This is a genomic window from Roseburia hominis A2-183, from assembly GCF_000225345.1.
GTDB lineage: Bacteria > Bacillota > Clostridia > Lachnospirales > Lachnospiraceae > Roseburia > Roseburia hominis.
Window position 1 is genome coordinate 2,536,959 of record NC_015977.1, and the last position, 115,343, is coordinate 2,652,301.

General features: G+C 48.0%; 98 protein-coding genes and 1 pseudogene (2 of these 99 cut by a window edge). 15 read left to right on the plus strand and 84 right to left on the minus strand.

What is annotated here, in order from left to right:
- The 5 genes from RHOM_RS11350 to RHOM_RS11370 form a co-directional block, all read right to left on the minus strand.
- Positions 1-1,711: the 5' portion of a RelA/SpoT family protein gene (locus tag RHOM_RS11350; protein ID WP_014080450.1), read on the minus strand. 656 nt of this gene lie to the left of the window's left edge; the window shows 1,711 of its 2,367 coding nt (coding positions 1-1,711); it begins with the start codon at positions 1,709-1,711; its stop codon lies off the left edge, out of view.
- 55 nt (positions 1,712-1,766) lie between these two features.
- Positions 1,767-2,645 carry a GNAT family N-acetyltransferase gene (locus tag RHOM_RS11355; protein WP_014080451.1) on the minus strand — a complete coding sequence of 293 codons (879 nt, stop codon included), beginning with the start codon at positions 2,643-2,645 and terminating at the stop codon, positions 1,767-1,769.
- Positions 2,639-2,842: a helix-turn-helix transcriptional regulator gene (locus tag RHOM_RS11360; RefSeq protein ID WP_014080452.1), complete on the minus strand. Its 204-nt coding sequence runs from the start codon at positions 2,840-2,842 to the stop codon at positions 2,639-2,641. Before RHOM_RS11360 ends, RHOM_RS11355 begins: the two co-directional genes overlap by 7 nt.
- Positions 2,843-2,885: 43 nt before the next feature.
- Positions 2,886-3,371, minus strand: a complete 486-nt coding sequence (locus RHOM_RS11365; RefSeq protein ID WP_014080453.1) for a hypothetical protein — start codon at positions 3,369-3,371, stop codon at positions 2,886-2,888.
- Between the two features lie 98 nt (positions 3,372-3,469).
- Positions 3,470-4,399, minus strand: coding sequence for a C39 family peptidase (locus RHOM_RS11370; RefSeq protein ID WP_014080454.1), 930 nt, complete (start codon positions 4,397-4,399; stop codon positions 3,470-3,472).
- Between the two features lie 214 nt (positions 4,400-4,613).
- Between RHOM_RS11370 and RHOM_RS11375 the strand changes: the two genes are divergently transcribed.
- Positions 4,614-5,132 (plus strand): peptidylprolyl isomerase, encoded by a 519-nt coding sequence (locus tag RHOM_RS11375; RefSeq protein ID WP_014080455.1) that lies wholly within the window; start codon positions 4,614-4,616, stop codon positions 5,130-5,132.
- Positions 5,133-5,209: 77 nt separating this feature from the next.
- On the opposite strand, the gene serS is transcribed toward RHOM_RS11375, so the two are convergent.
- The 15 genes from serS to RHOM_RS11450 form a co-directional block, all read right to left on the minus strand.
- On the minus strand, positions 5,210-6,499 hold the full coding sequence (serS, locus tag RHOM_RS11380; protein WP_014080456.1) for a serine--tRNA ligase: 1,290 nt from the start codon (positions 6,497-6,499) through the stop codon (positions 5,210-5,212).
- Between the two features lie 422 nt (positions 6,500-6,921).
- Positions 6,922-8,190: a glycosyltransferase gene (locus tag RHOM_RS11385; protein WP_014080457.1), complete on the minus strand. Its 1,269-nt coding sequence runs from the start codon at positions 8,188-8,190 to the stop codon at positions 6,922-6,924.
- 41 nt (positions 8,191-8,231) lie between these two features.
- On the minus strand, positions 8,232-9,485 hold the full coding sequence (locus RHOM_RS11390; protein ID WP_014080458.1) for an ABC transporter permease: 1,254 nt from the start codon (positions 9,483-9,485) through the stop codon (positions 8,232-8,234).
- Between the two features lie 13 nt (positions 9,486-9,498).
- Positions 9,499-11,175 (minus strand): efflux RND transporter periplasmic adaptor subunit, encoded by a 1,677-nt coding sequence (locus tag RHOM_RS11395; RefSeq protein ID WP_014080459.1) that lies wholly within the window; start codon positions 11,173-11,175, stop codon positions 9,499-9,501.
- Positions 11,172-11,861 (minus strand): ABC transporter ATP-binding protein, encoded by a 690-nt coding sequence (locus tag RHOM_RS11400; RefSeq protein WP_014080460.1) that lies wholly within the window; start codon positions 11,859-11,861, stop codon positions 11,172-11,174. The genes RHOM_RS11395 and RHOM_RS11400 overlap by 4 nt, the downstream gene beginning before the upstream one ends.
- On the minus strand, positions 11,858-13,231 hold the full coding sequence (locus tag RHOM_RS11405) for an efflux RND transporter periplasmic adaptor subunit (RefSeq protein ID WP_014080461.1): 1,374 nt from the start codon (positions 13,229-13,231) through the stop codon (positions 11,858-11,860). Before RHOM_RS11405 ends, RHOM_RS11400 begins: the two co-directional genes overlap by 4 nt.
- Positions 13,232-13,409: 178 nt before the next feature.
- Positions 13,410-14,648 (minus strand): serine hydroxymethyltransferase, encoded by a 1,239-nt coding sequence (gene glyA, locus RHOM_RS11410; protein WP_044024681.1) that lies wholly within the window; start codon positions 14,646-14,648, stop codon positions 13,410-13,412.
- A gap of 137 nt (positions 14,649-14,785) precedes the next feature.
- On the minus strand, positions 14,786-15,067 hold the full coding sequence (locus RHOM_RS11415; RefSeq protein ID WP_014080463.1) for a DUF1294 domain-containing protein: 282 nt from the start codon (positions 15,065-15,067) through the stop codon (positions 14,786-14,788).
- A 266-nt stretch (positions 15,068-15,333) separates the two neighbouring features.
- Entirely contained in the window at positions 15,334-17,496 is a 2,163-nt protein-coding gene (locus tag RHOM_RS11420; protein ID WP_014080465.1) for a protein translocase subunit SecDF, read from the minus strand.
- The gene (gene scfB / locus RHOM_RS11425) at positions 17,483-18,853 is read right to left on the minus strand and encodes a thioether cross-link-forming SCIFF peptide maturase (protein ID WP_014080466.1); all 1,371 of its coding nucleotides are present in this window, start codon (positions 18,851-18,853) and stop codon (positions 17,483-17,485) included. The genes RHOM_RS11420 and scfB overlap by 14 nt, the downstream gene beginning before the upstream one ends.
- A gap of 108 nt (positions 18,854-18,961) precedes the next feature.
- Positions 18,962-19,102 (minus strand): six-cysteine ranthipeptide SCIFF, encoded by a 141-nt coding sequence (gene scfA, locus RHOM_RS11430; protein ID WP_014080467.1) that lies wholly within the window; start codon positions 19,100-19,102, stop codon positions 18,962-18,964.
- 116 nt (positions 19,103-19,218) lie between these two features.
- The gene (locus tag RHOM_RS11435) at positions 19,219-19,611 is read right to left on the minus strand and encodes a TIGR04086 family membrane protein (protein ID WP_014080468.1); all 393 of its coding nucleotides are present in this window, start codon (positions 19,609-19,611) and stop codon (positions 19,219-19,221) included.
- A 53-nt stretch (positions 19,612-19,664) separates the two neighbouring features.
- A complete protein-coding gene (locus tag RHOM_RS11440; RefSeq protein ID WP_014080469.1) occupies positions 19,665-20,543 on the minus strand; it encodes an aldose 1-epimerase family protein in 879 nt (292 codons plus the stop codon).
- Between the two features lie 21 nt (positions 20,544-20,564).
- Positions 20,565-21,956 carry an asparagine--tRNA ligase gene (gene asnS / locus RHOM_RS11445; protein WP_014080470.1) on the minus strand — a complete coding sequence of 464 codons (1,392 nt, stop codon included), beginning with the start codon at positions 21,954-21,956 and terminating at the stop codon, positions 20,565-20,567.
- Between the two features lie 113 nt (positions 21,957-22,069).
- Positions 22,070-23,404, minus strand: a complete 1,335-nt coding sequence (locus RHOM_RS11450) for a trigger factor (RefSeq protein ID WP_014080471.1) — start codon at positions 23,402-23,404, stop codon at positions 22,070-22,072.
- Between the two features lie 192 nt (positions 23,405-23,596).
- Here RHOM_RS11450 and RHOM_RS11455 point away from each other — a divergent pair, with 192 nt between their 5' ends.
- Positions 23,597-24,115, plus strand: a complete 519-nt coding sequence (locus tag RHOM_RS11455; protein WP_014080472.1) for a hypothetical protein — start codon at positions 23,597-23,599, stop codon at positions 24,113-24,115.
- A 25-nt stretch (positions 24,116-24,140) separates the two neighbouring features.
- On the opposite strand, the gene RHOM_RS11460 is transcribed toward RHOM_RS11455, so the two are convergent.
- The 6 genes from RHOM_RS11460 to ispE form a co-directional block, all read right to left on the minus strand.
- Complete coding sequence (locus RHOM_RS11460) at positions 24,141-24,584, minus strand: DUF1934 domain-containing protein (protein WP_014080473.1); 444 nt, start codon at positions 24,582-24,584, stop codon at positions 24,141-24,143.
- 57 nt (positions 24,585-24,641) lie between these two features.
- Positions 24,642-25,268 carry a stage II sporulation protein R gene (gene spoIIR, locus RHOM_RS11465; protein WP_014080474.1) on the minus strand — a complete coding sequence of 209 codons (627 nt, stop codon included), beginning with the start codon at positions 25,266-25,268 and terminating at the stop codon, positions 24,642-24,644.
- 66 nt (positions 25,269-25,334) lie between these two features.
- The gene (locus RHOM_RS11470; protein WP_014080475.1) at positions 25,335-27,383 is read right to left on the minus strand and encodes a GerAB/ArcD/ProY family transporter; all 2,049 of its coding nucleotides are present in this window, start codon (positions 27,381-27,383) and stop codon (positions 25,335-25,337) included.
- A gap of 17 nt (positions 27,384-27,400) precedes the next feature.
- The gene (locus RHOM_RS11475; RefSeq protein ID WP_081468046.1) at positions 27,401-28,831 is read right to left on the minus strand and encodes a spore germination protein; all 1,431 of its coding nucleotides are present in this window, start codon (positions 28,829-28,831) and stop codon (positions 27,401-27,403) included.
- 132 nt (positions 28,832-28,963) lie between these two features.
- Entirely contained in the window at positions 28,964-29,641 is a 678-nt protein-coding gene (locus RHOM_RS11480; protein WP_014080477.1) for a GntR family transcriptional regulator, read from the minus strand.
- Positions 29,642-29,686: 45 nt separating this feature from the next.
- Positions 29,687-30,559: a 4-(cytidine 5'-diphospho)-2-C-methyl-D-erythritol kinase gene (gene ispE / locus RHOM_RS11485; protein WP_014080478.1), complete on the minus strand. Its 873-nt coding sequence runs from the start codon at positions 30,557-30,559 to the stop codon at positions 29,687-29,689.
- 220 nt (positions 30,560-30,779) lie between these two features.
- Here ispE and RHOM_RS11490 point away from each other — a divergent pair, with 220 nt between their 5' ends.
- On the plus strand, positions 30,780-31,394 hold the full coding sequence (locus RHOM_RS11490; RefSeq protein WP_014080479.1) for a hypothetical protein: 615 nt from the start codon (positions 30,780-30,782) through the stop codon (positions 31,392-31,394).
- Positions 31,395-31,760: 366 nt separating this feature from the next.
- On the opposite strand, the gene RHOM_RS11495 is transcribed toward RHOM_RS11490, so the two are convergent.
- The 3 genes from RHOM_RS11495 to RHOM_RS11505 are packed head-to-tail and all read right to left on the minus strand — an operon-like array spanning position 31,761 to position 35,055.
- Positions 31,761-32,366: a hypothetical protein gene (locus RHOM_RS11495; RefSeq protein ID WP_014080480.1), complete on the minus strand. Its 606-nt coding sequence runs from the start codon at positions 32,364-32,366 to the stop codon at positions 31,761-31,763.
- A 21-nt stretch (positions 32,367-32,387) separates the two neighbouring features.
- A complete protein-coding gene (locus tag RHOM_RS11500; protein WP_014080481.1) occupies positions 32,388-33,680 on the minus strand; it encodes an aminotransferase class I/II-fold pyridoxal phosphate-dependent enzyme in 1,293 nt (430 codons plus the stop codon).
- 49 nt (positions 33,681-33,729) lie between these two features.
- Positions 33,730-35,055 (minus strand): replication-associated recombination protein A, encoded by a 1,326-nt coding sequence (locus RHOM_RS11505; protein WP_014080482.1) that lies wholly within the window; start codon positions 35,053-35,055, stop codon positions 33,730-33,732.
- 413 nt (positions 35,056-35,468) lie between these two features.
- Here RHOM_RS11505 and RHOM_RS11510 point away from each other — a divergent pair, with 413 nt between their 5' ends.
- Together RHOM_RS11510 and lepB are read left to right on the plus strand one after the other, a co-directional pair.
- On the plus strand, positions 35,469-36,545 hold the full coding sequence (locus RHOM_RS11510; RefSeq protein WP_014080483.1) for a hypothetical protein: 1,077 nt from the start codon (positions 35,469-35,471) through the stop codon (positions 36,543-36,545).
- 180 nt (positions 36,546-36,725) lie between these two features.
- A complete protein-coding gene (gene lepB / locus RHOM_RS11515; RefSeq protein WP_242823187.1) occupies positions 36,726-37,214 on the plus strand; it encodes a signal peptidase I in 489 nt (162 codons plus the stop codon).
- Between the two features lie 13 nt (positions 37,215-37,227).
- On the opposite strand, the gene RHOM_RS11520 is transcribed toward lepB, so the two are convergent.
- The 7 genes from RHOM_RS11520 to RHOM_RS11550 all read right to left on the minus strand — a co-directional run bounded on the left by RHOM_RS11520 (position 37,228) and on the right by RHOM_RS11550 (position 44,443).
- On the minus strand, positions 37,228-38,247 hold the full coding sequence (locus RHOM_RS11520; protein WP_044024683.1) for a hypothetical protein: 1,020 nt from the start codon (positions 38,245-38,247) through the stop codon (positions 37,228-37,230).
- Between the two features lie 500 nt (positions 38,248-38,747).
- On the minus strand, positions 38,748-39,941 hold the full coding sequence (locus RHOM_RS11525) for a hypothetical protein (protein WP_014080485.1): 1,194 nt from the start codon (positions 39,939-39,941) through the stop codon (positions 38,748-38,750).
- A 57-nt stretch (positions 39,942-39,998) separates the two neighbouring features.
- Positions 39,999-40,673 carry an RloB family protein gene (locus tag RHOM_RS11530; protein WP_014080486.1) on the minus strand — a complete coding sequence of 225 codons (675 nt, stop codon included), beginning with the start codon at positions 40,671-40,673 and terminating at the stop codon, positions 39,999-40,001.
- Positions 40,670-41,917 (minus strand): AAA family ATPase, encoded by a 1,248-nt coding sequence (locus tag RHOM_RS11535; protein ID WP_014080487.1) that lies wholly within the window; start codon positions 41,915-41,917, stop codon positions 40,670-40,672. Before RHOM_RS11535 ends, RHOM_RS11530 begins: the two co-directional genes overlap by 4 nt.
- Before the next feature lie 183 nt (positions 41,918-42,100).
- Complete coding sequence (locus RHOM_RS11540) at positions 42,101-42,823, minus strand: polysaccharide deacetylase family protein (RefSeq protein ID WP_014080488.1); 723 nt, start codon at positions 42,821-42,823, stop codon at positions 42,101-42,103.
- 79 nt (positions 42,824-42,902) lie between these two features.
- Positions 42,903-43,964: a putative acetyltransferase gene (locus RHOM_RS17800; protein ID WP_014080489.1), complete on the minus strand. Its 1,062-nt coding sequence runs from the start codon at positions 43,962-43,964 to the stop codon at positions 42,903-42,905.
- The gene (locus tag RHOM_RS11550; protein ID WP_014080490.1) at positions 43,961-44,443 is read right to left on the minus strand and encodes a C-GCAxxG-C-C family protein; all 483 of its coding nucleotides are present in this window, start codon (positions 44,441-44,443) and stop codon (positions 43,961-43,963) included. The genes RHOM_RS17800 and RHOM_RS11550 overlap by 4 nt, the downstream gene beginning before the upstream one ends.
- Before the next feature lie 131 nt (positions 44,444-44,574).
- On the opposite strand from RHOM_RS11550, the gene RHOM_RS11555 reads away from it, so the two are divergent.
- Entirely contained in the window at positions 44,575-46,029 is a 1,455-nt protein-coding gene (locus tag RHOM_RS11555; protein WP_014080491.1) for a nicotinate phosphoribosyltransferase, read from the plus strand.
- A gap of 599 nt (positions 46,030-46,628) precedes the next feature.
- Here RHOM_RS11555 and RHOM_RS11560 read toward each other — a convergent pair.
- The 4 genes from RHOM_RS11560 to RHOM_RS11575 form a co-directional block, all read right to left on the minus strand.
- On the minus strand, positions 46,629-47,642 hold the full coding sequence (locus RHOM_RS11560; protein WP_014080492.1) for a glycosyltransferase family 2 protein: 1,014 nt from the start codon (positions 47,640-47,642) through the stop codon (positions 46,629-46,631).
- A 74-nt stretch (positions 47,643-47,716) separates the two neighbouring features.
- On the minus strand, positions 47,717-48,913 hold the full coding sequence (gene glf / locus RHOM_RS11565; protein ID WP_014080493.1) for a UDP-galactopyranose mutase: 1,197 nt from the start codon (positions 48,911-48,913) through the stop codon (positions 47,717-47,719).
- 366 nt (positions 48,914-49,279) lie between these two features.
- Complete coding sequence (gene mutY / locus RHOM_RS11570) at positions 49,280-50,446, minus strand: A/G-specific adenine glycosylase (protein WP_014080494.1); 1,167 nt, start codon at positions 50,444-50,446, stop codon at positions 49,280-49,282.
- A 20-nt stretch (positions 50,447-50,466) separates the two neighbouring features.
- Positions 50,467-51,654 carry a pyridoxal phosphate-dependent aminotransferase gene (locus RHOM_RS11575; protein WP_014080495.1) on the minus strand — a complete coding sequence of 396 codons (1,188 nt, stop codon included), beginning with the start codon at positions 51,652-51,654 and terminating at the stop codon, positions 50,467-50,469.
- 159 nt (positions 51,655-51,813) lie between these two features.
- Between RHOM_RS11575 and RHOM_RS11580 the strand changes: the two genes are divergently transcribed.
- From RHOM_RS11580 to RHOM_RS11590, 3 genes are all read left to right on the plus strand, one after another.
- Positions 51,814-52,617, plus strand: coding sequence for an enoyl-CoA hydratase-related protein (locus RHOM_RS11580; protein ID WP_014080496.1), 804 nt, complete (start codon positions 51,814-51,816; stop codon positions 52,615-52,617).
- A 126-nt stretch (positions 52,618-52,743) separates the two neighbouring features.
- Complete coding sequence (proC, locus tag RHOM_RS11585) at positions 52,744-53,559, plus strand: pyrroline-5-carboxylate reductase (RefSeq protein WP_014080497.1); 816 nt, start codon at positions 52,744-52,746, stop codon at positions 53,557-53,559.
- Between the two features lie 27 nt (positions 53,560-53,586).
- Positions 53,587-54,897 (plus strand): alpha-amylase family glycosyl hydrolase, encoded by a 1,311-nt coding sequence (locus RHOM_RS11590; RefSeq protein WP_014080498.1) that lies wholly within the window; start codon positions 53,587-53,589, stop codon positions 54,895-54,897.
- Between the two features lie 453 nt (positions 54,898-55,350).
- Here the strand turns inward: RHOM_RS11590 and RHOM_RS11595 are convergent, their stop codons facing one another.
- The 10 genes from RHOM_RS11595 to RHOM_RS11640 form a co-directional block, all read right to left on the minus strand.
- On the minus strand, positions 55,351-56,919 hold the full coding sequence (locus tag RHOM_RS11595; protein WP_014080500.1) for a trypsin-like peptidase domain-containing protein: 1,569 nt from the start codon (positions 56,917-56,919) through the stop codon (positions 55,351-55,353).
- A 147-nt stretch (positions 56,920-57,066) separates the two neighbouring features.
- Positions 57,067-58,425 carry a DUF6056 family protein gene (locus tag RHOM_RS11600; protein WP_014080501.1) on the minus strand — a complete coding sequence of 453 codons (1,359 nt, stop codon included), beginning with the start codon at positions 58,423-58,425 and terminating at the stop codon, positions 57,067-57,069.
- Between the two features lie 68 nt (positions 58,426-58,493).
- On the minus strand, positions 58,494-59,474 hold the full coding sequence (locus RHOM_RS11605; protein ID WP_014080502.1) for a glycosyltransferase family 2 protein: 981 nt from the start codon (positions 59,472-59,474) through the stop codon (positions 58,494-58,496).
- Between the two features lie 10 nt (positions 59,475-59,484).
- Entirely contained in the window at positions 59,485-60,468 is a 984-nt protein-coding gene (locus RHOM_RS11610) for a glycosyltransferase family 2 protein (RefSeq protein WP_014080503.1), read from the minus strand.
- Entirely contained in the window at positions 60,468-61,646 is a 1,179-nt protein-coding gene (locus tag RHOM_RS11615) for an LCP family protein (RefSeq protein WP_014080504.1), read from the minus strand. Before RHOM_RS11615 ends, RHOM_RS11610 begins: the two co-directional genes overlap by 1 nt.
- A gap of 11 nt (positions 61,647-61,657) precedes the next feature.
- Positions 61,658-63,076 (minus strand): undecaprenyl-phosphate glucose phosphotransferase, encoded by a 1,419-nt coding sequence (locus RHOM_RS11620; protein WP_014080505.1) that lies wholly within the window; start codon positions 63,074-63,076, stop codon positions 61,658-61,660.
- 137 nt (positions 63,077-63,213) lie between these two features.
- Positions 63,214-64,176 carry a glycosyltransferase family 2 protein gene (locus RHOM_RS11625; RefSeq protein ID WP_014080506.1) on the minus strand — a complete coding sequence of 321 codons (963 nt, stop codon included), beginning with the start codon at positions 64,174-64,176 and terminating at the stop codon, positions 63,214-63,216.
- Positions 64,177-64,189: 13 nt separating this feature from the next.
- On the minus strand, positions 64,190-66,097 hold the full coding sequence (locus RHOM_RS11630) for a glycosyltransferase family 2 protein (protein ID WP_143761716.1): 1,908 nt from the start codon (positions 66,095-66,097) through the stop codon (positions 64,190-64,192).
- A 4-nt stretch (positions 66,098-66,101) separates the two neighbouring features.
- The gene (locus tag RHOM_RS11635) at positions 66,102-66,299 is read right to left on the minus strand and encodes a DNA-directed RNA polymerase subunit M (RefSeq protein ID WP_014080508.1); all 198 of its coding nucleotides are present in this window, start codon (positions 66,297-66,299) and stop codon (positions 66,102-66,104) included.
- A 77-nt stretch (positions 66,300-66,376) separates the two neighbouring features.
- The gene (locus RHOM_RS11640; protein WP_014080509.1) at positions 66,377-68,830 is read right to left on the minus strand and encodes a glycosyltransferase family 2 protein; all 2,454 of its coding nucleotides are present in this window, start codon (positions 68,828-68,830) and stop codon (positions 66,377-66,379) included.
- Between the two features lie 167 nt (positions 68,831-68,997).
- On the opposite strand from RHOM_RS11640, the gene RHOM_RS11645 reads away from it, so the two are divergent.
- Positions 68,998-69,924: a ComEC/Rec2 family competence protein gene (locus RHOM_RS11645; RefSeq protein ID WP_242823131.1), complete on the plus strand. Its 927-nt coding sequence runs from the start codon at positions 68,998-69,000 to the stop codon at positions 69,922-69,924.
- A 188-nt stretch (positions 69,925-70,112) separates the two neighbouring features.
- Here RHOM_RS11645 and RHOM_RS11650 read toward each other — a convergent pair whose 3' ends face one another.
- The 11 genes from RHOM_RS11650 to gmd form a co-directional block, all read right to left on the minus strand.
- Positions 70,113-71,519, minus strand: coding sequence for a M56 family metallopeptidase (locus RHOM_RS11650; RefSeq protein WP_014080511.1), 1,407 nt, complete (start codon positions 71,517-71,519; stop codon positions 70,113-70,115).
- Positions 71,506-71,880, minus strand: a complete 375-nt coding sequence (locus RHOM_RS11655; RefSeq protein ID WP_014080512.1) for a BlaI/MecI/CopY family transcriptional regulator — start codon at positions 71,878-71,880, stop codon at positions 71,506-71,508. The genes RHOM_RS11650 and RHOM_RS11655 overlap by 14 nt, the downstream gene beginning before the upstream one ends.
- 138 nt (positions 71,881-72,018) lie before the next feature.
- On the minus strand, positions 72,019-73,071 hold the full coding sequence (locus RHOM_RS11660) for an acyltransferase (RefSeq protein WP_014080513.1): 1,053 nt from the start codon (positions 73,069-73,071) through the stop codon (positions 72,019-72,021).
- 44 nt (positions 73,072-73,115) lie between these two features.
- Positions 73,116-74,705 (minus strand): glucosyltransferase domain-containing protein, encoded by a 1,590-nt coding sequence (locus RHOM_RS11665; protein ID WP_014080514.1) that lies wholly within the window; start codon positions 74,703-74,705, stop codon positions 73,116-73,118.
- Positions 74,702-75,130 carry a GtrA family protein gene (locus tag RHOM_RS11670; RefSeq protein WP_014080515.1) on the minus strand — a complete coding sequence of 143 codons (429 nt, stop codon included), beginning with the start codon at positions 75,128-75,130 and terminating at the stop codon, positions 74,702-74,704. Before RHOM_RS11670 ends, RHOM_RS11665 begins: the two co-directional genes overlap by 4 nt.
- Complete coding sequence (locus tag RHOM_RS11675; RefSeq protein WP_044025012.1) at positions 75,123-76,052, minus strand: glycosyltransferase family 2 protein; 930 nt, start codon at positions 76,050-76,052, stop codon at positions 75,123-75,125. Before RHOM_RS11675 ends, RHOM_RS11670 begins: the two co-directional genes overlap by 8 nt.
- A 15-nt stretch (positions 76,053-76,067) precedes the next feature.
- Positions 76,068-77,225 carry a type III PLP-dependent enzyme domain-containing protein gene (locus tag RHOM_RS11680; protein ID WP_014080517.1) on the minus strand — a complete coding sequence of 386 codons (1,158 nt, stop codon included), beginning with the start codon at positions 77,223-77,225 and terminating at the stop codon, positions 76,068-76,070.
- Positions 77,226-77,229: 4 nt separating this feature from the next.
- The gene (locus RHOM_RS11685) at positions 77,230-78,264 is read right to left on the minus strand and encodes an ATP-grasp domain-containing protein (RefSeq protein WP_014080518.1); all 1,035 of its coding nucleotides are present in this window, start codon (positions 78,262-78,264) and stop codon (positions 77,230-77,232) included.
- Positions 78,265-78,277: 13 nt separating this feature from the next.
- Positions 78,278-79,618: a sugar phosphate nucleotidyltransferase gene (locus RHOM_RS11690; protein WP_014080519.1), complete on the minus strand. Its 1,341-nt coding sequence runs from the start codon at positions 79,616-79,618 to the stop codon at positions 78,278-78,280.
- Between the two features lie 13 nt (positions 79,619-79,631).
- The gene (locus RHOM_RS11695) at positions 79,632-80,573 is read right to left on the minus strand and encodes a GDP-L-fucose synthase family protein (protein WP_014080520.1); all 942 of its coding nucleotides are present in this window, start codon (positions 80,571-80,573) and stop codon (positions 79,632-79,634) included.
- 91 nt (positions 80,574-80,664) lie between these two features.
- A complete protein-coding gene (gene gmd / locus RHOM_RS11700; protein WP_014080521.1) occupies positions 80,665-81,699 on the minus strand; it encodes a GDP-mannose 4,6-dehydratase in 1,035 nt (344 codons plus the stop codon).
- Between the two features lie 154 nt (positions 81,700-81,853).
- On the opposite strand from gmd, the gene RHOM_RS11705 reads away from it, so the two are divergent.
- Positions 81,854-82,780 (plus strand): helix-turn-helix transcriptional regulator, encoded by a 927-nt coding sequence (locus RHOM_RS11705; RefSeq protein WP_014080522.1) that lies wholly within the window; start codon positions 81,854-81,856, stop codon positions 82,778-82,780.
- On the opposite strand, the gene RHOM_RS11710 is transcribed toward RHOM_RS11705, so the two are convergent.
- From RHOM_RS11710 to RHOM_RS11730, 5 genes are read right to left on the minus strand one after another with little or no spacing between them, the layout of a single operon-like run.
- Complete coding sequence (locus RHOM_RS11710; protein WP_014080523.1) at positions 82,731-83,783, minus strand: acyltransferase; 1,053 nt, start codon at positions 83,781-83,783, stop codon at positions 82,731-82,733. The two genes, RHOM_RS11705 and RHOM_RS11710, sit on opposite strands and share 50 nt — an antisense overlap.
- A 1-nt stretch (position 83,784) precedes the next feature.
- On the minus strand, positions 83,785-84,810 hold the full coding sequence (locus tag RHOM_RS11715) for an acyltransferase family protein (RefSeq protein ID WP_014080524.1): 1,026 nt from the start codon (positions 84,808-84,810) through the stop codon (positions 83,785-83,787).
- Entirely contained in the window at positions 84,807-85,559 is a 753-nt protein-coding gene (locus RHOM_RS11720) for a WecB/TagA/CpsF family glycosyltransferase (RefSeq protein WP_014080525.1), read from the minus strand. Before RHOM_RS11720 ends, RHOM_RS11715 begins: the two co-directional genes overlap by 4 nt.
- Positions 85,560-85,563: 4 nt before the next feature.
- Positions 85,564-86,388: a NodZ family protein gene (locus RHOM_RS11725; protein WP_014080526.1), complete on the minus strand. Its 825-nt coding sequence runs from the start codon at positions 86,386-86,388 to the stop codon at positions 85,564-85,566.
- Between the two features lie 21 nt (positions 86,389-86,409).
- Positions 86,410-88,167, minus strand: a complete 1,758-nt coding sequence (locus RHOM_RS11730; protein WP_014080527.1) for an ABC transporter ATP-binding protein — start codon at positions 88,165-88,167, stop codon at positions 86,410-86,412.
- A 126-nt stretch (positions 88,168-88,293) separates the two neighbouring features.
- Here RHOM_RS11730 and RHOM_RS11735 point away from each other — a divergent pair, with 126 nt between their 5' ends.
- Both RHOM_RS11735 and RHOM_RS18130 read left to right on the plus strand, forming a co-directional pair.
- Positions 88,294-89,358 carry an acyltransferase family protein gene (locus tag RHOM_RS11735; RefSeq protein ID WP_014080528.1) on the plus strand — a complete coding sequence of 355 codons (1,065 nt, stop codon included), beginning with the start codon at positions 88,294-88,296 and terminating at the stop codon, positions 89,356-89,358.
- Between the two features lie 33 nt (positions 89,359-89,391).
- Positions 89,392-90,000 carry an acyltransferase gene (locus RHOM_RS18130; RefSeq protein WP_014080529.1) on the plus strand — a complete coding sequence of 203 codons (609 nt, stop codon included), beginning with the start codon at positions 89,392-89,394 and terminating at the stop codon, positions 89,998-90,000.
- Between the two features lie 691 nt (positions 90,001-90,691).
- On the opposite strand, the gene RHOM_RS11750 is transcribed toward RHOM_RS18130, so the two are convergent.
- Genes RHOM_RS11750 through RHOM_RS11770 form a run of 5 tightly spaced genes read right to left on the minus strand, consistent with a single transcriptional unit; the run spans position 90,692 to position 96,871 of the window.
- Positions 90,692-91,819 carry an O-fucosyltransferase family protein gene (locus RHOM_RS11750; protein WP_014080531.1) on the minus strand — a complete coding sequence of 376 codons (1,128 nt, stop codon included), beginning with the start codon at positions 91,817-91,819 and terminating at the stop codon, positions 90,692-90,694.
- A gap of 20 nt (positions 91,820-91,839) precedes the next feature.
- On the minus strand, positions 91,840-93,318 hold the full coding sequence (locus RHOM_RS11755) for a hypothetical protein (protein WP_014080532.1): 1,479 nt from the start codon (positions 93,316-93,318) through the stop codon (positions 91,840-91,842).
- A 20-nt stretch (positions 93,319-93,338) separates the two neighbouring features.
- Positions 93,339-94,841: an MBOAT family O-acyltransferase gene (locus RHOM_RS11760; protein WP_014080533.1), complete on the minus strand. Its 1,503-nt coding sequence runs from the start codon at positions 94,839-94,841 to the stop codon at positions 93,339-93,341.
- Positions 94,831-95,745, minus strand: coding sequence for an alpha-1,2-fucosyltransferase (locus RHOM_RS11765; protein ID WP_408639171.1), 915 nt, complete (start codon positions 95,743-95,745; stop codon positions 94,831-94,833). Before RHOM_RS11765 ends, RHOM_RS11760 begins: the two co-directional genes overlap by 11 nt.
- A 19-nt stretch (positions 95,746-95,764) precedes the next feature.
- Positions 95,765-96,871, minus strand: coding sequence for a DegT/DnrJ/EryC1/StrS family aminotransferase (locus RHOM_RS11770; RefSeq protein WP_014080535.1), 1,107 nt, complete (start codon positions 96,869-96,871; stop codon positions 95,765-95,767).
- 173 nt (positions 96,872-97,044) lie between these two features.
- Here RHOM_RS11770 and RHOM_RS11775 point away from each other — a divergent pair, with 173 nt between their 5' ends.
- Entirely contained in the window at positions 97,045-97,986 is a 942-nt protein-coding gene (locus RHOM_RS11775; RefSeq protein WP_014080536.1) for a hypothetical protein, read from the plus strand.
- Between the two features lie 75 nt (positions 97,987-98,061).
- Here the strand turns inward: RHOM_RS11775 and RHOM_RS11780 are convergent, their stop codons facing one another.
- From RHOM_RS11780 to RHOM_RS11790, 3 genes are all read right to left on the minus strand, one after another.
- Positions 98,062-99,159: a DUF3048 domain-containing protein gene (locus RHOM_RS11780; RefSeq protein WP_014080537.1), complete on the minus strand. Its 1,098-nt coding sequence runs from the start codon at positions 99,157-99,159 to the stop codon at positions 98,062-98,064.
- A 125-nt stretch (positions 99,160-99,284) separates the two neighbouring features.
- Entirely contained in the window at positions 99,285-100,229 is a 945-nt protein-coding gene (locus tag RHOM_RS11785) for a glycosyltransferase family 2 protein (RefSeq protein WP_014080538.1), read from the minus strand.
- A 112-nt stretch (positions 100,230-100,341) separates the two neighbouring features.
- Entirely contained in the window at positions 100,342-100,593 is a 252-nt protein-coding gene (locus RHOM_RS11790; RefSeq protein WP_014080539.1) for a BlaI/MecI/CopY family transcriptional regulator, read from the minus strand.
- Between the two features lie 164 nt (positions 100,594-100,757).
- Between RHOM_RS11790 and RHOM_RS17595 the strand changes: the two genes are divergently transcribed.
- Positions 100,758-100,895, plus strand: coding sequence for a hypothetical protein (locus tag RHOM_RS17595; RefSeq protein ID WP_014080540.1), 138 nt, complete (start codon positions 100,758-100,760; stop codon positions 100,893-100,895).
- Here RHOM_RS17595 and RHOM_RS11795 read toward each other — a convergent pair.
- From RHOM_RS11795 to RHOM_RS16575, 10 genes and pseudogenes are all read right to left on the minus strand, one after another.
- Positions 100,892-101,803: a helix-turn-helix domain-containing protein gene (locus RHOM_RS11795; RefSeq protein WP_014080541.1), complete on the minus strand. Its 912-nt coding sequence runs from the start codon at positions 101,801-101,803 to the stop codon at positions 100,892-100,894. The genes RHOM_RS17595 and RHOM_RS11795 overlap by 4 nt on opposite strands.
- Positions 101,804-102,054: 251 nt before the next feature.
- Complete coding sequence (locus RHOM_RS16570) at positions 102,055-102,396, minus strand: hypothetical protein (protein WP_014080542.1); 342 nt, start codon at positions 102,394-102,396, stop codon at positions 102,055-102,057.
- 26 nt (positions 102,397-102,422) lie between these two features.
- Entirely contained in the window at positions 102,423-102,704 is a 282-nt protein-coding gene (locus tag RHOM_RS11805) for a hypothetical protein (protein ID WP_014080543.1), read from the minus strand.
- Positions 102,705-102,864: 160 nt separating this feature from the next.
- Complete coding sequence (locus RHOM_RS11810) at positions 102,865-105,420, minus strand: SIR2 family protein (protein ID WP_014080544.1); 2,556 nt, start codon at positions 105,418-105,420, stop codon at positions 102,865-102,867.
- Between the two features lie 338 nt (positions 105,421-105,758).
- Complete coding sequence (locus tag RHOM_RS11815) at positions 105,759-106,349, minus strand: hypothetical protein (protein WP_044024685.1); 591 nt, start codon at positions 106,347-106,349, stop codon at positions 105,759-105,761.
- Positions 106,350-106,450: 101 nt separating this feature from the next.
- Positions 106,451-107,799 (minus strand): annotated as a pseudogene (gene tnpC / locus RHOM_RS18380) (IS66 family transposase).
- A 281-nt stretch (positions 107,800-108,080) separates the two neighbouring features.
- Positions 108,081-108,443, minus strand: a complete 363-nt coding sequence (gene tnpB / locus RHOM_RS11835) for an IS66 family insertion sequence element accessory protein TnpB (RefSeq protein WP_014080549.1) — start codon at positions 108,441-108,443, stop codon at positions 108,081-108,083.
- Positions 108,433-108,816, minus strand: a complete 384-nt coding sequence (locus RHOM_RS11840) for a hypothetical protein (RefSeq protein ID WP_014080550.1) — start codon at positions 108,814-108,816, stop codon at positions 108,433-108,435. The genes tnpB and RHOM_RS11840 overlap by 11 nt, the downstream gene beginning before the upstream one ends.
- A 116-nt stretch (positions 108,817-108,932) precedes the next feature.
- Entirely contained in the window at positions 108,933-111,740 is a 2,808-nt protein-coding gene (locus tag RHOM_RS11845) for a GBS Bsp-like repeat-containing protein (protein ID WP_014080551.1), read from the minus strand.
- 151 nt (positions 111,741-111,891) lie between these two features.
- Positions 111,892-115,343, minus strand: the 3' portion of a protein-coding gene (locus RHOM_RS16575; RefSeq protein WP_014080552.1) for a GBS Bsp-like repeat-containing protein. Its footprint extends 1,909 nt past the window's final position; 3,452 of the gene's 5,361 nt are visible here — the last part of the coding sequence; its start codon lies off the right edge, out of view; the stop codon is at positions 111,892-111,894.

Consider the following 115,343-nt stretch of genomic DNA (forward strand, 5'->3'; position numbering starts at 1 on the left):
CTTTCTCCTGGTATTCCGGCTTGTTGATGTCTGCAAAGTTGATTCCCTTCGCCTTGCAGGACGCCACGAGAAGCTCCTTGCCGCGCGTAATATTTTCTTCCTTCAGCTCACTGCGGAACCACTGGTTGATCTTATTCTTCGCCTGGGTACTCTTTACGATGTTCAGCCAGTCACGGCTTGGTCCCTTGGAGTTCTGCGAAGTGATAATCTCGATCCGGTCACCGTTCTGGATGACATAATCGATCGGAACCAGCTTTCCGTTGGCTTTTGCACCGATCATTTTGTTGCCGACCGCGGAGTGAATGCTGTACGCAAAATCAATCGGCGTCGACCCGTTCGGCAGGTTCTTGACATCGCCGGTCGGTGTAAAGCAGAATACCGTGTCCGAAAAAAGATCCAGATCACTCTTTAAAAGGCTCATGAACTCCTTATTATCAGACATGTCGCGCTGCCACTCCAAGATCTGGCGCAGCCAGCTTAACTTCTCCTCCTCCGTGACAGTCATCGGCACTGCCGCGCCGCCGTTGTTGCTCGCTTCCTTATATTTCCAGTGCGCCGCTATACCGTATTCCGCTGTCCGGTGCATCTCATAGGTACGGATCTGGATCTCAAACGGCTGTCCGGTCGGTCCGATTAACGTCGTATGAAGCGACTGGTACATGTTCGGCTTCGGCATCGCGATATAATCCTTAAAACGGCCCGGGATCGGCTTGTACATCTCGTGAATCACACCAAGCGCCGCATAGCAGTCCTTGACAGAATCCACGATGATGCGGATGGCGAACAGATCATAGATCTGGTCGAGCGTTTTATCCTGATTCACCATCTTCTTATAAATGCTGAAAAAATGCTTCGCGCGTCCCTCAATCTCTGCCACGATTCCCGCCGCCTTGATATGCGCGCGCACTTCCTCCACGAGCGACTGCACGTAGTCGTCGCGCACACTCTTGCGCTGGTCAATCTGACGCACAAGGTCGTAGTATGCCTCCGGCTCCAGATACTTTAACGAGAGATCGTCAAGTTCAATCTTGATCTTTGAAATACCGAGCCGCTGTGCAATCGGGCAGTAGATCTCCTGCGTCTCACGCGCGATGCGGATCTGTGCCTCCTTGGACTGGTACTTTAAGGTACGCATATTGTGAAGCCGGTCTGCAAGCTTGATTAAAATAACCCGGATATCCTTTGCCATGGCGAGGAACATCTTGCGCAGGTTCTCTGCCTGCATCTCTAAGCGCTCCGCAGAGCGGTCCTTCTGGTCGTGATTATGGCTGTTGTCCGTAAGATGCAGATGGCGCAACTTCGTCACGCCGTCCACGAGAAGCAGCACTTCCTCGCTGAACTCCTCCTTGATCTCATCCGCCGTCATGACCGTGTCCTCAAGCACATCATGGAGCAGACCTGCCGCGATCGTCTCCTTGTCAAGCTCCAGCTCCGCTAAAATGATCGCCACGCACAGCGGATGCACAATATACGGCTCACCAGATTTGCGCGTCTGTCCCTCATGCGCGTCCCGCGCCACATGATACGCCTTTTCAATAAGAGAAATGTCTGCGGAAGGGTGATATTTGCGCACACTGGCGATCAGCTCATGATACAAATCCTCCGGACTCTCAAACTCCTTCATTGGCTTGATACTGCGGTCCTCTTCCTTTACCAGTTTTTCCAAATGCTCACGCTCAAGTTCTTTTTCTTTCTGAGAGTAATCTGCCATGTGCCTCACCCACTTCATCCATGATAATTTTTATTTCAATATTATATTTTATTTCCTAATAAAATGCAACTTTGTATTTTCTCATCTGTTTTCCATCTATCTGCACCGTTTCACAGTAATGAAAGCCCAGCTTTTGCGCCAGATGCTCCGATACTACGTTCCCCTCCTCGATCAGACAACTGACCGACGGCAGCATGAGTTCCTCCTTTACATAGGTAAGAATCGCACTGCATACCTCCGTCGCATAGCCCTGTCTCTGCCACGGCACACCGATCGCATAACCGAGCTCCAGCTCTCCGCCCAGCTCCTCCCGGTGTTCCACGCCGGCGCGCCCGATCAGCTCTCCGGTATTCCTGTCGCACACGATCCACATGCCGTATCCGTAGAACCGGTACATCTGCTCGATATACGCCTGCTGATATTCCCGCTCCTCCTCATACGGATACAGCGGCTCCATGTAGTCCGTCATTCCTTTCCCGGCATACAGTTCAAACAGTGCATCTAAGTATTCCATGGAAAATTCCTTCACGATGCAGCGCGGCGTTTTTAAAATGATCCACGGAATACGATGATGTCTCTCATAGACATGCTGTAAAAAAGATCCGTCGATCTCCTCCATCCCTTCCGCATACATATCCGCCGGAGACGTCACTTCCATCTCCCCGGCGGTCTCTTCTCTCTGCGTCCTTCCATCCTCCGGCATCAAATAGCAAAGCGCAGCCATCCCGATCCGCTGTGCCTCGCTTAGTTCCTTCGCATCTTCCGAGACCAAAATTGCCTTTTCCGCAAGCGCCCCTTCCTGAATGTGTTTCTTCGCGCTGTCCCATTCCAAAACGTTCCGCCCACATTCCCGCTCTGTTCTCAGATTCTCCAGCAGCATGTCACGCTCTGTCTTTGGCAGCTTTCCAATTAAAATATATTCTAACTTTAACATTCTTCCTCTTCCCAGAAAATTTCATCCAGCGTTTTGTCCAGCTCCCTGCATATCGCAATGCACAGCCGGATTGTGGGATTATAATCTCCCTTCTCGATGGCATTGATCGTCTGTCTCGACACTCCCACCTTCTCGGCGAGCGCCTGCTGGGACAGATCCTTTGCCGCGCGCGCCGCTTTTAACCTGAGATTTTTCATTCAGCTTTTTCCTCCGACAGATCCCGCTTCTCCCGGCTTCTTTTTAATAAAAAAAAACAATTTCAAAGACAATAAACATCACTGCAAACACCAGATTCACCGCGCCAAATCCCAGTTTTCCGTCCGCAAACAGCGTTCCGATCCGCTGGTTATTTTCCGCGATTCCAAGATTGCACAGTGCCAGCACTCCAAACAGCAGATGTACGCTCCACGGCTTCTGGTTCAGGTTCATATAAGCATCGTTCCAGATACAATATACGCCGAACACAAGCAGTGCCAGACCAATTCCCAGATAATTTCCCATCGTATAGTCGCACCAGGACGGCGCTTCTTTCATATACAATGCCCCATATACCAGTTCATACAACAGCAGCATCAGAAAACCGTACCGGCAGGCGCGGTCGCGCGTCTGATACTGCCGCTCATCATAGTCAGCCTCCCTGCGTCCCCGTTTCTTCACCCAGCAGATAATTCCTACCGCCGCCAGCCCTGCCACAATCCCAAGCAGATACGCCACATTTTCTTTCATCTTCCAATCCTCCTGTTTCATTTCCTGTCACACAGTCCTGATAGTTTCTGATTTCTTCTTTTATGGTAGCATCTGCTTTACAATATGTCAAATATATATTACATTCCTCCCCATGCATCCGTAATCCCGTCATGCATCCACTGATTCTGTTCCTCCGCATAATCCTGTACCAGAAGATACTGATACTGGCTGACGGTTTTTAATGCGTCATACACGTAGCGCAGCGGAATCCAGGAGCGGTTGCCGTCCGGATCCGCCGGATCCCCGAGGAACACCTGATCTGACGACGCATCGTAAAGGCTGATCGACACATAATGCCCTCCCGTCTTCTTCCAGTAGGTATCATCGTCCCTGCTGGAAACCAGAACCACCGCCATCTGTGACGCCGTGATCTCCTGCTGGAACTGCTCATAGCTTTCCGGTTTTGTGTTCAGGGTACAGTCAAAACCGCTTTTTCGCAATGTAACTTTCATATCCGCCCAGCCGATTGCCCCGATCTTCCGCGATGGTGCATAGCCGGACACCTGCCTCGCATATTCGTACATGTCCCACGGAGAACAGGTATACTCCGTAAGCGTGCAGTAGATATTTGCCATACAGCACAGACCGCATCCGAAATTGCCGAAGTAATTGCCTCTGACATACTGGTTCGACCACTCCCCCGACCATGCCCGTCCCTCTGTCCAGGACTTCGGTCCCTGTAAAAATGTGTAGACGCCCTGTTCCGGATGTGCCGCCTCCTCCGCTGCCCGCTCTGCTGCTTTCGCAAGAATCTCCTGGTTGTCCGACAAAATTGCCATCTCATTCGCGCGAAATTCTGCAAGAATTCCTGCATATAGTGGTGTCTGCACCTGACCATCAGTTCCCGTCTCCTCATATTTCTGCCCGCCATGGCGCATTTTCCACTCAGATCCGTCATTTTTCCCAGAGACAGCCGCACTGCAAAATAACGCCACGCATAATATCAGTGCAATCATTCCCTGCATAAGTTCCTTTTGTTTATTCTTGATTATATTTTTCATATTCATTTGCAATTTTTCCTTCAAAATAGCATTCCTGAATCTACCTAATGTTACACTCTTCCTGCCTGCAGGGCAAGACTTTTTCGGAAATTCCATCGTTTCTCTTTACGAATCCGCTCTTTTTCGCTACAATAGTGCCGTAGAGGCGGCGGATGACTGCTGTCACAGCAGGCTGCTTCTTATTTCACCCGCCCGCATACAGGGCAGAAAGAGGTATACTATGTCAAACCCAATCGTTACTATCGAGATGGAAAATGGCGATATCATGAAGGCAGAGCTCTATCCTGAGATCGCACCAAATACGGTAAACAATTTTATCAGCCTGATCCAGAAAGGCTACTATGACGGACTGATCTTCCACCGCGTCATCAACGGCTTTATGATTCAGGGCGGCTGTCCGGACGGAACCGGCATGGGCGGCCCAGGCTACGATATCAAGGGCGAATTTTCCCAGAACGGTTTCAAAAATGACTTAAAGCACACAGAGGGCGTTCTTTCCATGGCAAGAGCCATGCATCCGGATTCCGCCGGAAGCCAGTTCTTCATCATGCATAAGACTTCCCCGCATCTGGACGGCGCATACGCTGCATTCGGCAAGATCACCGAAGGCATGGACGTAGTCAACAAGATCGCAGAGACTGCAACCGACTATAGCGACCGCCCGCTCGCTCCGCAGGTCATGAAAAAAGTGACTGTCGAAACGTTCGGTGTGGAGTATCCGGAACCAGAGAAGTGCTAATGCAATTCTCCGAAGTGCAAATAAATAACACAAAAAAAACGGTCTGCCCTATCCGGCAGACCGTTTTTTGTGCATATTTATTTTACCGGAATCAGCTTCTCCTTGCCTCCGACATACGGACGCAGTGCTACCGGAACATTGACGCTTCCGTCTGCGTTGAGGTTGTTCTCTAAGAACGCGATCAACATTCTAGGCGGCGCAACCACCGTGTTGTTCAAGGTATGTGCAAAATACTTGCTGCCATCCTTGCCCTTTACACGGATCTTTAATCTTCTCGCCTGTGCATCGCCGAGGTTTGAACAGCTTCCAACCTCGAAATACTTCTTCTGTCTCGGAGACCATGCCTCAACATCGCAGGACTTCACTTTCAGATCTGCCAGGTCGCCGGAGCAGCACTCCAGGGTACGAACCGGGATATCCAGGCTTCTGAACAGGTCAACCGTGTTCTGCCACAGTTTATCGTACCACATCTTGGACTCTTCCGGCTTGCAGACTACGATCATCTCCTGCTTCTCAAACTGGTGAATACGATAAACACCGCGCTCCTCGATGCCGTGTGCGCCTTTCTCCTTGCGGAAGCATGGAGAGTAGGATGTCAGTGTATATGGCAGCTTCTCCTCATCGTTGATTGTATCGATGAACTTACCGATCATGGAATGCTCGGAGGTACCAATCAGATAAAGGTCCTCGCCCTCGATCTTGTACATCATGGCATCCATCTCATCAAAACTCATAACGCCCGTCACAACATTGCTGCGGATCATAAACGGCGGCACCACGTAGGTAAAACCGCGGTCGATCATGAAATCTCTCGCGTAGGAGAGCACTGCGGAGTGTACACGCGCAATATCGCCCATCAGATAATAAAATCCGTTTCCTGCCACCTTGCCTGCAGCATCCAGATCAATGCCGTTAAAACGCTCCATGATCTCGGTGTGATACGGGATCTCAAAATCCGGAACAACCGGCTCGCCAAACTTCTCGATCTCCACATTGCAGGAATCATCCTTGCCGATCGGTACGGACGGATCAATGATGTTCGGGATCGTCATCATGATCTTGGTGACTTTCTCCTGAAGTTCCTTTTCTTTTTCCTCTAATTCTGCCAGACGGGCAGCTCCCTCTGCAACCTGTGTCTTGACAGCCTCAGCCTCGTCCTTTTTGCCCTGACCCATCAGTTTACCGATCTCTTTGGACAGCTGGTTTCTCTTTGCTCGAAGATCGTCTGCTTCCTGCTGTGTCTTGCGCGCCTCGGCATCGAGTTCAATTACCTCATCCACAAGCGGAAGCTTGTGATCCTGGAATTTGTTCTTAATGTTCTGCTTTACAACCTCCGGGTTCTCTCTCAAAAACTTCAGATCGATCATGTCATTTCCTCCTAAATTCTTCTGTTCTATCCGCACAGGAACAAAAAACCTTTCGCCCCTGTGTCAAATGTCCCCGCCATCTCTGACCGGGCACCACTTGCACATGGGACGAAAGGTTCTGCTTCCGCGTTGCCACCCATCTTGCCACAGGCATGTTCCTGCGACCTCTCAAACGTATGTTAAAGGATACGACCCTCGCAGCTTTCACTGCCGGCTCCAAAAGTGGAAAGATTCTATCCTGCACCGGTTCGCACCACCCACCGGCTCTCTGTCGCAGTCTTCAAACCGCAGCTTTCTTCATCGCCAATTCTTCCGCTATTATATAATGATTATCCGCAAAATGCAAGGTTAATATGCAGATTCGCCCGATCCGCGCCCAGTCCGCATCGAATCCCCTGTATTTTCCGCACTTTGTCCTTTATCTATTGCGCGGCGTCCTCCGCAATCCACGCTGCCAGCGTCTTCGCGCGCTGTGCCCAGGTATGCTTCTGCTCCACAATCGCTCTGCCACGCCGCACAATCTCATTCCTCCCGGAATCATTTTGCAATAAATCCTTCACTTTTTCCGGAAGAGCGTCCATATCCTGCAGCGCAACATAGCAGACGCCCTCGCCCTCATGAAGTTCCTCTTCCAGGTAACAGCTCGGATCGGTCACACATACCGCTCCGTTTAAGATGGAATTAAACACCCTGTCATGCGCTCCGTCCTTAAACCACGGCATCACGTTCAAAGACACCTTCGCGTCCGCCAGCATCTCAAGGCAGGTAACGGAATCGGTCTGCGGGTGCAGCTTCAGGCACTCCGGATGTCTCACATCCTCCAGTTCCTCCCAGCCTTTTCCGACCACATGTACCGGAATTCCTGCATTGACGAGCGTGCGCACCGCCTTTCCCCGCCAGTAATTGCGCACATACAGATCAATGAAAATCATCTTATGCAGGGCAATCCGCAGCTGATCATTGGGCTCTTTCCCCATCTCCCGCTCGCAGTGGGCAAGCGCCACTTCCTCCACCGTGCACGCCGGATGTTCCAACAGATCGTCTATGATCCCCCGGTAAAATGCCGCGTACTCCTCATTGATCCAGTTGATATAGGGTTCAAAAAAGGAAAGCTTTGTGTAATTTCCGGTCAGGATCACGTCATAGCAGGACGCCGCCTGTTCTGCTGCGCCCTGCGCTCCAGTTTCTCCCGTCTCAACTGCGGCGCCCTGCGCTCGCGCTTTTCCCTGCTCAGCTTCGCCTTCCTCTTCTGCCTGCCGCAATCCGGTTCCCGCAAGCGGCAGAAAGCCACGCGACACATACTCCGGATAAAACTCTTCAAAATATGCCTTCTGTCTCCGGTCTATACTGATATGCCGGTATTTTTCCGGCAGATCTTTTAACCTGTCATCGTAAAAGTACGGATGGTCGGCGGCAATATTATAACAGGGAATATGATAGGTATCCCAGAGATAACCGATCCCCTCGCGGTACACGCCCGCCTCCTTTTCCAGTCCCTGAAAATTGAAGGTCACAAGCACCGTCTCGCGCGGTCTGATAAACTTGCGCAGCTTTCCAGCGCTGCTCTCCTCCTGTTTTAGATCATAGAAAAATACTGCGTATCCCAGTTTTTGAAACTCTCCTGCCATCTGATGGGAGAAGTAGGATAGTGTCTCCACTCCGCCCTCCATCATGACAATTCTTTTTATCATGCCGGCTCCTTTCTGTCCGCAGCGCTGTCATTATTTTTTGCTTACTCATGCCGCAGCGCATCGATCGGATTTAAATTCGCCGCCTTGTAGGACGGGAACACACCGAATACGATTCCGATAACCATGGAAAACGCCACCGCTCCCACGGCTGCCGGAACACTGATCGCCACCGGCGTCGTCGTCACATACGAGATCACCTGCGCCAGAATAATGCCGACCAGCACGCCGATGAGACCGCCCAGGCTGGTGAGCACCGCCGCCTCCGTCAGAAACTGTCCCAGGATCCGGGACTTGCGTGCCCCGATCGCCTTTTTCAGACCGATCTCCTGCGTCCGCTCCGTCACCGATACCAGCATGATGTTCATGACGCCGATACCGCCGACAATCAATGAAATGCCGGCAATCCAGATCAGCATGGTGTTGGTGGAGCTGCTGAGTTCCTGAATCTGCTGTGCCTGCTCCATCAGATCTTTTGCCTTATACTGGATCGTCGTATCCGACACCGACAGATACCCGTTTAGCAGATCCGCTCCCGCTTTTCCGGCGCTGGTCATATCATCCGTACTCTCCACGCGCAGCACCACATTCTGCGGCTCGTCGTACTGATAGATGATCGGCCAGGTCGTCGCCGGCACATACACAGAGCCGGCGGAATCCTGCGCGTAGGTATAATAGTCATCAATTGAGTTGATGACCGGTTCAAACTTTTTCGCCTTTGTCACAATTCCCACCACAACATACGGCTCCTGCTGAATCTCAATCGTCTCCCCGACAGCTTCCTCTCCCTGGAACAGTGCGTCCGCCGAATCCTCATCCAGAATCGCGACCTTGTGATACTGGTCAAAATCCTGCTGCGTGAACCCACGCCCTTCCTTCATAATATAATTGCAGGTGTCAAAATAAGCCGTGTCAACGCCCTTGACATAACCACCGGAAAGCCCGGTATTCAGATGATAGACTCCGTTGTAATCCTGCCGGCTCAGATAGCGCGACACATTTTCCACATGCGGGATCTCCTTGAGCTGTTCAACCACCTCATCCGCCACAAGCGGCACGCCCTCCGGTATGCCGTTGTACTCCATCTCATATTCCCACTCTCCCTGATACAGGGAAATCTCGACGGTATTCTCACCGGCTCCGACCAGGTTCTGCTTGATCTGCTCATTTGTTCCCTTAATTGTAGATACAATCGCAATAATAGCTGCAATACCGATAATAATTCCCAGCATCGTCAGGAAGGAACGCATCTTGTGAGCCCAGATTCCGCGGAAAGATAATCTTATATTTTCAAACATCTCCGTTCCTCCTTTAATAATTGGATGATTCGTCCGTGACGGCAGCGCCCTCCACCGCATTTTTCCCGTACGGGAATGCGATGCGGTCGTCCTCCGTCAGACCCGACTTGATCTCTACCGCAGATCCGTACACCGTTCTTCCGGTCACCACATACTGTTTTTTCAGCCGGTTATTCTCATCTGCAATCATACAGTACGCCTTTCCATCCTCCGACCTCACATACGCTTTTTCTATAAAAATGCCGCCGCCATCGGACTGATTGGTCGATATGGACAGATCTACCGCCTCCCCGTTGCGGAGCGCGGAACTGTCCTCGATATAAGCCGTGTACTCATAATAGGAGACATTGGGATTTCCATCGCCCCACGAGTTGCCCGAAACCGGATAATCCGATATTTCCGTGATTGTGGCATCAAACGTCATGCCGCTCTCCCATGAATTGGCAGTCACCACGGTTCCCATCTTCACATCATCCAAAAGCAGCTCGCTGATCGTCCCCTTTACATAGAGCCCGTCATCTCCGGTTATCACCAGAAACGCCTGCCCCTGCTCGGGCTTCTCGTCCGGATCACCGAGCGTCTTGACGACACCGTCCACCTCCGCGTAGACCACACCGTCCGTCGCACTTTTCTCCATGGACTCGAGCGCCAGCTGTTCCTGTCTGCGCTGAATATCGAGCATCTTTAATTTTTCTTCAATCTCGGCAGCCTCCTGATAGAGTTCCTCGGAAGTATATCCCTTTGGCACCTCCCAGTCCGCCATAAAATCCTCGTAGGCCTGCATGTACTCATCCGCAAGGGAGGTCGGTATGTATTCTTTTCCCGAAAACAGATACCACATGCGGCTCTCATCGTAATCCGCCGGAAAATCGCTGCCGTTTAACTCGACGGTATTCGGGGACACTGTATCATCCGCAACCGGCGTCTGCCGCCCGGTCGCTTCATCGGTGTCAAGCACCATCTTACCGTCCGCATCCTTCTTGCAGACGATCACGCGCACATGTTTTCCGCTGCCTCCCTCCGCGGTAGGACGGATGGCATTGAAAAAGCCGCCGTAGGCGTATGCATTCTGGTTGACATAATAAATATACGGTTCTTCCGCTGTTCCTGCCGGATACACCAGTTCCCCCGCCGCATTGGTTGTCACGTTGTAGGGAATGGAGGCCGCCGTCAGATAGTTGTAGATTCTGCTGTCGTTCTTATCTGTCTCTGTCAGGCGGTTTTCCTCGTCCATGTGCTGATACCAGGCAAGCTGCTCCTCGTTCAGCTTCGGCGGATCTTTTTTCACCGGCGTCTGCGTCTTTAACATTTCATACTTGTATTTTTGTCTCTCGATGTTATTCTCGATCGTGCTGATATCGAGTTTTTTGCGTTCAATCTCTATCTGGAGTTCCGCCGTGTCATAGGCGAGCAACGGGTCTCCCTTTTGCACCTCATCCCCCTTCTCCACATAGATCTCCTTGATCATTCTGGAATCATCCAGATAGATCTCCTGTGAGGAATCGTTCGTGACGGTGCCATAACTTGTCTCCGTGTCTCCCCAGTATCCCCAGTTGAGGTTGGAAACCGGCTGCACTTCCGCGATAAGCTTTTTGTCCTGATAGGACTTATACCCGTATACGCCTCCCACCGCAGCCGAGAGGGTGACCGCAATACCTGCGATGACCGCAATCACTTTCTTAATCTTCATGATACCGCTCCGTCCCCCTCTCCCTCATAGATCTCACCGTCGATGATCCGGACAATCCGCTTGGCTTTCGCCGCAATCCTGGGATCATGCGTAATCATGACGATGGTAACGCCCTCTTCGTTCAGGCTGTCAAAAAGCTCCATGATCTGCTCGCCGGATTTGGAGTCCAGAGCTCCTGTCGGCTCATCTGCCAGCAGAATCTTAGGATGGTTGACCATCGCGCGGGCGATGGCGACACGCTGCTTCTGTCCGCCGGAAAGCTGTGTCGGTCTGAAATTGACACGATCCCCGAGTCCCACTCTCTCGAGCGCTTTCGTCGCGCGGATCCGCCTCTCCTTTTTGCGCACTCCGGCGTAGCTGAGCGGAAGCGCCACATTTTCCACGGCGCTCTCCCGCGGCATCAGCTGAAAACTCTGGAACACGAACCCGATGCTCTTTAAGCGGAGATCCGAGAGTTCCCTGTCTTTTAATTTGAGCACGTTCTCCCCCGCCAGCTCGTAAGTACCGCTCGTCGGTCGGTCGAGACACCCGATAATATTCATCAGTGTGGTCTTACCGGAACCGGACGGTCCCATAATGGCGACATACTCTCCTTCCTCGACCGTCAGCGATACATCCTTTAACACCGGCACAACCAGCTTCTCCTGCTGATAGTCTTTGTAGATATTCTGCAGATTCAGTATCATTCTGCCACCTCCGCCTCTGTCCCTTCTCCGGCATCCATACCGTCATACATTTCATCCGGCAGTTCTGTATCATAGACGCTGTCCAACACATCATAGAGCAGTTCCGTGTCATAGACACCCTCTGTATCGTACAGATTCTCGTCCGCCGGCTGATTGTAAAGCGGAGAAGAATAATCCACTTCCGCCTCGTCGGTCACGGTCGTCACACCCTCATAGAGACCAGCCATCGGCCAGGCAATGTAATCGTCCTCTGCAAGCCCTGATACGATCTCATACTCATCCATATCCGCATCGTACTCTCCCAGCTCGATGTAGCGCTTCTCCAGACGGTCTTTCTCATTAGCCGCCCACACATACGGGGTATCTTCGTCCTGCACGATGTAGGAGCCGTACAGCCACAGACCTTCCTTCACTTCCTCCTGTCCCTGATCCAGCTCGATGTACACATGCTGCCCCAGGATCAGTCCGTCCACCGAGTCGAGATCCACATAGAACGGATACTTGGACGCTGACTGTGTATCTCCCGCCGAAGAAGTGCTGTAATAGCTGTTATCGTTCCCCTGCTGCGGGCTCTCCGTGTCAATTTTCCCGATCGTTCCGCTCCACGTCTTCGTGCCGTCCACACGCGAGCGGATCACAACCTCCTGTCCCTCGGAAAGCATCCAGACATTCTGCTCATCGATGCTTCCCTTGATCCGGTACTCTCCAGTCTGTAAGATCGTCATAAACGGCGCGCTGTTCCCGTTGCTGTCCACGCCTTTCTCATTGATCTCCTTGACCACTCCCGCCACCTTGCTCACAACGGAAGAACTGCTGACCTGTTTCTGCTCCTTGGAGATCTCAAGCTTCTTGCTCTCCATATCGAACTGCTTCTGTGCGATGGAGTTCTGGATATTCTGAATCTGCGTGGTGTAATCGTAGCGTTCCGATTCGTCCACCTTCTCCATCTCTTTCGTCAGTGTGTCGATCTGTTTGTTGTAATTATCTATCTCATTCTGGATGCCTTCCAGCTCCAGCTTCGCCTGCTCAATCTTCATGGTAAGGTCACTGGTGTCGTAAGTGACCAGAGTCTGTCCCTCCTCGACCTCATCGCCGACCTCCACCTTGATCTCGCTGATCGTCCGGGAAGAATCCACATTCACCTCGTATGAATCCTGCGTCTCCACCACACCGTTATACCGGTTGGAAACACCTGCATACTGATTCATAATGCGGGATACCTTTTCCACATAGACCTTGTCCTCTGAACTTCCATCATCAAAGATCGGTATCATCTGCCTGATATCATCCCGGAAATAATAACCGGTTCCTCCCAGAACAGCAGCCACTGCTGCCACACCGATCAGAATTCCAACGCTCTTTTTGCCCATAGCTCCTCCTCTGCCCCAGACGGGTTACTTTCTTTTCTTTATTCTATCATCTTTTCAGACCCGATACATAGCGTTTAATTCTTAATAATTTTTGTAGAATAGAACATTAAAAAAGCCTCCGCGCATATTGAACACTCACAATATGCACGGAAGCCTAGTCTACACACTTTGAAAGATTTTATTTTAACGGATATTTTGCGGTGAGCTCCGCCACAATCGCTCTGGCGCGATCTGCCGCCGGCTCTCCCTCCTTGATCATCATGGCAATCGCCTCCGCAATCTGATCCATATCCCCGGTATTGAATCCGCGGGATGTCACCGCCGGCGTACCGAGACGCACACCACTCGTCACGAACGGAGACTTCGGATCGTTCGGAATCGTATTTTTATTGCAGGTGATATTTACGGAATCCAGAAGCTTCTCCACCGCTTTTCCGGTCTGGTCAAAATTCGTCAGGTCGACAAGCATCAGGTGATTGTCGGTGCCTCCCGATACGATCTTGATACCGCGGTTCATCAGTCCTTTGCACAGCGCCTGCGCATTGTCGATGATGTTCTGCTGGTACACCTTGAACTCCGGCTGCAGTGCTTCCTTGAAGCAGACTGCCTTCGCCGCGATCACATGCATCAGCGGACCTCCCTGGATTCCCGGGAAGATTGCCTTATTAAAGTTGTACTTGTCTGCCACTTCCTGGTTGCAGAGAATCATTCCGCCGCGCGGTCCGCGCAGAGTCTTGTGCGTGGTCGTTGTCACGACATCCGCATACGGGATCGGGCTTGGATGAAGTCCCGCCGCAACCAGACCGGCGATGTGCGCCATGTCAACCATGAGCACGGCACCGCAGGCGTCCGCGATCTCACGGAATTTCTTAAAGTCGATCGTGCGCGCGTAGGCACTGGCACCTGCAATAATCATCTTCGGCTTGCACTCGAGGGCAATCTCCATCACCTTGTCGTAATCGATGAATCCCTCGTCGTTCACACCGTACGGTACGATATGAAAATAGGTTCCGGAAAAATTGACCGGTGAACCGTGCGTAAGATGTCCGCCGTGATCCAGATTCATCCCCATCACGGTGTCGCCCGGCTTTAAAATCGCGAACTGCACTGCCATATTCGCCTGTGCTCCGGAATGTGGCTGCACGTTGACATAGTCACAGCCGAACAGCTTCTTCGCGCGCTCTCTTGCCAGCTCCTCCACGACATCCACACAGTCGCATCCGCCGTAATAGCGCTTCCCCGGATAGCCTTCCGCATATTTATTAGTCAAAACGCTTCCCATCGCAGACATCACCGCCGGGCTTACCCAGTTCTCCGATGCGATCAGCTCGATATGACTGTTCTGTCTGTCAAACTCATCCTTTATTGCCTGTGCGATTTCCATATCTACCGCTTCGATATCTTCCATTGTATACATCGTATGTATTCTCCCTTCCTGAACCGCCGCACTGTCTTTCTACGAAAAACATTTGTCTTTCTACGGCTATGCTACTCATTATAAATGACTTTGTATCTTTATTCAATCAGAAAACATATACCGTCTATAACAATTTGTTATAAAACATATAAGTGCACCAGATAAATTGCAAGTGCCGCCTGGCAAACCAGAATGAGCGGCATTCCGACCACAAAATACCAGTGCTTCGTCTTGTGGCGGAACAAATACATTCCTGCCCAGGTTCCCGCGCTTCCCCCGAGCAGGCTCACGCCAAAGAGCACCTTCTCCGGAATCCGCCACCGGTGCAGTCTGGCGCGCCTCTTATCCGACCACATGACCGCCACACCGAGCACATTCATAACCGCCAAATAGATTGCAAACAACTTCATCCCATCCATCTCATTTCTCCTCAATGACCGTTTTCATGTCACTCCACAAACTGGACATCCAGATCTACCGCTCCCTCAATTCCATCCACACTTCCCTTTTTCACTATACTGCCAGAAGGTAAATATGGCAGGGTCAATCTCTGCGTCATGCCATTATACACGCTATCCTACGTTTCTTCATGCCTGCTTCCCGTTATTTTCCTTTTTCCTGTAGGGGAATAAAAAGGACTGCAAATACATCTTTGGTCAATGTATTGCAGCCCCTAATATTTGTTTTATTTCTTGATCAGTCTGTTCTTGCCAAGATGCAGTCTCATGATGTACCACAGCTCCGTTGCAATACAGATGGAAGAATATGCTCCGCAGAGCAGGCCTGCCATCAACGGAAGTGCAAACTCACGGATACTTGCAACACCGAGTAAAAACAACATGAATACCATGATAAAGGTTGTCAGAGACGTATTGATGCTTCGTGAAAGCGTCTGTGTCAAACTCTTGTTGGCAACCTCCGCCAGAAGCTCCGGCGTCTGCTTTACTGCTGTCCTGCCCAGGTTCTCACGGATACGGTCGAAAATAACGATCGTATCATTGACAGAGTAACCGATGATCGTCAGCATACATGCGATAAAGGTATTTCCGACGGAAATACGAAGCAGTGAATAAACCGCAAGCACTACCAGCACATCGTGCAGCAACGCAATAATCGCACTTGCACCGAAACGGATATCCTTGAACCGGAACCAGATATAAATCAACATGCAGATCGAAGATACGATCACGGCAACAATGGCATCGGAACGCATCTCACTGCTGACAGTCGAGCTGATACTCTGTGATGTGATGGAAGACTCATCTGCTCCAAGCTGATCCACCAATGCCTGCTCCAGCGTATCTCTCTCATCCAGCGTCAGGGTACGCGTTTTCACCGTAATCTGTGTCGTACCTTCCACTTTGTTCGCCATGATGTCCTTGTCGCCGATCACATCCGCAACAACAGGAACGATGGTATTCTCAATCTCTTCAATCGTGTAATCCTTGCCATAGTCTGCTGTCGTTGAAGTACCTCCTACGAAGTCAAGACCATAGTTCAATGCTCCGCTTCCCTTTGCTGCATGAACACCCATTCCGATAAATCCCGCTGCAATCATTGCCAGGGAAACTGTAAAGAATACGCCTCTCTTTCCGAGGAAGTTCAACGTCCTGCGCTCTTTTGCACGGCCATAGAACTTCTCGTCACGGATACCGATGGCATAGAAGGAATACAGGATCCATCTTGTCACGACAAGCGCTGTGAACATGGAAAGTACAATACCAATCATCAGAGTGTATGCAAATCCCTTGACTGTACCGGAACCCAGCGCAATCAGTACCAACGCCGCGATGATCGTTGTGATGTTACCGTCAAGGATGGCTGACATTGCCTTCTTAAAACCGATCTTCATTGAAGAATTGACCGTCTTGCCCGTCGCAATCTCCTCACGGATACGCGCGAAGATAATGACGTTCGCATCGACCGCCATACCGATACTTAAGATGATACCCGCAATACCCGGCAGTGTCAGTGTAATCTCAAATAAGTATAATGTAGCAATTACCAGACAGGTATAGATTGCCAGCGCGATGGCTGCCGCCAGACCCGGAATCTGATACATCACTATCATGAAGATCATGACAATCACTAATCCGATGGCTGCTGCCTTTAAGCTGGAAGAGATCGCCTGGCTTCCCAGCTGTGCTCCTACAACGCTGGATTCCAGCTCCTGCAGCTTTAAGGAAAGAGAACCGATACGGATCTGTGTTGCCAGTGTCTCGGCATCCTCATACGTCTTCATGCCGGAAATCTGTGCCGTACCGCCGGTGATGGCTTCCTTTACCTGCGGATAGCTGATCGTCTCGCCATCATACACGATCGGCAGATAATTGCCGACATTGTCTGTGGTGGCGTCCGCAAACAGCTTTGCTCCGTCGTCTGTGAGCTTTAACTGTACCACATACTGCTTGTTGCCGTAGCTGTCTGTCGTGGTTCCCGCCTGCGCATCCGCAACCTGGTCACCCGTCATGTAAACCGTTCCGTCCGGAAGCTGGAACTCCAGAGAACCCGGATTACCGAGATCCTCCAGAATCGCATTGGCATCCGATACGCCAGGGATCTCAACCGTAATACGGTCATCTCCCACCTGGTAGACAGACGCCTCCGTACTGTAGCCCTCTACACGCTTCTGCAGCTTGTAGATCGTATCACTCATATCCTCCGCACTCGGATTGTCATCCACAACCTGATAGGTAATGGAAACACCGCCGGATAAATCCAGACCAAGCGGAATGCTCATCTCTTCCCCGATTCCCGTCGAAGAAAGAATGATGGATGCATAATAAGCAAGTCCCGCCAGTGCACCAAGGATCACGATCAAAATAACAATCGCTTTACTCTTCTTCATTCTTTTGTTCCTCCTCTGCAGCTTTTATCATAATCGCACATTCGATGCGCTTTTTCTGAAGCTCACATCCGATGTCATATGCTCCGCAGATGTCGCCGCTGAAATTGTAGGCATTCGCCGCGCAGCCGCCGCTGCAGTAGAATCTTGCGAAACACTTGCGGCATTTCTCCTTCGCATAGACATTGCAGCATTTAAACTCGTCGCGAATGTCTGTATTTAAGATGCCCTCATCGACATTTCCGAGAAGGAACTTTTCATTTCCGACAAACTGATGGCACGGATAGAAATCACCCCACGGCGTGACTGCCAGATACTCGGTTCCCGAACCGCAGCCGGAAAGACGTTTTGCCACACACGGACCGCCCTCAAGATCGATCATAAAGTGGAAGAAATTAAAATCTTCTCCGCTCTTATGACGTCTGATCATCTCAACTGCCAGCTTGTCATACTCCTCGAAGAGCTTCGGCAGATCCTCCTCCCGGATTGCGTACGGTTCCTTCGGCTCCGCCACAACCGGCTCCACCGAAATCTGCTTGAATCCGAGATCTGCAAGATGCAGCACATCCTCCGAGAAATCAAGATTATAATGTGTAAAGGTTCCTCTCACATAATATTTATCCTGATGTCTGCTCTCCGCGAACTGCTGGAACTTCGGCACGATCAGATCATAGCTTCCCGCACCCTTGCGGAACGGCCGCATCTTATCGTGAACTTCCTTCCGTCCGTCAATACTTAAAACGACATTGCCCATCTCGCGGTTACAGAATTCCATAACCTCATCATTTAAAAGTACACCGTTTGTTGTCAGTGTAAAGCGAAACTTCTTGTCATGAAGCTTCTCCTGCTCTCTGCCGTATGCCACAAGATCCTTGACCACCTGCCAGTTCATAAGCGGTTCCCCGCCGAAAAAATCCACCTCCAGGTTGCGTCTGTTGCCGGAATTGGCAATCAGAAAATCAAGTGCCTTCTTCCCGACTTCAAAGGACATAAGAGCCCTTCTCCCGTGGTACTCGCCCTCCTCGGCAAAGCAATACTGACAGGCAAGGTTGCAGTCATGCGCAATGTGCAGGCACAGAGCCTTGACAACCGTCGGGCGCTTTTTGAAATCCATGATATAGTTCTCGTAGGTATCCTTCGTAAAAAGCTCCTCGTTGTCGACCAGCATCTGCACCTCATCAAGTGCCTCTTCCACTTCAGTCTCCGGATAGCGCTCCCGCAGAGAATTCACAATCTCCTCTCTTGTATGTCCTTCATACAGGGCAATGACATCGTATGTCACGTCATCCACCACATGAATCGCGCCGCTGTTTACATCCAGAACAATATCATAGCCGTTGTTCTTATACTGATGAACCACTATAATATTTCCTCTCTTTCTAATTCTGACTATTATAACGTACAAATGACCGCACGCTTCGCGAACGGTCGTCTGTAAGTAATGCTATTCACTTATGCCCGTGAAAAATTATCTGTTCTCACAGCTCTGGTTTCCTACGGTGCAGGATGTCTTACATGCAGACTGACATGATGTCTGGCACTCACCGCATCCGCCCTTCTTGATGGTGTTCTGTAACTTTCTGGTATTTAATGTCTTAACGTGCTTCATAATAATCTCTCCTTTATATCTTACAATAAAATTCTATTAACCCGTATAGTATAGCACATGACCGGTTAGATGAAAAGCCTTTTTTTTGCTGAACTTTCGCCCCACAGAGCGGCTTTTCAGCTTAACATTCCTCCCGCCATGCCGGATGCCCCGCAGAGGATCAGCGTTGAAAAAATGCGCGTCATCTGAAGATCACCCGTACCCTTTACGAGCAGCGACACACCAAACAGCAGCAGAAAATAGATGATTCCCGCCGCCAGTCCCCACAAAAACTTCTGCTCCCGCATCCGTTTTCCCATCAGAAAACCTCCGCAAAGCCCGGAAATTACGTAGACCGCCACAATTCCGATCTTAATGACGGACTCTCCCGGCTCCATCTTATATAAGAGAAGCGCCAGAAGAAGCAGCAGAAGACCGCTTATAAGGAACATCACAAACACGGCGGCAAGGATGGCTGTCGTCGGGTTGCTTTTTGCATCTCTCGGTTTTATTTTGTATCCCAGCTTCATAGATAGACCTGCCTGATTCTTTCTATCCTATCTATATGCCGGTTCGCATGCGGCTATGCAAACACGATTGCGTACTCTGCATCAAAACTGCCTCCGGCTGCAAGCGCATTCTCGTATGGGCGCTCCGCCAGGCTTCCCTCAAAGTCAACCGCATCGCATCTTCCATACCACGGCTCAATGCACAGGAACGGTGCTTCCTTTCCTTCCGGAGACCACAGAGCAAACAGCGGCGCATCAAAGCGTACCGTCACATAGGCTTCGCCGTCGCGGTCCAGGATTGACACCTCTCCCGTCTGCGCTCCCTCCACCATGTAGGTGCACTTGTCAAAGAATCCGGGCGTAATCACAGCCTCTCCATCCTCCAGTTCCAGCTCCTCATCCGTCATGATTGCCATGCCGTCCGGCGTGTTGCCGTGATGATGCAGCTTGTCGGTGAGATCTCCGAACCGGAGACGATAGCCCGTCTTATCCTGTTCCCCGTTGATCGGGCACAAAAATGCCGGATGTGCGCCGATGGAAAAATACATCGGCTTCTCATCAGTGTTGTCCACCTTCCAGTGAACGGAAACTTCATTTTCGTCCAGCATATATCCGATGTGCAGCCGGAACCGGAACGGATATTTCACATAGGTCTCCTCTGTGGAGGAGAGAACAAACCAGATGCTCTTTTCCTCCTGTGCCTCCAGAGTAAACTCCATATCGCGCGCGAATCCATGCTGTCCCATCGGGTAGGTTCTGCCCTCATACCGGTATTCCTTGTTCTTCGGCGCGCCGACAAACGGGAAGAGCACCGGCGATGTTCTGCCCCAGTATCTCGGGTCTCCGCACCACATATATTCCCTTCCATCCGCCTTGCGTTTCACAGACTTGATCTCCGCGCCGAACGATTCAATCTCGACCCGCAGCGTGTCATTTTCCAAAATATATCTCATGCTCCACCTCAGTCTTCCCTCTTACAGTTCGCAGTTGTTAACCGTTCTCGGGAACGGAATGACGTCACGGATGTTGGACATACCGGTCAGATACATCACGCAGCGCTCGAATCCGAGTCCGAATCCCGCATGTCTTGCGGAACCGTACTTTCTGAGATCAAGATAGAACTCATAATCCTCCTCGCGAAGTCCCAGCTCGTTGATGCGCGCCAGAAGCTTGTCGTAGTCGTCCTCTCTCTGGCTTCCGCCGATGATCTCTCCGATTCCCGGAACCAGACAGTCGACTGCCGCTACCGTCTTGCCGTCCTCGTTCATCTTCATGTAGAACGCCTTGATCTCCTTCGGATAATCTGTCACAAATACCGGACGCTTGTAGATCTCCTCTGTCAGATAGCGTTCATGCTCCGTCTGAAGATCCGCACCCCAGGATACCTTGTACTCAAACTTGTCGTTGTGCTTCTCTAAGATCTCGATTGCCTCCGTGTAGGTCACACGTGCGAAATCAGAATTCACCACATTGTTCAGTCGGTCAAGGAGTCCCTTGTCGATAAAGTTATTGAAGAATGCCATCTCCTCCGGCGCATTCTCAAGCACATAGCGGATGATATATTTGAGCATGCTCTCCGCAAGGATCATATCGTCCTCAAGATCTGCAAATGCGATCTCCGGCTCGATCATCCAGAACTCCGCCGCATGTCTGGTCGTGTTGGAATTCTCCGCGCGGAATGTCGGTCCGAACGTATAGATGTTCTTAAACGCCATCGCATATGTCTCGCCGTTTAACTGTCCGCTGACGGTCAGATTCGTCGGCTTATTGAAAAAGTCCTTCGTATAGTCCACGGTTCCGTCCGGATTCTTCGGCACATTGGCAAGATCCATCGTCGTCACCTGGAACATCTCACCTGCACCCTCGCAGTCACTTCCTGTGATGAGCGGTGTGTGCACATAGACGAAATCTCTCTCCTGGAAGAACTTATGGATCGCATAGGCAATCAGGGAACGCACGCGGAACACCGCCTCAAAGGTGTTGGTGCGCGGTCTCAAATGAGAGATCGTTCTCAAATACTCAAAGCTGTGTTTCTTCTTCTGCAGCGGATAATCCGGTGTGGAAGCTCCCTCCACCTCAATCTTCTCCGCCTGAATCTCGAACGGCTGCTTCATCTCCGGGGTTGCGACAAGCTTACCCGTCACGATGATTGCCGCGCCGACGTTTAACTTCTCCACTTCCTCAAAGTTCTCCAGCACATTGGAAAATACCACCTGCACCGGCTCAAAGAACGTACCGTCATTGACAACGATAAAGCCGAAATTCTTGGAATTACGAAGACTTCTGACCCATCCGCCGATGGTCACTGTCGTATCCAGATACTCATCCTTGCTGCGAAATAAATCCCTTATATTTACCAGATCCATACATTCCTCCATCCGCAACAGACGGGTGCGCCACTCTGCCGCATCCCGTCTGCCACTCATTATCTCTTTTCTATTATCTTATCTGCATTGCCGCAAAAAATCAATGCTTATTCCTAATTGGCTGCCCCGGTCTTCTCCGTGCCTTCTGCTGCCTCATACGTCGTAGATGCGTTTGTTGCACTGCCCGCCTCTGTTGCATCCGCAGCGTCCTCTGTCACCGCGTCACTCTCTGTGTCCGCAGACGGATCGATGGTCACAACCGCCGTCTCAAGCAGCTGATCCAGCGCCTGGTCGTAGCGGTAGAGATCTGCGAAATAGCGCTTGCCATAGTCGGTATCTCCAAAACCGTAGATATTATACATCGCCTCCACAGACTCGTATCCGTTCTGGCTTACCAGCTGCTCTGCATAGGTATCAATATCGTCCTGGTTCACTTCAACGCCGAGCTCATCTGCGATCGCATCCATAATGAATTCCAGACGGATACTCTTTTCCATTCCCTCATTCCAGTATGCTTCCATCTCCTCGACGGTCTTTCCGTAGTAGGTGCTCACATAATCGGCAAGCTGGCTCTCGTCTCCGTTGCAGTTCTGCTCAATGTACTGTCTTCTGTAATCATCCACACGCGCAGTAAGATAATCCTCCGGCACTTCCGCCTCACAATTATCTATAAGATAATTCTGCACGGCAGTCGTAGTGTCTTTCTGCTTATTATACTCGGCACTGCTCTCCATGTAGCTGCGGATCTGATCGTACATCTCATCCACGGTATCTACCTGGAACTGCTCCTTGGCAAATGCGTCATCCACATCATCGATCGTCATTTCCTTCTGAATGGAGTTGACCGTAAATGTAAAGACTACTGCTTTTCCTGCCAGATCCGTGTTGCCATAATCATCCGGAAATGTCACGTCACAGTCGATCACATCTCCGACAGAAGCGCCCTTTAAGCCGTCCGTAAATCCGTCGATGTAGCCTGTTCCTGTGGCAGATGCGTTCTGGTACACATCAATGTTCTGATTCTCGGCGGTACCTCCGCTAAACGCTGTTCCGTCAAGCTTGCCAACGTAATCCACATTGACAATGTCTCCCTCCTCGACCGTGGTCTTGTCCGGATCTGCCATATAGAACGGACCATAGTTGTCAAACATCTGCTTGAAATAGTCCTTTACCTTCTGGTCATCCACGTCATAATCCCCGGTGATCGTAACCGGAATCGCGCTGTAATCACAGAGTGTTACATAATCGCTTCCCTTCAGGTCAAACGCGCTGCTCGCACACGGAGTGCTTGTGATCGTACCGGAAACCGCACTGTCTGCAAGACCCTCGGTTGACGTTGCGCTCTCTGTCGCCTCTGTCGCTGCCGGATCGGCGTCCTTTGCTCCGCATCCTGCTGCACCAAACGCCATCATAGCGCAAAGCATCAGTGCTACTGTTCTCTTCTTCATATACAAATACCCTTTCTATTCCCTCTTTTGGCGAATTCTGTTTCGCCAACACTAACCTTAGTATCGTACCACATTTCCCTCAAAAAAGGAAGCAGACAAGCCAAACTTTCACAAATGTTTCAAATACAAGATTGCTTTTTTGCCGAATCAATGCTACAATTAAATGCAGTTTGATTGTAGGAGGATTTTACCATGAGTACCGTAAACATTGTATTGCTGGTTATTCTTGCCGTCCTCATTGTCGGCTTGATCGTATTATATTTTCTCGGCAAAAAGGCGCAGAAAAAGAGAGACGAGCAGGAGGCACAGCTTGCAGCCAACGCCCAGACCGTCTCCATGCTGATCATCGATAAAAAGCGGATGCGCCTGAAAGATTCGGGACTTCCGCAGGTTGTCATCGACCAGACACCGAAGATGATGCGCCATTCCAAGCTTCCAATCGTAAAGGCAAAGGTTGGTCCGAAGGTGATGTCACTGATCGCAGACGAAGCCGTCTATGATCTGATTCCGCTGAAGAAGGAAGTCAAAGCGACCGTGAGCGGCATCTATATCACGAAGGTAACCGGCGTCAGAGGGCCTCTTGAGAAGCCGCAGGGCAAGAAGAGCTTCCGTGCGAGAATGCAGGAAAAAGCCAAAAAGGCGAATGCAGAGCTGGAAAAAGAAAAGGCAGAACTTGCCAAAGAGAAGGCAGCAAAGAAGAAGAAAAAATAAGCAGCTATTTAAAATGCAGGGTATTTCAGATTTTGAAATTCCCTGCATTTTTTGATTGAATATTCATGGTAATCTTGCAGTCCGCCATGTGCTCATAATTCACTTCCAGCGCATAATCCACTTTTACGGACAGATTGTGTTCCGTCTCCTCCACCTGCACTTTCGTGGCGTCAATTCCGATCAGCAGATTCCCGTACGGCGTATAATAATAGGTGACATTTTTCTTGTCCTTTTCAAACATCATATGTACATTCGTCTCACCACGCTTCGTGATATCAAGTACCTCATCCCCGAGCTTGATGATATTTTTGGTGGTACCCGCCGTATCCTCCGCCACCTCGTCATACAGAATATAATGCCTGCCGTTCTTCTTATAATAAGAACCGGAGGTAATCACCTCTACCGGTTCACTGTTTTCTCCCCCAGCAAACTGAAGACCGCTGATGGAGATCAATACATCTTTTGTCATCGTTACACTCCCTTTTATCTCAACTCATATTACCGGCTTTTGGCGGAATAATCAAGCCTATTCTTTCAGGTCGTCCAAAAATGTCAGATAGCGGCAGCGCACCTTATAATTTCCCTCCTCAAGCACCGCCCGGTATTCCTCCTTGGACAACACTTTTTTCAGTTCCTCCCCGGCGCTCTCATCCACGACTTCATACATACTTCCCTCAAAGCACATATTCGGGTACATGACGCACCACCAGTTATGACCTTCGCCCTCTCCGATCACAACCCGCAGCGCCTCATATTTCCCCGCCGGGAAGGTGAATTTTCCATATGTTTTGGACGGAAATTCCGTCTCCTCTATCGCGGCATGCACCTCGTACTCATATCCGGCTTCCCGCACCACCGCCTGCGCCGTCTCCGCAATCTCGGGCAGGTGCGCCTCCACCACCTGCTCGCACGCCTCTCTGTCCGGGACATCCGAAAGCAGCTCTGCCATCCGGCTTCCCACGGCATCACGCACCGCAAGCTTTAAATTCTGATCCTCCGCGGTATCGCTGTTGGCAAGCACATGGAACCGCAGCACCTTCCCAGCAATCTGCTCCTGTATTCTCTGATTTTTCACATACTGCATTTCCAGGAGGGCAAGCAGCATCACATTCATTCCCAACAACAAGTACCAGATCCATTTACGTCTTTGCATAACGGCATTTTCTTCCTTTCCTCTGCTGCAAAAGACGATTCCCGTTTTGATACCGTTTTATTCACTTTATGATAAATGAATCCAGTTTATTTTTACCTGATAGACAATCGCAACCTCTTCCTCGTAGTTCTCCCCGCACTCCTGGTACTCCTCATACCAGCCCCGCGCCGCGCCTCCGAGCTTGCGGTAACTGTCTGTAAGATCCACCTGCCGCTTCCGCTGCACATTTGCCGCCATCCGGTTCATATAGTCTTCCGCCAAAAGTGCAAGCTCCTTTTTGTTCTCCTTTCCGCCGGTTCCCTGCACGCTTCCGCTGCAGTGAATCGTCACCAGGACTTCCCGCACGCCATCCTTTTCCGAGAACGTGATCTCATTTGTGGCATCCGACAGCAGTAACATTCCCTCCTCCAACGGTAAACCGTACTCCCTCATGCGGTTTTGTGTAAAAAAAGCGAGTCTCGCCGCCTCCGCGTCAACCATGCCTGCCGGCATCCCACGCTTCCACACATAATACTGCTCCACCGCCGGTTTTTCGTCCTTCACGGTAACATACGGCAAAAACAGTGTCTCCTGCCGGTTGTCCATCTCCTGGTACAGCGATCCGATCGTGGGGTACGCCTGCTTTTTGATCTGGGACACATTCTCAAACTGTTCCTCCAGATAATCCCCGACCGCTTCTCCCAGCGTCTCACTCTGCGCCAGCAGTGCTTCGGCATCCTCCGTGACCACCACATAGGCGTTGCGCGGCACCTCGCTCTTCTCCTTCAAAAACGCGAGCCACTCCTGCACGGCTGCCTCATCCTCCACAAATTCCTGTTCCAGGATCAGAACCTTCAGATGACTGTAATCCACCATCCGGTTTCCCGCCTGCTCCGCTTCATACCACGCCAGCCCGGCATCCTTCGTGTCCCTCACCGCAATCTCAATCGGAAAATCACGATCCTCCAGCTCCGCGGGGGCACAGCCTGTCATCACAAGCAGGACAACTGCACAGATCACCGCAAGCGCAAGCAGCCTCCTTCCCCATTTTTTCTGTGCGGCAAAGACGGGGGCCAGCACCAGAAACGGCGTTCCGACATACCACAGGAACCGCTCGTACCAGTCGAATACCGCTCTGCTCCGGTAAAAACAGATTGCTGCCGCAGACGCTGCCACCGCCACAGATCCATAGAAAATCCACATGTACTTTTTCCCTTTTGGCATTTTTAGAATAGGTTTACATAATTCCTCTGCTATGCTGCTTCCATAAAAAACGCAGCTGTTTAAAAGAGCATAAAGCGTAAAAAACCACACGCCGAACATAAACGCATCCGTTCTTTTTAAAAAGCCGCCGGATATTTTTACCGTGCTCATCAGCGTGACTGCCGGATAATCCATCCCCGCAAGCGCCGGTACCCCGAAAATTCCCTCCAGAACCAGATAGAGCACCGCATGGAGACATCCCACAAATAGGATTGCCCTCTTTCCCGCCGCAAACAATGTTTCCTGCCGCTTAACATACGTTCCCGAAAAAAGAAGCAGAAATGCAAAGGAAAGATTCAAAAACACCCCGTAAGCTCCGCCTGCCACGCCCTTTAAGCTGCTCATTCCAAGCGGCGCCCAGTAATCGGTGCACACTTCATCCGCCGCAGCAAAGAGCATGAGAAACAGCGGGATCAAAAGAAACCAGAACAGCATCTCATAGACTCTCGCCCGTCCCTCGATTCCCCCCGCAAGTCCATACAGCACCAGTAGCATGATAACCGAAAGGACCAGATAAAACGATTCTCCGCGCAGAAGATCCCGGAGAATAATGTCTGCAAATAGATACGCCACATACCCTGCAAACAGCACCAGGTAGATCAGATAACCTGCCTGTACGATTCCTCCCCCGATTCTTCCCAGCTGCCGCTCCATATATTCCGGATAAGATTCCTGTGCGGGCGGCGCAAGCCTGCGCAATATCCATAGATACGCGAGCGCTGCCGCCATCCCGATTCCGATTGACAGAATGCCGTCTCTCCCCGCCGTCTTCGCAAGCATCTGTGGGACGAGAAGTGTGCCGATGCCAAGCAGATCATACGTCATCAGCCGATACATCTGGCGTCCCGATATCCTGTTATTTTCTGAAAACATAGTCCGTTTCCTCTCTGTCACTGTTTCATCCGCAGCTTTCTGCGGTTATTTTTCTTCGCGTAGATCGGGCGTTTCCAGAGCAGCCGAAGTGGCTGCCGCCAAAGGAAATCGCGTTCATCTTCATAATCGTTCAGATCTGCCGCCACATACGGCATCAGGTACGGCACGCCAAAGCTTTTTAAGTGCGACAGATGGATCAGCACGGCAAGCAGCCCTGCCAGAAACCCGAAAAAACCAAGCCATGCGCAGATTCCGATAAAAAAGAACTTGAGCAGCCGGAATGCCGTTGCAAACTCCTCATTCGGTACAGCAAACGAACACAGCGCCGTAAACGAGATCACAATCACGACAATCGGACTCACCAGATTTGCCTCCACGGCTGCCTGCCCGATGATCAGTCCCCCCACAATTCCAATCGTATTCCCCATCGCTCCGGGCAGCCGCACTCCCGCCTCCCGCAGCAGTTCAAACGAAAGCTCCATGATAATCACCTCAATCACCGCCGGAAACGGCACGCCGCTCCTGGCGTCCGCAAAGGACAGCAGGAGCGTGGTCGGCAGAATCTGTGTGTGGAAATTGGTGACCGCCAGATAGAGTCCCGGCAATGTCATGGCAAAAAAGGATGCAAAATAGCGCAAAAGGCGCTCAAAGCTTGCGATCTCCCAGCGGTTATAGTAATCGTCGCTCGTCTTGATAAAGGAATTGTAATCGGTCGGCAGAATGAGCGCGATCGGCGAATTGTCCGACAGCACAACCACTCTGCCGTCAAGGATGGACATTGCCGCCCGGTCCGGCCGTTCCGTCGTCTGAAACTGTGGAAACGGGGAATACCATTTTTCCTCCGACAGCTGTTCAATGACTCCGCTGTCGAGTACCCCGTCAATCTCAAATCCCTCCAGCCGCTCCTCAATCTTTGCCACCAGCTCGGGATAGACGATTCCTTCCATATAGACCAGATAGACGTTGGTGTTGGAGCGCACGCCCATTTTTTTCTCTTTTACCTTGACCTGTGGCGACCGGATTCTCTTGCGGATCAACGCCGCATTCTGTTTTACCGAATCCCCGAATCCCTCGTTAGAACCACGCACCACTTTTTCCGAGTCCGCCTCGTTGATCCCCATATTCGGATAACCGTCATCCGGAATCTTGACCGCTTTCGCAAAACCGTCGACGAAAAAGATGGCTTCTCCGGTCAAAAGACCGTCCCCCGCCTCCTCGATCGTCGTAAAATAGGTCGCATCGGAGGTTCCGAGGGCATTCTGTTCCAACACCCGCAGAATCTCCTCCCGCTCCAGACCCCTTAAGTATTTTAAAACTTCTAACAGCGCCGAATTTCCCATATCTACCGAGACTTCAATGAACGTGAGGTAGCACGCCACGTCCCGGTTTTTTCCAAGATTCATCCGCTTCTTCTTGATGTCGTCACAGGTGTGAAACAGTTCCTCCATATGTGCGATGTTCTCGTCGAGTCTCTCGCTGATCTTTGTCTTCTCCGCCACAGATTTTCTTCCTTTCCTAAAACAAAAACGGGGCAGGCATCCGCCTGTCCCTGTTAGTTTGTTCCATTTCGGGAAATTTATTCACTTTTCCTGCTCCCGGATCATTTCCTTCACCGCTGTCGCCTGGTTCATCACATGCTTGTGCATCGCCGCCGTCAGCATGGTCTTATCCTTTGCGGTAAGCCCCTCCACGATCTGGCTGTGCTCCCGGATCAGAATCGGGAAATTCTTTTCATCCTTTAAATATTCCACGCGGTAGCGGTACATCTGCTCCCGCAGATTGTTGAGCATGTTCTCCAGCTTGACGTTGCGCGTCGCATGATAGATGATGTCATGAAACCGCACATCCGCCTCCGCAATCCGCTTGACGTCCCCCGTCTTTGTGGATTCCTCGAACTCATGCATGGTATGTCTGAGCTCCGCAAGCTCCTCCTCGGAAATCTGCTCGCAGGCGATGGATGCCGCCAGTTCGTCGAGCGCATCCCGGATCTGCAAGACATCCTCCATGTCTTTTTCCGTCATCCGCGCAACTTCCGCACCTTTTCTTGGAATCGTGACCGCCAGTCCCTCCTGCTCGAGCATACGAATCGCCTCACGGATCGGCGTGCGGCTCACCCCAAGCTTTGCTGCCAGCTGCAGCTCCATAAGACGCTCCCCCGGCTTAAGCTCTCCTTTTAAGATCGCTTCCCGCAGTGTGTTAAACACCACATCCCGAAGCGGAAGGTATGCATTCATGTTCAATGTCAGATCCTCTGTCATAAGTACCTCCTTCTGCTTTGTTATCTGTTTCTGCCCGTCTTCTCCTCACCGCGCATTGTTGTATATGCTTGTCAGGTAAACCTGTTTTGCAAGATTTGATTCACGCATTGCCTCGTATGCAGCCACGGCTGTATCCCCGTTGGCAAACAGGCCAAAGACCGTTGGACCGCTTCCGCTCATCATTGCATGGACTGCACCGTGCTCCATCATATGATCCTTGATCTCTGCAATGACCGGATAATTGGGAATCGTAACTGTCTCCAGCACATTTCCCATGTGTCCTGCGATCTGCTCCAAATTCTTCGCCCGGATCGCACCGATCAGCCCATCAATATCCGGATGCACGGTATCCGCATCCAGCTTCAGATTCTCATAGACAAATTTTGTGGAAACCCCGATCTGCGGCTTAGCAATCAGCACTGGACATTTGACCATCGGAGGAAGCGCCGATAATTTTTCACCGATCCCCTCCGCGAGCGCCGTTCCGCGCATAATACAGTAGGGAACATCCGCGCCGAGCTTCACACCGCGCGTCATCAGATCCTCCTTAGAAAGCCCCAGATCAAAAATGCGGTTCATTCCATATAATACGGCCGCAGCGTCCGTGCTTCCGCCTGCCATGCCGGCTGCCACCGGAATGTGCTTATGCAGCTTTACATCAATACCGTCCCCAATGTCAAATTCCTCTTTGAGAAGTGCTGCCGCCTTGTATACCAGATTGTTCTCATTTGTCGGCAGAAACGCAAGGTTGGTCGACATCGTAATCCTGCCCGACTGATTGCGGGTAATCTCCAGCCGGTCAAACAGATGAATCGTCTGCATGATCATCCGCACCTCATGGTACCCGTCCGGTCTCTTCCGTACCACATCAAGTCCGAGATTTACTTTTGCCAGTGCTTTTACCGAAATCTCTTTCATAATGCCCCCATGTTTTTTTAATGTATTTTGTATACAGACTGAATCTTACCATGACTTGTAAAAAAGGTCAATTATCTCTCCTTCTTTTTACGCAATAAAATTTCTCAAAAATCTAAACCGGGCAATGTTTCCTGCCGATATAGAAGATGAGACAAAGAGCAGGCATGGATGCCTCCTGTCAATTATTTTAAACCGATCCAAGGGAATGGAGGAATGAATTATGGCAATTAACAGTATTACAAACTCAGTGGCAGCACAGCGGGCTTCTACTTATACCGCAGCAAAGACGGACCATACAGAGAAAAAGAGTGAGAGCAGCACAAAGACCGATACCGGTGTCGTATATGAGAAGAGTTCCGGTCAGACATCCGGCACGGTTACAAAGAAAACCGATTACGCACTTGTCAACAAGTTAAAGGCAGATGCCGAGCAGCGTACCTCCCAGCTTCGCAGTCTTGTAGAAAAGATGATGACCAAGCAGGGTGTTGCCATCGGTACCGCAGATTCTATGTGGAGCTTCCTTGCAAAAGGTGATTTTACCGTAGATGAAGCCACCAGGGCACAGGCGCAGGCAGATATCGCTGATGACGGTTACTGGGGCGTCGACCAGACTTCAGACCGTATTCTTGATTTTGCAAAAGCACTCTCCGGCAACGATCCGGAAAAAGCTGATCTTCTTCTTGACGCTTTCAAGAAGGGCTTCAAGGAAGCAACCAAGTCCTGGGGACAGGATCTTCCGGACATCTCACAGCGCACCTACGATGCCGTTGTGGAGAAGTTCAACAAGTGGAAGAACGGAACCGAGGAGACGGAGGCTGCCCAGACGCAGGCATAATCCAAATTTAGAACGGGATACGTTTTCTTATAAGTAATAGAGATGTATGACGTTCCAAATGCAACCGGGGCGGCAATTCTAATCGCAAAGTCCGGTATTTCTAACCATGCCGCGTCAAACATCCTTGAACATCTTTGTTTTTCCAAGTTTGGAACATTCCACGTAGTGTGTCCACAAGCTGCAGACAATTTTAGGACTTTTGTGTGTGCCCCTTGTTGGCACCCAGACAACAGATGGCGAAATGCCATCTTTATGTCAAACAAAACATAACCGCGCGAAGCCGATGTCTGAGTTATCATCTGCCCTGTTTTCAATAGCAGATGATAACGAGTTCGGTTCGCGCGGTTATGTTTTGCATTCACTTGTTCAATTCCGGTACGTCATCTGCGGCTGTCTGGCAGCCTCCATCTGTTTCTGACGTTTGTGTCTGCCGTGTACGGTACAGAATCCGACGACCGCCGCCACAACGTCCAGCACAAAGATAAAGTGCAGTATCGACAGGGCAACTGCTACCCCCACGGACAGCTTTTTTTCACTGCACGCCCGGATGCAGCCGCACAGTCCGTAGATGGACGGCGGTATCAAAAACAGGACATCCGCAATCCACATCACGCCGATAATCGCGACTCCGCCAAACATAAACGTCGCAAATCCCGCCAGCACCATAAACGCCGCCAGCAGATAATACGGGACATAGCACAGCTTCATCAGCATATCCCACAGAAGCAGCGCCTGCGCGCCGGTTCCTGCCGCCGTCTGATAGATGACCCAGACGACATTTAAGAGCACGACCACCGTGTAGACAATGCAGATTGCCGTCTGCGTCATCTGCAATCTGGAATCGCCCGCCATGATATAGGCTCCAGACGAATCTCTGTCCGGTCTTCCCATGCCCACAGACAGAACCACAAAAAGCAGATACGGTAAAATCAGCAGAAGAATCGGTGTCACTATTCCAATTATTTTTTTCATATCATTCCCTGCTCTGTGCTCTTACGCCTGCTGTTCCCCCAGAATCTTCTCAATGCTTGCCAGCTTTACGCAGACTACAAAAATCTGTGTTGCCGTTGTAAGATCCTCCAGCGACGGATACGACGGAGATATACGGATGACGGAATCTTTCGGGTCCTTGCCGTACGGGAACGGTGCTCCTGCCGGTGTCATCACAACGCCTGCCTTTTTCGCCTTATCTACCACGCTCTTCGCGCATCCCTCCAGCGTCTCATAGGTGATAAAATATCCCCCCTTCGGGCTGTACCAGCTTCCGACGCCGAGATCCTTTAACTCCTTGTCGAATGTGTCCAGAATCATCTCAAACTTCGGTCTGAGGGAAGCCGCATGCTTTCTCATGTGCTCCGTGATACCGTGCACATCTTTAAAGAAGCGCACATGGCGAAGCTGATTCACCTTATCATGACCGATCGTCTGGATCTTCAACTGTTTCTTAATATCCTCCAGATTGTTCGCGGAAGTTGCAATCGCAGCCAGACCGGAACCCGGGAAGCTGATCTTGCTGGTCGAGCAGAACTTGTATACCATATCCGGATTGCCCGCGCGCTTGCACTCTGCCAGAATCTCGATCAGATGATCCTGATCCATATCATATAAATGATGTACACAGTAAGCGTTATCCCAGTAAATACGGAAGTCTTTTGCCGCCGGTTTTAATCTGGCAAAACGGCGTACCGTCTCATCCGAGTAGGTAATTCCCTGCGGATTGGAGTATTTCGGCACACACCAGATTCCTTTGATCGCCTCATCCTTGCTGACAAGCTCCTCCACCATATCCATATCCGGTCCTGTCGGAAGCATTGGAACATTGATCATCTCAATGCCAAAATATTCCGTGATGGCAAAATGTCTGTCATAGCCCGGAACCGGACATAAGAACTTCACCTTGTCAAGCTTGCACCACGGCGTATTTCCCATCACACCGTGTGTCATGGAGCGTGAAATCGTATCGTACATGATATTTAAGCTGGAATTGCCGTAGATAATGATATTTTCCGGATTGCACTCGATCATATCGCCAATCAGCACTTTCGCCTCCTGGATTCCGTCCAGTACACCGTAGTTGCGGCAGTCCGTTCCATCCTCGCATGCGAGATCGGAATAGGACGAGAGAACATCCATCATGCCCATAGACAGATCCAGCTGTTCCTGGGATGGCTTTCCTCTGGACATGTCAAGCTTCAATCCCCGCTGCTGGAACTTCTTGTATTCTGCTTCCAGATGTTCCTTCTCTTTTAACAGTTCCTCTTTGCTCATCTCCTGATATGACTGCATTGTTCCTTCCTCCTGCTATCTGTATATACATTTTATATGAACCTTATTTCTAAGGCTGCATCCCTTTTATTTTTTCAAAATATTCCCGGATTGTTTTCTCATAGCCGTTCTCCGACGGATGATAAAACATGCGGTCTGTCAGACCGTCCGGCAGATACTGCTGCTTCACATAATGATTCGGATAATCATGCGCGTATTTGTAACCGACGCCGTGTCCCAGCTTCTGTGATGACTTATAATGTGCATCCTGCAGGTGCACCGGTATCGGTGCCGTCATGGTATCCCGCACCGCCGCCATGGCATCGCTGATGGCACAGACCGCAGAATTGCTCTTTGGTGCGCTCGCCACATAGGTCACCGCCTGCGCTAAAATGATCTGCGCCTCCGGCATACCGATGCGCTCCACCGCCTGTGCCGCCGATGTGGCGACCACAAGCGCCATCGGATCTGCATTGCTGACGTCCTCCGCCGCACAGATCATGATGCGCCTTGCTATAAACTTGATGTCCTCTCCCGCATACAGCATCCGCGCAAGATAGTAGACTGCCGCATCCGGATCGGAACCCCGCATACTTTTGATAAAAGCGGAGATCGTGTCGTAATGGTTATCCCCGGACTTGTCGTATTTGACCACGCGCTTCTGGATACATTCACTGGCAACCGCAAGCGTGATGTGAATCTTCCCGTCTGCACTCCGCTCCGTCGTCAGCACGCCGAGTTCGATCGCCGTGAGTGCCGCGCGGGCATCCCCGTTCGCAACATCCGCCAGAAATTCCAGCGCATCGTCATCAATCACAGCATTATAAGCGCCCAGTCCCTTTTCCCGGTCGGTTACCGCGCGGAGAATCAATGTCCGGATATCCTCCTTCGACAGACTCTTCAGTTCAAAAATGATAGATCTGGACAACAAAGCTCCGTTGACCTCAAAATACGGATTCTCTGTCGTTGCACCGATCAGAATGATCGTGCCGTCCTCCACGAACGGAAGCAGATAATCCTGCTGCCCCTTATTGAAGCGATGAATCTCATCGATAAAGAGGATCGTCTTCCTGCCGTACATTCCCTGGTTGTTCTTCGCCTGCGCGATCACTTCCTCCATGTCCTTCTTGCCGGCAGAAGTCGCATTGATCTGTAAAAACTCTGCGCTCGTCGTATGCGCGATGACTTTTGCAAGCGTCGTCTTACCGGTTCCCGGCGGACCGTACAGTATGATGGAACTTAGCTTATCCGCTTTGATTGCACGGTACAGCAGCTTATCTTTTCCTATAATATGCTGCTGCCCCACCATCTCATCCAACGTCGTGGGGCGAAGTCTGGATGCAAGCGGCGCCTCCGTTTCCTTTTGTTGTTCTCTCATATATTCAAATAAGTCCATGTCAAAACCTGCTTTCTGATGTATAAAAATTCCCGGTCACTGCCTTCCGGCGTATGTCCGTGCGCAGCGTACACTTGACCGTTTTGAATTTTCTTTATGTAAAACTTGCATTTTTTTAATGATTCGTGGTTTTAATCATGATTTTTCCAAAAAATATGACAGATTGCAACATCAAAATTGCATCACTTCTATTACAATACACGATATATGCCCTTTTTACAAGTAAAAATATGCATTTTCTCTGTTGTGCACGATTTTCCCCGGAAATCATTTTCTATACTGTAACAAATTGATCGGAGGGTTGCAAGTGAATCTGTAAATCTAATTCTAACGCTGTCATAAAATGTTTTTTATCCTTTACATCTTAAGTATGATACAATATAGTAAATCATAATGGAGGTTTTGAATTACATATGAAAAAGAATATGAACAAACAAAAAGTGTTAATATCAGTATTGGTAATGACAATAGGTCTATCACTTTCAGCGTGTGATTCTCAGAAAAATGAACCTGTAAAGGAAAACGAAGTAACTGAGACAGATCAGGTAACGTCATCTACTGAATCAACCGTACAAGAAGAAAGCGCAACAGAAACAATCGTTACGCAGGAAGAATCAAGTGAAACACCTAATAATGCAGAGGATTGGAAGCAGGCTTACATAGATTTTCTTCAGTCGGGTGCAATATTACCGGATGCAAGTAATCAGGGGCTGCAAATTCAAGATGCTGATGCTGCCACGTATGGAATAGTCGATGTAAATTTGGATGGAATTCCAGAGTTATTTTTATTTCCCGGATGCGCCGACTGGAGATATGATTTATATACTTATTATAATGGAACTGTAAAATTGGTGGACTGTAGTGCATCGGCAACCAGCCTTTTCCTCTATAACCTGGAGGGAACTCCATATTATCTGGGATTACAGGAGTCTTCCTATGGAAATGAGATTGATGTATGTACCATTGAGAATGGAGAACGTAAATTATTGTTGTCTTACAAGAGTGATTATCCATTATATGAAATGGGATTTCAGGATTCTTATACAGAAAATTATTACGTTGAAAATAATCCGGTAGATGAAGTGACATTTGAAGAAAGTGCGAAAAATATTTTTACAGACGAAGAATATAAAGCCCTCATGAATTTTGAAATCGAAACAACTGATCCAGTAGAAACGCCGGTAAAAGATTTATCTCTCATCGAAAATTATAAAAAAGCTTTTGAGAGTAATGATATTGCAACACACTTACAAATAGAGACAGATTCTGCAGATGAATCCGAAATAGCAGACTGGACCGTAATAGACGGCGTACAAGGGACAACCGATTGGAGCGAAATCGAAATTATAACTTACAAAAATGGTATTAAAGCAACCACCATATGTTATTGGGATGGCTCGGTGGAAACTTCATATGATGAAAAAACTACTGCTGCTCTCGCGAACTCCATAAAGCAATCCGCACCAACAACAGATAGTGATACCCCATAAACACTGATGCATCAGTAAATAACTCTGGTCAAGCCACAACACCTGCAACGTAAGTAACAGACATTCATGATTATGAACTAATGGCTACTTATTTCATACCATATCGGAGGAACTATCTTGAATTGTGAGAACAATTTTTCAAAAAAACTACACCAGCCTTTCGCATCCATCGTCTTATATTTGCGTGAGTTTCTTCCATACCTTATATGCATTAGCATTATAATTTTTCTGTTAAACAGCATACTCTCTATCGGTTCAATCAAAAGCGGATCTATGGAAGCCACATTAAGGACAGGCGATATCGTCATCGGTAACCGTCTTGCCTATATTGCCAGTGAACCACAAGCCGGAGATATTTTATTTTTTCATCTTAATGGAACCACCTATTGTAAACGCGTTATAGGAGTGGCCGGAGATAAAATTACTTTTTATGATGGTTATGTATACATCAACGACAAACAGCTCGATGAGAGTGCCTATCTGCCGGAAGATGTTGAGACGAACTGTACCGATACATTTGTTGTTCCTTCTCAATGTCTCTTTGTCATGGGAGATAATCGGGAGCTGTCTTTTGATTCACGTTTTTGGGATACCCCATATATTTCTGTAAATGATGTTATCTCCAAAGAACTGTTCAATCTTAGCGCAATCTTCCGGAATGCTTTATAGAAAAACAAGGCAGTTAATCTGCCTTGTTTTTCTTTGCTTTTCTTACTACGCTAATCGTTCTACCAATCACGCCGCCCGCGATCACAACAATGGCTACAACGCCAAATAACGGGATCGGGCAGGTCTGCGGAATGGTTTCTGTGTCAAGCACTTCCCCGCAGACGGTGCAGCGCAACTCCTTGGTTCCGGTTGAAAATGCTCCGGCACTCTTGGTTACTGTCCATTCGCCGTCATCGTGTCCGGTCGCCGGAATCGTCTCTTCGTACGTGTCCCCACAGACAGAACAGGTGTATGTCGTGCTTCCGTCCTCGGTGCAGGTGGCATCCGTTGTTTCCGTTACCTCGTAGGTATGTTCCGCCAGATCTGTCTCTTCGGTGTAAGTGTCCCCGCAGACAGAGCAGGTGTATGTTACACTGCCAGCTTCGATACAGGTGGCATCCGTGCTGTCCGTTACCTCGTAGGTATGCTTACCGGTCGCCGGGATTGCTTCCTGCTTGGTTTTTCCTGTAAGACTGTTCTTATATTCTGTGTAACCGTCCGTTGCGCACGTCGGATCTACTGTTGTGACTGCTTTCCATGCCGCGTCGATCTCCGCGTCTGTATAAGTCTTGGTGGAATTGGTGTCACTTTTCTTGGAATCAGATCCGCTGTTGTCGGTTGCTGTTGCCTGTGTATCATTGCTGGAAGTGCTGCTTGATGAGCTGCTCTTCTGGGATGCAGGTGTGAAGTCCGACGGAATTTTTCCGGCAGCTTTCCATGAATCCATATACTGAAGACAGTAGCCAGAATTTAAAATCTCCTGTGCTTTTCCAGATGTTACACCGCCTGCCAGCACCATTTCATTCACTACGCCGTATTCTCCCCAACTAATGAAGGAATCTACCTGATCGTCTTTACTTCCCGCCTCCAGAGTCAATTCAGCCTTGTGGTCGATGTAGGTGAAGTTAGCCCACGCAGTCAATGTCATTGCTGTAAATAAGCCGACAAGTACATAAAAGCGTTTTGGTTTTCTTTTTCTTGAAAAATATTTCATAAAACAATCCTCCTCTTACTTATTGTATGCGCGTTTTACCTTGCGCCTGTATTTCTCTTTCTGGTACCCATATCTGTGATAAAGCCGGTATTCGGGGTTCTGCTGGATTGCAAAAACATTAAAAGTCCCTCTGAAACGAGCTTTTTTCCTTTTTTTCGGGCTTCGACTTGACACATAACGATCATTTAACTTAATAAGTGCAAGCAAGTTGCCATTCAAACTGCGAGGTTTTGCCTTTAATGGTACGCCATGCATACGTTTCCAGTTATTTGATTGTAGAGTTATACAGGTTATGTCTCTAATACGCAAACTACATTCTATAATCTATAATAAAAAGTTACTCAAAATATTTACTTGTTTTAAATGAAAAACTCTAGGGTTCGATCATTCTCAGATACTGAGAGATGTACAACCTAGAGTATTATTAACACATATCACAGTTACATTTGTATAATATATGTAATATAGCAAAAAGTCAACCTGCATTTGTATTTTTCCTATTACTCTGAATTCACTATGTTTATACGATAACAGGCGGTCTCTGATGTAGACTTATACCTGTTTCCACACTCCAGCATGTATTCTTTGCATCCATTTGGTACTGCGTAATAGCAATACAGGTCATTTTTCTTATTCCAATCGTATATAATATCATATGTCCTACTCGTACATGAAACACCATGATAAACCAGTCTGTTTCCATCCAGACCCTCAATTTTAATATTTGTATATAAGTCTTTCTGAGACTGCGATAGACTGTATTTTATAACATGCCAAGAGAATCCTTCTGGTGCTTCCATATATTTCCGCATAGATTTTCCCGAATTGCAATACGCTTTTATGATATCTATGGCATCCTCTCCTGTGTATAACTGCTCAACTGTGATTTCCCCACTTGATAAAGAGAATTCTGAATTTTTATCATACGCCAAATAAGTTCCTGTCATACCAACAGCTAACAAATGATAGATATCAGAATATTTATTTCCGATCTCTCCCTGATTATCCGCTATATCAAGTTTTCCCTTCCTGCCTGACACAGGCAAATCTGTATTTATATCAACATTAGACAATGCTGTGTGATCTGTAATGTTCAAAGACTTTGCGATATGTTCAAGCATTCTTTTCGTGTCAAAATCCAACTCAGAATAACATTCTCCTCTTGCGCCTACAAACATGGAGCATTCCACCCCACTAACAGATACATTTGCAAATTTTCCCACAAACGTACCACCCTGATTTTCTGTTACTGATACGTCACTTCGTACGGTATGAATTAACCGATACGCATCATTTTTGATTTTCATGTCATATTGGTCTGCTTTATCTTCCAAATTAAACCAGACACCATCTATTGGCTTTTCAGTAATTGTTTCCCCTATGTTTGTAGAATTCTGTAATCCGTAATCCGTCTGATTGTCAACAATCATTATAATCTGATCCATATCAAATAATAAATAGGTACTTTTCCCGTCACTATATACATACGTATATGTACCGTAATCCTCATCGTCTGAAATACCTGTAATAGCTGTAGCCTGCGTCAAATAATTTTTCGGCACATCAAATTCCACACCATTTACAGAAGTTATGACTGTATACTTTTCTTCCTGCATTTCATGTAGATAATGCAGGCAGCCAAACAAACTTATCATGCATACAGCCGTTATAACGGCAATCCATTTTTTCTTCATAGATCCTCTTAATATCTATCCTAAAATAATCTTATTATAGTCAGAATCTCTTACAGGCTAAATGTAGTTCTGCAATTCTTCAACCAGCTGATAAACTCTTGTCGCCGGGCATCTTTGAGATGGTGCAGTATCTCCATATGCTTCATATTGACGCTTAGCCCGTGCTATAGCAATGGGTGTTTTATCTCGAAGTACATCATAAATTGACTTCATATTTTTCTCATATTGACAATAACCCTTTAGCAATTCTCTGTATTTTTCTCTTCCCACATTAACAGACAGTTCCTGAAAATGAAGAAGGAACCATAACTCAATACACTCATTTGACCACGCTACCCGGTATTCGCGCACATCTTTCTTGCCTTCTGCACTGTATTGTGTATTGTCAAAATTATCCAACGGGAAATCATCTTTATCATACATGAGCCATACAACCTCCGCTTGAGGAAAATTTCTGGCAACATTTGCTCTTGCATACTCTAATAATCCTTTTGTGTTTCTGCCCGTTCCCTCTACTACCACAAACTTGCCCGTTGAAAACTCTCTATATTTTTCATTTATTACCTGTGCCATCGCTTCAATATAATATGGTTCCGTTTTTGTCCCTTCACTTACAATATAAGTATACGGCGGCAATACTATGTTCGTTTTCTTTTTCTTCTTTTGCATTTTTTTCTGGAGTTCATCTTGTTGTATCTTAAGTTCACTAAATTTCTTAGGTTTAAGACTCATTCGCAATCCTCCCAATTTATAATTTTTCGTATATATGGGTCGGCACCATAACGTCCCTCAAGGTATCGTTTGCCATATGCTTCATCATTTCTTATCATGCTTCCATCTGTTTTTCGAAATGCTACAAGTGAATATAATTTTGATGCCCCATACGGATTCTTTGCACAAAACCATATTTCATCTCTACGAAATACATCATGATTCATCGTCGTAATATCATGTGAAGTTAATAAGAGCTGTGCCCCATTTTTATTGCTTTCCGGATTTGTAAATAATTCTATTATATACCGCAGCAATTTCGGATGTAGTTTAGCATCAAGTTCATCAGCAATCATCAAATTTCCCTCTTCCAGACACCTGTTTATGGTTCCAAGACAGCTAAGCAGCTTTCTCGTACCGCTAGACTCTTCATCCAGACTGATCTCACACATTTTACCATTTTCCATTACATGTTTCGTATATACATCTTCTATGTTACCATCTATATCTTTTACAATGCGGATATCCTTAATTGCTATATCCATTTCTTCCAACATCTTAAATAACCATTTTCTTTTCTCTTTTGTTTTTGGTAATAATATTTTCTTCTCATTACGAGGGTTATCATAATTAAGCACTTTAATATCAAAGAACCAATTTACAACCGTATCAATACTTTCTATATCATAATTAATAGCAATATGTGAAAGTAAGGGCATAGTATCATTTACTTTTTCAACCGCAATATCTTCTATTTCCTCACCCAGAATGCATTCCTCATCCGATCGTTCAAATATAAGCCGCACGTCATTTGTTCCCGCTTTTTGTGCATATAAATTTTCAGATATAATTCTATTCTTTATTATCGCGAGCTGATAGTGCCATTTACTGCCTTTTGCCAAAAACATAATGTCAAATTTTGTAGGTAAATCCTTGTACTCCGGAGAAAGCTTATAGTATATTTCTTTCGACCCTGTCGAAGATAACCTTCGTATAACATTTTCATACTTTTCCTCCTCATCGTGCAGTTTTGTCAGCACTATAACCCGCAATATAGTGTCTCTCAAAAAATTTAAAGCCTCCAATACTGTCGATTTACCACCTCCATTAGGTCCGTAAATAGCTATAACAGGCACAAGTCGCTCCCCGGCACTTTCATCAATCAGCAAACTGCTTTCATGCTCATTTATTCTCTCCGCAGTAAAATCAAGCATTGCTTCTTTTGAAAATGCTTTATAATTTTCAAATGTAAATTGACATATCATAAAATATCTCTCCTTCGATTTTTTCTCTTCAATTTCATATAATATATTATATTATCACCATTTCCCCCTATTTTCAATGCGCATCAGGTGATTTTTTCTCGCAATTTTAGTATCATATAAAATAATATTTTCCATTTAGATAAACAGCGCGGACAAACTTTGCCCGCGCTGCACTTTCGCGTCTCACTCCAGCAGAATCTCCTCCACCGTCACAAATGTATACCCCTGCGTCTTCAATTCATCGATGATCTTAAACGCGGCCAGCACGGACGACTCCGACGCATCATGAAGCAGAATAATATCATTCTCCTCGACATCCCCCAGCACGCGCTGCGCAATGACCGATGAGTTGCTCGTCGCCCAGTCTTTCGGATCGACATCCCAGAGTACCTCAATCATTGTCGTCTCATAATCCAGATTCGGTTTCCAGCACCCGAACGGCGGCCGGATATACTCCGGGAACTCACCGATAATTGCATGAATCGCCGCGTTCGTCTTATCCACCTGCTCGATCGCCGCTGCATCGGTCAGATTGCTCAGATTGACATGTTCATAGGAGTGTGTCCCGATCAGATGTCCGCCCTCATGGATTTTCTTCACGATCTCCGGATACTGCTCCACTTCTTTTCCCAACAGAAAAAACGTGGCGTTCACACCACGTTCCTTCAGCCCCGAAAGAAGCATCTCCGTATAGTCCGGATTAGGTCCGTCGTCGAATGTAATTGCCACTTTTTTTACCGATTCATTCATCGCCATCGTCTCCCTGACCTCTGTTGGCGCACGCAGGGATACCTGCATGCAAAAAGCTACACAACACCCCGCCGCCATACATGCCATTCCTGCTGTCACCCAGATCAGTCTGCCTCTTTTCTTTTTATTATAAAACCAGCTTCCTGCTATCCGCACTTCTACTCTGACCTTTATGCTCTGTCACTTAGAGTATATTCCGAAAAGCGCGATGCTATCACTTCATTGCCGAAAACACTCACATAAACTGATTGCCGCCCGGCTCCTGAACGTCATAGTAATCTCTGAAATAATCGTAGGGATCATTATAGTAATCGTAGCCGCCACTGCCATCACCGTCATACCATCCGTCGTTTCCGCCACCGTCATACCATCCGTCGTTTCCGCCGTCGTCATACCATCCGTCGTTTCCGCCGCCATCATAACTGCCATTTCCATCGCCGTCGTACCATGCATCACTTCCATCGCTGTCATAGCTGTCATCATACTGATCGTATAGGAGATCTTCGTATGTAATCCCCGCATTTGTCATTCCGAACCACATGGCAAGATATAAAACGACAGAAAGCACCATTGAGATCGCCGCTGTGATGATTCCACCGATTGCAAGACCATGCTCCTTATTTTTCGTGATCTGAATGATTCCGAAAATAATCGCCAGAATTCCCGTCACCCAGTTGATGCAGGTACAAAACAGCAGCACAGACACGATTCCAAGTATGAGCGATGCAATGCCATATCCTCTGCCGTCCCCTTTCTGTTTCTGCTGCGGCATTCCCGGATTTACTCCTTCCGGCGCCACGGCAGCCCGCTCAAACGCCAGACGCGGCGCGCCGTTTGCCAGATGAATCACCCCGCAGTACACAAATCCGTTTTTTTGCAGAAGATGCTGCATAATGCGGTTGTCCTGATGCGTGTCAGCCCTAAGACTGCTGCAGCCATGCATTTTTGCCTGCTCGGCACACCAGGAAAAGCAGATTCCCGCCACGCCGCGGAGCCGTCCGGCGGATGCCAGCCGGTGCACGGTTCCATAACTTCCATTCGTGCGCCACATCCCCTGCCCAATCTGCCGGTAGGTCGGATCCTCCCCTTCTATATAGGAAAACACAGCCTCAATCACGCCATCCCTGTCAACTACATAACTGACTCCGCGTGCGATGTCCTCCTCAATCAACGCTCTGGACGGATACCCCTCCACCCACTGGTTGGGGTTGCCGGACGCGTGCATATACTGCACCGCCCTCGCATATATCTGCATGATCTGTTCCAGATCCTGTATGGCTGCTCTGCGAATCATCATCTGACTGTTCCTCTCTTTTCTAACCTCTCATCCACCGGATGTTCTGCAATATACTTTTCCAATATCTCAGCGGCATCCCCGACAAGTTCCTTGCAGGGGCGCTTTTTATAATACTCGGCAGTCCGTTCCTTCGGTGTCGGTTCTTCCCGCTTTACCGATAAACCAAGCAGTTCCCGACAGACAATCGAACCGTTTTTTTCCTCAAACGCCTTCGCCAGTTCCTGGATTCTCGCATAGTGTGCCGCTTTTTCCTCCCGGGCGCCCGGGTCGTCATAGCCGTATAATATGCCCACCGTAAGAAACATCCCGCTGACCGCTCCGCACACCTCGCGCAGTCTTCCCATTCCGCCGCCGAAAGACGAGCTGAGTGCCGCCGCCGTGTGCGTATCCATTCCATGTAAATCCGAAAACGCCAGAAATACCGACTGCGCACAATTATATCCTTCTTCAAACAGTGCCATCGCACGCTCTCTTCTCATCCCATTCCCTGCCTCACATTTCTTTCAGAATACCTTAACTATATAACTTTTCCTACATTTTCTCAACGATTATGTTATAATAGTTCCAATCTCAAAACAGGAAAGGAGCGGAACTTTGGTTCCAGACACACATGAGTACATTGAACCTTACCCTGCTCACAGATCTCTATGAGCTGACCATGATGCAGGGATATTTTAAAAATCATAATCAGGATGTTGTCGTCTTTGACGCCTTCTACCGCAACAATCCCTGCGACGGCGGTTATTCCGTCTGCGCAGGTTTAGCGCAGGTCATCGACTACATCGAGAATCTGCATTTTGACGCGGACGACATCAACTATCTGCGCAGTCTGAAAATATTTGACGAAGATTTTCTGGAATACCTGAGCAATTTCAAATTTTCCGGCGACATCTACGCCGTCCCGGAAGGCAGCCTGATCTTCCCGAGAGAACCTCTGGTAAAAGTTGTCGCTCCCATCATGGAGGCACAGTTAATCGAGACTGCCATCTTAAATATCGTCAACCACCAGTGTCTGATCGCGACCAAGGCCGCCCGCGTCTGTTACGCGGCCAAGGGCGATAATGTCATGGAGTTTGGTTTACGGCGCGCACAAGGTCCGGATTCCGGTACCTACGGTGCCAGAGCTGCCGTAATCGGCGGCTGCAACGGCACTTCCAATGTTCTCGCCGGTCAGATGTTCCATGTGCCGGTACTCGGCACACATGCCCACAGCTGGATCATGAGTTTTCCGGATGAGTACACGGCTTTCCGCAAATATGCTGAGCTCTACCCGTCCGCATGTATTCTGCTCGTGGATACCTACGACACGTTAAAATCCGGTATTCCGAATGCCATCCGTGTCTTCACCGAGATGCGCGATGCCGGTATTCCGCTGACTTATTACGGAATCCGCATGGACAGCGGCGACCTTGCCTACCTCTCCAAGCAGGTGCGCAAAATGTTAGATGAAGCCGGTTTTCCGGACGCCGTGATCTCCGCTTCCAACGACCTTGACGAATACCTGATCGAAAGCTTAAAATTGCAGGGCGCAACCATCAGCTCCTGGGGTGTCGGCACAAATCTGATTACCTCGAAAGACAACCCTGCCTTCGGCGGTGTTTACAAGCTTGCCGCCATCCGCACTGCAGACGGAAGTTTCCAGCCGAAGATCAAGTTATCTGAGAATGTAGAAAAAGTCACAAATCCCGGCAACAAGACATTTTACCGCGTCTATGACAAAAAGACCGGCAAGATCAAGGCCGATCTCATCTGCCTGTACGATGAGACATTCGACGAGAGCGAAGACTTAAAGCTGTTTGATCCGAACGCTCCCTGGAAAAAGACGAGACTTCCGGGCGGAAGCTACACTCTGCGCGAGATGCTGATTCCAGTAATAAAGAACGGAAAAACTGTCTACACTTCCCCGAGCGTCATGGAGATCCGTGAAATCTGTAACCATGAAAAAGACACCATCTGGGATGAGACCAAGCGTTTCGTCAACCCGCAGGAGATCTATGTCGATCTGTCCCAGAAGCTCTACGATATGAAAACAGCCCTCTTAAACGAGATGAGTATGGATTCTTAATCGCAGGGAATCCCTGCTCTGTATCTGGAAGAGTATATTTCATTCAATGCGTGTGCATAAAGTTCCAGAATGTAACCGGCAGCAACATTCTTTGAAGCAAAATTCGAGTGTTTCTTCCATGCCGCGTCCGGTATCCAATTCTGTGTCTTTGCCACGCTTTGACAATCCACAGGGCGTGTCCGACAACCCGCAGACAATGAGCGGACTTTTTAGTGGCGCTAATGCCACTTCTTCACAGACAATATAAAACCGCGCGAACCGAAACTCGTTGGCATCTGCTATTGAAAATAATGCAGATGCCAATTCAAACATCGGCTTCGCGCGGTTATGTTTTGTTCGACATAAAGGTGGCATTTATGCCAGCTGTTGTCTGGGGCGAATAAGCGCCACACAAAAGTCCTAAAATTGTCTGCCGGCTTGCGGACACATCCTGCGGAGTGCTCAAAGCTTGGAAAGACACGGATCATCAAAGATGCCGGACGCGGTGTGGTTAGAAATACCGGATTTTGCGCTTAGAATGTTGCTGCCGGTTACATCTGGAACTTTAAGATCATGTATTTCCTCAAAAATCTCTCCCGGACACAGAGCAGGGATTCCCGCTAGTTGAAGCCGACCACCTTCTGTGAAAGCTTATATGCCGCAACGGAGATCTTTCTTCCGCCTTTTCCCGGCAGATTCATCGTATTGCCGAGGATTCCAGCCCGCAGATGATGGAACAGGCGGATATCTTTTTCTCTAATATATTTCCAGAGTTCTCTCTTCTTCTCCAGATTCTCCTCCGTGCCGGAGCGGATCAGCATGATCGTCGAGATGACTGTGATGATCTCCAGGTAGTTGAACATATAATGTCTGAGCTTCCGGTTCGGAATTTTCCACAGGTCAAACGCATCGACCATAATCTTATTCACACGGATCTGCTGATCAATGCGGGAAATCATCACTCTCTCATTGACGGACTGATCGTCTCTTCCGATAAAATACCGGTAAAAATCCACATCCATATAATAGAGCGTCCGCACACTCGGAAGCGGCTTGTATACATAGATGTTATCCACATAGAAGGTGTGCTTCGGCAGTTCCAGTCCACACTCCACCAGAAGCTTCGTGCGGTAGATCACGGAATGCATGAGAATATACTGTCCCTTGTGAAAATGTCCGGCTTCCTTCCAGGTAAATATCCGGTCTTTCGGAAGATTGGAGCAGCGCATGACCTTCTTATGCTTCACTCCCTCTTTCTCATATACATAATTAGCAATAAACATATCCAGCACTCTGTCACCGCCGGAAATCTCCCGTAACTTATCCAGAATCTTGCGGTAAGCATCCAGATCCACCCAGTCATCACTGTCCACTACCTTAAAATAAAGCCCGGTGGCATTGCGGATACCCGCATTGACCGCCTCGCCGTGGCCGCCGTTCTCCTGATGAATCGCCCGGATAATCCCCGGATACTTTTTCTCATACGCATCCGCAATCTCTGCCGTGCGGTCATGCGATCCGTCATCCACGATCAAAATCTCCACATCATCCCCGCCCGGAAGCAGCGACTCGATACACTTTTCCATATATGCTTCCGAATTGTAGCACGGAATCGCAAATGTCAACAATTTCATTTTCTAATCTCTCCTTTATTTCCGTAAAAGAAAACCCGGCTTTCTTCCCAAAAGGCAGATTTTCCGTCACACTCTTACAATCTGTCTGCCAGTTCCATGGCGCGCTTCACCATCGCGTCGATGTTGTAATAGCGGTACTCCGCCAGCCGTCCGAGCAGATGAAAATGCTCCATGCCAGCCGTGAGTGCCCGGTATTTTTCGTACAGCGCCTGATTTTCCTCATTCAAAATCGCATAGTACGGAATCTCTCCCTCTGCTCCCGTATACGCAAACGGATACTCCTTCACGATCGTGGTGCCGTCCGTATCCCTCTGCCCGGTCAAAAACTTGAATTCCGTGATACGGGTAAAATCCTCGCTCACCGTGTAGTTGACCACACTGTGTCCCTGGTAAGACGCCCCGTCGTAATGCTCAAACCGGAAATCCAGCGAGCGGTACGGCAGTCTTCCATACCTGCATGCAAACAATTCATCCAGCGCGCCGGTGTAGATCACGTCGCCGTCGAATTTTTCGCCGTCAAAATAAATCTCATTGTCCGCAAAGCGCATGCGGCTTAAGCAGTCCGTGCCGCACTCCACCGTGATCCCCGGATGGGAAAGCATCTTCTCAAACATTTCTGTAAATCCGTTCGCCGGCACTCCCTGGTACTTATCCTGAAAATAGCGGTTATCATAGGAGATTAACACCGGGACGCGCCCTGTGACCTCCGGGCTGATCTCCTCCGGCTTCTGACCCCACTGCTTCATCGTGTAATATAAAAATACATTCTCATACACATACTGTGCAATCTCGCGGATATCCGCATCCTCGTTCTCGCGCAGCTTCATGATCGGCACACGCGAACCCTCGCCGTAGGTTTCGATCAGCTTTTGCTCCAGCCGGTCGGCTTTCTCCTTCCCGTATACCATATGTAACGTATTTAAGTTAAACGGCACCGGAATCAGCTGATCCCCGACCTTTGCGACCACCTCGTGCCCGAACAGGTACCAGTCCGTAAAACGCGATAAATATGCAAACACTTCCTCCAGACCTGTGTGAAAAATATGCGGTCCGTAATTATGAATTAAAATGCCGTGGGCATCTTTCTCATCGTAACAGTTTCCCCCGATATGCGGTCGGCGTTCCATGACAAGGACACGCTTTCCTTTTTCCTCTGCCAGCTTTCGCGCTGCCACCGCTCCGGCAATTCCGGCTCCAATGACAATACAATCGTACATGTCTCCTCCGTTCTGCGGTACTGCCCGCATTGTCTTAACATTGACCTGTTTCATTATACAGGATTTTCCACAGTACGCCAATTTATTTTTTCCTTAAGGTTTTCAAAATATCCACTGAAAAATGTCCACTTCCTTCATTTGTTCATATTTTATTTACAAAATACTAATAAACTTGGCATACGCTGGTCATATTTCCATTTTATAGTATAGATAAAGTTAAGACAGCAAGTTAAATTTTTCATAGAACTTTTTCATTCCTGACAAGTGCTTGTCAGGTCACCTTGCTTAGAAATAGGCAAGGTTCCTCCCAGCAGATAGTGAATTTATTTCACTTTCCATACACACAATCTTTTTCATATGAAAAGCCGGTGCAATGCACCGGCTCCCTCTTTTTTACAAACTTTTTTATCTTTCTTGATCTTAATCAAATTCCTTTTTTAAATAACCCGCATATGCTGAAAATGCCGACGGAATGGCATAACGCTCTCTCGCATCCCATGCATCCACAAAAATCAGTCCGCCTTCCCCGTCCGCTTTCTCTTCCGGGGTGCGCCCATTTCCTGACTCTGGTTCCTTTTCTGCGGCAAAGCCGGCTTCCTCCACCAGAATGGCATATCCACTCATCCTCCACTCGATATGGGAAAATATGTGCTTTGCATCCGCAAGCTTCTCGATTCGCAGCGGAGCAAACTGCTGTTCTTTTACATAGGAAAGAACTTCCTTGGCGCTCAATGCGCCGGACAGATTCGGCAGTTCATACAGCCCGGCGAGCAGCCCCTTCTTCGGGCGCTTGCGGATTGCCACCTTTTCTCCATCCCGAATGACAAGCACCGTGCGCTCCTCAATCCGCCGTGCCTTCGCCTTGCTTTTTACCGGAAAATCCATCATGCGCCCCTGTGCTCTCGCAAGACACATCTTACTCCACGGACATTCCTCACAGAGAGGTGCGCCGTTCGGCACACAGACTGTCGCCCCAAGCTCCATCATCGCCTGGTTGAGCGCGCCGGGAACATTTTCATCGCGAAGGACACGCCGAAGCTCCTCAGGAACCGTAAGTTCCCGCATCATCTCTCCCAGCTGCGCTTCCACCGCACTGCGGAACGACTGTTTCATGATGTCGGTATCGTCCGCCGCCACACGCGTCAAGATCCGCAGCACATTTCCGTCTACCGCAGGCACCGGTATCCCATAGGCGATCGATGCGATGGCACCCGCTGTGTAGGAACCGATCCCTTTCAATTCCAGAAGCTTCCCATAATCCGCCGGAAGCACTCCATCATACTCCTCCGTCACGGTGACTGCGGCTTTCTGCATATTTCTCACGCGGTTGTAATAACCAAGCCCCTCCCAGAGCTTCATCAATTGATCCTCCGGACAGGCTGCAAGCGCCGCCACATCCGGCAATGCTTTTAAAAAGCGCTCATAATACGGCTTTACTGCCTCCACTCTGGTCTGCTGCAGCATGATTTCCGAGACCCACACGCGGTAAGGCTCCGGTCTCTCACGCCACGGGAGCACCCGCGCGTGATCTACAAACCACGCAAGCAGAGGCTCTGCCAACTGGTTCAGATGATAATTATCCAGCATTCTCTTCTCCGTCTCTACTGTCAAGCGTTTAAATCCAGGTCAAACTGCGCCACAAACGCCGCAATTTTTTCCAGACATTTCTTTATCACATCCTTGGAATACGCATAGGAACACCGGATGTATCCCTCGCCGCAGCTTCCAAAGGCATCTCCCGGTATCACCGCCACCTTCTGCTCCTGCAAAAGCCGGCTGCAGAATTCCATCGAGGTGAGCCCGATCTCTTTGATCGACGGGAACACATAGAACGCTCCCTCCGGCTCAACCACCTTAAGTCCCATCGCCCGGAATCCGTCCACCATCAGGTGACGTCTCTCGTCATACTCCTGGCGCATCACATCGATCTCCTCGTCCCGCACCGGACTCGTGAACGCTTCCAATGCCGCATACTGTGAAGTCGTCCCCGCCGACATCGTCGTGAACTGATGGATCTTGTTCATATGGAAAATGACCTCCGCCGGCCCCGCCGCGATACCCATACGCCATCCGGTCATTGCAAACGCCTTTGAAAAACCGTTTAGAACCACGCAGCGCTCATACATATCCGGCAGCGCCGCGATCGACACATGCTTTCTGCCGTAGGTGAGCTCTGCATAGATCTCGTCCGTAATCACAAAGAGGTCATGGGCGAGCACCACCTCGCGGATCGCCTCCAGATCCGCCTTTTCCATGATGGCGCCCGTCGGGTTATTCGGAAAAGAGATGAGAAGCACTTTTGTCCGCCCTGTGATCTTTTCCTCCAGTTCCTCCGCCGTCAGACGGAATCCGTTCTTCGCCTGCAGCGGAATCGATACCGGAATTCCCCCGCACAGCTCCACGCAGGGAACGTAGGACACATAGGCGGGTTCAACCACCAGCACTTCGTCTCCCGGATCCACCAGCGTACGCAGCGCCAGATCAATCCCCTCGCTTGCACCCATTGTAATAAGGATCTCATCCGCCCGGTCATAGTGCAGATCGAACTTTTCCAGATACTCCGCTGCCGCCGCACGCAGCTCCACGGTACCGCGGTTGTCGGTGTACTTCGTCTCGGCGCGCCGGATGGAGGCGACCGCCGCCTCCCTGACATGCTCCGGCGTCTGGAAGTCCGGCTCCCCGACGCCAAGAGACAGAGCCCCGTCCATGGTATTTGCAATATCGAAAAAATCCTTAATACCGGAATCCGGCATCTCCACAACAACTTTTGACAGATAAGATCTCTTTGTGCTCATATGTATGACTCCTTAGTAACGTACTCATTTTAGGATTTATTATACCCCCTTTCTTTCCAAATGAAAATACTGTTTTCTATTGACAAATTTTAGAAAACGCTGTACTCTAATATTAGTAATTTGTTAATTTTTTATCAAACTATTCAGGAGGGTTTTAGAATGAGTGAATTTAACAATTTGAAATTGGAAATCGCTGACCAGACTGCTGTTCTTTCCATTTCCAGACCGGCAGCTCTTAACGCATTAAACAGTGAGACTCTTGACGAGTTAAACACGGCTCTGACTGAGATCGAAGCTATGGACGATGTCAAGGTTGTCATCTTAACCGGCGGTCCGGACAAGAAGGGCAACGAGTTCAAGTCTTTCGTTGCAGGCGCTGATATCTCCGAGATGGTGAACTTCACCGCTCCGGAAGCAAGAGCATTCGGCATCAAGGCTTCTGTTCCATTTTTCAAGTTAATGAATATGCGTCAGGTTACCATCGCTGCTGTCAACGGTTTTGCTCTCGGCGGCGGATGTGAGATTGCTATGGCGTGTGATATCCGTATCGCATCCGACAATGCTGTTTTCGGACAGCCGGAGTGCGGTCTTGGTATTATCCCTGGATTCGGCGGTACCCAGAGACTTGCCCGTCTTGTTGGTATGGGACGTGCCAAAGAAATGATCTTTACCTGTGACAATATCGATGCCAACGAAGCATACCGCATCGGCCTTGTAAATAAGGTTGTCGCAAAAGAAGAACTGATGGCTACCGCAAAGGCTATGGCTGCAAAGATCATCTCCAAGGGAAGCTACGCAGTCTCCGTTGCCAAGGCAGCAATCAACAACGGCTACGACATGGACATCAAGAATGCCGTTGAGATGGAAGCAAACCTCTTTGGTGTTGTCAACGACACACATGACAAGAAAGAGGGAATGGGCGCATTCCTTGAGAAGAGAGCTGCCAATCTGACAGATTTCTAAACATCGTACACCAGGACTTGACGTTTGGTTCTAAAAACGCTACCATATTTTATAGAAAGACAGCCGGCTATCTTTAGCCGGCTGTTCTGGTATCAGCATACAATACATAGAAAGGTGGTTTTTGATATGTTTGACAAAATCATTGGTTTCATCGGTGCCGGCAACATGGGCAGCGCCATGATCGGCGGCATCTTAAACGCCTCCCTGGTAACCACGGGGCAGGTAATCGCCAGTGCACACTCCAAGGAGACACTCGACGCCATTCACAGCCGGTTTTCCATCGAGACGACACTCTCCAATGAGACGGTCGCCGAGCGCAGCGATATTCTGTTTCTCGCCGTCAAGCCGAACAAATTTGATGAGGTGATTCCGCAGATTGCCCCGCATGTGAAGAGCAGCTGCATCATCGTCTCCATCGCTGCTGGCAAGACCATTGCTGCCATCGAAGAGGCGTTTGGCAAAGAGATCAAGCTCGTTCGCGCCATGCCAAACACACCTGCCCTCGTCGGCGAAGCGATGAGTGCCCTGTGTGTCAATGCACATGTCACCGAAGCCGAGCTTTCCGAAGTGCAGGCGATCTTCAACTCCTTTGGAAAAGCAGAAGTCGTACCGGAGAGCCTCATCGACGCCGTTGTGGGCGTGTCCGGTTCCTCCCCTGCCTATGTCTATCTGTTTATCGAGGCAATGGCAGACGCTGCCGTTGCTGACGGCATGCCGCGGGCACAGGCTTACAAATTTGCCGCCCAGTCCGTCTACGGCGCAGCCAAAATGGTATTGGAGACCGGCAGGCACCCCGGCGAACTCAAAGACGCCGTGTGCTCTCCGGGCGGAACGACGATCGAGGCTGTCGCCGCATTGGAACGGGGCGGTCTGCGTGACACCGTAATCACTGCACAGCGCGCCTGCTCTAAAAAATCACACGACATGAGCACAGCGAAATAAAAAAGCAATCACAGGAGGCAACGCATTATGTGGGCATATGAAAGTGTATTTTATCAGATCTATCCGCTTGGGTTCTGCGGCGCACCTTTTGAAAATGACGGGGTTCTCACCCACCGCATCCAAAAGGTAAACGACTGGATTCCTCATATTCAAAAGCTTGGCGCAAACGCCGTATATTTTTCACCGCTCTTTGAATCGGACACCCACGGCTACAATACCAGAGATTACACAAAGATCGACACAAGACTTGGCACCAACGCGGATTTTAAGGAAGTGTGTGACAACCTCCACGCCGCCGGCATCAAAGTCGTCTTAGACGGCGTCTTCAATCACGTCGGCCGCGGTTTCTGGGCATTCCAGGACGTTTTAGAGAAGAGATGGGACTCTCCCTACAAGGACTGGTTTCATATCAGTTTTGACGGGAATTCCAATTATAACGACGGGCTGTGGTATGAGGGCTGGGAAGGGAATTATGATCTCGTAAAGCTGAATCTGCACAACGAGGATGTCATCGCACACCTCTTTTCCTGCATCAAGGGCTGGATAGATGAGTTTGACATCGACGGACTGCGGCTGGATGTGGCTTACTGCCTCGACCATGATTTTATCCGAAGGCTGCGCGCCTACTGTGACACCTTAAAGCCAGATTTCTTCCTGGTCGGCGAGGTCGTACACGGCGATTACAACCAGATCATGAACGACACCATGCTGCACTCCGTAACAAACTATGAGTGCTACAAAGGACTGTATTCCAGTTTTAACTCCATGAACATGTTCGAGATCAATCACTCTCTGCTGCGCCAGTTCGGCCCGGACAACTGGACTCTGTACAAGGGAAAGCACCTGCTCTCCTTCGTCGACAACCATGACGTCACCCGTGTGGCAAGCATCCTCTCAAACGAGGCGCACCTTCCGTTAATCTATGCCATGCAGTTCGGCATGCCGGGCATTCCATGCGTGTACTACGGAAGTGAATGGGGTGCCAAAGCGCGAAAAGAGGACGGCGATCCCGCATTGCGCGCCTGCTTTGACGCACCGGAATGGACCACGCTCACGGATTTCATCAGCCGCCTTGTCGCCGCGAAAAAGTCTTCCGAGGCGTTAAACTACGGCGATTTCCGCTCTGTCCTGCTCACGAATAAGCAGTCCATCTTTGAGCGGAAAAGCGCCAATGAGCGTGTGCTAGTCGCCATCAACGCAGATTCCGAAAGCTTCACGGCGCATTTCGACGCAAGCTGCGGCACAGCTGTTGACCTGCTCACCGGGGAGACGCACGACTTTGGAGGTGGCAGTACGCTCCCGCCTTACTCTGCAGCCTTCTGGAAGATGGAACACTGAGACAGAAGACTGACAGATCAAAGGGACTGACACAGAGGCAGCCGGCTTATCATAACGGGCTTGCAGGTGTCTGGTTCCAAAATGCAACAGGCGGCGGTAAATCTTTGAAGCAAAATTCGAGTATTTCTTCCATGCCGCACTTTGCATCACATTCTGTGTCTCTTGCCACGCTTTGACACTCCGCAGGATGTGTCCGACAAACCGCAGACAATGAGCGGATTCCCTGGTGACGCAAGGGACACACGAGAATCCTAAAATTGTCTGCAGGTTGCGGACACATCCTGCGGAGTGTTCAAAGCTTGGAAAGACACAGATCATCGCAGATGCGAAGCGCGGCGTGGTTAGAAATGCCGGATTTTGCGGTCAGATTTACCGCCGCCTGTTGCATTTGGAACTTATCCCTGCAAGTGCTCCTATCATAAACTTACTGCCTCTGTGTCAGCCCTTTCTCTGTCAGTTCTTCTTTCCCAGTGTGACAGAGAGCGTCTGCTCTTCATACTGTCCGTTGGAAGATCTCTGGATGGTGACATCCACGGTCGTTCCTGCTTTGTAATACTGAAGTTTAGAGGACAGATCCTCCATCGAGGAGACATCCTTGCCGTCAAATGCGGTAATAATATCGCCCTTCTGAATTCCAGCCTGCTCTGCGGCGGAGTTCTCTTTTACCTGTGCTACATAGACACCGGTCGGCATATTGTAGGTTTTTGCCACATCGCTTGTGACATCGACGCCGCTGATACCAAGATATGCACTGTCTGCCTCATCTACCTTTTCCTTCGTAATCAGGTCCTCAATGATCGGCATTGCTGTGCTGATCGGGATCGCATAACCGATTCCCTCAACACTTGTGTCTGCATATTTTACAGAGTTGATACCGATGACCTCGCCTGCTGCATTGAGCAGTGCACCGCCACTGTTACCAGGGTTGATCGCTGCACTGGTCTGGATCAGTTCTGCGGTGTAATTTGTGTTGCTGTTGGAATCGGATACGGTTACCTCACGGTTCAATGCGCTGATGACACCGGTTGTCACAGACTGACCATAGCCGAGTGCATTACCGATGGCGATCGCTGCCTGTCCGGCTTTCAGATCATCCGAATTGCCAAGTGTTGCAACTTTGATTGTATTTAATGTGTCAGAATCGATGCTGCTTAACGCAACGCGGATAACTGCAAGATCTGTGGAAGGATCGGTACCCTTGATCTCCGCGCTGACGGTTGTGTTGTCACTGAATGCGACTGTGAGGCTGTCTGCACCCTCCACCACATGATTGTTGGTCGCAATGTAAAGATTGTCTGCATCCTGGCTCACGATAATACCGGAACCGCAGCTTGTGCTCTGCTGTGTCTGTGTTCCGCCGAAAAAGCTCTGATACTGGGATTCGCTCACATTCGTGATCGATACGATAGAAGGCATTACCGCTTCCACGATGTCAGAGACATCGGATGCCACATAGCTGGATGATGCGCCGGTCGCCTCAATCTTGGTGTTGGAATCGGACTGTGTCAGCACGCTGCCTGTGGCTGCCACCGTGGAATCCGAGTCTCCGAAAATCTGACCCGATGCGAGATGTACGCCCTCGAACACCGTTCCGGATACCAGCCCGAAGACAAGTGCCAGTGCCGCACATTTTGCAAGCTTCATACCAAAGCCGCCCGGCTTTCTCTCTCTCTTTTCTCTTCTCTTCTTTTCCTTCTTGCCGGAAGGATTCTGACCGTACGCCGCATTCCCGGCTCCCTGGCTCTGGTAGAACTGTTGCTGATAACCGCCGTTCTGGTAGGTTCCTCCGTTCTGGCCGTATGCACTGTTATTCTGTGTGCCGCTCTGGTAGGTTCCTCCGTTCTGGTAAGTTCCTCCGTTCTGGTAGGTTCCTCCGTTCTGACCGTATGCGCTGCCATTCTGGTAAGCTCCGTTTGCGCTGTATGCTCCATTGTTCTGCGATGTGCCGTTCTGATTCGTTCCGTTATTATATGAATAGAAGGAATCGGAAGACTGGTTATGATTACATTCATTGTTATCCATAATAATTGCTCCTTTCCCTGACAACTCTTTGTTCTGTTCCAGTGAGTATTTCTTTTTCTCTCTCACTTTCTATGATGCAGTTTACAGGGAAAATGTGATGTAATTGTGACGAAAGTATCAAAAAAGTATGTTTCTGTTCTTTTCTGTCTAAAAAAGGACCTGCCACACCAGATTCCAAACGCCCGCCACGAGCAGTCCCACATAGAATCCATTTCTCCAGCGCTTCTTTTTCAGGGAAAATGCAAGTGTCAAAATAATAAACAGATATAAAAGATCCGTCAGATAATAAACACGCGCACCGGACGCATACATCGTCGGAGAGCAATACATAATCGCCTCACTCGCGATTCCCGCAAGATAGGCGAGCATCAGCGTGATGTGCTTTTTTGACACGCGCCATAAAAACGGCAGGGTGAAAAGCAGCGCCGCAGCCCACCAGATCATCGCAAGGATCACTTCCCGCGTCATCACCGCCATGGACGGCACCTGGTACACGCACGCTTCAATATTGATATACTGCATCCCCATATCCGATAACAGATCAAAGCCTGCATAAGGAAGCAGTGCTGCCAGGGTAAAGACCGCCGCGATCCCAAGAGCGATCCAGTCTCTCTTTTTCTTCTGCTCCTGCTGCAGCAGAAGAAGGATTCCCACAACCCAGATGCCGCATAAAAACAGTTTGTTCTCATTTGCAAACGATGACAGCAGCCAGTGTATCGTGATGAACACATGCTGTCCGAAAGGCATCGTCTCGTATTCCGGCATCCAGTTTGCAATCTCACTTGCCACACGGATCTCATTGCCGGGAGCCGAGAACAGAATCACAAACGCTACCGCTGTCGTAAGTGTCTGAACCAGAAGAAGCGGATGCACTTTTTTATGGCGAAGGAACAGTGCGACAACCGCCAACACCTCAAACGTCAGCAAAACAGCGCTCATCTGCTCGATGGACATCGTTCCTGCCACCGCGCACGGTATGCTGATCAGAAAATATTTCTTATTCAGCGCAGGCTCTTCCCCCGGCTTTGCGAACACTGCGTCCGCAAAAGGCATCAGCGCCCAGATTCCGCAGGTAAAACACCAGGTATAGAAGATGGAACCATTCACCCAGACCGCCGCATAGCCGACAGTCATAATGTTCATGAGAAAATAGCCGCCCACTGCCGCTGCGCAGGGTCCGATCGCTTCCTCACTGTGTACACCAATCCCTGCCGCCTTTTCTGACAAGCGCAGCACCCCCACCGGCAGAAGCACCAGCATCACGGCATTTACCACACGCCAGAAGCCGAGCCCTAGCCGGAACGCAAGATACACAAACGCCTCTCCCGACATTCTTCCCACCCAGGTCTGATAGCGCCAGGACAGATACTCTCCAAATCCCATACTGTTCGTATACTGATAAAAAAAGGCATCGTCGCCATCCGAATAGCTGCCCTGACTTACCACCAGAAGTGCCCCGATCAGCATCAATGCCCAAAAAATCCACACTTTATATTTTTTACTCATAAAACCCTCTATTCCACAGATTCCATGCCCAAAAGAAATCACAACCGGTTATTCCGAAATCAAAACCGTTATTCCCTGCCGGGAGTGTCTTCCTGCTCTACTGCATCCAAAAGCACCGATTCAATCAGATATCTCGGACGCCGTTTCGTCTCCATATACGTCTTCCCGATATACTCTCCGATAATTCCAATCGCAAACAGCTGCAGACCGCCGAGCACCCAGATGGAAATAATCACACTTGTCCACCCCGGTTCCACATTGCCGTTCGCGTAATCCACAAACGCCTTAATCAGCATTCCCAGGCTGACGAGGCACACAAACAATCCGCCCATCGTAATCATGCGGATCGGCTTGACCGAGAGCGATGTCACTCCCTCCAGCGCAAATGCCACCATTTTTCCAAGCGGATATTTGCTCTCCCCCGCGAAACGCTCCCCGCGCTCATAGGTTACGGTCGTACTCTGATAGCCCACCATTGGAACAATTCCACGCAGAAACAGATTCACCTCTTCAAAAGACAGGAGTCCTTTTGCGGCACGTCTGCTTAACAGCCGGTAATCCGCGTGATTGTACACGATCTCCGCCCCCAGGAAATGAAGCATCCGGTAAAAAAGCTGTGCCGTGTTGCGCTTAAAAAACGTGTCCTTCTGTCTGGAAGACCGCACGCCATAGACAATATCATTTCCCGCTTCATAGGCATCGATCATGCGGTCCATCGCATCCACATCGTCCTGCAGATCCGCATCCATGGAGACGATCATATCCGCATGTTCCGCCGCCACCGCAATCCCTGCCAGAAGCGCATTCTGATGTCCGCGGTTCCTGGATAAATTGACACCGGAAAATACGGAATTCTCCTCGTGAAGCTTCTGAATCATCTCCCACGTCGCGTCTTTCGATCCGTCATTCACAAACAGAATCCGGCTGTCCGCGTCGATTTTGCCGCCCTGACGTAATGTCTGCACTTTTTCCCGCAGTCTTTTGGATGTCTCCGGAAGTACCTCCTGCTCATTATAGCAGGGTACTACGATATATAGTATGTTACTCATTTTCTGCTCCCTACTTTTCTGACCATATCCGCTTCCAGTAATACGGACTCATGGTACACTTCAAGATCTGTCTTCTGCCAAGCTTCTGATAGCGTTTTCCCAGAAAATAGCCGGCGTACCTGCCGACACACTGCCACCCTAACTTCCAGATCAGATACGGCTTGTGAATCTTACACAGATAACCCATCGTATTTTTCACCAGACGCATGCCCTCCGCCTCCGAGCTGACCTGCTCAAAGATCTCCGGATGTGCCGTCTGGGACACCGCCAGATCAAAATTGCGGTGAAACTGCTGCTTCACCGAATAGTTGTGCGAATGAACCACCTCGGCGTCCGCCGCATACGCAACCTTGTATCCTTCCTGCACTGCATGCGCCGCAAAAAACATATCCTCGTTAAAAATAACCGGCGATTCAAATCCGCCGAGCTGCTCAAACAGATCCCTGCGGTATGCAGCGCACACGTCCGAGCAGAAAAAAGTCTTAATGCCAAGCCGCGGTATGTCCTCACGGCTCTTGACGCATCCCTCATCGGGATAATTAAACTGTCTGGTATAGCGCTCGATGATGCCGCAGTCCTCCCGCGGGAGCTGCCTTGCATACGCGACCGCAACCGCACCTTTGGCTGGAGTCCCCGGACCGTGCGCACCGGATGTGAGCGCATGCACCAGATGTTCCACCAGCCTTTCGTCTGCCGGCACCGCATCCTGTGTCATGAATATCAGAATATCCGCTTCGGAATACCCCGCTCCCATATTCCTGGCACCGCCGTGGTCAAAGTTCTCTCTGGTCATGTGAAAAATGCGGCTAGAAAACGGAAGCTCCTTCCGAATCTGTTCGATCGGATACTTCCGTACAGCCTCATTCCACAGTGCTTCCTCGGTATTAACCAGAATAAGTTCATGTATAACAAAGGTCTGCTCCTGCAATTTTTGCAGGAGCAGACAAAAAGTGTCATCCGGTTTGTAAGTCGGAATTATGATATCTACACGCATCAATAGCCATCTCCCTGGTGGAATCCGGTATCACTGATAATCTTTTCACTGTTGCTCTTTACCGTGTCTGTCGGCTCATATTCCGTATCATCGTACAGGAACTGATGCAGCTGAATGACGTTGGATTTCAGATCACACGGTACTACCACACTTCCCTTGGAACCGAGCGTGACCGTATTCTTCTCAAACGGGAATCCGGTCGTCTCGCCAAGGCTGTAATTGAATACCTGGGATGCAAGTGCAATCAGGTCGGTGTTACTGTAGCTTGTCTTAATATCGCCGAATACCTCGTCAATCAGGCTGTTGATCGTCTTGAGATCGGCCTTCTGCGCCTTCTGGATCATCGCCGTGAGCACTGCTCTCTGACGCTCGGTACGCTTATAGTCATCACCGGCCGTATAACGGATACGCGCGAATGCACATGCCTGTACACCATCCATTGTGTAGGTGCCGGCTCCCGGCAGATACTTGGATTTCTTCTTGGTCAGCTTGGAGATCTCATCCATGTAGCCGTGCATCAGCACCGCTTCCTCATCGGTTACGGTCATCTCAACACCGCCGAGAAGATCCACACACTCTACCACCGCATTAAAGTCCACGGTCACATAATCCGTAATATTTAAATCAAGGTTCGTATTTAACATGGAGATCGCCTGCTCCGGTCCGCCGTTCGCATAGGCTGCATTACATTTCCGGTAGGTGCTGTTGCCGATGTCGAGATAGGAATCTCTGTACACAGATACCAGCTTCACCTCATGTGTATCGTTGTTGATGCTCGCAATCATAATCACGTCGCTGTTACCCTTGGATAAGTTGCCGTTGGAACGGTTGTCCAGTCCGAACAGCGCTATCGTCGTATACCCCTTCATGATCTGCTGGGATTCTGAGGAAATTCCCTCGTTAACTTCCAGATCACTCTCATTGAAAGAAGTATCTTTCTGGATCTTGGAGAGCTTCACTACCGCAAACAATACAACTGCCAGAAGCAGAAGTACCAGGATCTCAACCACAACGAGAATAATCTTCTTCTGACGCTTCTTCTTGCGGATCGCTGCCTTCTGTGCTTTTGTCAGCGGCTTCTTCTGCGGATGTCCGCTGCCGCCTGTCTGTGTCCGGTTGCTGCTGTGCGCCCCGTTGCTGCTATGTGCCCCATTTCTGCTGTTGCCACTACTACTCATAAATTTTTCTCCTAATATGCATTTTTATTGATAAATCCCTTGAAAACCGTGAGGAACAGAATCTTGACATCCAGCCCTAGTGTCCAGTTCTCGATGTAGTACAGATCATGCTCAATGCGCTTGCGGATCGACGTGTCTCCACGGTATCCGTTGACCTGAGCCCAGCCGGTCATTCCCGGACGCACCTGATGCTTGATCATATATCTCGGGATCTCTTCCCGGAATTTCTCTACATACTGCGGACGCTCGGGTCTTGGTCCCACCAGACTCATATCGCCCTTCAGCACATTAAATAACTGTGGGAATTCGTCCAGGCTTGTCTTGCGCAAGAACTTTCCGACTCCTGTGACACGCGGATCGTTCTTCTTCGTCCAGCCTTTCTGTTCTTCCTCCTCCGTCTGCACATACATGGTGCGGAACTTGTACATCTGAAACGGCTTATTGTGCAGCCCCACTCTCTCCTGTGCAAAGATCAGCGGTCCCTTCGATGTCGCCTTGACAAGGATTGCCGACAGCAGCATCACCGGTGAAAAGAGGATGATACACACAATCGATCCCACCACATCCATACAGCGCTTCACAAATGCGTTGAACGTGTTGGACAGCGGCACATAGCGGATATTGATCACGGGGAGACCCAGAAGATCCTCCGTGTAAGGTCTCGTAGGTATGATGTTGCCGTAATCCGGAATGAACTTGGTGTGCACGCCGGACTTCTCACACTCCGCAACTATTTTTTCCAGCTTATAATATTCTTCCAGTCCGAGGGTGATTGCAATCTCATCGAGACTGTTCTGCGGCAGGATGTAGTTGAGATTACCAATACTGCCGATGACCTTCACTCCCTTATAGGAGATGCCTCTGGCAATATTGTCATCCAATACCCCTCGCACATTGTATCCCCACTGCGGATTCTGCTGAATTCTGTCGATATACTGCTCTGCCGCTCTTGAATAGCCGACGAGCAGAATGTGCTTTAAATTGTATCCCCTTCTGCGAATACTTCGCAGAAATCTGCGGATCAAAAGGCGGACAATCTCTTCCATCACAATATTGGTCACGTAGAAATAGAAAAGCATCTCCCGTGAAAAGTTGCGATACTGCGGATTGTAAGACGTCAGGGTAAAGAGAGCCGCAAACATCAGCAGCAGTCCAACCGTATTCGCCATCACAATGTTGGAAAACTCCAGCCGTCTCCCCTGCACGCGCTTGGACGTGTACAGATTGAACGCATAATACAACAAAATATACACCGGAACAATGAGCAGCAGCGCCCTCATATAGAACTCAAATGAGAGTACGCCGACTTCATGATCCAGAATACCGCTCAGGAACTTCAGCCACCATGCAAACACATACGATACGATGATAACCAAGGCATCGATCAGTACATGCAGCTTATTAAAGTACTGCTGATTGTCTTTTATCATATTGCTATCCTTTTGCGAATTCTAACTACCATATAACATCAATGATACAATAATTTCCATAAAAGCACAACGCCTTTTTCGCAAACATTCTGTAACATTTTCTTAATATTTTTTAAAGATTTGTTTGACGATCAAATTTATCTTCCTGCCAGAATCCGGATCACATTGCCCCACAAAGCCAGCTGTATGAGCGCGTAATTCCCCAGATTTTTCCATGAGAACCGCACTTTTTTGCATCCGCGGCACCCGGTAATCCCGGCACCGATTCCCCTTAAATATTCTCCCGCAAACCCCTTTTTCAGGAAAAACAGACTCTTGATGAGAATACCTGAAAGGATCAGCGGCAGGTTGATCAGCAGCTGTAAAAATGGCATGTTCTTGTAGATCAGATACATCGAATTGCGCGCCGCGAGGAACACCTTTTTCTCATTATAACGTGTTCCTGTAGTAGCGCTCCCCACATGATACACCCGCGCTCCGGGCGCATAGCAGTTGATGTATCCGTGGATTTTTGCCCGATACCCCATATCGACATCCTCGAGATATGCAAAATGGCGCTCGTCAAACGGCCCCATTTCACGCAGCAGCCCGGTGCGGTATATGACAGCGCCGCCGCAACAGGAAAACACACGGCACGGTCTGTTAAAATCCGCCAGCGGTTTTCCTTTTCCGCGCGCCACCGCCCATCCGAATGCCGTGTAATAGTCGCCGGCATTATCGATGCGCTCTCTGTCGTGATAATCAATCATCATTGCCCCCGCGGAAAAGATGCGGTCCGATTTTTTGATCGCAGCCAGCAGCTCCTCCACGAATTCCGGCAGAACCTCCGTGTCGTTGTTGAGCAGGATCACATACGGCGTATCCGCGCGCCGGATGCCCTCGTTCACCGCTCCGCAGAAGCCCGTATTCTCCTTTAGCGCAAGCATCGTAAGATCCAGGCTGGAGGTCACCTCTGTACTGCCGTCGTCCGATCCGTTGTCCACCACCAGAAGCTTAAAATCCGTGCAGGTCTGTCTCTCTAAGGTCTGTATACAATTTTCCAAAAGCTTCCTTCCGTTGTAATTCGGAATAATCACCGTAACTTCCGGCTGACTCGCCATGTAATACCTCCGCTTAATGATAATCTCTCAGCGCATAATTCGGATATACCGTTGAAAAGTTTGGATTGTAGTAGGGATCACCGTTCTTTAAAATGCCGATCCAGTGATTCCGCATATATTCGATCTCCCGTCCGAAGCGCGCCACTTTTTCCGGGGAATCCTCGCTTCCGCGCGATTTGGATTCGTAGTGATAGGCTTCCACCCGCGGCTGGTACACCACAAGGTAACCCTCTTTGCGGACTTTCAGACAGAAGTCCACATCATTGAACGCCACGGCAAGCTTTTCCTCAAATCCGCCCACCGCCTCGTAGATACTCCGCTTTACCATCAGGCATGCCGCCGTGACCGCCGAGTAATCCATCGCAAGCGACGCCTTGTGCAGGTATCCGCTGCGCGCTCTCTGCAGTCCCATAAACATGTTCTGCCCGATGCCACGCGCATTGCCGCCGATTCCGACAACGATTCCCGCATGCTGCACGGTATCATCCGGATAATACAGCTTCGCTCCCACGACACCGACCTCCCTGCGCTGGCAGGTGCCAAGCATCTCTTCGAGCCAGTCTTCGGTAATCATCTCGATGTCATTGTTCATAAGCACCAGATATTCGCCCTTTGCATGAGAGACGCCGAAATTGTTAAGCGCCGAATAATTAAACCCTTCCTTCCAGACTGCCACGCAGATCCGCTGTCCGCCGGATAAGGTTCCCTCATAGCACACCGCTTCGCCCTCTTTCACCTCTTCGGATGTGATCGAGCGGTAAAAGTCAAATGTCTCCGGAGCGCTGTTATTCTCCACCACAATGACTTCATAATTTGCATAATGCGTTTTTTGAATGGCTGCAAGACATTTTTTTAACGTCTCCACTTCATCCCTGCTCGGTATCACGATCGAGACCAGCGGATTGCCGCTGTAAGGATAGCGCACCGTGTAAAAGCCCATATCCTTTGTCGCCGTCACTTCCCCCGCAATCCCCTGACGCTTCAGATGATCCTCGAGCGCGCGCCGTCCCGCATCCACCGCATACTGCTTGGAAAACGGGTTTTCCGACGTCGATTCCGTGTGACAGCGCCAGTGGTAGAGCACCCGCGGCACATGTCCGATGGCCTCTGCGCATTCCACGCAGCGCAGAAACAGGTCGTAATCCTGCGCACCGTCATACTCCTCACGGATCATGCCGGCTTTCTCCAGAAGCGTTTTCCGCATCATGGTAAAGTGCGTGATATAGTTGTTGGATCGGAGCAGATCGATATTGATGTCTGGCTTAAAGTGCGGCTGGAAATGCGTTTTTCCATCCATGTCCACCTTGTCTTCATCCGTGTAGATCATGTCATACTGCGCACCGGCTTTGTGAAAACCGGTCGCGGCAACTCCGGTCTCATCCTTCGGTCCCCGCAGAATCAGATGCACGGTCTCATACAGTGCGTCCGGCGCCAGCAGATCGTCATGATCTAAAAGTGCAATCCACTCCCCGTGCGCCATTGCAATCGCCGCATTGGTATTGCCGGCAATTCCAAGATTTTTTTCCAGTCTGCGGTAACAGATGCGTGCATCCTCTCCGGCACATTCCCGCACAACCGCCTCAAGACGCACCGCCTCTTCCTTCGGGCTTCCGTCTGCCAGACAGAGTTCCCAGTTTTCGTAGCTCTGCACCTGCACCGAACCGATCATCTCCCGCAGGAATGTCTCATTGGTACAATAGAGCGGCACCACGATGCTGACGCGGGGTGCTCCCTTCCACGCAGCAGACTGCTTCCGCTGACGGCGCAGCGTCTCCTCCGTCGCCTTGTGATGCTCATACCATGGCTCATACGGCACATTTTCCGCTTCCATCTTCTCCTGCAGCCGGATGAAAAACTCCTTCACTCCGTAATGCTTCAGATAACGCACCCCTTTGATAACCTTCTGCACTGTAATCTTCATATGCTCAATGCTTCTTCTGATGGATGTAAAGCCATCCATCGGAATAATCTTTCCTTTCCTCTTCTGACATTTCCGTGTACTTACCGAAATCCATTTTTGCAAGAACCATCTGCGGCTCACTGCACTTGTAGCATTCCACATCCTTGCGTCTGGACACTACGCGCATCCAGCCGCAGGACGGACATATATATACCTTCATCATAGAACCGGAATCTCCTCTTTTCTGTCTCGTACCAGCTGTCTTTTTGTTTTATTCACCTGTTTTCGCCGTCCCCCGCGTTATCTGCGCAGCGAAAAATCAGAATTGTCCAGTGTCAGATTCGGATTGTAGTAGGGATCTCCCTGCTCAATCTGATCTCTCCAACGCGAAAGCAGAATCTCCACCTCGCCGTTAAAGCGCTCGACTTTTTCCGGGGAATCCTCATAGCCTCTCGACTTCGATTCGTAGTGGTGCATTTCCGCGTAGGGATCGTACACGACGAGCCATCCGTGCTTTCTTACTTTCAGGCAGTAGTCCACATCATTGAACGCCACGGCGAGTTCCTCGGTCATTCCCCCGACCGCCTCAAACGCCTCACGCTTCGTCATCATGCACGCTGCGGTAACCGCGGAATAATCCTGCGCGCACAGAATTCTGCCAAAATATCCCGTATCGTATCTGGATTTTCCAATGAAAGCATGTCCCGCCGTGCCGCCAAAACCTAAAATCACACCGGCATGCTGGATCGTATCGTCCGCATATAAAAGCTTGGCACCTACAATTCCGACATCCTCTCTCATACAATATCCGAGCATCTCCCGGATACAGCCCCCATCGATCATCTCCGTATCATTGTTCAGCAGCAGGAAATAATCTCCCCTGCATGCCGCTGCGCCAAAATTATTGATCTTTGAGTAGTTAAAGCCGCCCTCGTAGTACACCACCTTGACATTTTCATGCCCCGCCTCAAGTTCCTTATAATAAGCAAACGTCTCCGGCTCGGTACTGTTATTTTCCACAATCACAACCTCAAAATTCCGGTAGTCGGATTTTGTAAAAATGGAATCCAGACACAGCTTTAAATCCTCCGCGTGATCCTTGTTTGGTATGATAATAGATACCAGAGGTTCCTCTTTCCACTCGTAGACCGTGCGGTACATTCCGTAGAACGATGCATTTTCCACGCGCGCCGGTATTCCCAGTCTGCGGTAATGCTCCTCGATGGCGCGCCGTCCCGCCTCAAACGCATAGAGCTTGCTCTCCGGATTGGAAGCGGTCGAGTCCATATGACAGCGCCAATGGTACAAAATCTTTGGCACATGATAAATCTTTTTGGCCTGCTCGCTGCATCTTAGGATAAAGTCCAGATCCTGCGCGCCGTCAAACGCGCTCTGGTAGCTCCCCGCACGTTCCGCCACATCTTTTCGCACCGCGAGCAGGTGGCAGATATAATTCACGCTGCACAGCAGATCCAGATCAAAGTCCGGTTTGAAATGCGGCTCAAAAAAGTGTCTGCCGTCCATGCTGACCTTGTCCTCATCGGAGTAGAGCATATCAATCGCGTCATCCCTGCGGATCGCCGACGCAAATTCGTATAGCGCATTTTCCGGCACGAGATCGTCATGATCCACCGGTACAAGATAGTCTCCGGAAGCCATTGCAAACGCGGCGTTCGTATTTTCCGCGATTCCTCCGTTCTCCGGCAGCACCTGATAGTGAATCCGCGCATCACGCCCGGCATACTCCTCCAGAATGGAGATCAGTGCTGCATCCTCTTCCCCGGATGCGGCAAGCGCCATACACAGCTCCCAGTTTCCGTAAGTCTGCGCCGTCACGGAATCAATCATCTCCCGCAGATACTGCGGCTTCGTCTTATAGAGCGGCACGACCAGCGAAAACAACGGTCCCGCATCAAACACATCCTCTCTCTGGCGCTGCAGTTCTTCCGGTGACGGGAGATACTTCGCCCGCCAGTTCTCATAGGTATTGCCCTCTTTGTGCATCAGCTTGTTCTTAATCTTATAAGCAGTTGCAGAGATTCCGTTGCGCTCCAGATAGCGGACGGTATCCCCGGCTTTTTCGATTACATACTGCAGCTTTGTGCCCTCGTCCCACTTCGTGAGTCTGGTTCTCGAATGCTTCTTCGCCCCCCGCATCTCCAGATAAAACGGACCACTCTGCCCTCCCGCTGCAGTTCCCTGCACCAGAAAGCCAGGCTTTGCCTCCTTATCACATTCCGGAAAAACAGAAAGAAGATCCTTGCGGTAATAGTGCTCCACCTTCTCGGAAATCGGCTGTCTGCTGCCGTCGAGAAGTTCAAGCTTGATATCCCCCGCCGACATGCACCAGCCAGTGACCGTAATCTGGCTCCCCTCCCTGTGACAGTTTTCCACGTAGTAGCTGACTTCATTCTCCAGTCTGCCAAGCTTTGCTGTCGAGATGGCATAAGATTTCTTATATTCTTCCCTGTAAGCAGCCATCAATGTCACCCGGCGGCCATTGCGCCAGTCCGGCGGAAGCTTTATGATGCCTACCACTTCCTCCTCGATCTCATTGATGCTGCGGATATATTTCTGTCGGACCTCCGCACCGCGATTCACCTGTACCGTAAGCGGAAGCTCTCTGTTGTCCAGATATGCCTTGATGGAATGTTCCTTCGTACTCCCATCAAAAAACCACCCGACAAAGACCAGCGTGTCCTGTTCCTTCAGATGGAACCGCATCTTTTCCACAAAAAATTTATGTGTATCCATGGTCCGTCCTCTCTCGCCATTGACTCCTCGGTCAATCTCTTTGATTTCGTATTCCACTATAACAATTCCGACGTTTTGCGTCAAGTTGTTACCACGCCTTTACATTCCTTTTGTTCTCTGTTAATGTAGAATGCAAAGAATAAACCGATCAACTCAAAGGAGTCCTTATGATGCGTTTTAAACACCTTTTTTCCACTGTCATTGTCGTTCTTTTTGCCGTAGTTCTCGCGGCATGCTCCCATCATACACTCGTGGAATCCAAAAAAGATTCCACCGGCTACACCCCCGATCCCGCCACGGAATATCTGGTGACGCAATACGCGGATGCAACCGGTGTGCAGGGAACCTTTTACACCATCACGAACGATACCACCCTCATCATCATCGACGGGGGCTGGGCAGACAACGCCTCCGCCGTACGCGAGGTCATCGCCGCCCACGGGAACCATGTCAACGCCTGGATTCTCTCACATCCGCATCAGGATCACGCCGGCGCATTCAATCAGATCTACGCCTCACCAGACGGCATCACGATCGACGCCGTCTACGACAACGGTTTTGACTATGACTTTATCGAAGCGGCCGGAGAGCCGTACGATGACATTACAGTGATGGAGACCTACCACACGCTCACCCGGGATGCCTCCAACGTGACGCACCTGCACCGCGGCGACGTCCTCTCCATCTGCGGTCTGACGTTCTCCGTCCTAAATGCCTATGACGACACGGTTCTGCAGAATGTCGGAGATGAGAAAGATTACCAGAACAATGCTTCCCTCCTCTTAAAAGTAAGCAGCGCAAACAGCAGCATGCTCTTTTGTTCGGACATCAAATACGATATGAATGATTCCCTGCTTGCCGCATGCAAAGACCAGCTCGCCTGCGATTACGTGCAGACCGGCCACCACGGAAACTGGTCTTTCTCGGAGGAATTCTACGACGCAGCCGGCGCCTCCGTCTATTTTATCGACGCGCCTTCCTCCATCACCGACAACGCCGACTTTCCGGCGAGCACACTCAAATCCGACCTGCTCGCAAAAGGAAAGACGGTGCTTGATTTTAGCACCGCCCCGAATACTGTTACCTTGAAATGATCTAATCATAATGTGAAATGCACTGCAACCGTGGAATTATATCTAATCATGTAGTTTGTTTGTCTGAAAAGCAAGAGGCGGAATGCCTCTTCTTTTTTATTGCTTTTGTTGTCTTTACCGCTTTCGCATCTTCCGATGCACCTCTTCCGATGCGCTGATCGCTATGCACTGATTGCGGTACGCTGATACTAATCGAAGTAATAACTTCCCACCGCGTTAATCTGTGCGCTGCTCCTGTTCTGCACGAAGACGCGGTAATGTCCACTGCTCGTGATCGCAAAATCGTGAGACAGGCTGCCAGATCCCTCCACGTAGCGCGCATTGTTCAGTCCGTCCATAATGCCGATCCAGAACGTGCTGCTCGACGGTGACGCGGTTGCCGCCATATGGATCGTCTGTCCCTTGGTCACCCAGAACTGATTGCTCACCATACGTGTGCCCGGAGACACGCTCCAGTTAAAGGACGCCATCTCATTCGCGCTCAGCAGCGGGCTGATGACTTCAAGCTCCGGATACGCATACTCCAAGGTATCGTAAGTGCGGTCCATCACACCTAAGATCTGCTGCTCCTCGAGCACGTTCTCCTCGCTGCCATCTGCCGTCACAGCCTCCACATTCTGGTAGATATCATCGTGTACGTCCGCAGCCTCGCTGCCCGCCGCATAGATCGGTGTCACACTCATCAGCACAAACGCCGCCGCAAAACACATACTTGCCAGTCTCGATGCTGCTTTTCCATTATATTTTCCCATATACTCAATTCTCCTTTCCAGTCTTCTCTGGTTCTCATAAAGCATAGAAAAAATATAATTCTCATCGGTCACAGGACTGTGCTTCACACTCTCTATAATCATTTCAAAATAACACCCTGCATCCATTTCATCGCTGATGGCTGCAATCGCACGTGCATCGCAGTAAATCTCGCTCCACTCGTCCAACAGTGCCATCAGGTTCCCCGTCAGCGGGTTGATGTGGTGCACTGCAGTCACACACATACCGCATAATCTGATAAACGGGTCATGGCTCTTGTAATGCATCAGCTCGTGATGAAAGATCACGCTCAGATGCTTTCTGTCGTAGGCAATATCCGGAAGCACCACCCGGCACCGGAAAATACCGGCAAACATCGGACTGGTGATACGGTCATTCCGGTACAGACGGATGTTCGACCGGATGCCAAGCTTTTTCTTCACACGTGCGAACTCTTCCCGCACGGCTCCCTCTTCCTCCGGAATATCACGCATCTGAATCCGCTTCATCCCGCGAAGGCTGCCTGCAAACTCTGTGATTCCCTTTGCCATGAGGGCAAGCCAGCAGACTGCAGCAAAGAACGCAAGAATCCATAAAAATCCCGTTAAAGAAAAATTGATCTGCCAGATACCTTCCTTCTGCAGATAACCGTGAATCGTCATCTGCATCCATCCATAATCCAATGGAATCAGGTACAACAGGCAGACCAGAAAAAGCGTCAGATATACAAATTGCGGCTTCGTACAAAAGCGGCTGTTCATAAGCAGCCGCCAGAGTCCGTACGCTGCCGTTCCCGTGACAGAGGTAATTACCACTGCAAATAAAATCTGATTAGCTATGTTCATTCAGCTTTTTCTTTAGTTTCTCGATGTCCTTTGCATCCAGCATGTCATCACACAGACAGCATGCCAGTTCTCCGAGATCTCCCTTCGTAAAGAACTTTGCACTCTCTTCCATCGTCGCGCGCCAGAAGTCTTCCTTGCTGACAAGCGGCTGATAATAGCAGTATCTGCCCTTGCGGTACATATTCAGAAAGCCTTTCTTTACCAGACGGGATAAAAATGTGGAAACAGTCTGCGGCTTCCAGTTCTTGCCGTTCTCATGATTGACTCCATCCATGACTTCCTGCAATGCCAATTCTTCTGTAGAATCCCAAATGACCTTCATCACGAGCTTTTCGCATGCTGAAATATCGTTCGTATCCATAAAATCATTCCCCTTTCTACGGTTATAGTATAAACCATATTCGTATCAAATTCAATCTTTTTTTCTGATACTTCCGTATCTTTTCCATTTTTATCATAATTTTAGCAAAAAGGCAAGCATAACTTTACTGAAAACTGTCTATAGAAGCTTTTTTATATACGGAATCTTTTTTAAGACCGCTGTGACCGCCGCTCCCGTGAGGAAAATCAAACACTCATAAAAAAACACAGCGATCATCGGATTCATCCTTTCTGACAAGTTTCCATAGATTCCATAATAACTGTCCAGGAAAAAATCAGAAAGCAGATAAATGCCAAAAGAGCATCCGCCAAAAAATCCAACCACTTTCCAGAACCACTCACTGGTTAGCACCGCCTCCATGCAGCGTCCCAGGTAAAAGAGTGTTGCCGCTGCTGTGACCACCGTAATGAATGTACGTTCGTCAAAAAACAGATACTGCTGTGGGTCAACCTGATATTCCCGGTAAGTGAGCAATACCTGCAGTAAAATATCCATGCCAAAGACCAGTACTGCTGCCAGCGCATATTCTTTTTTCACCGGCACATAATTGTGAATATAATAGCCCAGGAAGAAAATTCCCACAAATTCCGAGAAAAACGGATCACAGAAATAAGAGGAAAACGCTGCTCCCGGCATATAGTGAATCACGATCGGCATCGTGCTCATAAACACTGCACAAACCAGAATCAGCAACTCATACTCCCTCTTTCCCATGTTCACAGAAAGTCTCTGGAACAATGGCAGCATCAGAAGTATTCCCAAATACAGATATAAGTACCAGTATGCATTGGTCACGTTTCTTTGCCAGATCAGTTTCAGATATTCAATCAGGTTGACCGATCGGTCTGCTGTATACATACTCCACACATAGTAAAAAAATGAAAATATCAGAATATCCAGAAAAATATGCAGCATGCGTGACGACCATTTCCGGTATGTATCCACATGCCCGAGCAGCAGGACGCCGGAGATCATCAAAAAGATCGGGACCGCCGTTTTACTGACAAAAAAGTAAGTAAGCGAAACCCACCATATTTTAGAATCCGGCGTGCGCGACAGAAAAATCCCGCTGTTGGTATGATTGATGATTACACAGAAGCACGCGATGATGCGCAGCAGCTCCAGGTATACGATTTTCCTTTTCTTCTGTATCGTTTTTTCCAGACCCATCTTTTCTCCTATTCTTATAATTTCTGTACAGATATGCCGGGCTGTTATGAATCCGTCAGTTTGACAACCACCACACCGTCTATGATCCGAATCGCGCCATCATCCGGATAGCAGGGCATTTCCTTCACTTCCTCATTTTCCATCAACTCCTTGATCTCCTCATATCCGCAAAAACGCGGCGAAAAACCAAGATACTTGATGATGATGTAATTTCTGGAGTAAGCGCTGATATTGGAATCCAGCTTGCCACCAAGTCCAAACGTCCCGCTCACAAGACTTCCCGTATTGTTGGTGTTATCATCGATCGTATTCCCAATGAGCGCCAGTGCCAGATCATCATTGTAGCCATCCAGGCTCTTGATCTGTGTCACCATCGTCTGAAAATACGACATATCATGATACTTTGTATACTCAAGTGACATATAACATCCGTTGCCATACCAGATATACACTCCAATCATGATGACCGATGTTACTGCCGCAATCCACTGCATTCCCTTCGCTGCAATCTGCTTTGTATCAAACGCCGCCTGATACCGGTCTGCCCAGATCACCATGAAGATCGTCACAAAAACAGCCGGGTATGCCATCAGTGTGTAGACCCATCCGTTTGGCGTCATCAGATAGATCAGATAAACCGCTACTGGAAATACCAGATAACCTAACACCAGAAATACTTTCTTGACCTTGCAGCCCTTCTGACCAAACAGAAGTCCCAGCGTACTTACGCCCAGTGCCGCCATAATAAGAAAATAACATTTTTTTACATATTTGGTCGGGTTTAAGCACATGACATCGCCACGGAACAAATTGATAAAATCCCGATAACAGCTCTTTAATCCGTCAAGAAGATCTTTTACCGTCGTCTGTCCCATGGAATCCAGCCCCTGATAGGAAGTCATAGAGAGTCCCCACACATGGAGCAGCGTTTTATGAAGCACAAAATACAGGATCATGCCTGCCGCCAGAACGATGACATAGCGGATCGCTGTAAAAAGGATATCCTTCCATTTCTTATCTTCCCCGGAAAACGCACAGAGCAGAATCATATTCATTACAAGAAGACTTGTCGTGTTCGCAAAATATGCCTGATAAATGCCAAGTGAACACGCGATCAGGACAACCGATACAATATTTAAAACGATCTTCCCCGAAAAACGCACCATAAGAAACGCAGCCAGTACACTTAAGAATACAGAAAAAGCATAAAACGGTGCCGTATACATGAACAAAAACGTACTGGTAACAGCAGGAAAGGAAATAAAAAATCCACCCACTGCTGCCGCCAGAAAGGTACTCTGCACACGGAACATCCCAGTGATGAGAGCCGCCGAAACGGCGAGGAACAGTACCGATATCATACCGTTGACCAGTGGCAGGGAATAATTTCCAAACTGTGCCCCAGTAAAATCTCCGATAATTTTCAAAAACCAGCGCCCGGATTCTGCTCCGGTTCCATAACCATTCGGCGTATTAATCAGTTCATCATAATTATAAAGTTTATTGGTAAACTGATATAAATGTGTCATCAACCCAATGATGACTGCACTGAAAAATGCAGACTTAACCGGTCTTGGAATTCTTGCAGAGATTTCCCTCACAAACCCATCCGGCGTACTGAATGCCACTTTCATTTCTGTTCCTCCTTCTGTTTCTTAAAAATGACCAGCTTGCTGAGCACATAGTTGATGATGACAACCAGTACACTAGCAATAATCTTGATGACCGAATCATTAAAATGCATGACGGATACAAACAGTGCCATCATGCCGGTCTCTAAGACACCGGAGAGCACGCGCGCCGATACAAAGGTACCAAACTCATGGAGCATCGTTTTCTTGTCCCGCCCATAGGATTGAAACACATAGATTTTGTTGACCCAGAATGCAAAAATGACTGCGACAACCCAGGCGATGACATTGCTGATCAGATATTCAATACCCAAAAGCTTGGTGCACGCAAAATAGACGATGTAGTTTACAACTGTCGTCATCCCGCCCCAGAACACATATGTGATGAGTTCACGGTATTTTTTCATCAGTTCTTTTATCCTATCCATCCGTCTTATTTTCTCCCGTCTCTTCCTCCACGATATAACGCGGGCGATCCTTGACCTCATCATAGATCTTCGCAATATAGTACCCTATGATGCCTACTGCGATCATGAGGATGCTGCTCGTAATAAGCTGGAGCATGATGACGGTTGTAAATCCTTCCAGCGAATCGTGCATGATAAACCGCACGAGCGTCTGGATCCCAATCACCAGTGCGAACAGGAAAAACAGAAAGCCGCTCCATGTCACTAACTGCAGCGGAACTGACGAAAAGGACGTGATATTCGTGACCGCATAGCGGATCAGCGATTTTACCGACCACTTGGATTCTCCCTGCTGCCGCTCCTGCACCTCAAACTCCACCGATGTGCTTTTAAAGCCCACCCAGGAAGAAATCGCCCGGAAGAAAAACTGTTTTTCCGGCATCTTCAAGATGGCATCCACCACCTCTCTATCCATCAGCTTAAAATCCGAGGCATTGCGCATGTCGATCTTCGTCGCCGCACTGATGAGCGCATAGAACATTCCTGCCGCCCATTTATGGAGAAAACTCTCCCTGCCACGCGAGAGTTTTACTCCCTCCACGACTTTGTAACCGTTCTCCCACAGGTGGTACATCTCAATGATCTTCTCCGGCGGATGCTGCAGGTCACAGTCTATGATGACACATGCCGCACCTTTCGCGTAGGCAAGCCCTGCCATCATCGCTGACTCTTTTCCAAAATTCCTGGAAAAACAGATCCCCCTCACATATGGGTTGTCGTCCGAAGCCTTCCGGATCTTCTCCCAGGTTGCATCCCGGGATCCATCGTTGACAAAGACCAGCTCGTATACAATTTTTTCTTTTTCCAACAATCCTGCCACACACTTTGCGGTGATCGGAATCATCGCTTCCTCGTTGTAGGCAGGAATGATTACTGATAACATTTTATCCTTCAACTTTTATCTATCCTCGTTTACCACGTAGACGCGCGGCGGCTGCAAGATGAACTCACTGTTGAATGCCATCGTGTAAGCCCCCGCATAGTGGAACACAAAAACATCCCCCGTCTCTATGCGTTTTTTCTCGATCAGTTTTAAAAAGCGGTCATTTTCCATGCAGGTACAGCCGCTGACGATCTGTACTTCCTCCATCTGCCTGTCCCCGTCTCCCAGCCATTCATACGATGGAATCCTGCTGCTCATAAACGGATTGATATGGAGCAGGCTGCCGTCAAGCGTCACTGCACGTACCCCACGCACATCTCTGGTGCCGATGACACGGCTGATATAATTGACACACGTCGCAATCACGGATGCACCCGGCTCTAAGATCAGCGTCGTTTTTTCCGGCGAAAAACCTTTTCTCAGTTCTCCACAGATACACGCCGCGTACTCTTCCATCGTCGGCTTTCCGGTGACCTTCTGTCCGCCAAAATAGCCGCCTCCCATATCCACATAACTTAAGGACAGTCCATATTCCTCCCGGATCTTCACCGCCATCCCCGCCAATGCCGCAAAAACACGGGTGCTTCTGGTCTTTGTGCTGGTGTGCAGATGGATGCCGTCAATGGCAATACCCGCCTCCTCAAGCTGGTCTATGGCACGCTTAAGATCACCATTTTCATAGCAGATGCCAAAACGACTGACCTCTGTACCAGCGGTTGTCTCATCCGGGCACTGTGCCTCCAGATCAAAATTGATCCGAAGTCCCACCTGTGTGTGTTCTGATGGAACAGCTCCGTTTCTTACCGTCTCACACAGCTGTTCTACTTCTGTGGGGTTATCCAGATTCAGGATTCCTCCCTGCTCATAGACTGTGAGCAGACGTTCCTGCTTGCACGGTCCATTGAATATGATCCGCTCCGCAGGCACCAGTTGTCTGGCCTGCTCGTATTCATTCACAGAAACCGTCTCAATATACCATCCCAGATGATCCGCGGCATAGCGCATCAGTGCCTCGTGATGGTTTGTCTTTACCGAGTAACCGTATGCCACATTTCCATCCCATGCTTTTTCAAACGGCTGCATCACAGCATCACAATTTTCGTGAAACTGCTCAAGATTGATCTCATAGCAGGGTGTCACATAGGACTGTTGATATTTTCTTTCTTTTTCCATACTTTTACTTTCCGTCTTCTTTTACACACGATGTGATATCGATCATTCGGATATCCTTCTGTGCATAAAGACCTGTTTTCTTTACCACAAGTTCATCTGTAAGTGCCTCACCCGAAAGCCACTTTATAATCGCCTTCGGCAGATTAACGCCTGCCAGATGGGAAAACGGATATCCCCCGCCAAATCTCGCGTTGAGTTCAAGTACATAGACCGCATCTTCGGTCACAAACACATCCATATCCAGATTTCCGATATGTCCCAGCGCCTTGCCGACAGCAGTTCCTACCGATGCAATCCTCTCATCCGACAGCACTCTCGCACAGTCCGTCTCGCCCGAACGCATGGCGATCTTCTCACGCACGACCGTCAGCTGCCATGCTCCGTCCAGATCGTGGATCACATCCAGTCCGTGCTCCTGTCCATGGATCATCTCCTGGAACAGGACACATTCCTCCTCATCGAACGCTGATTCATACCGGAGATAGGAGCGGAAAATCTCCCGCGTGACCTTTTTGGTCAATACCTCGAGTTCCTCTGCATTCTCTGCCTGATAGATGGCGATCGATCCCATGCCCCAGCGCGGCTTGATGATGACCGGATAGGAAATCTCCCCCGCCTCCAGTGCAGCTTTCACATCCGAAAGATGCAGCCAGGTCTTCGGTGTCAGAAAACCGTTTTTCCTGCAGAACTGGTATGTCTCCCATTTATCGTTGCAGATACGGATCACCTCCGGTGCGGACACAATCACCTTGATGCCTTCTTTTGCAAACTCTTCCCTGTGCTGTGCCAGCATATACAGATCCACGTCAAACAAGGACAGTACCGCATCAATGTGGTTTTTTTTGCAGTAATCCAGCAAAAACGGAATATATGCCTCATCGTAAATCAGAGGGGTCACAACTGCATGATCTGCATAGTAAAAGCTCGGGGAAACCGGTGTGCTGTTTCCCACATGCACTTCCCCGATCCCCTCTAGTGCTTTCTTGAAGTATTCGACAAGATAACCGCGTCTTCCCGCGGATGTCAGTAATATATTCATCGCTCTGCCGTCCTTATCCTATAATCTCATCGTCCAAGGTACTCTTCTCGTCCGTACCGATCGACACCTCAATACAGCGCAGATCCGAACCCATAGCCTTGATTGCATGCCGTTTGCCGGCTGCAATGCTGACTGTCGCTCCTGCCATCAGATCTACTTCCACACCTTCTAAGATCAATTTTCCCATTCCGGAGAGAACCGTGATTGTCTCTGTGTGGGACAGATGCCTGTGCTCCGGTGTCGTCTTGCCTGCAACAACCTTGATGCGCCTTGTCACACTCTTAATGCCGTCATCCTCATCACTGTCGATCGTCTTGATCGTACCCCAGCGGCGCTCCTCATACTTTGAAGTGTCCGCAATGTTCGTCAGACAATCCTTGATATAGGAGCTCTGATGCTTGTCCGCCACCAGAATACCATCATGGGATGCTGCGATCACCATATTTTTCGCTCCCATCACAACCATCGGCACGCCGAGCACATTGATGGCATGGCTGTTCTCGCAGGTATCATCCCAGGTCACATCACCGATGCTGTTCTCCGGCATTTCCTCGGTCAGTGTATTCCATGTACCCAGATCCTTCCACAGATCTGCATATTTAATCGCAACAATGCGCTCCCAGTGCTCTAACACCTCGTAGTCAAAACTTTTCTTCGGAAGCTTCTCATAATCAGTGACCATCTGGTCATAATCCGTGCCAACACCATACTTTGTAAGCCAGCCGGCTGCCATGGATAACTGGAAACAAAACACACCACAGTTCCAGAGCGCCCCGTCTGCGACCAGTTTCTCCGCAGTTGCCTCATCCGGCTTCTCACGGAAGCCTTCGACCTTAAGCAGCTCCTGCCCACTCTTCTCCGGCACGATATAACCGTATTTGGTTGATGGATACGTCGGCACACCGCCGAGCAGTCCAATCGTATTCTCTGTGGATGCAATATACTCTCCCAGACGCTTGATCCGGTCAAAAAACTCTCCTGTCGTGTACGGGTCGACCGGAAGAAATGCAACGACGTCATCCTCCTTCGCTCCCTTTTTAGACAAAAGATAAGCACAGGATAACATAACAGCCGGGAAAGTGTCACGGCGCATCGGCTCAACTGCCACCTCTGCAGCCCCGTCAAGCTGGCTCTCAATCAGCTCCACCTGTGCACTGCTCGCGCAGACGATCGTGTTGTCGGAAAGTCCCGCGGTCTTAAGCTGGCCAAACACACGCTGCAGCATCGAACACTTTTCTGCCGTCTCCTTTTGATTATCATGATTCATCAGCTTGATATACTGTTTGGAACATAAATCGTTGGACAATGGCCACAGACGCTTTCCGGAGCCGCCCGATAACAATACTATATACATATGGTTCTCCCCTCTAGCGCTCGGCTCTCATTGGATTATTCAGGAAATCATCGTATGCAAGGCGGATTCCATCCTCAAGCTCCGTCTTGTATTTCCAGCCGAGGCTCTCTAACTTGCTGACATCGAGAAGCTTTCTCGGTGTTCCGTCCGGCTTGCTCGGATCCCACTTGATCTCTCCGGTATAACCGATCACTTTTGCAACAAGCTCTGTGAGTTCTTTGATTGTAAGTTCTTTGCCGGTTCCAAGGTTGACCGTCTCATCACCACTGTAGTTGTTCATCAGGAATACACAAGCATCTGCAAGATCATCCACATACAAAAACTCACGCAGCGGCGTTCCGGTTCCCCAGCAGGTTACTTCTTTGGCTCCTGCCACCTTCGCCTCATGGAAACGGCGGATCAGCGCCGGAAGGACATGGCTGTGCTCCGGATGGTAGTTATCGTTCGGTCCGTAGAGGTTGGTCGGCATAACAGAAATATAATCGGTGCCGTACTGCTTATTCAAAAACTCACAATACTTTAAACCGCTGATCTTTGCCAGTGCATATGCCTCGTTGGTCTTCTCCAGTTCTCCGGTCAGAAGACAGCTCTCCTTCATCGGCTGCGGGGCCATACGCGGGTAAATGCAGGAAGATCCGAGAAACATCAGCTTCTTGCAGCCATTTTTCCATGCCTCATGGATCACGTTCATCTCCAGTGTCATATTCTCATACATAAAATCGGCAAGAGCTTCGCTGTTCGCCATGATACCGCCAACCTTTGCCGCTGCAAGGAAGACATACTCCGGCTTCTCTTTTGCAAAAAATTCCTCCACATCATCCTGGCGGCAGAGGTTCAACTCCTTGTGTGTCCGGGTAATGATGTTGTGATAGCCTTCCTTCTCAAGCTGGCGCACGATCGCCGAGCCAACCATTCCTCTGTGCCCTGCCACGTATATTTTTGCATCTTTTTCCATCATAATCTTTCTCTCCTTTTTACCACAACTTGGCGTGCCCCGGCAGAATCCTGCCATGGCACGCCAAATACTGTATCGTCATACATTTGTTTTAGTTTTCTTTTGCCACAAGCTCCATGTCATGCTTTACCATGATCTTTACCAGCTCCTCGAATGTTGTCTTGGTCGGATTCCAGCCAAGCTCGGTCTTTGCCTTGGTTGGATCTCCCCACAGGTTGACAACGTCCGTCGGGCGGTAGAACTCCTTGGATACCTCAATGACTACCTTGCCGGTTGCCTTGTCGATACCGACCTCATCCATGCCCTCTCCCTGGAACTCCAGTTCAATGCCAGCCTCGCGGAATGCATACTCACAGAATTCTCTTACGGAATGCTGTACACCGGTCGCGATCACGAAATCCTCCGGCTTCTCATGCTGTAAGATCAGCCACATGCACTCTACATAATCCTTTGCATAACCCCAGTCACGTAAGGAAGACAGATTGCCAAGATACAGCTTGTCCTGCTTGCCCTGCGCGATTCTTGCTGCAGCCAGAGAAATCTTTCTGGTAACAAATGTCTCACCGCGGCGCTCGGACTCATGATTGAACAAGATACCGCTGCAGCAGAACATGTTGTATGCTTCGCGGTACTCCTTTACGATCCAGTAGCCATACTGCTTTGCCACTGCATACGGGCTGTACGGGTGGAACGGTGTCGTCTCGCGCTGCGGAACTTCCTCTACCTTTCCGTATAACTCGGATGTGGATGCCTGATAGATACGGCAGGTCTTCTCCAGACCACAGAGACGGACTGCCTCTAAAACGCGGAGCACACCAGTTGCAACTACATCTGCCGTGTATTCCGGCACATCAAAGCTGACACCTACATGGCTCTGTGCTGCCAGGTTGTAGATCTCATCCGGCTTAATCATGCCCACTAAGCGCATGATGCTCATGGAATCGGACAGATCGCCGTAGTGTACATGGAAGTTCGGGTTGCTCTCCAAATGGTCGATACGCTCTCTCTTCTCTGTGGAAGAACGGCGTACCATACCATGTACCTCATACCCCTTCTCTAACAAAAACTCTGCAAGGTAGCTTCCGTCCTGTCCGGTCACACCTGTGATCAATGCTTTTTTACTCATCTAGATTCTCCTTTTTCTTTGTTCTATGATTATTTTGCTAATATGCGCGTTGAAAGCCGTTACTAAGAATAATCTAATCCACGTTTTTTTTCCATTGAATATCTTGCCCAAAAATAGTATTATATTGCTATACACAAAAATTAGGAGAATACAGATGCGGGACTCTTTTTTTGAAAAATATAAGACCTCCGAGGTCACCAACACCAGACGTGTCATCAATACCCCTTCTTCTTTTATTAAAAGCAACTTTCTCTACATCCAGGAGGCCGGTTACTTAAAAAGTCTGCGGCCGCACTTAAGCCGGCGGAGCGGTCTCTCCTCCTACCTCTTTCTGATCGTACTCTCCGGCAGCGGCAGTGTCTCCTACCGGGATACCGCAGGCTCCCACCTTTTTCCTGCATCCGACAGCCCCCAGGACGCCAAACATCCTCTGACCCGCGTCGCTGCCCGTGCCGGCGACTGCTTTTTTTTAGATTGCAGTGGCGAATACACCCACATCAGCAGTGAGGCGGACCCCTGGGAGCTTCTGTGGATCCATTTTTACGGTCCAAACGCAGCCGCATACTACAGCTGTTTCCGCGAGCAGCACGACTGGCATTTTAAAAGCAGCCACCTCGCAGAACTCACCTCCACAATCCAGAACGTAATTACGCTGCATGAAGAAAAGACGGACGATGCCGACCTTCTGACTGCCGCACAGATCGTATCCATCCTCACCACCTTATGCACAGATGCGCCACGCGAGTCCGCCGATGACTCCCCGCTGTCCGTCAAGCTTAAGGATATTCTTCGCTATCTCAACGAACACTATACCGAAAATATCTCCCTCGATCAGCTTGCCGACCAGTTCTATATCAGCAAGTACTATCTTTCCAGGGAGTTCAAAAAAGAATTCGGAACAACGATCATCCAGTATCTGCTGACAAAAAAAATCACCAATGCCAAAGAGCTGCTCCGTTACAGCAACGATTCCATTGAAACCATCGCACAGCACTGTGGCATTGATGACGCCAGTTACTTTAATAAAGTTTTTAAAAAAATCGAAGGATGCACCGCTTCAGAGTACCGCAGACGGTGGTAAGTCCCCGGTATTCCAGATCTGCAAGCTTTTCCTCTGCCCGCCCGAGCAGGAGTACACGCAGTTCATCGATCACGGTTCCCATGGCAAGCAGCAGGAAGCATACCCCAAAGAGGATCAGCTCATGCCAGTTGCTCTCCCTCCACGCCAGATAGTCGAACATGTACGCCGTGACCACTCCGCGGAGCGTCCACTCCATCGTAAAGACCGCCGGAACATGCGTTGCCAGACGGTTGACCACCTTACTGCGAAAATGCAGATCCTTAAAAAGCAGGAACAGGCACACCGAAGCTGCGATCGTAAAGAGCGTATTGTCACGCGAAAACCGATTCTGCACCGTACCACTCACCACATACAGTGCCCCGTTTAATGCAATACAGACTGCCATGATGGCAACATACGCCGTGATGAGTTTTTTCCGGCTGTACACCTTTTTATCCTGATACAGGCGGATATACCGCCCGATCAGGTACAACAGGGTCATATTGACGATTCCCTTTCCGCCATCCTGTGTGATATCGAAAAAGAGAAATGTCGTGATACCCGAAAAGATCACTAACATCAGCACAAGCATCCTGCGGAAGGTCTCCTTCTCCAGCTTTTCCACAAATTCGTTTAAGAACGGACTTAAAATCGCCAGTGCAAAGTAGCAGGTAAAATACCAGGAATTGCGGCCAATGACCGGAAGTACATAGGAGAGAATCTGTTCCATTCCATACTCTGCGGCATCTCCCCACGCAAAGCGCAGCGCAAGACCGGTCCAGCAGTAAAAGATCAGCATCAGATCCAGCTGCAGGAGTTTTTTAGGTTTGAACCGGATCCCGAAATATCCTGAAATCAGGATAAAGACCGGAACCCCGACATTTCCGATTGTCTCAATCACAATACACAGCCAGGCACTCAGCGAATTATTTACATAACTGCTCGCCCCATGCATCCAGAAGATCAGGAACAATCCGATGATGCGCAAAAGCTCCAGACCTGAATCTCTTTCCTTTTTCTCCATGCTACCTTCCTCTCTTCTTTTTGACCCACGACACACCCACACCAAACAGCAGGGAGCCGCAGACCGCTGCGCCAACGCGCACTGCTACATAAATCCACTCCGCCACTCCTGTCAGTTCCTGTACCGGGATGACATGCGACGCGATTACCTCAAACATCTCAAGACCGAACATATGCAGGCACATCAACTCGATCGTATGATTGCCAATGTATGCCAGACCGCTCCCTACCTTCGTGTGCCCGATCCATTTACAAAACCAGATACATAAGGTTGATCCGGTCAGCGAGATTACAAGAAAAAAAGGTACGCTGAAACTGTCAAACCGTCCATACTCGCGGATGGACATATTTAATCTGCCGTTGAATACAACCGTTCCCACATAGACTGCCAGTGTCACAAAAATCCACAGTAGATTCCATTTTCTCTCAAAAAACTCATATCTGCGCATCCACGCTCCCACCAGCATGAGCAGTGCCGCAACCGGCACAATATCCATACTCCACGGAAGAAGAATGGGCAGTTCGTTTAATGCCATCGTCACGGCAACGAGCACGACCGATGTGACCGCCATTGTCTTTGCACTTGCAAGGCACTTGTCTGCGATCAGATAAAACAGCAGGCAGGTCACAAAAAATGCAGTCAGATACCACATCGCTCCGTTGGCAATATCCAACAGATAGACATTCTCTGTGTGCGTTGCATTTTTGTACAAGCAGAACCTCGAATAAAAAATGCCAAACAGCGACTGTTTCATCTCTCCCATATCCCGGCGGATCAGGGCATACGCGCACCACAGCAGTGCACTGTAACCAAAATAAGGCACAAGAAGGCGTTTTGCCTTGCGCCGGATATTGTCCCCGTAACTCCGCCCAGGCTTATAAATATAGCCCGAGATGATGAAAAAGATCTGGATATAGTAAAAAATCAGAAAACTGCTGAGTCCGTGCGCATGTGAGATCATGACCAACAGCAATGCCAGCCCCCGTGCCACATCCATGTATTGGTACTTTGCCTTCGCCTCTGTCATGACTTTTTCTCTCCTCTGCTCTTCTTCCCCCTTCCAAGTGTCAGCCGCAGGAACTTGAAATTTGTCACAAAATAACGTTTGAACAGACGCTTGGGATCCTGCATCAGACGGTATAACCACTCTAAGCTCAACTTCTGCATCCACATCGGCGCGCGCCGGATCGTCCCGGCATAGTAGTCAAATCCGGCTCCCACACCGACCATGACGCCCTGCGTCAATCCCTGGTGCTCAAACATGTAACGCTCCTGCTTGGGTGCGCCAAGCCCGATCCAGATGATATCTGCTCCCGACGCATTCATTGCCTCCACCTGCGCCGCATCCTCCTCCTTCGTCAGAGGGCGGTACGGCGGCGACACCATTCCTGCAATCTTAAGATGTGGATATTCTTTGGGAAGCTTCTCACGCAGTGTCCCGATCGTCGCCTCGCTCCCCCCGTAAAAATAGTGAGTCAGCCCATTGTCTCTCGCGAACAGTTCTCCCATCAGATCCGGTCCGGTCACACGTTCCGCCTCCGGGAATCCGTGCTTTTTTGAATAAAGAGACAGCGGTTTTCCATCCGGCAGGGCAAATGCGGCACCATTCTGCACTTTGCGATAGCTTTCATCCTCATATGCCGTTACCGTCGTGTGCACATTCGAGACGCAGATATATTTCCCGCGCAGTTCCTCCATGTGTTCCTCTATATAGCGAACCGTCTCTTCCATCGTCGTGACGGCAATCTCTGTTCCTAATATCGTACACGTTTTCATTTTCTCAATCCTTTATCATCATCTCTAGCGGAATATTTCCCATGATCGAAGGGATCAGGCTGAACGTACTCCGGTAGCTTCCTATGATCCTGCTACACTTTGACAGACACAGCATATCCACCAGGGCATCCTGTATGCCCTCCCTGGAATCACGGTCAAGTACCTTATTCTCGTAGATTACCAGACGCTCTGCGGGAAATGCCTGCTTTAACTCGTCCATGACCCTGGCATCGTCCGTCGTCACATAAAAATTGGCATCCTTTTCCTCTATCTCGCGCTTCATCCGATCGGTAAACAACTCCAGCGGGCTGTTTGCGATCGCATCTGTGTGGTCGGTACGGCGGATGTGTACCCCCACCGTCCGCTCCTTTGTGATCTGGGCAAACACTTCTCTGCCACGCGCTTCCACCGCAGCGGAAGGCGTTAAGAACCTGAAGCTGTCCGGCGTGATCTCGCACAGATTTGTGTAGGATTTGATGTAGATCCGGGACGTTTTCGCAATCTCCTGTTCCACACGCGCAAATCCACCCTCTTTTTTCCAGACCTCTACCTCATCACACTCCACAAACCGGTCTGCGCTGCCACGGTATTTTTTCTTGACGGCATTGCCGCGCAGTGTCCCGGCAAAATCCTGCTTCCATCCACTCTCACTGATATTGATCACCTTAACCCCATCAAACAGGAACAGCTCCTCTGACCGGATCTGGCAGCCTATCTCGCTCTTCCAGATGACAAGCAGCTCCCTTCCCAGCTTCTCCGCCAATTCATACGCTGAAGTCAGTGCCAGCAGGCGGTTTCCCAGTCCTGCACATGGTTCTATGATTATCATGTTCGTTCCATCCCCTCCGGTCTACTGGTTGTGGCGCTGTGTATCCACTGTCACGCTACCATTTTCTACCTTATATACAATATTGCAGTTACGGATCGTGGACAGCCGGTGCGCAATAATCAGCATCGTCATCTTGCCCTGCAGGCTGTCGATTGCTTCCATAACAGCTGCCTCTGTCTCATTGTCAAGCGCAGAAGTTGCCTCGTCAAGCACCAGAACTTCCGGTCTGCGGTAAAGTGCACGCGCGATACCGATTCTCTGTCTCTGTCCACCGGAAAGGCGCACACCCGCCTCACCGATGACGGTATCCAGACCTTCCTCCATCTCACGTACCAGATCGTCAAGCTGTGCCTGCTTTAATGCCTCCCAGATCCGCTCATCATCAATGTCCTCATTTGCACCAAATGCAATGTTATTGCGGATTGTATCATCAAGCATATAGATGGTCTGCGGGATATAACCGATCTTGTCATGCCAGCTGCGCATTCCCTTCTGGATATCCACACCATCGGTCATGATGACACCCTTCTGCGGAGTCAGAACACCAAGGATCAGATCGACAAACGTGGTCTTTCCTGCTCCGGACGGTCCAATGAACGCCACCGACGCATTCTTCGGGATTGTAACATTCACATCGGAAAGCACCGGCTCCTCCACATTCGGATAAGTAAACTCCATATGTTCCACACGGATTTCCTTCTCCAGGGTTACCGGGATCTCCTCTGCTTTTCTTGCTTCCGCCTCGGCACGTGCCTCGCGGTGCGCCTCTATATCACGGTACTCATCACGGATCTTGTCGATCACGACGCCATTGTGGATAATGGACGCATAGTAGGAAGAAATTTTATTGACGGAAGGCAGCAGCTTGAATGCCGCCACTGCGAATACACCAAGCACTGCGATAAAGTGCGCATTGTTCGTGTTTCCCATCGCGATCTTGACAATAATCATTCCCATCAGACCTGCGATGGCAAGTGCCTCAATGATCGGCTTTGGCAGTGCACTTAAGAAAGAGTTCTGTTTGATAACATAAGTATAGATCTCATTCTGTTTCTCAAAATCACGCTCGAAAAACTCTTCGCGGTTTGCAATCTTAATCTCCTTGATACCGCCAAATGCCTGCTGCATGCACTTGATCATACTTGCAGAGTAGGTTCTTCTGTCATTTCCATAGCCTTCCAGTATTTTTTTGAGTCCTTTGGAGAGGATCAGCATCATGATCGCAAGGCTGGCTGCCACACCCAGCGTGATCGTCACATCCGTTACCATTAAAAAGATGACGATGATCGCGCTGACACAGAGTTCCGATGCCATCTGTAAGGCATTGAGCACCGCGGTATAGAACATCTCCGGATCGGTATTGATATTGCGCATCAGCTCCGCACTGTTTAGATTCAGGAAAAAGGTATAATCCTGACCAATATAGTAGCGCATCAGCGTGTTCTGCATCTGCTTCTTGCCGTAATAGGAGAACTTATACTGCAGATTGTACATATACACCAGAAAAATATTTTTTAAAATATACACGGCAATAATCATCGCTGCAATGACAATGATAAACTCATTGGTGTTCTTCATGCCAAGCGTATCATATGCCCACGCTGCGAACTTATTCTGCAGAAGCTGTTCCGGTGCGATCACCGCATTGATAAACGGCAGAATTACCGTCACACCGAGCAATTCTACAAATGAGTCGATGAATATGATAAATGTCAGATATACAAGACTTCGTTTCTGTTTTTTGTCGAAAACCTCAAAGGCGCTTTTTAACTGATTCATAGTCTTCTCCTTTATCTTATAAAATACCAATCTTAATCATATTAAGAAAACAACAACTTGTCAAATTATTTCTGGATTGCTATAATGAATATTCAATAAAATAAATGAAGAAAGGGTATTTTCACCATGCCAAAACAAAGAAATTCCAGCTTTGAGCTGATTCGTATCCTCTGCATCTTTTTTGTTGTGTTCTGGCACAGCATCGGGCCTTATACAAATGATCTTTCCACGGGCAATTTAGTTGGCAGTTCCTTTGTCAACACATTAACAAACAATACCAACCTGCTGTTCATGATGGTATCCGGATATTTTGGCATCCGGTTCAATCTGGAAAAGCTGATCAAGCTCGATATCGCCATTATCTTTTATGACCTGCTCCACCTTTTCCTCTTCGGAGAATTCGGAATCAAGAGTCTGATCATCGCATGTATGCCGATCACCTTCAAGAGCCACTGGTTCATTTCCTATTATTTTGTCATCACGATCCTTTCCAGCTTTTTGAATAAGATCCCGGAACAGCTTGACCGGAAATCTTTCCGCAATCTGATCCTGCTGTTACTGTTCCTGTTTTATGTGATCCCGACGGTCTTCTTCTACGAGATCATCGAAGATGCCGGAAAAGGTGTCGTATGTATGACGATTATGTATCTGATCGGCCGTTATATCCGCCTGCACTTAAGCGATCTCTCTTTTTCACAAAAGAAACTTGCCGCCGTGTTCTTTTCGGTATCGATTCTTGCCACCGTGCTAAATATCATCCTTTCCTTAAAAAAAGGAGTATTTACCGGTATGTACTGTCGTGACAACTCCATTTTGATCGCTGTCACCGCCATCTCCTTCTTCCTGTTTTTCCGGGAGATGAATTTTTCCAGCAGGATCATCAACCACTTATCCGGTGATGTGGTCATCCTGTACTGTATCGAGGGGTACGCGCGGAAATTCTTCTGGCAGTACTTCGATCTTGCGCCGTACACCAAGAGTCCTTATTTCATCGGCATTGTATTCGTATTTGCCGTTGTCGTGTTCCTGTTCTGTATCCTGCTCAACGAGCTGCGCAGACTGCTCTTTGATCGCATTGACGGTGCCCTCGCCGCACTGATCATGAAGCCGGTCAATGCCTGCACCCCGGCTCTCATAAACGGATACCGCCGTGCACATGATGGCATGGTACAGTTTCTCAGAAAAAAGTAACTCTTCCATTTGCATGAAAAAGGAGGGATTCCCATGAACCTTCGCAGTATCTATAAAAAATACAAACGAAAAAAACAGCTTCAAACCTTTGCTCCTTATTTTTCCATCTCACCGGACACGGTGCTCTGTGACAATTTCAACCTTGATCTGCGCGCACCACAGTCCGGGAAGACATACCTGACGATCGGCGATGGCGGTGTCATCGACTCCTCCTTCGTCTTTGAGACAGAGACAGGAACCATTACCGTGGGCGACCGCGTACACATCGGAGGTGGCACACAGCTGATCTCCCGCAATCAGATCTCGATCGGCAATGATGTCATCATCGCATGGAACTGCACAATCTACGACCACAATTCCCACTCCACCCACTCTGCCGGACGCAGCATGGATGTGACCAGAGAGCATACCAATTTAAAGGAAGGCAGACCGGTACTTTTCGACAAGGACTGGTCGGTTGTGAGGGATGCTCCGATCATCATCGGGGATAAAGCCTGGATCGGTTTCGGTGTTACGATCTTAAAAGGCGTTACAATCGGCGAGGGTGCCGTCATCGGTGCCGGAAGTGTCGTCACACACGATATTCCGCCCTATACCGTTGCCGCCGGGAATCCTGCCACCGTGATCCGTAAGACCGACTGATCCCATATGGATCCCGTCCGACGATCTTCGCTCCATCGGACACATTTTCCTGTAAAGCCAGAGGGGCTGTCGCACTAAGCATATCGTGTTTTGCTTTGATAAGTAATATTATTAGAAGCCCACACCATGGGATTTCAGATGGAATTCATCTGGAAATTCGGAGCGAAAAATGTGGAATTTCTAACCAGCCGAATGTTTGCATCTTCGATGATCCGTGTCTTTCCAAGTTTGGAGCACTCCGCGGGCCATGTCCGCATCCCGGAAGACAATTTGCAGGACTTTTGTGTGTCCCTTATTGGCACCTCTGAACAAAACATAACCGCGCGAAGCCGATGTCTGAGTCGGCATCTGCCATATTTTCAATAGCAGATGCCGGCGAGTTTCGGTTCGCGCGGTTTTATATTGTCTGTGAAGAGGTGCCATTAGGGACACCAGAAAGTCCGCCCATTGTCTCCGGTGTGTCGGACATGCACCCGTCGGATTGTCCAAACGTGGAAGAGACACGGAATCCGATGCAAACATTCCACTGGAAGAAATACTCACATTTTTCTCCAACGAATATTCCATCTGCATTTCCACCTGAAATCCTCAAGTGTGTTTCTTATAATATTACTTATCACCCAAAAGAGATCTATGCTTATTGCGACAGTCCCTCTTTTTAATGGCCCGGATTCCTGATCCAATCCGTTATCTATAGCACGATATAACGCTCCAGTCCTTTGACCGAGCGCAGATACAAATCTACACAGGACTGGTTTGGTCCGATATGATAATCTGCTTTTTTGCACAACTCCACGATCGCGAGCAGCTTGATAAGATTCTTCCTGCGGAACTCCCAGTCCTGCCTGTTGAACGCTTCATTGTAATATCCGCGCTCTTCCTCCCCTGTCAACGTATATAACTCCCACTCCGGGCGCAGTTCCCGGATCTTCGTCACATTCGTGTAATCGTCCGTAAAGATAAAAAGCGGCTGACCGGACAGTCCCAGTGCCTCCACTTTTTCCACATAGCTTGCCGCATCCTTTAACTCCTTATACTCCAGGCATTTGTCGCCGCCGCGGATCTGCATGGAGACAAAATGTTCCGGCATATGGAGCTTTGAGATCAGTGCATCCATCTCCTTGCGCACATCCGGTTTCGGACAGATCGCGATCTCCCCGAATTTTGAAAACTGAGAGGTGGCTGTTCCCTTCATCCCAAACAGTGGAAAATCCACCGGATGATACTTAAAATCATTATTGATGCACATACACCAGATATCCTGTGTCAGATAGTCGGCACCCGTACGCCGTTTTAAGATTTTGGGCAAAAAGTATCCTTTATACCACAGGCGGTGGTGGCGCATCGTGCTCTTATAGTCTGTCGGGCGATAATTTGCGATATGATTCAGCTTATCGTGATTGATCGGGCAGAACGGCTCAAACAGTTCCTCCCATCCCATTCCTCCCGCTTTTGAGAAATTGGCATCATCAGCATAGATCTCAAAGCGGATATGATTTTCAAAGCAGAAAAGCATGTGCTCCATCATGCTGTCCAGCTCGGAAAAAAGACCTGCCCCAAATCCCACATGGAAGATCAGGCGTTTTTCGTAGGACTCATTAATCTTTCTATACTCTTTTTTTTTTAGCTCCGGGTCAGCCGGTTCCTGCTCCTGTCCGTACAATGTACGGATTCTCTCCCGGTTGATTGCCTCTATATCCGCTGCAAGTTCTTCCTCATTGCGGCGTGCGAGCATAAGCTCCGGCGCCTTTACCGGATGGCGCACCACCATGGCAAGTGCCAGAAAAAAGTTCTGAATTTTAATCAGCGTATTCTTCATATCCGTCTCATCCTCATTTTCTAATATCGCATAAATGCATACCCGTCAGAAGCATTCATTCCTGCATTGTCTACCATTTCCTGTAATTCATTGTCGTATACCATAATATTGATCCCATTTTCCGCCGCATCACAGTTGATCCCCTCGATCGATACCTCCCGATACAGATAAGTATCATCCAGCATGGCGCTATACCGTTCTTCCGTGAGCACCGTCACACTCTTTCTTCCCAGATCCTGATAATAGACCTTATCTTCTGTGGTGTCTGCCGGAACGGTCATCTGAAGTTCTCCATCTTTCCATACCCACACAGTATCGGTGTCAGGATCCATTCCATACTTTTTCAGCATGGACTTTATAAGCGGCCATTTCTGACTACGATAGTCTCCTTTCGTCATCACACAGATCGTATAACGATCCGTGTTTGCAAAAAGCTTTTTAAAATAGGCGTTCGCATCGGTCGTCTTTTTCAAATCCACATTCTGGGCATGTTTTTCATAGTAACGGCTGTTTGCCTCCCAGGAATCATACCGCTTATCACCCCTGCGGTCACTGACCTTAAAATGTTTTGCAATATAATTACCCAGATAGCTTGTATATTTCTCACTTCCGTAATAATTCAAGTGACTGCTCTCCGCAAAATCCTTCTGCGGATCCAGACCGATCTGTTCAAACTGTCTGTTGAAATCCACAAAATCCACCTGATGCTCTGCCGCAATCTCTGCCACCTGATTATATAACATCTCATCCTCCTCGCCAACCTCCATATAGGGAGCAGCTACGAGAAGAAGCGGGATATCCTGCTCTTTTGCCAGGTCTATAATCTCTTTCAGGTACTTTTCATTCTTTTTCTCCATCTTACCGGTTTCCGTCACCCATGTCACATCCGGGAGTCCCTCAAACACAGTCGTACTGATGGAATTAATGTTAAATCCCTTGTAATTTCTACCATTTGCATCTCCATGGTATGGCAGAAAATCATCTTCTTTTAATTCCTGGTACCTCGCATGGTACACCGGATACCGCAGCAGATAATCGAGCTGTTCCTCCTCAGGCGCAAGGCTGACCTGCAGATTTTCCACATAATCATCGGAATGGCGCAGGCCAAACATGTTCATCGTCATCCGCTCTGTCCCCTGGTACTCATCCTCCTCCATGACCCGGTAGACATCCACCACAACAAGCTGTGGTGTCTGGTATTTTAACGCCTCCTTCATGTAATAATAAGTATTCCACAACGTCTGGTTCGATCCGGCAAGATCATATGCCGCCATCCCGTATTCATCCCACAAAATAGCCGGATTAATATTCGTATAGGTATGACTGCTCCCGAGGCACAAGACGTCAACGGTATTCTCCTCCTGCTGATAGAACATCTCCGCCGGATAACAGCCATCTGTCGATTTAAAATGTAGCAGGCGGTAAGCCCCATAAAGCATCCCGGCTGCAAGACCGGCAAACAGCAGACAGGCTGCCGTACGTTTTATCATTTCTTTCATTGTTTTCCTCATGCTCTTCTTTAGAACTGAAAATATATAAACTGTGCCGCATCATAATCCGGACCGTATTTTCCATACACGACCACAAGAAGAATGAGCAACAGGCACACCAGCCACCGGAACCATATATTCTGTTCCTGCAAAAACACATCCACGCGTCTGCCCAGCCGATAACGTACCAGGTCAACCAACAACAGAATGAACAGTGCAAAAAACAACACATTTGCTTCAAACTGCTCCAGTCCCATTGTATATAACGTCCCGTTAAAAAGCGCCCACGGGTTCACTCTTGTTGCAATCCGGCTTATATATACACACGCCTGTCCCAGATTGTCTGCCCTGAAAAAAATCCATGCAAATGTGGTCAGCACAAATGTAAACGCAATCTGTGTCAGTTTAAAACTGATACAATCTGTTCGGACGTCAAAGATCTCCACGATCTTCTTTCTTACCGGGCGAAGCAGATCCCCGATGATCTGATAGAGTCCGTGCAGTCCACCCCAGATCACATACGTCCATGCTGCGCCGTGCCAGAGTCCGCTTGCGAGGAAGGTAAGCATCAGGTTGCAGTATTTTCTCACTTTTCCCTTCCGGTTTCCGCCAAGAGGAATATAGAGATAATCCCGGAACCAGGTGCTCAGCGAAATATGCCATCTTCTCCAGAAATCTTTGATCGATGTCGCAAAATACGGCGTATTAAAATTCTCCATCAATGTGAAGCCCATCACCTGTGCAGCCCCGATCGCAATCAGGGAGTAACTTCCAAAGTCACAATAAATCTGAATTGCAAACGCCACCGCCCCGGTAACCAGTTCCGCACTCCCCAGGCTGTAATAATGGTCAAATGCATAGTCCGCCACAATGGCGATCCGGTCTGCCAGCACCATTTTTAAGAAAAATCCATACAACATGAGTATGAGTCCGTTGACAATCCGATGATATTCAAATGTCTTTTTATAAGGCACTTCCCGGATCTGTTTCAGCAGATTTCCCGACCGCTCGATCGGTCCTGCAACCAGCTGTGGGAAAAATGATACAAACAGCGCATAGCGAAGCGGATTTTTTTCTGCCGCAATCTCTTTCCGGTAGACATCCACCAGATATCCGAGCGCCTGAAAGGTATAGAAGGAAATTCCCACCGGGAGCAGAACCTCCAGGCTGCTGGTCAACGGTTTTTTCTGAAAATGCTCCAGCACCACATTCAGGTTTGTAAGGAAAAAGTCAAAATATTTGCAAAAAAACAAAATGCCGAGATTGGAAAGGAAACCAACCGCGACGACCAGCTTTCCTGCCACGCTCCAGCCTTTTTCCTCATGTGTACCGGTCCACTCTACAAGAAGTCCACACACATAGGTAATCAGCGTTGAGGCTCCGATCAGCATCGCATACGACGCATTCCATGACATGTAAAAATAATAGCTTGCCACCAAAAGCCAGAGATAGCGCACTTTCTTTGGAATGATCCAGTAAATCAGCACTACTGCCGGAAAAAATACGAGAAAGTCAATTGAATTAAACTGCATCGATCTCCCCTTTCTGACATGCGCCGCCATCCAGTACAATCCAGTCAGGCAATGCCATCTGCTCTACCCCGTGAAACTTCGGAACAATGACAATCCTTCCCGGCAGCGTGTTCAGATACGCTGCCCATGTAGAATAGGTACTGTTGGAAATGATCTGATTCTGGCATGCAGACATCAGAAAGAATTCATCAATATCCGACAGTGCTTCCCCAAACTCCGCAATATAGCGCATTCTGGCTTCTCCGTCATCCAGACATTCTTTCGCCTTCGGAAGATCATTCGTAAACACAATAAACGTCACATCCGGTTTTTCCTTCTGCATCCGTGCAATCGCCTGCTGAAAATACGCACGGTTCGGGCCACCAAGATCCCCTCCACGCACATGTAGTGCACAAGTCGGCGTCTGTGTGAATTGCTGCATGAGTTCTCTTACCGCATCCGTCTGCTCATATGCCGGTGTAAACATTTCGCGCAGATCATCCAGATATTCTTCAAAATACCCGAGGCACTGCCAATAGCCATGAAGATACCTGCCCCGCCGGGCTGGTACAAACACCCGCGCATCCACAGCATACATATCCCGTTCCCGGATCACATGATACCGGATATCGCGCCGCAGGCGCTTGTAGAGCTTCTGCCAGAATGTGCGGTTCGGAAAGGATTCTTTTTCATCATACACCACGCGGAAATGATCCAGCTCATAATCACGCAAGGTCGAATTATCACACTCCGATATATCCAGCCTGAGCTTTTCCCCGCTCCGTTTTGCCGCAGCATAGCCACAGGCATAGTTGTACATCTGGTTGCCCATGCCATCGCCGATCTTAACCGTTACCAAATCATGATCCTCCCTGTTTCTCCTGTGTTTCCACGCTTGCATTCTTCCTGTAAATTCCCACAACATCCGCCACCGGCAGATTCTTCTATCTGCCAAGAATAATGTCACAGATACGATCCACCTGGTCAATCCGAAGATCTGCATACAACGGAAGGGTCAGTACCTTTTTCGACAGATCCAGCGCTACCGGTGTATCTCCCATATCAAACATGCCCTTATAGCATTCAAACGTGTTCGTCAGCGGATAAAAATATTTTCTTGCGTAGATCTCGTTGACCTTTAACAGCTCATAGATCTCGTCCCGACTCTTTCCAAATTCCTCCGGTTCAAAGATTACCGGATAATATGCATAGTTAGGCTTCACGTCCTTTTGCGGTGCAGAAATCTTTAATCCATTTACACCGGACAGTCTCTCATTGTAATGCTCTACAACTGCCTTTCTCTTTGCAAGTTCTCTGTCAATATGGCGCAGATTGCATAATCCCATTGCCGCCTGGAACTCGTTCATCTTGGCATTCGCACCGACATCCTTGATAAGTTCCTCATCCCAGATACCGAAATTCTTAATGCCGAACAGCTTTTCCCGCAGACCATTCTCACTGCTGTTAAAGCAGACAGCACCACCCTCGATTGTATTGAACACCTTGGTCGCGTGGAAGCTGAAAATGGAGGCATTTCCAAAGGTTGCCACTCCTCGTCCCTTATATTCCTCGCCAAAAGTATGTGCCGCATCATAGATGACTTTCAGATTATGCTTTTTCGCGATCGCCTCGATTGCCTCGACATCGCAGAGATGCCCGTATACATGTACCGGAATGATGGCACTGGTTTTCTCTGTGATGAGCGCCTCGATCTTATTTACGTCAATCGTGTAGTCCTCCGGATTCACATCACAGAACACAGGTGTCAGTCCATTGCGGACGATCGCGTGCGTGGTCGATGCAAACGTGAACGGTGTTGTGATAACTTCTCCGGTAAGTCCCATTGCCTGAATCAGAAGTTCCAGTGCCATGTGCCCGTTGGAAAACAGCAGAATATTTCTCACTTTTAGATATTCTGCCAGTTCCTCCTCCAATCTGTTATGCTTCTCCCCCATATTTGTCAGCCAGTGGCTTTCAAAAATACTCTTTATCTCGTCCACATACTCATCCAGTTCAGGCATGGATGAACGTGTCACCAAAATCTTCTCCATATCTACTCCATTCTACCGGATTTTCTCCGGTTTTCTTTCATCTGTGAAACACAATCATCATACTCCAAACACCGTTGTTTTGTCAACGAAGTCCACTTTTTCCCTTGACATTGCACACGCAGGATTTATAATAAAAATTATTGCGTATTGACCACTTTCTATAAGGAGATTTCATGAAACAGAGGGTTCTCTATTTATACTACTATTTGAAGCACATTCATCATAAACTCCGCGCCAGACGCACCGGAAGTTACAACGTTCTCGGATCTTTTCTGGGAATTCCGGCTCCGACAGACGAAGAAGCCAATGAGCTGATCAAGGACTTTATCAAAAGCGGCAAGCCATTTGCAATCTGTCGCCTTGGCAGCGCTGAGTTTTCAGAGTTGCAGCTCTACGACGAGCATGTCCTCTTCCACACGAACCGTCTTGGTAAGAGTAATATGTTTGAAACGTTTCACCACAGCACAGAGGAAGTCGGCCGCTGGTCGTCTCTGATCAAACGTGATAATCAGGATATCGATGTGATGGCTTACTTTGACGATCATCCTGCCGAAGAATACATTGTACGCACCAGCTGTCCAAAAGATATGAAGCTGATCCGTCTCGGTCAGTTGGAACCATTGGCTTACAAAGAGCCCTGGACACTGGCTCTTGCCGGCAAAAAGGTTCTTCTCGTCAACCCATTCGTAGATACCATGTTGGAGCAGTACCCCCACATGGATCAGATCTTCCCGGATCGTATGGTTCTTCCACCTGACATCACATTCCGCACATTCAAAGCCGTGTGGTTCACCGGACGCGGAGACGATTTTGACACATGGTTTGATGCTTTAAATTATATGTATGAGGAGATCATGAAGATCGATTTTGATATTGCCCTGCTCAGCTGCAGTGCTTTCGGCTATAATCTGGCTCCGATGTTAAAACGCGCCGGCAAACAGGCCATTCAGATGGGGGGATCCATGCAGCTGCTCTTCGGGATCTGGGGATCGCGTTGGGATGACTACCCTCCCTACCTCCCTCTCAAAAATGAATATTGGGTTCGTCCACCAAAAGCAGAAGCTCCTAAGGACAAAAAAGGACTGGAAGAACTGGACAATGCCTGCTACTGGTAACAGATAAGAAATCAATGGCAAAGATCAAAAAAAAGACACGCCCAAATGGACGTGTCTTTTTCTGTCACCTATGTTTTATTCAATTACCAGACTCTTCCAGTCATCCACCGGAACAAGTGCTATATACGTCTTACCGGTATTTAACTTGATCTCATTGCCATCTGCATCATAATAGCGTGTCGGGGAAGTCATGCTCGTCTTCTTCCAGGTAACCGGAATCGCCTCGCCATTCGTCACATAATATCCACCACCGGATGTAATCACATCAAAAATCATATAACCATGTTCGTCATACTGTGTAAATCCTGCACTCTGAATCAGCAGATTCTTAAAGCAGAGCTGTGCATTATCATTGCCCGGATCCACATGCGCTTTGCCATACTCGGAATAATAATACAACTGATCATCTGCATCGTACTCCAGATAGGATCCATTATGCGGGAATGGAAGATCCACGGTCTCTGCTGTGATCGCGTCTGCTGCATCCGAAAGATCCACCGGGTTGTCCTCATTTGCAAACTGATAGTGCTCACCCTCATAATAAGATGTATACTCTTTGGACACATCCGAATTACTGAAGTTCTTGTCCATATCACCGGAAACGATATACTCCGTATATTCTCTTGACTTTCCGTTGTTCACACGGGAAAATGTCCCACTGAAATGGTCGGAACACGGCTCTGCCAGATATTCATCAATATAGAATGGTCCTCCATCATGACAAATGATCGCATTCCATTCTGCTGCCAGAATAATATTCGTCGGGCGGACGCTTCGGATGCTTCCGATCTGATCCACGCTCTCGTAATCTTTAAACAGTGCCATAAATCTGGTAATACGACCATTCATTGTACTGTTCATCATCTCATATACGACATCTGCGTGCGATAATCCATAATGCGGTAACGCAATAGACTCATTATCCACCATGACCGCAATCGGACGCTGATCCTTCAAGGAATCATCGATCAGTTCATTCGTAAGTTCGCTCCGGTATTTGCCTCCCGGAAGCACTTCTTCCTCAGACTCAGTCTCTGCCTGTTCGGTCGTCTCTGCAATAACCTGCTCAGTCGATGTGTCCGCGCTGCTCTCCTGAGCATCCTTTCCACCACATGCCATAAGGTTGATAGAAACCGCAAACAATGTCAATAAGGTGACTGCTCTTTTCTTCACAATGTATACCTCTCAATATCCTATTAATTAAGGGCTTTTCTAATTTCAAACTGCGCCCTTATTTTTATCATACCATACTTCACCCGCGTATAAAAGTGTTTTTTGTGCACATTTCCTAAAACAGGCTATTTTATCCGTTTCACTTCGTCCATATTGCTCTCTGCGACAATATAATGCGGACGTTTTTTTACTTCGAGGTATGTTTTGGCAATGTATTGCCCCATAATTCCCATACAAAAAAGCTGTACACCGCCAATAAATGTAATGATACACGCTGTGGATGCCCATCCGGTCACGGGATCTCCAAAGACAAGCTTTCGTATAATAATAAAAATCACCGCCACAAAGGACAACACTGTCATGAACATTCCAAACCAGGATGCAAATGCCAATGGTGCCTGTGAAAAATTGATAATCCCATCAATCGCATACTTAAACAGCTTCCAGAAATTCCATTTCGTCTCGCCTGCCACCCGGTTCACATTCTCATACGGCAGCCAGCATGTCCGAAATCCGATCCAGCCAAAAATCCCCTTGGAAAAACGGTTATACTCTCCCATCTCAACGATCGCATCTACCATCTCACGCCGCATCAGCCGAAAATCCCGTGCCCCATCCACGATATCCGCATCTGACACGCGGTTGATCATCCGGTAAAACAACCGGGCAAACCAGCTCCGAATCGGCGGCTCTCCTTTTCTGGTCACACGGCAGGTTGCTACACTGTCATATTCACCTGTCAGAAGCTTGTCTAACATCTCCGGAAGAAGCGCCGGCGGATCCTGCATATCAGCATCCATCACTGCAACGTAGTCTCCGGTGACATTGCAAAATCCTGCATACATTGCCGCTTCCTTTCCGAAATTTCTGGAAAAGGAAAGGTACTGCACACAGCCATCCTGCCCTGCCAGTTCCTTTAAGACAGCCAATGTCCGGTCTCTCGATCCGTCATTGATAAACACAAACTCATGCTCGCATGGCATGGTTTCCAACACGTTCTTCGTCTCCCGATAAAAAATCGGCAATGCTTCCTCCTCATTATAGCAGGGGACTATCAGTGAAATCTTCATAGCATCTCCTTCTGTCGTAATACTTTTTATATTCTACAACATTCCGCTCCAAAATGCCACTTCTATTCACACCGCTTTCTGATATCATGAGGGTTTCCTCAAAAGCATATGCTTATAAGACGTAATCAGCTCCCAGTGCCACATAACAGGTCTTCAACCCTTTATGCTTCTTCTCCACATAATCCTGCCCGATCAGAAACCTTATGAAATCCTTCACATCCTGCTTTTCACACTTCACAGAAAATTCCTGCTCCAATGCCTCCCTGATCTCAGTCTCATTCATTGCATGATTACGATCCCACAAAATATTAAGGATCTGATTTGCAGTCTCCGGAAGTGTGTCTACCATTACGCATTCTATCATTTTATCTCTTCCTTTCATATGTGTGAAATTAGTTTATTTTACTCCCTTCGACAGGAAAAGACCATTCGATATGACGTAAATTTAAACTTACGTCATATCGAATGGTCTTTTGTCAAAACCTCTCCTAATATAGCAAAAAAAGCAACAGAAAAGGAGATTTGTTTATGAAAAAAGCATTTATTATCACCACACTTGCACTCATCTTGTCCGCAGCCGCAGTACCAGGTATCGTCAATTCTTTTGGGGTATCATCCGGCGTGACTTCATGCTTTATTTTCGAAGATATGGCTGAGGGATACTAAAATTCAATACCATAATTATTTTTACAGTAGTCAGCCGCTCTGCATGCTCTCTCATTCTGCTTCATCGTTTCAAACAGAACGACTGACTGCCTGAAATATTTGACTGCTTCACCCTTTTGACCAAGTTCTGCTAATGCACAGGCTTTATTAAATAATAACCGAGGAAGAATAACCAAATTGCCATACTTAATGCAAAATTCTACTCCTTCTTCTGCAATATCATTTATTTCAATATATCTTTGTACTCTAGCCAGCCAGTTACTCAAATTATATAAAATGACAGGATATTTTGCCGTTTTCTGTTTACTGTCCATCATCTGCTCTTCCATATAATCCTTTAACCAGTATTCTAGTTTCAATGCTTCCTCAATATTATTTTCTCTGGCATATTTCCTTGCTATTGCATTGATTATCATAATCTCATCAAATGTGAGCAGATTTTCCTTCATCGGTGTCACACCGTCAAACTGAGGCAAAGTAACATGGATTGCCTTCATGAGCATTTCCATGATTTGATCCGGTTCTGCCCCTTTGTTCCACATCAATTCAGCCTTTGCAAAGTATAAATATTGTCTTTCCAAGTGTGATGTTTTCTTTGTCAGACCTTCTACTTTCTGAATCTGCTTTACCAATTCCTCAAAATTCCCATCCGCAATGTTTCTTACCATTTCCTGGACACACTCATAGAGTTCCATCTCCTCTTTGCTCACGAAGATATTAAACACACTGTTCTCCATACCCAGGCGTTCCATTAACTTATCCAGTATATATCTGCCAGGTGTCTGCGCTCCATTTTCAATGCGCGACAGTGTTGCAGATGTACAAATTCCAAAGCTTACATCCTCCTGCGTGTAGCCCTTACGAAGCCTGATCTCTCTGATATAATCACCAATCACATATGTTGCCATAGCTTTTTCCACCCATCATTTGTTCTATCATTGCAGATTTTTGTGTATCCGTTTTCATTCTATTATAGTAGTTTTGTTTTGCACAAATACCACATGGCATTCCAAATTTCCTGCCTTGCAACAATTATGTTAACATATTTCTCTTTCCTTTTCCACTTTCTATTGCAGATTGCTAGACAGGCACATCCCAAAATTATTTTTGTAGATTTTATCGGTTGAAACTACCGATCAAGAATGAGACAGATCTGTCTCTACATTTTAGACTGGAACTCTTCAATAGAATCCGCGCGTGCTGCAAGCTTAAGCCACGCCGCCAGAGTATCTTCCCGCTTTTCAGCTGCAATACACTCCCTTAATTCTTCCGGAACGCTTCCGAGTTCAGCTAATAACGCCACTATGTTCTGCGCTATTTTTGAAGCCGCGAGTGACTCTGCCATTGGCTTTGCCAGCGTTTCCGCCATCTCTTTTGCTCTCCGCTCCGCTTCCGAATGGCTATATTCCTCCATCGTCATATAGCCCGCCTCCAATTTTCGATCACGTTTTAAATATTCCACCCTCCGGTGGATCAGTTGAATCTCTTCATCGTTATGCATATTGGCAACTTCTTCGGTGCTTTGTTTCAAATATTCAAACAGGTGCAGCAACTGGGCAGATCCCTGCCAAAATCATTCTGCATCTCAACGTCATAGCTGACCTCCTCAGCATCCAGCGCATACACATCAAAGCGCACCGATTTGAAATCGCTGTCGAGGAAGAGCGTATGCTCTGCGTGCGATCTGACCGCAGTGATCTTACGGTTCAAAGCGATCTCCAGCACATTCCGACAGATTTCCTCATCCTGTAGCGCCGCTGCAAACAAATATGCATTTGTCAAGTTCAATGTCTGAAAACATTCTCCCATACATGGGTACCTCCTCATTGGGAAGTGCCTGTCTATGGGAGTATTATAAATCTCTTTTTCGTCAAATGTCTATTTGGTAAAATTATGAATTATTAAAACACACAGATCAGATTTCTTTTGACACTTTACTAATCAATACAATATTTTTGGTAAATAATACCTACTCCTCACAATAAATAGTATTTTCAAACTCATCGTCTCCTGCAAATTCTTTTTTCATAATATCATAATAAGGACTGTTAAAGTCCATTCGTATGATGGATTGTTTTCCTATTCTGCATAGCATTTGATAGAAAACTTTCATAGCCTTATAAATGTAGGAATCATTAGGTGAATAAACCTCGCTCAGCATATCTCTCATTTCATTCAACTCCTTATTACTAAGTTTTACATGAAACTTTTCTACATATCTAACCTTTTCCAGCACATAAGAATCAACAGAAAACAGTTTTGCTTTTTGAATATAATACTCCTTACTTTTGATCAGATCTAGCATCAACTTTTCGCCTTTTTCAAACAATTCCTTTGCTGTCTGGCTGTCGGATTGTACATTAGCATATTTAAGATAATTCCTTGCAATTGCATGCTGTATCTTAAAAGATTTCGGTTGTATCTTTTGGGATTTTTTCAAATGGCTCAGTGCTTTTGCATAATTATTCTCTCCCTGTTCATATAAGCCCAGTTGAAGCCAATAATAGCTGACCTTTGTATATTCCTGCTTAATCCCATAAAACAAAGTACCCAATTCCGATTTTTCCGACTTAAACTTTTCTCTTAACCTGGCCTCATTTAAAAGTGCTTGGAATACATTCATCCACACATCCTGTCTTCCTTCATACACATAAGTCGACATATAAAGCAACAATTCCCGGATTGCAGGAAAAATTTTATCCCTGTTACTTTTCAAAACCGCATCCTGAAGCAGAGAGTTTCTTAAAGCAATTCCCTGATCATCATATTTAATATAATCTATCACCTTCAGGTTACTGATCCCGCCCTCCTCCGTCAGACGAATTACCCCCTGATAACGTCCTATAAATAATTCGATCGGATAATATTCAATATCCAGATTATTAAATATTGCCACTTCCAGCAGCAATTTCATTTCTATCGGCGGAAGATCCGTTACAAACTTCATTTCCTTATTTAATTTTCGCCGCATTTCCTTGCCATAAGTCAGATATACGATCAGATTCACAACACTCTGCTTCCTCTGAATCTCCCGATACAGCTCATTTGAATCATGGTCGAATTCGTACAAATCTCCCAGTGAATCCTTCTCTTCCAGTGTTTGTGCTATAATGGGCGCATCCTCTTTCCTGATTTTGTCTTTACATTCTAAATCACAAAAACAGTTCCCTTCCAGATAATATTTCTTTCTTGTATGATAATACGTTCTGGACGCACACAAAAAAACAATTTCTTTTTCTTCATAACTGTCTCTCAAAAATCTCTCAATGGTCTTATAATAAAAACTTGCATTATCTATAAGGATTGCATATTTTTCATAGCTACTTTCCATAATATAGTTGCGAAGTACACTTCTCTCTAAAAATCTTCCCTTATATTCAAGTACCTCATATCCCATACTATGCAAATAATAGCCCAGCTGTTTTAAAAGTGTGCTTTTCCCCGAAAAAGAGCTTCCATACAGGCAAAAGCATTTTAGTGGATCTTTTTGACTCAAAATAATATCCAGACTCTTTTTCGCACTGTCTAACATCGTATTTTCAAATGTCCATCTGTCAAAAACATCCTGCCAGGTGCTATAATATCCCTGATATATATTACTCTCATATGGATTTTTAAAAATTTTTATATCATCCTGAAGCCGATAGATCATAGCCCGGTTAAGTTCTAATCTGGCGCGCTCTGCTCTCTCCGGTGCATATTCCAGCTCCGATGCAAATTTTAAAAATTTCTCCGTAGTCCACGGAATAATGGTCGCCCCCAACTCTGCCGCTTTTTGCTCCAACGCCAATTTGGGATACGGTTCTATAAAGAAAATACGGCTTTTCTTTCTCTTTATCTGCATATTTTCATAAAGCTGTAAATAGTACTCAATATCCGGTTCATCCAGTGAAGCTCCGATAAATATGACATCATTTGCAGAATATATTTCATTTGTAAATTCTACAAGACCGATATTCACTTTGCTTCCGATCAGATCATTATATTCCTTTTTACTGAATATGTAGCCATCCCCCGGTTTTCTTACACTGCCGTGTAATTTAATGAGCTCCATGTTTTCACTTTTGCGGGGAATATCTTTACTTGATGAAATACAACTGTACTCTTTGTCATTTTCTTCATATATATTTTCAACCAGATCATCAATATTTACCGTATAAATTCTCCTCCATGGATAATCCACCAGCAAATTGTGAAATCCAGTCTCATTTGGCAAGGCTCCCTTAAGGCGTCTTGTAAGATACTCTTCTCTTTTTGCTTTATTGTCCTTATCTAATGCATCAATACAGGAACACAATTCACGAAGATTATATTTTTCAACATCCTTATAATCTGCCTCACTGATTTTGTCTTTTACAAACTCCAATCGTAATTCATCAGCAAGCTCCGAGCCTGTGGGAAGCTTCCCTTTTTTGCAGAGGGCTTCCCGAGAAAAACCAGCACCCAAAAACAGCACTGGCATATTATTCTCCATGCAGTCCTTCAGATCTTTTATCGTAGTCTCTTCCACCATTGTTTTATCCATCTTTTCCACTACCTTCTTTTCAACATTATCGTCCTGTTTTCCATGTGATGTAGTTTATTTCATTATATTCTACTACATCCATACATTTTTGCAAACCTTCGTATCTTATCATTTATAACATTTCATGTAATTTCCAATGTTTATTAAAATTTTTTAAGTCAATAATATACACGCCACAAAAAACACCTTTGTATACCCTATCGCATCTACTACTTCCGTTATTATCAATGAAACTATTGGTCCTCCGAATATATTTTTCTATAAGCACTATTGCCCTTAGTACCAAAACCGCAGTTCTAAATCATTCATTCTCCTTTTCAACGGCACACGAATTTCTCTTATAATTCCACATAGATCATTTTATTCATTATCAACATATTTTTTATCATTATTATCATAAAAATAACATATACCACATAAAATAGTATTGGAAATATACTGTACAAAATATTTAATCCTGTAATGGATGTAAAATTTATTATCCATTTAAAATCTGATTTTCCAATTCCTAATATGTAGTCAAAAACGGGTGCAAAAACAAAAAACATCAATGATGTCCCATATGCTAACTTATAGTTACCTGCATACTTTTTAGATAATATATTCCATCCCGCAAAACCTGCATTCTTATATGCGTACAGACCTTGTTCCCGAATCATTTTTTCTAACCTAATCATGCAAAACCCTTGCCTTGCTATTACATAAGAATTATATGCATAAAAAAGTCCAAATAAAAAGGTTCCTATTGGCAAAAAATAACAAAATATAATGAACCAGAATTTTTCATTGTCTTCTGATTTCATGACTGCCAAGACCGCCCCATAAAAAACAATGGTAAAATACAGGCTTTGATATAATCTATCAAAATACTTTTCTCCCACCTGCCCCAACATTTTATATTCTTCCATTAAAACTTGCATAAGATCCATTTTCATCCTCAAATCAACTTTTTCTTTTTATTATCGTAAACGCACCATAGTGGGTGCGGTCTTTTGATTAGCCGCTCCGAAGAGCGGCGTTAGTCAACGAATTACTTTCTGCATTCTGCCGGCAGCTTGTCTGACCAAGGGAGCAGATCTTCACAGAAACTTACATCATGGTCTTCCATGTGCTTTGGTATCTCAGTTAAAAGATATTCGAAGTAATTGTAAGGCTTTAGGTTGTTTGACTTTGCTGTTTCTGCAATGCTGTAGATGATGGCACTAGCTTCTGCACCAGCTATGGTGTCAATCATAACCCATTTTTTCTTGCCCACACAGAACGGTCGGATTGCCTGTTCCACGGAATTATTATCCATCGGTACTTCTCCATCTTCAAGGAAGGTTTTTAGATACTTTTCCTGATTGAGAGAATAGGTAAGTCCTTTTGCAGTTTTACTCTTAGGCGTTACAGACAATAGATTCTATTTGATCCACGTAAAATAGGCATCAACCAGCGGTTTTACTGTTAGCTGGCAATGTTTTAGACGTTCTTCTATAGTCATTGATGCAAGTTTGTTTTCCTCGCGATAGATTGCCTGGATCTGCTTTAATGCCAGATATGCGAGCGAACTTTTTCGCCTGTCCTTTGGCAAAGCCTTAACAGCTTCGTCGAATCGGCGCCTTGCATGGCTCCAGCAGCCGGCAATCCGTAGGTCTTCACGCTCTTTTTCAATGGTGTGATAGGCCTGATATCCATCCGTTACGCAGACACCTTTGAAATCTTTTAGAAATGCTCTTGGATGGCTTGCATTACGAGAGGGTTGGTACTCATACAAAACGATCTGCTTATCCAGATACATCTTGTCGGTTCGGTACACCCACATGTAATGCTTACTTCCCTCCGTTCGGTTCTCTTTTGAAACCAAAACCGGGGTTTCATCTGCCTGAAGTACATGATAATCATATATTCTTTCATGCAGATAGTCGTAAAAGACGGAAAGATATCGTTCGGCACAAAGTATGGTCCAGTGTGCCATGTCGGCACGGTCAATGTTCAGCCCCATTCGCCGAATTCACAGATAAGTTCTTCCTTTGTCATCCGGTGTTCTACAGGAATAACCGGAAGTCCTTGGATATCGGTAGCACGCTTTCCCTGGACTTTCCTGCCTCTGGGTTTTGTTGTTTCATTTTCTTCATACTCGGCAAGGCTTTCAACTGCCTCTGCTTCGTTGAAGTAAATGATATTGCCATCCACCTCTAAGAAACTGATCTGATTTTCAGTTTCTAGTTTCTCGGAGGATCTGCCAAAACGGTTGTGGTTCAAAACAGCGACCTGTTCCAGCAATAGCTGAAGCTTCTGATCAATATCGCGAAGCTGTGACTGCTGGGCAAGAAACAGCTGAACAAGCGTAGCCTTATCGAAATTATTCAGTTGTTCTTCTGTGTATTCCATCGCCATAATGAACCTCATTTCTACAAGATTCATTATAGCGCATATGGTCTTAAATAGTGAATACCTCTCATTTCAGAGTTCGTCATAATGCCTATGGTTGTTTGACCCTACAAGCGGCTTAGACCCAGCATGATATCGAATCCTTTTGAAATGCTGGATATAAATTACAACTACATAAAAGCACAATAGCTCGCTTACAATACTGTTTTTGGGACTTGATGATGATGAAAAAACGGTAATTACACGACCATTTTTCATGGCAAAAAATTCTACCTTTTGCACAATCATCATGCCATATGTTCTGGAGGCTTGATTTCCCGAACTGCTTTCTTGGGAGCAATGGTCAGGCCTTCCCTCAGCCAGCGGAATTGTTGAATGGTTATAGCCCGGACTTCTGCTTCATTTCTAGGCCATACAAATTTCCCCTGCTCAAGGCGTTTGTATAAAAGCAGAAAACCATCTTTCTCCCAAACCAAGCCTTTGATGCGGTCCGACTTGCGACCACAGAAAAGATAGAGTGTATCTGGGACAAATGGACTGTTATCTGTCTTCGCATCAATGATTGATGCCAGAGTATCTATTCCAGATCTTAGATCCGTGTATCCACAAACAATGTAAACTTGTTTGAAGCACGTAGCATCATTCAACATGGGCAAGCACCCCAAGTACCTTAGTCAGCAGCGTCTCTGAAGTTGCTTCCGTTACGCGAAGCGTCACTCCATGGGCATATAACTCAAGGCAAGAATTATTATTCGAAGATACAGGCGAAATACCTGCCGGCTCTTCCATTAATGCTAACGGAACAGGAACCACTGCATGCTCTAACGTCTCTGCAGGCAATGCATCAAGGCAGGCAATTCTGACTTGCCTCATTCGATAATAATAGTTTGCCTTTGTGATAGAATTAAGTTTGCACCATTCATCAACGGACATGCCAGCAGGGCGATTCTTACAATCGTGAATCATTTGGACCCACTCGTTAAGCCGACAACTACGTGCAACCAATGCTGTTTGAGATTTCATAGACTTCCTCCATCTGTCTCAAAAGTATATCCTAAACTTTTTGGACTACACTTTTTTGACCGTCTTAATATTTTAGTCTATTTTCTCAAATTTGCTGCTAGCATTCTATGTATGGACTATGGAGCATTTACGATGGACGCCCTTGTCGCTCCCGTAAACATCCGTACGCCATTTTTTCCTGTCACATAGGTATGTACCGTATAGTTGCCACGACAGCTACCATGATTTCTGATATTTACCTGGGTGGCATAACTTCCATCACTCTGCCGCCATGCCGTGTACCATATCAGATCACTCTGATCCGCCTTACTCCAAACCGGAATCTGGACTTTTTCCAGTCCGGAAGCCGATTCGATGCCATATAAAAATACATCAAATGTACCCGTCGTTCTGTTAAGATTTTTCACTTTTATCGACTGTACTGTTACATTTGACACAGAAAAAGTCGTCGTGCCAAGAATGGTACGATTTCCTCCTGCGTCCTCGCCATACAAATGAACCTGATATTTTCCCTGCGTTCTGTGTGAAGCGATTGCAATTTCTTTTCTCCATGTTCCTACATATGCCTGATCCGCCTCATACCAATGTAGATCATCCTGTCCCCCAAGTTCACTCCACACTGCAAAATATATCTTTTTGTACCCCATGCCTACCGCCACATTCCGGGCCGTGAGACTGCATTTCATCTCATCTGTTGACAGGACTGCCCGCATGCTGATCTGCGGTTTCTCTATCCTGACAGATGTTAATCCTGCAAATGTTTTAATATGTGTGCCCGATGTTACATAAACATGTATCTGATATAATGCATAATTGTAATTATGATTCTTTAAATTTACCTGGGTGGCATAGCTTCCATCGCTTTGCCGCCATGCCATATACCATACGATATCGCTCTGATCGCTTTTACTCCATATTGGCAGCTGGACAGATTCTACGCCACAGTCTGCTTTGACTCCCTTTACAAACACATCAAATGTTCCTGCACTTGCATCTACGTTTTTCACCTCAATGCTTTGCACCGATACGGACTCTGTATGCTGAAATGCTGTTGCAACCATACAGGTGTTTGTTCCATTTTTTCTTCTCGTATATGCACTTACATAGTAAATTCCGTTCTCCCCATGGTCCGCAACGGAAATTTCTGCCTGCCATTTTCCTGTCTGATCCGCAGACGCCGTATACCAGCGCAGATCATTTTGTCCATCGCTTTGTCCCCACACCGCAAACGATACGCCTGTAATATCACTGCTATATGCAGCCAGCCCCTCGAGTGTCAGCAGGTATCTTCCCGGTGCCATCGGCCGCACCGTTACTCCCGGTGAAGATACCGTAAATGTCGTACCACCAATATATCTTTTCTGGTTCTGCTGGTTCACAACATATGCATGGGCGTAATACATCCCTTCCGTCTTATGATTTGCAACAGGTACATTCACTTCATAGCTGCCCTTTGTATCCGGAGCAGCTGTATACCAGATCAGATCATCCTGTCCGCCCTTGTCACTCCATACTGCAACCTGGACTTCCTTTATTCCACCTGTTTCACTGACATTTTGTACCACAATGTGATATGCCGTCTCATTCATGACCGGAGTTGCCGTCACAGATGCGTACATCTGCGCCTTATCTGTAACTTTACAGGTAAGCTGACCGCTCCCGTATGTAACATTAAGGGCTTTGGTTCCCCAGTTTTCCTTTGACAGCTGATATGCCACCAGATTATAGATAACATTATTATAATTATCCGGCATACTGCTTGTGACCGGCAGCACAAACTCTGTCTGACCATTGTTTATCTTCTGCCTGATCGTATCAATGAAGGGATCCGACCACTGCCTGATCTCTCCTGTTTTTATAAAATAATTGTCTGCAAGCGCTGTCGACTCATAACCCGGCACCGCAGCTTTATGATCACTGTGAACATAACTGATAATCTCATCTGTCAGGCCAAAATACATATGTTCATAAATCGTGCCCTTATAATCATCTCCCATGTCATCCCATGTACTGTCGACCTGATACCATTCTCCATCCATCTTTACCGCGGTCCACACATGACCATTTCCCTCTATACGGCCTGTAGCAATACCGACTTTGTTTAACAACATACAATATGCCGAATGGTATGATTCACATGTTCCCTTTCCCCTCGCAAGCACGCCTTCCGGAGCACAATAGGTATACGAATAATCATAATTGGCATGATCAATGATCCAGTCATGCAGCCAGAGCGCCTTTTCAAAATCCGTTGTACATTCCGCCTCACATTGTGCAGTAACGTCGGACACAATCTGATCTACCGAAGGATAATTATCATCCTGTATGTCAATCTTATATTCATAAAGTCCGGTATCCTTTGTCTCATAGGTGGACATATCAATCACACTGAACCTGATATAATAGATGCCCGATGCATAAAATGTAAACGTAAACTGGTTGCTGTCCCGATAACTGCCATTGGAACCATAGCTGACATCATAGACACTTTTCAATTCGGAATTGAATAAGGAATGAATCCGGTATTTATACGTTCCACTCCCACCCCTGGCGTTCATTGTAAACGTGACCGGCGTTCCACATTTTATATCAGCCGGATACTCTATGGAAAGACTCAACGGTTCGGCTGTGTAAGGAGCAACCTCTTCTGTCTCTTCGATCGCTTCTGCCTCTTCAATCGCTTCTGTCCCTTCAATCGTTTCTGTCTCTTTGATCGATTCTGTTTCTTCTACATTCTCCGCTGTCTCATCCGATATCTCTGTTGTATCCCCTTCCTCTTCTGTCTCCAACTGCATCTCACTTTCTGACACCATCCCGCTATCAGGCAGAACCGGCATCTCCGCTGCGGCAACAGCCGCCGACTCATCAGACACCAGAAGAGCTATTAATAAAATGACACTCACAAATAATTTCTTTTTCTTCATCTTTCCCTCATTTTCCCTGGCTAGAATTGTTAAATGGCTACTATGATCTAAATCTTAATATTATCTTAACATTTCTACCCCTATAAAGTCCATCCTTTCTGGTACTTTTGCATTAAAAAAGTCGATAGAGTCCTTCTCTATCGACTTTTCTTTAATTCTGTTTTAATTTATTTACCATATCAACAATCTGATATCCATAATTATTTGCTGTTGCCCAGCCTTTTCCGTATGGGTTCTGTTGTATTCCAAGCCATTCGACATATGGCGCTGTTCCTCTTGTCACGTACCGGAATCTGGAATCAACACAGATATTATTCAAACTGTCTGTATTGGCGTATGCCTTTAAATGCTGTACCTGGGCACGGATTCCTGTTCTGACATCCGGATATGATTCCCCCCTCACGCCAGGCCCCGTGCTCCCCATTCCTGCAAAATTATACTGTTCTATCTGAACATTTCCTCCATACCGCAAAAAGCCGGTTTCTTTCATTGCCTGACAGAATGCAACCTCCGCTTTGATTCCTTCCGCCCGGCACTCCTCGATATAGATCTGGCAGAATGCCTGTATGGTCGATGCCTCTGTATTCTGGTAGAAAGACGGATAAACTGCTTTTGTATTATAATAGTTTACCATCTGCTGTACCGTCACAGATGTCGAACCGCTGATGGGATGCAGCAGGTTTGTAACCTGAATCATGGAGCATGTCACACGCCCTGCACATAATGCGATTCCATTATTGTCATATACATATGCGTCCGCATAATATGTTCCTGTATTATTGGAATGATTCCGCACATCTGCCCCAATGACGTAGCTTCCGTCACTGTTATGTGTCGCATCATACCAGACCAGATCCGACTGGTTTCCGGCTGACCATACTGCAACCTTTACCGAAGCAATTCCCGCCGGCGACGTTGCCCCAGACACTTTTACGCCAAAAGTTCCATCTGACTCATTATAATTTACAAGATTAACCGCAGAAGCGCTTGGTCCCTGTACGGTAAACTTAATGCTCGCCATCGGCACATAATTGTTCTGGCTGTCTATCGCATATGTATCCGCCTCATAAACGCCTGCTGTTTTATGATTGGAGAGTAGGAAGCTGTTCACCCATACACCAGAGGAGGTGTTGGATGCCTCATACCATCTGAGGTCATCCTGTCCGCCGGTCTCACTCCAGACAGCAAAATAAACTTTTTTTACTCCTCCCTGCAATCCCACATTATTGGCTACCAGATTACAGTTTCTTCCATCCGCCTGTATTCCCACCTGCATGGTTGTTGTCGGAACATTGATTGTTGCAGAGGTCGACCCGGTAAATTTGTATACACCATTTCCTGCTGTCACATAAGTATGTATCGTATATTTTCCATAATTATAGCCATGATTCTTTATATTTACCTGTGCAGCATAACTTCCATCGCTCTGTCTTGTCGCTGTATACCAGTAAATATCACTCTGATCTGCCTTGCTCCATACCGGAACCTGTACTTTGCTTACCCCCGATGGTGCTGTAATCCCCGACAGGAATACATCAAATGTTCCTGTTCCGTTATTCAGATTCTTTACCTGTATCTTCTGTACGGACATATAAGACACATTAAACGTGGTATTTCCCATAAATACACGGTTACCATTCCGGTCTACTCCATACAGATGCACCTGATATACCCCTTCGCTCTTATGGCTGCTAATCGATATATCTGTTTTCCATGTGCCTTCTCTTGTTTTTGCTGCCTGGTACCAGATCAGATCATCCTGCCCGCCGGCCTCACTCCAGACTGCAAAATAAACTCCCTGTACTCCACCTGCCAGAGCAACGTTTTCCGCTGTTATGCTGCTGGTTTTTTCATCGGATGACAGCACCGCCCGCACACTCGCACTTGGTAGATTTACCTGTACCGATACGGCTCCTGTAAACTGATAAATTCCATTTCCTGCTGTCATTCCAGTCGCAACTGTATATTTTCCATAATTATAATCATGATTTTTCAGGTTTACCTGAACTGCATACGTTCCATCGCTCTGTCTTGCCGCCGTATACCAGTAAATATCACTCTGGTCATCCTTACTCCATACCGGAACCTGCAATTTACTTACACCGGATGGCGACTGGATTCCGGAAAAGAACACATCAAACGTTCCACTCGCCGGCAGCAGATTCTTTACCTGTATCGTCTGGATTTTTAAACTTGAAACCTGGAACGTGGTCGTTCCCAGTACCGTTCTCTTACCTGTACTGTCTTCACCATAAGCATGAACCTGATATGTCCCGGCCGTTTTATGGCTGCTAATCAAAATATCCCGATCCCACTTCCGATCAGAGCTTTTTTCTGCGGCATACCATACCAGATCATCCTGTCCGCCTTCTTCACTCCAGACTGCAAAATAAACCTTCTGCACGCCTCCCGGCATCTGCACTCCGCTTGCTGACAGGCTGCATGTTTTTTCATCGGATGACAATACTGCACTGACTGTTGCCTGCAGTGGATAAATGGACGTACTTGTTGATCCTGTAAACTTATATACTCCGTTTCCAGCCGTCACATAGGTATGAATAGTATACTTACCATAGTTATAATCATGGTTTGAAATCTCCACATGCGCTATGTAAGTTCCATCTGCCTGCTTTGCCGCGGTATACCAGTGAATATCACTCTGGTCACTCTTACTCCATACCGGAACCTGTACCGTGTGAACCCCGGATGGTGAAACAAATCCGGATACCACAACATCAAAACTTCCATTGACCGCATCTACATTTTTTGCCTGAATTTTCTGGACACTGATGGAAGAAACATCAAATGTGGTATTTCCCATAAAAATTCTTTTCCCACTGCTGTTTTCCGCATAAAGATGAACCTCATACGTTCCATCTGTTTTATGATCTGCAATGGAAATGTTTCTTTTCCATACTCCTCCAGATTCCTGTGCTTCATACCACACCAGATCATCCTGTCCGCCATTATCGCTCCAGACAGCAAAGTAAACTTTCTGCACGCCTCCAGATAATTTTACATTGCTTGCCGTCAAATTACATGTCAGCTCATCCGCTGCAAGTTCTGTTTTTAAATTAACTGCAGGCGGATATACCTCTGTAGTGGTAACTCCCGCTACCATTTTTACCTGTGTGCTGGATGTCACATAAACATGAATATTATAAGTTGAATAGTTGTATCCATGATTCTTTAAGTTTACCTGTGCCGCATAACTGCCGTCACTCTGCTTTGTCGCCGTATACCAGTAAATATCACTCTGATCACTTTCACTCCATACCGGAATCTGCACTTTGCTTACCCCACAGGATGCCTGCACGCCGTTTACGAAAATGTCAAAAGTTCCTGCTGTACTGTTCATATTTTTTATGGCAATACTTTGAACAGAAGCCGTTTCCTGATGTTCAAACGCTGTCTGTACCGCACATGTACTGGTGAGTCCCATATTGACTGCATATGCCCACACGTGATAGACCCCCAGTTCCCCATGGTTCGCAATCGGAAGGATTGTGCTCCAGGATCCATCACTGTTTTTTGTCGCATTGTACCATCTTAAATCGTTCTGACCATTCACATCTCCCCATACCGCAAAAGAAACTCCTGCCG

Bases quoted from the DNA above. Each gene is read 5' to 3' on its own strand.
- RHOM_RS11355 (WP_014080451.1), bottom strand. From the start codon at position 2,645: ATGTTAAAGTTAGAATATATTTTAATTGGAAAGCTGCCAAAGACAGAG.
- RHOM_RS11360 (WP_014080452.1), bottom strand. From the start codon at position 2,842: ATGAAAAATCTCAGGTTAAAAGCGGCGCGCGCGGCAAAGGATCTGTCC.
- RHOM_RS11365 (WP_014080453.1), bottom strand. From the start codon at position 3,371: ATGAAAGAAAATGTGGCGTATCTGCTTGGGATTGTGGCAGGGCTGGCG.
- RHOM_RS11370 (WP_014080454.1), bottom strand. From the start codon at position 4,399: ATGAATATGAAAAATATAATCAAGAATAAACAAAAGGAACTTATGCAG.
- RHOM_RS11375 (WP_014080455.1), top strand. From the start codon at position 4,614: ATGTCAAACCCAATCGTTACTATCGAGATGGAAAATGGCGATATCATG.
- serS (WP_014080456.1), bottom strand. From the start codon at position 6,499: ATGATCGATCTGAAGTTTTTGAGAGAGAACCCGGAGGTTGTAAAGCAG.
- RHOM_RS11385 (WP_014080457.1), bottom strand. From the start codon at position 8,190: ATGATAAAAAGAATTGTCATGATGGAGGGCGGAGTGGAGACACTATCC.
- RHOM_RS11390 (WP_014080458.1), bottom strand. From the start codon at position 9,485: ATGTTTGAAAATATAAGATTATCTTTCCGCGGAATCTGGGCTCACAAG.
- RHOM_RS11395 (WP_014080459.1), bottom strand. From the start codon at position 11,175: ATGAAGATTAAGAAAGTGATTGCGGTCATCGCAGGTATTGCGGTCACC.
- RHOM_RS11400 (WP_014080460.1), bottom strand. From the start codon at position 11,861: ATGATACTGAATCTGCAGAATATCTACAAAGACTATCAGCAGGAGAAG.
- RHOM_RS11405 (WP_014080461.1), bottom strand. From the start codon at position 13,231: ATGGGCAAAAAGAGCGTTGGAATTCTGATCGGTGTGGCAGCAGTGGCT.
- glyA (WP_044024681.1), bottom strand. From the start codon at position 14,648: ATGTATACAATGGAAGATATCGAAGCGGTAGATATGGAAATCGCACAG.
- RHOM_RS11415 (WP_014080463.1), bottom strand. From the start codon at position 15,067: ATGGATGGGATGAAGTTGTTTGCAATCTATTTGGCGGTTATGAATGTG.
- RHOM_RS11420 (WP_014080465.1), bottom strand. From the start codon at position 17,496: ATGAAGAAGAGTAAAGCGATTGTTATTTTGATCGTGATCCTTGGTGCA.
- scfA (WP_014080467.1), bottom strand. From the start codon at position 19,102: ATGAAGCACGTTAAGACATTAAATACCAGAAAGTTACAGAACACCATC.
- RHOM_RS11435 (WP_014080468.1), bottom strand. From the start codon at position 19,611: ATGAAGCTGGGATACAAAATAAAACCGAGAGATGCAAAAAGCAACCCG.
- RHOM_RS11440 (WP_014080469.1), bottom strand. From the start codon at position 20,543: ATGAGATATATTTTGGAAAATGACACGCTGCGGGTCGAGATTGAATCG.
- asnS (WP_014080470.1), bottom strand. From the start codon at position 21,956: ATGGATCTGGTAAATATAAGGGATTTATTTCGCAGCAAGGATGAGTAT.
- RHOM_RS11450 (WP_014080471.1), bottom strand. From the start codon at position 23,404: ATGAAGAAGAGAACAGTAGCACTGATGCTTTGCGCTATGATGGCGTTT.
- RHOM_RS11455 (WP_014080472.1), top strand. From the start codon at position 23,597: ATGAGTACCGTAAACATTGTATTGCTGGTTATTCTTGCCGTCCTCATT.
- RHOM_RS11460 (WP_014080473.1), bottom strand. From the start codon at position 24,584: ATGACAAAAGATGTATTGATCTCCATCAGCGGTCTTCAGTTTGCTGGG.
- spoIIR (WP_014080474.1), bottom strand. From the start codon at position 25,268: ATGCAAAGACGTAAATGGATCTGGTACTTGTTGTTGGGAATGAATGTG.
- RHOM_RS11470 (WP_014080475.1), bottom strand. From the start codon at position 27,383: ATGTTTTCAGAAAATAACAGGATATCGGGACGCCAGATGTATCGGCTG.
- RHOM_RS11475 (WP_081468046.1), bottom strand. From the start codon at position 28,831: ATGGAGGAACTGTTTCACACCTGTGACGACATCAAGAAGAAGCGGATG.
- RHOM_RS11480 (WP_014080477.1), bottom strand. From the start codon at position 29,641: ATGACAGAGGATCTGACATTGAACATGAATGCATACCTTCCGCTTCGG.
- ispE (WP_014080478.1), bottom strand. From the start codon at position 30,559: ATGAAAGAGATTTCGGTAAAAGCACTGGCAAAAGTAAATCTCGGACTT.
- RHOM_RS11490 (WP_014080479.1), top strand. From the start codon at position 30,780: ATGGCAATTAACAGTATTACAAACTCAGTGGCAGCACAGCGGGCTTCT.
- RHOM_RS11495 (WP_014080480.1), bottom strand. From the start codon at position 32,366: ATGAAAAAAATAATTGGAATAGTGACACCGATTCTTCTGCTGATTTTA.
- RHOM_RS11500 (WP_014080481.1), bottom strand. From the start codon at position 33,680: ATGCAGTCATATCAGGAGATGAGCAAAGAGGAACTGTTAAAAGAGAAG.
- RHOM_RS11505 (WP_014080482.1), bottom strand. From the start codon at position 35,055: ATGGACTTATTTGAATATATGAGAGAACAACAAAAGGAAACGGAGGCG.
- RHOM_RS11510 (WP_014080483.1), top strand. From the start codon at position 35,469: ATGAAAAAGAATATGAACAAACAAAAAGTGTTAATATCAGTATTGGTA.
- RHOM_RS11520 (WP_044024683.1), bottom strand. From the start codon at position 38,247: ATGAAATATTTTTCAAGAAAAAGAAAACCAAAACGCTTTTATGTACTT.
- RHOM_RS11525 (WP_014080485.1), bottom strand. From the start codon at position 39,941: ATGAAGAAAAAATGGATTGCCGTTATAACGGCTGTATGCATGATAAGT.
- RHOM_RS11530 (WP_014080486.1), bottom strand. From the start codon at position 40,673: ATGAGTCTTAAACCTAAGAAATTTAGTGAACTTAAGATACAACAAGAT.
- RHOM_RS11535 (WP_014080487.1), bottom strand. From the start codon at position 41,917: ATGATATGTCAATTTACATTTGAAAATTATAAAGCATTTTCAAAAGAA.
- RHOM_RS17800 (WP_014080489.1), bottom strand. From the start codon at position 43,964: ATGATGATTCGCAGAGCAGCCATACAGGATCTGGAACAGATCATGCAG.
- RHOM_RS11550 (WP_014080490.1), bottom strand. From the start codon at position 44,443: ATGAGAAGAGAGCGTGCGATGGCACTGTTTGAAGAAGGATATAATTGT.
- RHOM_RS11555 (WP_014080491.1), top strand. From the start codon at position 44,575: ATGAGTACATTGAACCTTACCCTGCTCACAGATCTCTATGAGCTGACC.
- RHOM_RS11560 (WP_014080492.1), bottom strand. From the start codon at position 47,642: ATGAAATTGTTGACATTTGCGATTCCGTGCTACAATTCGGAAGCATAT.
- glf (WP_014080493.1), bottom strand. From the start codon at position 48,913: ATGAAACAGGTCAATGTTAAGACAATGCGGGCAGTACCGCAGAACGGA.
- mutY (WP_014080494.1), bottom strand. From the start codon at position 50,446: ATGCTGGATAATTATCATCTGAACCAGTTGGCAGAGCCTCTGCTTGCG.
- RHOM_RS11575 (WP_014080495.1), bottom strand. From the start codon at position 51,654: ATGAGCACAAAGAGATCTTATCTGTCAAAAGTTGTTGTGGAGATGCCG.
- RHOM_RS11580 (WP_014080496.1), top strand. From the start codon at position 51,814: ATGAGTGAATTTAACAATTTGAAATTGGAAATCGCTGACCAGACTGCT.
- proC (WP_014080497.1), top strand. From the start codon at position 52,744: ATGTTTGACAAAATCATTGGTTTCATCGGTGCCGGCAACATGGGCAGC.
- RHOM_RS11590 (WP_014080498.1), top strand. From the start codon at position 53,587: ATGTGGGCATATGAAAGTGTATTTTATCAGATCTATCCGCTTGGGTTC.
- RHOM_RS11595 (WP_014080500.1), bottom strand. From the start codon at position 56,919: ATGGATAACAATGAATGTAATCATAACCAGTCTTCCGATTCCTTCTAT.
- RHOM_RS11600 (WP_014080501.1), bottom strand. From the start codon at position 58,425: ATGAGTAAAAAATATAAAGTGTGGATTTTTTGGGCATTGATGCTGATC.
- RHOM_RS11605 (WP_014080502.1), bottom strand. From the start codon at position 59,474: ATGAGTAACATACTATATATCGTAGTACCCTGCTATAATGAGCAGGAG.
- RHOM_RS11610 (WP_014080503.1), bottom strand. From the start codon at position 60,468: ATGCGTGTAGATATCATAATTCCGACTTACAAACCGGATGACACTTTT.
- RHOM_RS11615 (WP_014080504.1), bottom strand. From the start codon at position 61,646: ATGAGTAGTAGTGGCAACAGCAGAAATGGGGCACATAGCAGCAACGGG.
- RHOM_RS11620 (WP_014080505.1), bottom strand. From the start codon at position 63,076: ATGATAAAAGACAATCAGCAGTACTTTAATAAGCTGCATGTACTGATC.
- RHOM_RS11625 (WP_014080506.1), bottom strand. From the start codon at position 64,176: ATGGCGAGTCAGCCGGAAGTTACGGTGATTATTCCGAATTACAACGGA.
- RHOM_RS11630 (WP_143761716.1), bottom strand. From the start codon at position 66,097: ATGAAGATTACAGTGCAGAAGGTTATCAAAGGGGTGCGTTATCTGAAG.
- RHOM_RS11635 (WP_014080508.1), bottom strand. From the start codon at position 66,299: ATGATGAAGGTATATATATGTCCGTCCTGCGGCTGGATGCGCGTAGTG.
- RHOM_RS11640 (WP_014080509.1), bottom strand. From the start codon at position 68,830: ATGGATACACATAAATTTTTTGTGGAAAAGATGCGGTTCCATCTGAAG.
- RHOM_RS11645 (WP_242823131.1), top strand. From the start codon at position 68,998: ATGATGCGTTTTAAACACCTTTTTTCCACTGTCATTGTCGTTCTTTTT.
- RHOM_RS11650 (WP_014080511.1), bottom strand. From the start codon at position 71,519: ATGAACATAGCTAATCAGATTTTATTTGCAGTGGTAATTACCTCTGTC.
- RHOM_RS11655 (WP_014080512.1), bottom strand. From the start codon at position 71,880: ATGGATACGAACGATATTTCAGCATGCGAAAAGCTCGTGATGAAGGTC.
- RHOM_RS11660 (WP_014080513.1), bottom strand. From the start codon at position 73,071: ATGGGTCTGGAAAAAACGATACAGAAGAAAAGGAAAATCGTATACCTG.
- RHOM_RS11665 (WP_014080514.1), bottom strand. From the start codon at position 74,705: ATGAAAGTGGCATTCAGTACGCCGGATGGGTTTGTGAGGGAAATCTCT.
- RHOM_RS11670 (WP_014080515.1), bottom strand. From the start codon at position 75,130: ATGGATAGGATAAAAGAACTGATGAAAAAATACCGTGAACTCATCACA.
- RHOM_RS11675 (WP_044025012.1), bottom strand. From the start codon at position 76,052: ATGTTATCAGTAATCATTCCTGCCTACAACGAGGAAGCGATGATTCCG.
- RHOM_RS11680 (WP_014080517.1), bottom strand. From the start codon at position 77,225: ATGGAAAAAGAAAGAAAATATCAACAGTCCTATGTGACACCCTGCTAT.
- RHOM_RS11685 (WP_014080518.1), bottom strand. From the start codon at position 78,264: ATGAATATATTACTGACATCCGCGGGAAGACGCGGTTATCTTGTCGAA.
- RHOM_RS11690 (WP_014080519.1), bottom strand. From the start codon at position 79,618: ATGTATATAGTATTGTTATCGGGCGGCTCCGGAAAGCGTCTGTGGCCA.
- RHOM_RS11695 (WP_014080520.1), bottom strand. From the start codon at position 80,573: ATGGAAAAAGATGCAAAAATATACGTGGCAGGGCACAGAGGAATGGTT.
- gmd (WP_014080521.1), bottom strand. From the start codon at position 81,699: ATGAGTAAAAAAGCATTGATCACAGGTGTGACCGGACAGGACGGAAGC.
- RHOM_RS11705 (WP_014080522.1), top strand. From the start codon at position 81,854: ATGCGGGACTCTTTTTTTGAAAAATATAAGACCTCCGAGGTCACCAAC.
- RHOM_RS11710 (WP_014080523.1), bottom strand. From the start codon at position 83,783: ATGGAGAAAAAGGAAAGAGATTCAGGTCTGGAGCTTTTGCGCATCATC.
- RHOM_RS11715 (WP_014080524.1), bottom strand. From the start codon at position 84,810: ATGACAGAGGCGAAGGCAAAGTACCAATACATGGATGTGGCACGGGGG.
- RHOM_RS11720 (WP_014080525.1), bottom strand. From the start codon at position 85,559: ATGAAAACGTGTACGATATTAGGAACAGAGATTGCCGTCACGACGATG.
- RHOM_RS11725 (WP_014080526.1), bottom strand. From the start codon at position 86,388: ATGATAATCATAGAACCATGTGCAGGACTGGGAAACCGCCTGCTGGCA.
- RHOM_RS11730 (WP_014080527.1), bottom strand. From the start codon at position 88,167: ATGAATCAGTTAAAAAGCGCCTTTGAGGTTTTCGACAAAAAACAGAAA.
- RHOM_RS11735 (WP_014080528.1), top strand. From the start codon at position 88,294: ATGCCAAAACAAAGAAATTCCAGCTTTGAGCTGATTCGTATCCTCTGC.
- RHOM_RS18130 (WP_014080529.1), top strand. From the start codon at position 89,392: ATGAACCTTCGCAGTATCTATAAAAAATACAAACGAAAAAAACAGCTT.
- RHOM_RS11750 (WP_014080531.1), bottom strand. From the start codon at position 91,819: ATGAAGAATACGCTGATTAAAATTCAGAACTTTTTTCTGGCACTTGCC.
- RHOM_RS11755 (WP_014080532.1), bottom strand. From the start codon at position 93,318: ATGAAAGAAATGATAAAACGTACGGCAGCCTGTCTGCTGTTTGCCGGT.
- RHOM_RS11760 (WP_014080533.1), bottom strand. From the start codon at position 94,841: ATGCAGTTTAATTCAATTGACTTTCTCGTATTTTTTCCGGCAGTAGTG.
- RHOM_RS11765 (WP_408639171.1), bottom strand. From the start codon at position 95,745: ATGTTGTGGGAATTTACAGGAAGAATGCAAGCGTGGAAACACAGGAGA.
- RHOM_RS11770 (WP_014080535.1), bottom strand. From the start codon at position 96,871: ATGGAGAAGATTTTGGTGACACGTTCATCCATGCCTGAACTGGATGAG.
- RHOM_RS11775 (WP_014080536.1), top strand. From the start codon at position 97,045: ATGAAACAGAGGGTTCTCTATTTATACTACTATTTGAAGCACATTCAT.
- RHOM_RS11785 (WP_014080538.1), bottom strand. From the start codon at position 100,229: ATGAAGATTTCACTGATAGTCCCCTGCTATAATGAGGAGGAAGCATTG.
- RHOM_RS11790 (WP_014080539.1), bottom strand. From the start codon at position 100,593: ATGATAGAATGCGTAATGGTAGACACACTTCCGGAGACTGCAAATCAG.
- RHOM_RS17595 (WP_014080540.1), top strand. From the start codon at position 100,758: ATGAAAAAAGCATTTATTATCACCACACTTGCACTCATCTTGTCCGCA.
- RHOM_RS11795 (WP_014080541.1), bottom strand. From the start codon at position 101,803: ATGGCAACATATGTGATTGGTGATTATATCAGAGAGATCAGGCTTCGT.
- RHOM_RS16570 (WP_014080542.1), bottom strand. From the start codon at position 102,396: ATGCATAACGATGAAGAGATTCAACTGATCCACCGGAGGGTGGAATAT.
- RHOM_RS11805 (WP_014080543.1), bottom strand. From the start codon at position 102,704: ATGGGAGAATGTTTTCAGACATTGAACTTGACAAATGCATATTTGTTT.
- RHOM_RS11810 (WP_014080544.1), bottom strand. From the start codon at position 105,420: ATGGATAAAACAATGGTGGAAGAGACTACGATAAAAGATCTGAAGGAC.
- RHOM_RS11815 (WP_044024685.1), bottom strand. From the start codon at position 106,349: ATGGATCTTATGCAAGTTTTAATGGAAGAATATAAAATGTTGGGGCAG.
- tnpB (WP_014080549.1), bottom strand. From the start codon at position 108,443: ATGTTGAATGATGCTACGTGCTTCAAACAAGTTTACATTGTTTGTGGA.
- RHOM_RS11840 (WP_014080550.1), bottom strand. From the start codon at position 108,816: ATGAAATCTCAAACAGCATTGGTTGCACGTAGTTGTCGGCTTAACGAG.
- RHOM_RS11845 (WP_014080551.1), bottom strand. From the start codon at position 111,740: ATGAAGAAAAAGAAATTATTTGTGAGTGTCATTTTATTAATAGCTCTT.